We start from the raw sequence: 115,343 nt of genomic DNA on the forward strand, positions 1-115,343 counted from the left end.
AAGGCTAGATCATGTTCTCAAGCTTTATCTATATATTCCATATCCTTATGAGTTTAGGCATTACATATTCTTATTGCGATTTTAAAAACAGATTATCACTTATGCTTTGTTTTTTTCATAAAAAATCAATAAAATCAATTCAAAAGGTACTTCCCAGCGGGTTGGCTTCTTTGCGGGGCAGGACAGCGCGAACTATCGCTAGCGACAGAATTTTCAAATCAACTGTACATTGTACACTTAACTCATTGATAGATAACAATTTCAATATGTACACTGTACAGTATGTGAAACGTTTTCTTAGCAAAAAGTAATTTTTATTACTTGACAATTCTACAGTAATAGGTATCTTCGAATCAGGTGCCTGAAAACACCTTAAAACCATAAGCGGATGGATTGCCGATACAATCGTTTTCCGCAATTTAAAAGCTTTAACTCATTCTATGCTACATGCATATAATAGCTTTGTCAGGTGTGGCTATGCCATATCCCCCCCTTCGGGGAAAGGCATAACGACGGACTAGATGCCGTGTTTCTTAGCGACCAGCACTCTTTTAGAATGTCATTAAGGAACGTCTAACATCTAAGAATTCTTTATGAATACCATTATTAAAATTACTGAATTATGTGGCAAAAGGCATGACAATATTATGCGTGACATCAAGAAAACGCTTGAAGAACTTAACGCCCTCAAATTTGAGAAGGTTGATTTTGGTGGGCACTACCTTGATAACATAAGGTGAAAGCCGCCCTTGTTATAACCCGCCAAAGCGTGAATGCTTAATTCTTGTTTCTAGTTACAGCACTGCCTTACGAGCAAAGATAATTAACCGTTGGAAAGACAAGTAGCTATTCCATAAATTGATTACTCCAAACCCGAAATATTACTTGGCGCCTTAAATCATCTACAAAATCAAATTGAGCAGAAAGACCATGTTATTTCAGAATTAGCACCAAAAGCAAAAGCTTTAGAAGGCTTAAAACGCTCTGATGGTTTGTTTGGTTTGATTGAAGCCGCGAAGATGTTGGAGATAAGACCAAAGGATTTAATAGATTACTTGCGTAAAAATGATTGGGTGTATCGACGTGCTCCAAGTGGTCCATTGTTACCTTAATCAGGATAAAATCAACAAAGGATTCATGGACTGTTCTGCCATCACCATTCAAAAACCGGATGGAACAGAAAAGGTGCTGCCTTCAACAAAAATCACACTTAAAGGATGGGCAGCATGTTTGAGAGAACAAGTCCACGGAGGCGTGCAATGAAGGTAGATTCTAACTTCTTATGCGATTTATGGATGGCATTATCTCAATTTTCTAGACATGAAAATATGAGTGATAAGATTGTACTGCTCTGGTTGACATCATGAGTTTAGTAGAAAAAGCTTTGATTTTAAAACTTCAAGATGAAGTGCCAATCCTTCTTTCGATATCTTTCTCATCTGACGCTCCATAAAAAAGCCCCACATCAGTGGGGACTGGATAAAATGATGTTCTAATCAATCTCGCGTTAATTATAATAAAGTGGCTCGCTACATCCACGGGCGCCTATTTTTTCATCTTCTACATAACGAGAATGCGCAAAATTCCGTACAAGATGATCATTGTTAGAGCCACCAGTCCAATCGCCTCCTCCCAACATACCATTTATGTCTACACGTAAACTGCTTCCTTGCTCCCCTGTATGCCATTTAGTCACTGGATAACAACCAGACAAATATTGCCAAACATAACCGCAACCATCCTCACAACCGATATGCGAAATCATCCGTCTATTGTTTGTATCAACGTGTCCTCCAGACGTCTTAGGAGAAGGCGCTTGATTGCCGACAATACTGGTTGCTTGATTACTTCCATACATGCATGGCGAAAACTCATCACTCGTCAAAAATCTCTTATTAACAGACCAAAAATCAAAGGCATGATCCGCATAGCTACGATTGGTTGTAATCGGAACACCATAGGCAGACTTTGCATTTACACCTGTCCCTGATTGAAGATAAATATCAACCCAAATATTATGCCACGGATTGTAAACCATCCCTTCTGGACTACTACGTGGGCGGTGATTTAAACACCAAACAGAATTGGGCAAAACATCCCCCGCTTGATAACCCGATAAGAGATGACCTTCAATCTCACCAACATCCGCACATAGCGTATGAAATCCACCGATCTTTTCAGAATTATCCTTTGTATAGCCATCAGGAGCCGTCGGATTTTGCGAAATTTCAAAGGATAGCTCATTCGTCTGATCTTTTAAGATGAGATATATATAATAATCCTTTCCTGCTTCAAGATCTTCGTCAAAAGTCATCCTTCCACGCCCTGGAATGCGGTAAAAGAGGTACCTACCCCCATTCTCTTCACCATGATAAAAGCGAAAACATGCCCCGTCATTGATCACAAGACCTTTTCTATTTTTCGGATCGGCTTCCAGAATTCTGTCAGGTTGATGAAAACGCACATTCTCTAAAAAATTAGTGGAAAGAGAACCTACCTTACTTTGAAGTTCAGAAAGACTGTCACTGTTCCTCTGTGCCTTCTCTTGAACTTCTGTCAATGCACTCTTCGCTTCTTCCGCTAACACTTTTGCCTCAGAGGCGGCTGTATTCGCAGAATTTGTCGTTGCTGTCACCGTGTCTAATGAACTCTTGACCTCTCCAAGCCCTTGCTTCGTCGTATCAGCCTCTTCTTTTGCTTGCTCCGCAACATTCATCGCTTCTTCCGCTGTTATCTTCGCAGTCTCAGCTACTTCCTTGGCTTCTACAACCAAAGGTTCTACCTTACTGCCTTAGCCTGTGCTGCTTCATAAATGATCAGATCAAATTCTGATAAACCGTATTTCTCTTGCGCATCCGCAATCACTTGGATTAATTGGTAAGTAGCAAACACCACGGTCATTGCATTCGCTAAGACTTTATTTGTTTTTTTCAAAGCTTTTGAACATCCGTTGGTAGCTGATAGAGCCAAGATCTGAGACATCAAGTTCGACAACAGCATCTTTGTTTTACGACGCTTGCCAACTTATGTATCAGAATACACCACAAAGGAATGAAACAGTACTTCTGTATAGCGTGTCCATTCTCTTATCGTTTATGACATCAAAGCCAGAAAAGGCACGAGAAACAAAACACGCTCTCCAGTTCCGGCTATTTGTTGTGCTATCTTAAAGCTGGTAAAAATCTTCTCCGTTCCAAATGCCATAATAAGTTTGCCACGGTCTGCTTCTTTTTAACCATCACAGACTTTCTCATACTTTTGGATTTGTTGAAAAGTTATCCCTAATTGGTGCCCTAATTGCTTTTACGACATTCCCAGCATTTTTTTTGAAAGCGATTTTTTGCCTATAGAAATGTCGTTAAAATGTGGCTTTTTGCTTTTCACTTTCAAGTCCCCCGCTGGGTGCGAGCACCCTCGCATTAGTATTCCGAGAGCCTGAAAGTATTGAATACGAACCAGATTTTTACTTTTAGTGCTCATAGCACCTAGACATAGAAAAATATCCCATAATTCCGAGACACCCACAGAGTGGGCTCATTTATGATCGAACTTTAGGGCTTTCAACCCCTACTGATCGCTGCGTAGACGAGCAAAATCACTCTTTAAGTAATAAAGTAATTTCAAGAAATTGGCAATCAAAATTAAAATAATCTCAAAGACTATAAGATTGGGCACTCTTCAAAAGAGGATAATGCGAAGAACTGTCATCATGGTTAGTCATCAACCCACATAATGCTTCTTTTTCAGAAACCGCACAACGCGATATAAGAAAAAATGTTGTTTGCAAAGTTCTCTCTTGCCTATACAAAGAGAAAATGAAAAATTTGGAGGGCGCCCTATGATAAATGACATCTACTGTGTTGGATACAATTATGTTGAACATGTTCATGAACTAGGTAATGTTGTTGAAGATGAACCTGTTATCTTTAGCAAGCCAAAAAGTTCACTCGTTTTAGGCAATGAAATTTATCTCCCTAATTTTTCCAAAGAAATACATTTTGAAACTGAAATTGTGCTCAAAATCTCAAAGGACGCTTTCATGATCATGGAGGAAGAAGCAGAAGAATGCTATGATGCCGTAGCAATAGGTCTTGATCTCACAGCGCGGGATTTGCAAACAAAACTGAAAGAAAAAAAGCTTCCTTGGCTTTTATCGAAAGGATTTAAAGGCGCCGCATACGTCTCTGACTTCATAAACAAGGAAAAAATAAACAACCCAATAACCTTTGCAATGAAGTTAAATGGCGAAACAAGACAAGTTGGCAATACGAAAAATATGATCTTTAACTTTGAGAAGATAATCTCATTTTTAAGTCACTACATTCAGCTAAGACGTGGTGATCTCATATACACAGGCACTCCACAGGGTGTAGGAAAACTTTCTCAGTTTGACAGAATAGAATTGTATCTCGAAAATCAATTAATTTCAGAGCTAAAAGTAAAATGAATCATCAAATACTGACCTTTTTCATTGTTTCATTTTTTTTAGTCATCTCACCGGAGCCGAATATGGCCCTTATCATCGATAATGCAACGAGATTGGGAAGAAAGAACGCATTTGTAAACGTTTTAGGATTGTGTACAGCAACATATGTGCATGGGGCATTTTCCACACCTAGGTGTATCAGCGCTCATTCTCAACAACAAAACGCTGTTTTTTTTAGTAAAACTCATGGGTGGCAGCTATTTATTATACATGGGCTTTAAATCAATTAAATCTGGAATACACAGCTTAAATTCAAAAGAAAGAAGTTCAACGAATGAAAAGCATGCTACGAGTGAAACAAAGCTTTTAACCAGCTATATGGACGGTTTTCTGACACAAATACTAAACCCCAAAGTATCTATATTTTATATAGCAGCTTTTCCAAAATTCTTAGCTTCTGGAGGTAGCATTAAAAAAGGTTTTGAACTTGTCACAATACATTCTTTCAACATCTTTGCATGGTTTACTTTAATGACCATTTTTATATCATTTGCCAGTACCGCCTTAAAAAAGCAGCGGGTAAAAGGCTCGATTAACATTGCGACAGGAACAGTTTTATCTCTGTTTTCTTTTTTCATTTTCTTTGGATAGTTTTATCTTTGATAACAAATTGTAAAGTTAATAGAGCAATCTTTTCCTGATTCTGTCTCTCACTATGAATAGCTCAATCTCTAACAGAGCTTATACAATCCCCAGTTCTTTTTTTCTTTATATAACTGAATTACGTTGCATTTCTTTATCATACTCTCAAGGACGTTTGTGTAAACAATGTGAGTTTCTCGCAATATTTTATAAAATGTTACCAATATCTAAACAAAATCCTTATTCATCACTTTAAAAAAAATAAGCTATGATATTCCTCTTTTCGCTTATGAAACAAAAGTAACTTTTTGATTTATGATAGCACCATACAAACAAAAAAATGATTTAAAAATCATTTTAATTTTCCATTAAAAATTGTTTCTTAAACTAAGATGAGAACTCTCGAGTGCTATTTGAGCAAAAAGTAAACTCTCACCATTATGAATAATAATAAATAATGCACTGATTACAAATAATAAGTTTCAAAAAATTATAAAAACTCCTGACAACTTTCTGAAATAATTTTAAAAGCCCCACGTCTTTTAATGAACAATTAATTTGTTATTCATAACAATAAAAAGCTCCCCATTCAAATATCTGTTACGTTATTTAAGAGGAAAACATTCTCTTTTTTCAAAACCATATTCCTAAAACATATTCTTTTCTTTATCCACACAAAATCATAAAAAACGTTTTTTTCCTTTACACCTCATTTATATCATGCTTCGATACAAAATAATGCTTTTTTAGTGTAATTTAATCTCAAAATAATTAAAGGGAACCCCCAAAAAATGAGCTACAAACAAAATTTAAAAGATAATTCTCAGAATAAGTTACAGCGTGGACTACACAACCGACATGTACAACTTATAGCCATTGGTGGTGCTATTGGAACAGGTCTCTTCATGGGGGCAGGAAAAACAATTAGTGTAGCAGGTCCTTCCATCATACTCGTTTATGCTATTATCGGTTTTGCTCTATACTTTGTCATGCGTGCTATGGGAGAATTGTTGCTTTCTAATTCACAATACCGATCTCTTATTGATTTTTCAACCGATATGCTAGGACCGGGAATCGCTTTCTTTGTTGGCTGGAGCTATTGGTTGAGCTGGGTTGTAACTGGAGCTGCTGACATTATTGCCATCATCACTTATATGAACTTTTGGTGGCCAACACTCAATCCATGGTTTACCGTTTTTACCTGCATTAGTGTCTTTTTAATCTTTAACCTCTTTGCCGTAAAACTATTCGGTGAACTTGAATTCTGGTTTGGTCTTATCAAAGTCGTCGCAATTTTAGCATTAATTGTTGTGGGATTTTATATGATCGTTACGGGCTTTACCTCTCCCAATGGTACGGTTGCTTCTCTCAATCACGTATGGAACGATGGAAATATCTTTCCGCGAGGAATGACAGGTTTTTTTGCTGGATTTCAAATTGCTATTTTTTCTTTTGTTGGTATAGAAATTGCTGGAACAACCGCTGCTGAAGTAAAAGAACCTAAAAAAGTGCTCCCCAAAGCAATTAATGCAATACCGGTCCGTATTGTACTCTTTTACATTTTTTCTCTCGCTGTAATTATGTCTGTCACACCTTGGGATCAAATTGTTCCAGATAAAAGCCCCTTTGTCTCGATGTTTTGGCTTGCAGGCATTCCGATAGCTGCTGGCTTGGTAAACTTTGTCGTTATTACCTCAGCTGCCTCTTCAGCAAATAGTGGTATTTTTTCTACCAGCCGTATGATATATGGACTTGCAACACAAAAAGGTGCCCCTCCAATTTTAGGTAAACTTTCCAGATACCATGTTCCAGCCAATGCTCTATTCTTTTCCTGTTTATGTATTTTAATAGGGTATACAATTGCCTCACTCTCTCCAAGCCTCATAAGTGCTTTTACAATTGTGACAAGCATTTCAGCTATTGCATTTTTATTCGTATGGTCTGTAATTTTGATTAGCTATATTGTGTATCGTCGCAATCGCCCTCATCTACACGCTGAATCCATTTATAAAATGCCAGGAGGTGTTATCATGTGTGGGATAATTTTAGTTTTCTTTGTTTTCATGCTCTATTTGTTGACATTAGAAGCTGATACTCTACTAGCCTTAAAATATAGTATATTCTGGTTTGTTTTCTTAGGTATAATGTATTTTATGTTTGTAAAGAAAAAAATAACTCAAGGTAACAAATAAAGTCTATACATAAAAACATCTCAAAAAAGGGTAATTTTAGTTACCCTTTTTCTACTTAACCTCCTCCCCAAACATCAAAAAACGACGACTCCTACCGGCACCGGTTTGTAAACAAACCGGCTTATTAAGGGGGAATGCTGCTGATCATTTATATGGTTCACCTACATAAGGCTCTATGGGCTAGCCCTGCCCTGAACACTCACCACCCATTCTAAAAATACTTAATGCGTAAAACGTTATATGCTTTATATCACTACTCTACACAACAGTATTTTACTGCACAATAGGATAAGAAACGAGCTATTCTGTAAAAAATTCTCTATAAACTTCACTGACATTGTTTACTAATAAAACATGAGATTTATCTAAAACTTTCCCCCCAAAAAATTTATATTCAATTTTTTATCAAAATTAAAAATATAGCTCTAAACAGAATATATCTTAATAGCTATCTGCAATAAAAAAAGATTCTATGAAAATATTTTTCTATTTGTAATAAATTTTAAATATTAATACTTAAATGTAAATTTTAAATATATTTTTTAATATTTTAAATAATAGTTTAACTATTTAAACTTATTTTATTTATATACAAAGTTTTATATTTAATAAATTTACAATTTTATTTATATTTTTATATAGATAACAATATCTATAAATAAATAATTTTAAATATAAATATATTTATATAAAAATTTACTATAAATAAATATACATAAAATATAAATTATTATTTATATACATATAATAATATATAATATAAATTATATTATATATATTAATTATGTATAAAACATAAAAAATCAAAAAAATATAATACAATTTATCTTTTTTTTCTTATATATAAAATAATTATTCCATTAATTAATAATGTTTTTGCTTTATTCACATATAGTCATAGAAAAAAATTCCTTTACTCCTTAACCATAGCGTGTTCCGATAGAAGGAATTACCTTTTTTAGGGTAATTTTTATTTAAAAATAACTAAGGAGAACTCCCCAAAAATGAACAAACAAAATTTAGAAAAAAAACCTAAGAAGAAATTGCAACGTGGACTACATAACCGACACATACAACTTATAGCCCTTGGTGGAGCGATTGGAACAGGTCTCTTCATGGGATCAGGAAAAACAATCAGTGTAGCAGGCCCCTCAATTCTACTCGTTTATGCAATTATTGGTTGTGCTCTATACTTTGTCATGCGTGCTATGGGAGAGTTATTGCTTTCTAATACACAATACCGATCTTTTATTGACTTCTCAACCGATCTTCTAGGGCCATGTGCCGGATTCTTTATCGGCTGGACATATTGGTTGTGTTGGATTGTCACTGGAACTGCTGAAATTATTGCTATTGTCACTTATACACACTTTTGGTGGCCTGAGCTCAATCCGTGGATTCCTGTTATAATTGGTCTTATGTCCTTTTTAATTCTTAACCTCGTCGCCGTAAAACTATTTGGCGAACTTGAGTTTTGGTTTGGTTTTATCAAAATCGTAGCAATTCTAGTCCTAATCGTTGTAGGATTTTATATGATCTTTACCGGTTTTGTCTCTCCAAACGGTACGGTTGCTTCTCTTAGCCATATATGGAACGGTGGGAATATTTTTCCGCGAGGAATTACAGGCTTTTTTGCTGGATTTCAAATTGTTATTTTTGCTTTTGTTGGCATTGAACTCGCTGGAACAGCTGCTGCTGAAGTAAAAGAGCCTCAAAAAGCTTTACCACAGGCTGTTAATTCAATACCAATCCGCATTGTATTCTTTTATATATTCTCTCTTCTTGTGATTATGTCTGTGACGCCGTGGGATCAAATCAGTCCAGAAAAAAGCCCATTTGTAACAATGTATGCACTTATTGGTATCCCAACTGCTGCAGGTTTGATGAACTTTGTTGTCCTCACAGCTGCCGCATCTTCAGCAAATAGTGGAATTTTTTCTACCAGCCGTATGATATATGGGCTAGCAACACAAAAAGGTGCTCCTAAATTTTTAGGAAAACTTTCTCGTAACCACGTTCCAGCCAACGCATTATTCTTTTCATGTATATGCATCTTATTTGGTTATGCCGTTGTATCGTTATCTCAAACACTCATAGCTGCTTTTACAATTGTTACGACAATTGCCGCAACTTTGTTTATATTTGTATGGTCTATCATTTTGATCAGCTATATCGTCTATCGCCGCAATCGTCCTCTCCAGCATACTGTCTCTCCTTATAAAATGCCAGGAGGTGTTGTTATGTGTTGGGCGCTTCTTGTTTTCTTTGCATTCATTATCTATTTATTGTCATTAGAAGCTGACACTGCCATAGCTTTAAAATACACTCCAGCATGGTTCATATTTTTAGGAATTGTATACTTTCTTTTTGGGAAAAAGAATTATGCAAAAAATTAAAAAATAAAGCTTATGTTTCCAAAAACATATAAAAAAGGGTAACTAAAGTTACCCTTTTTTTGATATTTATCTATAAAATTATAAAAGCTATTGACAAAATATCTCTGTAGAATCTTCAATTACGCTCTTTATCAACCAAAGCATTCGATTTTATCCAAGGCATCATAGAACGAAGTTTTTTACCAACTTCTTCAATAGGATGATTATCATTTAAACGCCGCATACTTTTAAAATGAGCAGCACCAGCTTTATATTCTTGAATCCAATTCGATGTAAATTTACCCGTTTGAATATCTTTCAATATACGTTTCATTTCTGCTCTGGTTTCATCCGTAATCACACGTGGACCAGACATATATTCACCCCATTCAGCTGTATTAGAAATCGAATAATTCATATTTGCAATGCCCCCTTCATACATGAGATCAACAATCAGTTTAACCTCATGCAAACACTCAAAATAAGCCATTTCCGGCGCATAACCTGCTTGTGTTAATGTTTCATAACCTGCTCGAATCAATTCAACAAGACCACCACAAAGAACCGCTTGTTCACCAAAAAGATCAGTTTCGCACTCTTCTTTAAATGTTGTTTCAATCACCCCAGCACGTCCACCACCAAGTCCACATGCATAAGATAATGCTACATTATGTGCATGCCCTGAAGCATCTTGCGCCACCGCTATTAAGCAAGGAACACCACAACCCCGTTGGTATTCATGACGAACTGTATGCCCTGGACCTTTAGGAGCAATCATCACAATATCAACGTTTTTTTTAGGTTCAATCAAGCCAAAATGAATGCTCAAACCATGCGCAAAAGCAATCGCTGCCCCATCGTGTAAATGATCATGAATATGTTCCTTATAAATATCAGCTTGCAATTCATCTGGTGTTGCCATCATGATGAGATCTGCCCATTTTGCTGCTTCAGCAACACTCACCACTTCAAAACCATCAGCCATGGCTTTTTTAACTGTTTCCGACCCTGAACGCAAAGCTATTTGCACATTTTTAACACCAGAATCTTTCAAGTTTAAAGCGTGCGCACGCCCTTGAGAACCATAACCAACAATGGCTACTTTTTTCCCTTTAATGAGATTAACATCCGCATCACGATCATAATAAACACGCATAAAAAATTCCTTCTTTCTCTATTTAAACTGGATTTCAAATTATTTTTATTCAATAAGAAACATTATCTACAGTGCATCACACACTTATAAAGACAAAAAAAAACCGCTTATAAGAACACAGCAATTGAATAATTTTAAAGTTTACATATTGCATAGAAAAAACTGTAGTCCCCAAACATTCCTAAAACATATACGGATCCCCAAATAAACTTCAACTGCTATTCTACAAAAACAATAATTACACAAAATAAGATTTCTAAAGAAAATTTAGCTAATATTCTACTCTTTTATCGTGCAACAACGCTATATTCTAAAAATTAAGATACAACATACAATCTTTAACATGAACCAAATCAATACGGATAGCAAGAAAAATTACAAAATAACAAGTATTGTTTTAATACAACCTTCAAAAGCATATACAACAATATCTTTAGAATAATAGAGAGGATGTTTTTACTTTTTACGTTCTTTTAATATCCACGCCTCTCACACGAAGAAGCCCCCATACGGCTATTATGTTATCCATTTATGGCGCCTTATAAAAAAATTTTAATATGCTCAAGCCCTTTTCAAGAATTCCCTATAATAGTGTAAGATTTATTGCACATCACTCTCTTTACTTCATAAAGCTACAAGTCGATATCATCATTCTATTTAACAGCTCCTATTGCATTAAGCTTATTCATAAGGAGATTTTACGTTATACTATTTACAGATAACCCAAAAATGAGCTCAAATATCAAGAAAATTTGTGTATTAATCCATTAAAATCCTACGCACTCCTTTTATAAGGGAAATACTTTCAAAACCCTACTTCTTCTCCATTCAAAGAAATTATAATAAGAAGATTTTAAAACTTCCTCATAATGGATAGTACAAATAAAAAACATCGCATGCACTCAAAAACAAAAGATAGAAAGCAACCAATAAATAGAGGAACAATAAAATATTTATAATGCACGATAATAGTGCTATTTATATCAACATATATAAAATTGTTTTTTAAGATAAATTGGCAAACCTCTATAAAAATTTCTTTTCCAATTTTTATAGAGAGAAAAAGATTACGATAATAACCGGATAAAACGCTGAACAGTCTCATGTATTCCATACTCTAATGCATCAGCAATGAGCCCATGGCCAATAGAAACTTCATCAAGCCAAGGAATATTTTTGACAAGAGCAGGAAGATTCATAAGTGTCAGATCATGCCCTGCGTTTATACCTAACTGCAATTCTTTTGCTCTTCTTGCTGCTAAAACAAGTTTATTGAGCTCTTGATCTTGTTTTGTTTTATCCTGAAATGCACCACCGTAAGGTCCCGTGTAAAATTCCACACGATCAGCGCCCATTGCTTTAGCAATATCAAGACCATCGACAGTAGGATTAGCAAAAAGGGATACACGAATCTTTCTGTTTTTTAAATTCTGAATAATAGGTGCTAAAAATTCTGCATCATGAGAAAAATTCCAACCATGATCAGACGTTGACTGATCTGGATCATCAGGAACAAGGGTAATCTGATCCGCATAGTTTTTAGCGATATCCAAAAATTGATCACTGGGATAACCTTCAATATTAAACTCAGCAGTAGGAAAAGTGTTCTTTATTAAACAGTATATATCTGGTAAATCCGCAAAACGAATATGCCTTTCATCAGGGCGCGGATGAACCGTCAAACCTGCTGCTCCAGCAGCAAGCGCTATATGCCCAATATTCGTTATACTTGGCCACGGAAGATTACGTCGATTACGCAAAACAGCAACAGCATTAAGATTAACCGAAAGTTTTACCGCCATGCCCATTTCCATTTTTTTATAGTGTGTAACAAGATAGAAAAAAGGCATTTTCCATCTGAAACTTAGATGATATACACATCTTTTTTCTATCGAACAATCGTTAAACGTTCTGCTGCGCGGGTAATTCCCGTATAAAGCCAGCGCGCATACATATCACGAAATGCAAAACTTTCATCAAACAAAACGACATTATTCCATTGAGAACCTTGCGCCTTATGAACCGTTAATGCATACCCATAATCAAAATCATCATATCGCTTTTTTAATTGCCATGAAATTTCTTGATCAGGGTTTTCAAACGCTGCTTTTAAAAGTTTAATCTTTGCTACCCCACGCTCACTTTCTTCTGGTTTCACAAGAAGATTAATACTTGGTTTAACGGTCTCCTTCTGTGAAGTCATCACCTTCCATAAGGAGCCATTCAACAAACCTTTAATCGGATCATTTCGCAAACACACCAGCTTATCTCCCGCTTGTGGATAATCTGCTGTAAATCCCTTTAACACACGCAAACGCTGATTATAAAGGTGGCGTGTACGATTAACCCCTACCAAGACCTGATCAGCATCCAAAACCAATTGTTGATTGACCTCTTTACGTGTCACAACGCGCGCTTCTCCATAGTCACCATAAGCAATATCGCGTCCTTCACGTACATCCATAGCAAGACGTATAATCGGATTATCTCGCGCTTGCCGATGAATTTCTGAAAGAAGAAAATCTGGTTCTCCATTAGAAAAAAAGCCTCCACCTGATATAGGAGGCAATTGACCTGGATCACCAAGAACAAGAATTGGCGTTCGAAAACTCATTAAATCACGGGCCAATTTTTCATCTACCATCGAGCACTCATCAACAATAATGAGTTTAGCTTGTGCAGCAGCACTTCTTCGATTTAACGTAAATGTTGGAGCAATAGATTTTTTTCCTGTTATTTCATCGGAAACTTCCTCTTCACCACGTGGACAATAAATTAGCGAATGAATCGTACAAGCATTGCTTGCACCTTTAGAACGCAAAACCTGCGCCGCCTTCCCTGTAAAAGCAGCAAATTGAACAGAACCATCAACTGTCTCTGCAAAATAGCGCGCAAGCGTCGTCTTACCCGTCCCCGCATAGCCAAAAAGGCGAAAAAGAGGAGAACGCCCTTCCTTCAACCACGCGGCAACAGCCTTCAATGCATTATCCTGTTCCCGTGAAAACTGCATAGCTTACCAACATAAGATTTGCATAAAAAGAGCAGTATTTTGAAAAAAACCAACTATCAAGAAAAATTTTTTTATTAAGAATTGCTGACACACGCCCATCTAACAACTTTCGTAGCACAATTATCAATTATTTACCCATTGTTTTTTCAAGATATTGTAACAATCTAAATTTTATCTATACATCGATCTTCTTGGTAACACCTTATGCGTATCAAATAAAACATCATTTTTTACAACAGTAACACCAACAATGGAAGATGCATATCTTAAATTTAAAATAACACCTATATACGCTTTTTCTAACCAAAATTTAGAATGAGAAAAAGAGTATTGCAATTGCAAAACCCTCACTAGAAAAAATGTCCTTAACAGGATAAAAATAATGTAATTTTTGAACGCTATTTTACACAATCAATCAGCTTTCTTGCACATAAAAATAAAGTACATCCACTATTACGAAATAATAATTAAATATCTCAAAAACCTTTTAGCTGAAATAAAAATAGCTCTCAACAAAACGACTTAATCCTATGATGATACACCTATAAAGTTCCTATCTCCCTCTCATCATGATTTTAATAAATTTACTCTTCATGCTACAAATAAGTGATATCTCAACGAATAAAGAGAGACATCACACTTATATGAAGCACGCTTTATCTCGCACAAATATGTAGCTTTTTCTGTTTCAACAATAAAATATGGTTCGTAAGTATGGCCTTCTTGGTAGTCTATTATAGAAAACTGGGACATGGCTTCAGTCCAGCGTAGCACTTCAGGTTCGTCCTCTAGAATATGAGAAAAGCGCAATTCTCCATCGACTGAGTTAAACTTTTTCTTTTTGTCGCAATGTTTTAAAGTTTATAAAAACTAACTGATTAATGCTATTCTTATTTGCTAGAAATAACAATAAATCAAGGGGTATAATTTGTTAATAGGCTTGGTGTTATATCAAAATATCAGCGATGAGATTGCTTTTTGGTTGTTTTAGAAATGAAATAATGAGCTCAAATATTGATGAATGAAACGGAAGGTTTAAATTGAAAATATTAATTCCAGATGACTATCAAAAAGCCACTCTACCATTACAGTCTATTACAAAATTAATGAAATCGCATGAAGTGCTGGTTATAAATAATTTAGCTAAAGAATATGATTTAGAAGATAGGCTCAAAGAGATAGATATTCTGATCTTAATCAGAGAGCGGACTATAGTTGATAGAAATCTTCTCCTGAAACTGCCAAATTTAAAATTAATCTGCCAAACAGGCCCTATAGGTTCACATATTGATATAGAAGCTTGTAGAGACTTAGGAATTGAAATATTAGACGGTGGTGGAGATCCAACTTCTGCTGCTGAATTTGCGTGGCTCTTAATTATGTCTGCGCGTAGAAAACTCTGTAAATCTGTATCTGATATGAAAAAAGGACGATGGCAAACAACATTTGGCAACCAAATGAAAGGGGCTACTCTTGGAATATTCGGGTTTGGCCGTATTGGTAAAATGGTTGCTCAATATGCTCAAGCTTTTGGCATGTCCATTTTGGTTTATGGGAGCGAGCGTTCAACGCAAGAAGCAAAAAATTTAGGTTATCATTTTACGCATTCAAAAGATGAATTTTTTACACGTCCTGACGTTATATCCGTCCATTTACGTTTAAGCGATAAAACCAGAGAAATCATAAAATTAGATGATCTATTGAGCATGAAACCTCATGCTATTTTTGTCAACACAGCGCGTTCAGCTTTGGTTGAAAAAGGGGCGATAGAAAAAATACTAAGTTTGGAAAATTCAATTTACTTTGCACTGGATGTTTATGACAGCGAGCCAGTATATGAGAGCAAATTATTGCAATCAGATAGAGTTCTTTGCACACCGCATCTGGGCTATGTGACTGAAGAAAGCTTTGAGAATTATATTGAAAAAGCTTGCCAAAATATAGCGTCTTTTATAAAGAGCACTTAATGCCGGCTGAGCCAATGTTTGTAAAATTTATCTTATATCGCTAGCGTATCAAATTTGCACGACACATAATAGCTTATTTCCTTAAATGAAGCATATTCCTTAGCTTTCATATTAATACCAATTGTATTGACAGATTTTTATGTAATCAGCATAAAATACCTAATTTATTGTTGCAAGCATTATTAAAAAGGCTACTTCATTGGAATACAATTTAATTGGAGGGGGGCGGAGTGAGCAATAATAAATTTATAGAAAAGAATTATTATAGATGTATTATATTGCTTGTTGCCACTATCGCTCAAGCATCAGCCTGCTTCTTTGTTCAAGGGATTGGTCCTTTAGCTGAATTTTTTAAGAAGGATTTCTCGCTTAGTGATTCTCAGATAGGTTTACTATCTTCAGCAGCGCAGTTCCTACCTATTATTGGATTACTTGTAGCTGGTGAATTACTAGACAAGTTTAACGAGCACTATATTATTTGAGTTGGCGCGATCGGCGTTTCTGTCGCTCTTTTGTTGGAAGCAATCGCAGATAACTATATTTCCCTTTTGGTTTGTTTGCTAATTGTAGGGGGATTTATAATTCTGCTCAACTCGGTAGTGCTAAATCCGTTTCTTCATGGTTTTCACAATCGCAACGCGGATTTGCAATGGGAATAAGGCAGGCGGGGCTACCATTAGGTAGAGGGCATTAGCTGGGTATAGTTATTCCTGCGAGTGCCCTTGTCTATGGCATACAAGGTGCGTTTTTGGTCGGTACCATAGTTTCTTTTTTAGGTGGATGTATCTTTATTATTTTTATCACTCACCAGCAAAAGTTATCACTATCGTTCCAGAAAGCAAGGCAAAAGTTTCGTTCTATGCAAATGTAAGGTCACGTCTTGCGATGTGGCTGCGCCGCATATGAAGAATAATATTTTTTCAAACGTTTCACTTGTGATCATTTAATATGTTTTAACCATTTTTATAACGATTTATTTTTATAGAATCTATCACCTGTCTCTAGATAAAAGTGCTTATTTATTTTTTGTTTCACAGGCTTCTGGTGCCTTAGGAAGAATTATTTTAGCAGCGTGGAGTGATCATTGTAGAAAAGGACGATTTTTTCCTGTCTTGTTTTGCATGATTGCAATCGTTTTTGGATTTTTAATATTAATTTTGAGCATGAGTGGATCCATAATTTATTTAACTATTTTATCTGCTTGGTTAGTTTTTTGGGAATGGAATGGTATGGCCCTTGAGCTGCTTATATTGTAGACTCTTAAACCGAAAGAAAGCGTTGTGTTTTCTCTGGGTTTAGCAATATCTGTAAATCAAATCGCAATTATTACTACTCCACCATTATTTGGATTAATCCAAGATTTTACAGACACTTATTTACTAACATAGCTGATTTTAATTATTTTTTTTTCACTTTTTTAATAAAAAAGTAGGGAAATATAATTGGGGAAATTATAATGATAAATGGAAAATACTTTTTAGTTGAGCAATGTCGAAAGAGACAAACTTTGAGAGGCTTTAGACCATGTTATTTATGATCCATACGGTGGTATTGAATATTCGGTTGAGTTAAAAAAATAGCATTTTCGCTGCTACCCCATAGAATATTGACAATTCTTATGAACCAAAAGGTGTCTATTACCCCTAGACCATATTTAATCTTTGAAAACCTTCCTGTTGATAAACAAATTAATTATGTCACCTAATCCTTACAATTTAGATGTGTCTTGTAAAAGTGGCTATATTAGCGAAAATTTAATTATAATGTTTTCTTTATTGATCGGAGAGCCTTATTCAATTAAGTTTGAAGGCGAACATATAGTAAATAACCTAGTTCCTTTAGAGGATAATAAAAAAGATTATACAGGATTAGGATCTGAAGTTGAGTTAGATTTTCATATGAAAATGCTGCACTAAAATTTATAACGGATTTAAATTTATCTCCTAAAGGTGATACTTTTATCTGGTATTCGCAATGGTGTTGATGGCCCGTTAACGAGAATATCTGATGCACGTCTAGCCTTAAAACTTTTAAGTGAGGAGGATTTGAGGAGCTTAAGGGATAATTTATATATAATTAATGTTCCCTATAGATGGAGAAAAAATGGGGTAACCTCTACAAGTAAAGTGCCCCTAGTTCAAGGGGACGGTGAATTCCCAGATATCAGCGCTGTTTTTTATCCAGGCATGTTAGAGCCACAGTCAAAAAAGCCAAGAAAGCTTCAGATCATTTTTATGAAGCTATTAAGGCTGTATCTTTTGGAATTGATGTACAACCAGAAAGATTATTATACATTGATAACAGAATGACCCTACACTCTAGAGATAAATTTTTTGGATCATTTGATAGTTATGAAAATCCAATGCGGTGGATTCAAAGAGTGTTTGTGTCTGCAGATTTATGGAATCATAGATATATAGAACAAATAAAAGAAAGAGTATTTAATTTTCAATGTTAATATCCTGATAATGATATGATGTTGAGTATTATTCTGGTTTATATATTGACGATACATCTCATATGTATAGGTTTCTCCCGCATAATCATACCTGATTATAAGCTATGGTGACCTATTGGTTTTCTATGGCTGCATTTGATTTTTGTTATTTTTTCCCTTCCTTTCAAACCGCTAGGGGATTTTCCTATCAAGCCCCTGAAAGAGCTATTTGGAGTAATTTCATAATGCAAAACCAAAACATAGTAACAAACTTTTCTATTGTTTTCACAAGTATGACGGCTTGCATGGTTGCACCCTTCAAGCACTGTGGCTTTTTTTCTTGCACGATGAAATCATTCATATATGAGACAACATAATTAATTTATAACAGATAATTCAATGTATTATCTAAAAAATGCAACGAAATAGCTATTAATGTGAACATATGAATTAAAAAAACAAACATCGCGTACAAATAAATTCAAACATAATTGTGCACACGACTTATAACATTTTTTAGATGAACAAATAATAATACACCCCATGTCTTTAAACAAAGAATGAAAATCATAAAATGAGCTCTAAGGATAATAGGAACTCTCCACAAAGAAGTGACAGAGATGAAGACTCCAAAGACTTCATCATCACCATCCTTCACCATTTTGTTAACATATTCATTTTATACAAGAATCTTTCCCTCGGAAGAAATAGCATTTGCAATAGCTTCTTCGCTTGCCTCATCGGGTAATAACATCTCATTATGAGCACATCCCGATGGGATCATAGGAAAACAGTTTTCTAAATGATAAACACGACAATCAAAAAGAACAGGCTTATCACAGTCAATCATCTGCTGAATTTTATCATCAAGTTCATCGGGTTTTGAACAATGAATTCCCACGGCTCCATAAGCTTGTGCCAATTTCACAAAGTCAGGCATAGATTCCGTATAAGAATGAGAAAGACGATTACCATGCAGCAATTGCTGCCACTGGCGGACCATTCCCATATACTGATTATTTAAAATGAAAATTTTCACCGGTGTGTCATGCTGAATAGCTGTTGCAAGCTCTTGAATATTCATCTGAATGGAGGCATCACCAGAAATACACACAACAAGCGCATCAGGATGCGCTATTTGAACACCTATAGCAGCAGGTAAACCATATCCCATCGTTCCAAGACCACCAGAAGTCATCCAGTGTTTTGGTTCATCAAAGTGATAATACTGCGCTGCCCACATCTGGTGTTGTCCAACATCTGTTGTAATATAAGGACAGACATCTTTGGTAAAAGCATAAAGTCGTTCAAGAGCATATTGCGGCATAATGACATCTTTTTTCTCCGCATATGCCAATGAATTACGAGCTTTCCAACGGTTAATTTGCGTCCACCACGCCTCACGGACTTCACTGTTAAACGCTGGTTGCTGTATCTTTAAGAGTTGCGTCATATCTCCTAAAACACAAGCCACATCACCAATAATTGGAACTTCTGCTTTTACAATTTTATTGATAGAAGAAGGGTCAATATCAATATGAATAATACGCGCATGAGGTGCAAATGCATCAAGGCGCCCGGTGATACGATCATCAAATCGTGCTCCAACAGCTAACATGACATCACAATCATGCATGGCCATATTAGCCTCATAGGTTCCATGCATTCCAAGCATTCCAAGCCAATTTTTACCGGAAGCAGGATAAGCACCAAGTCCCATTAATGTTGAAGTAATCGGAAAATCCCCCAATTGAACCAAATTACGTAAAAGCTGTATAGCTTTCATCCCCGATGAAATAACACCACCACCAGAATAAATAATAGGGCGTTTTGCCTCAACTAAAAGAGAAACGGCAGATTCAATAGCCTTAGTATTCCCTTTCAACGATGGAAAAGAATGTAAAGACTCCTGAACTTGAGGTGCTCTATAAAATCCTGAAGCAAATTGAACATCCTTAGGAATATCAATCAAAACCGGCCCAGGACGACCTGATTGAGCAAGAAAAAAAGCTTCATGAATAATAGCCGCAAGATCATTGACATTTTTAACCAGCCAATTACGCTTCGTACAAGGCTTTGTAATTCCAACTGTATCAGCCTCTTGAAAAGCATTTGTTCCAATCACCGTTGTTGACACCTGCCCAGAAAAACAAATAAGAGGTATCGAATCCATAAGAGCATCTTGCAAAGGTGTAACAGCATTCGTTGCCCCTGGACCAGACGTCACAAGCATAACCCCTACCTTCCCTGTGCTGCGTGCATAGCCTTCAGCTGCATGCCCTGCGGCTTGTTCATGGCGCACTAAAATATGCTGGAGTGTATCTTGGTGATAAAGAACATCAAAAATAGGCAAAACAGCCCCACCAGGATAACCAAAAATATGTTCAACGCCTTGATCTATAAGAGCTTGAACCACTATTTCAGCGCCCGACATTATTTTTCCATCTGCACTCTCTTGCTTTCTTGGATCATTTCTCATTTTTCCCACTCACCTACTTTATAGGACAATAAAAAAGCCCCTAACGGAGCCCATAAAAAAAGCCCCCAAAGGAGCCCATTACACAACACATACTGTATGATTACCCCCATTATTCCAACGTATAAAATATATAAAAAATTCCTTGTAGAGAGATTTCTAATTCCATTGATACCATTCGTCAATAAAAAATTATATTTTCTAAAAAATTTCTTTTTCACGAATTATATTTTATCTTTCGATAAGTTTCTTTGCAAAGCTCTAATTCTTTTATCAAAAAGTAAGCATCCATTCTTCATCAAATTGATTACGAAACCATGTCATTTGTCTTTTTGCATATCTCCTCGTTTGTATTTTTACCGCTTCAAGAGCATTCTCAAAGCTTCTATATCCATCCAAATAAGCCATAAATTCAGGTATACCAATAGCCTTCATTGCCGGTAAAGAAGGGGAAAGTTTAAGTTTTTTCATAGCCACCACTTCTTCTAAAGCTCCTCTTTCAATCATAGAATCCAAGCGTTTATGAATACGTTCATAAAGCAGAGAACGTGGTGGCATGAGAAGAATTTTTTCGGTCAAATTTGGCGCAATGAGAGGTGTTGTTTTTTGTTTCTGCCACCAACTGAGCGTCTTACCGGTTGCATCATAAACTTCCAAAGCACGGACAATACGCTGTCTATCGTGCGAAGAAATTTTTTCAGCAACAACAGCATCAATCTGCAACAACTGGCGATAAAGACTTTCAGGTCCCTCTTTATCAAGCAGCAAACGCCACTTCTGCCGCACAACATCTGGAACATGAGGGATTTCCGAAATCCCCTCTAAAAGAGCACGAAAATAAAGTCCTGTTCCACCAACAAAAATAACTGATCTTAAAGAAAAAGTAGCCAATAGCCTCTCGACATCACACAACCATTGCCCTACTGAATAATTCAAAATAGGACTCACATGACCATAAAGATAATGGGGAACAATCGCGGTATCAGCCTCCCTCGGCCGTGCCGTTAAAATATTTAAAACATCATAAACCTGCATTGAATCAGTATTAATAATGAGAGCATTTTTTTCTTGAGCCATTTGCAAGGCAAGTTCTGACTTCCCACTTGCCGTTGGCCCCGCTATTAATGTAACTGTTCTCTGTGCCATGAATAGCAATTTCTCCCAATCAATAATTTATTACAACATGCAGACACCCCTAAAGTCTTCCTGTATTTTCTCTCCATTATCATAGAGTAAATACTTCAAACAAAAAATACGAACACAAATTCCCCTTAAGACAAAGCCCCTTATGAAACTTATAAAAAAGAAAAAATGGACTTAATAACAACACCAAAGGAATTTCCAAGCATTTTTTGCTATCATAATTCAATAACAAACCACAGCTATAATAATTCTGTCCGTTAAGGCCATTAAAAATATACTCTTTGTCATCATTTATGAAAATAATACTAAGTTTAATCTATACAATCAAATAGCTTTATTTTTTCCTATAAAAATAGCATGCTACGCCGGTTTATAATAAGAGCCTCATAAAGTATCATATCAATACCATTTACTTGCGCATCACAAGCAGAGATAAAAATGGACTTAAGAAAGGTGTACCAATATCTCTTATGCAGCATTTCAAAGTCTAGGCTGTTACAATATTGAGAACTGAAAAATACTATGATGACACCAATTTATACTTTGATATTCAGCATAAAGATATAATGATTTCCAATGGATTTTATATTGCACACCCCATACTCTCTATCGTGAAATGAGCTTGAGAAATATTGGACATCACATGGCTGACTTGCAAAATATCCCACACACTAAGGCTGATAAAAAACAAAAAATAATTTTTTAAGGATCAATCCATTAGGAGCGTTACGAACCGTAACTCTCCATCTGGACACGCTACAATAAATAGAGCATTTTTGCGTCCAGCTTCACGTAATTTATGAATACGTTTTTTAGCCTCATCAATTGTTGTGATAGAACTCTGATTGATATCAACAATCACTTCACCAACGCGAATACGCTTTTTATCCGCTGCACTATTTTGTGCAACAGATGTCACCACTAGTCCTCGAAGTTTATCTGAAATTGAATAACGATGACGCAAATCCTCTGTCAGTTCAGATAACGTCATTCCCATAAATTGCATTGTCACGTTTTTCGACAGATCTTGATTTTTTTTATCATCAACTTCTTCTGTATCTTCATTTGGATCTGTTTCAATCAAACGTCCAAGCTTAACTTTTACTGTTGCTTCTTGCCCATTGCGTAAAATAGTAACGTCCACCACTTTTCCTTCTGAACTTTCTGCAACTAAACGCGGCAAATCACGTGCATGCTTAATTTTGGAATTACCAAAGGAAAGAATAACATCTCCAGTTTGTAACTGGCTATTATCTACATTATTTTCTTCCGTCTGTTCTATTTTACCAGCCACCAATGCTCCCACAGCATTATCCAATTTTAAACTTTTTGCAATATCCTCTGTTACCGGCTGAATACGAATAGCCAACCAACCACGCCTTATTTCTCCAAAATCACGCAATTGATTAATAACAGAAAGAGCCATATCCGATGGAATAGCAAATCCAATACCGATAGATCCTCCCGAAGGTGAAACAATTGCTGTATTAATGCCAATGACTTCACCATTTCTATCAAATAACGGCCCACCAGAATTTCCCCGATTAATTGCTGCATCTGTTTGAATAAAATTATCATAGGGACCAGCATTAAGATCACGGTTACGTGCAGAAATAATACCAACCGTCACACTTCCACCAAAACCATAAGGATTACCAATAGCCATAACCCAGTCACCAATACGTGCTTTTTCTGAGTCACCAAAACGCACAGCTTTTAATTTTTTACTTCCTGCATCGACTTGAAGCAACGCCAAATCAGTTTTGCTATCCTTTCCAAGAAGCTTTGCCTTTAGTTTTGTCCCATCCGTAAAATTAACTTCAATATCATCAGCATCTACAATAACATGATAATTTGTAACAATAATCCCTTTTTGCGCATCAATCACAAAACCAGACCCTAAAGAACGCACCTTTTGAAATTGACTATCTTTTTGACCATCCTTGGGTGTAAAAAAATCACTGAAATATTCCTCCAGCAATGAATCTTTTGGGATAACGGGTACCGAGGTGTTTGCATCCTGTTCTGTTCCTTCAACAGTCTGCGCCGTGGAAATATTCACAACTGTTTCCAAAAGCTCAGAAGCTAAATCAGGAATAGAAAGCAATGCCTTGCTTGTCTCGGCTCCCCAAGACAAACTCACTGATCCTGATAGAAACAAAGTCACACAAAAAACAACTCTTGTGATAAAAAACTTTAAAAACGTATTTTTACTCACGACACTTCTATCCATGACATGCCTTTAATCAAAGATGCAAAGAGCCCCACTAAATTTATCTACGTAAAACCAGCACGGCTCGATACTCTCTACCACTTTTACCATAAAAGAAAATGGTCACAGATCATTCTTTTCATGCAAAATCTCGTATCTGCAATCCATTATTTTATCTATTCTCTCCCGATTTTGGATCAGTTTTACTGAGGCCAGTATTCATTGTCGGTAAGAATGCTTTATTTGCCTGCGGCGGATTACGAAAATAGAAAAAGAAATCCTCATTTGGAGAAATCACCATCGGTGTTTTCTCTAAATTCTTGTATTGTTCCATCGCCAACCAAAAATCGTAAAAAGACGGATTAGCCTCCCTCGCATTCAATAAAAGACGAATACTTTCAGCTTGACCTTCACCACGGGTAATTTCAGCATCACGCTTTGCAGCTGCTACAATTTCTTCATATTCACGATTAGCTTCTGCCACAATACGATCTCGCTCCTGCTGACCACGAGCCCGGATATTTTCCGCAGCAGCTTCACGTTCAGCTGCCATTTGCCGATAGACATCTTCTGAAACAGCATCAGTCAAATCGGTTTTACGAATACGCACATCAACAATGGTAATACCCAACGAGCCTGCATCTACAGAAAATTGCTTCTGTACTTCAGCCATCATCGCGCCTCGTTCATCCGATAAGGCTGCTTTAAATTCTCGCTTACCATAAACAGCACGCAAAGCGTCAATAAACCGTGGTGCAAGGTTTTCACGTGCCGCAATTTGTGGACGCCCAGAAGCAATGCGCTGTAAAAACAACTTAGGATCTGTAATACGGTAAATAAAGAACGCATCCACCTCATAATACGCACCACCACGAACCTGTACAGATTGTGTAGGAACATCGTAACGCAATAACCGATTATCAACAATGATCATCTTATCGATAAAGGGCGCCTTGAAATAGATTCCAGGATTAGATTCTACCTGAACAATTTGTCCAAAACGCTTAATTGCTACTTGTTGACGAGGATAGACGATAAATACGGACATCCACAAAATCATCAAAACAAACACTATAGCACTAAAAACAAACAAAAAGCGAGATTGCTGCATAATTAATCTCCTCCAGAAATACGAGAATCTAAGAGTAACGCAGGACGCGCTGCTGTTGCCTTTACTTTTTCCGATGACTTGCTACGCAACAATTCATTCAAAGGTAAATAAGGCACCGCTGGAGAATTTGCCTGATCAAGAACCAGCTTATTTGGTGAAGAAAGAATCCGCCCCATCGTCTCCATATAGAGACGGTAGCGAGCAGCTTCTGGTGAAATCGCAGCCTCTCGAGCTATCGCCTGAAAACGTTCAGCACGCCCTGTTGCCTCTTCAACCATTTGTGCCTTTTCACCTTTTGCGATTTCCCGTGTGCGTGAAGCTTCACCATTTGCTAAACCAATTTTCGTAAAACGAACACGATTCCCCTCTTCAATCATTCTTCCACGTTCCTGCTCCGCCTGCTGAACAGAATTAAACGCAGCAGCAACCTTTGTCGGAGGAGCAGCTTCACTGATAGAAACACGGCTTATTTCGACACCAAGTTGATATTTATCCACAGTCAACTGAATAATCTTTCTAACGTCATTAGCAACTTCTTCTTTCTTGTCACGTAAAACATCATCAACCGGCCGCGAACCAATGACCTCACGCATTGCACTCTCAGCAACTTGGCGGACAGTTCCCTCTTGATCATTCACATTGAATAAAAACTGACTAGGGTATGAAATCCGATAATAAACGGAAAAATTAACATTAACGATATTTTGATCACTCGAAAGCATTAAACCATCACTTTGTTGCGCCTGACCGGGCTTCCCACCAATCGCGATTGTTTTTTCCGTTAAAGGGACTTTCATATAGGTCTCAATTGGCCAAAAATGAAAATGCAACCCATCACCAATAATGCCTTCTTTAGGGATGCCAAAGCGCAACTCTACCGCTTGTTCATTTTGCTGAACAATATAAATTGACTGGTATAGCCAAAAAAACACAATAAGCAGAAGGAATAAAACAGAAAAACTGCTTCTCCCGAATTGTTTAAATTGATCCTGCCCTTTGCGCAAAATTTCATTAAGATTAGGACCATTTTCGCCACCATTACCGCCACCAGAACCAAAGAGATTCTTAGCTGGTGTTTTTTTGTCACCACTGTTTTTATCGCCACTCCACGGGCCACCACCATTTTGATTTGTCCAGGGCATTATCACCTCTTTAACTGATTACCACTACTCGAACACCAACCATTTGCTTGATCTTATAGGGTGTCTCTTACCTCATTACAATACAACTGATAAACCCTTCCACTTCATATTACAAAAAATTATTTCCGCTCATAAACAACAAAACGTGTCGGATGACTATCTTTATCCCCTTTTGGAATATCTTGTGTTTGCACAATAGTCCACTTTTCTTTATCAAAAACAGGAAAAAAACTATCACCTTCTATAGAAGCTAAAACTTCTGTAAGGAATATTTTATCAGCCATATGCAACCCTTGTTGAAAAATTTCACCACCACCAATAATAAAAATTTCCTCTACATCATTTTGAGAAGCAACATTTGTTGCAAGAGAACAAGCTTGCGATAAAGAGTGAGCAACAACAGCCCCTTCAGCACAAAAGGTACAATCACGTGTAATAACGATATTTGTACGCCCTAGTAAAGGTCTCCCAATAGAATCCCAAGTTTTTCGCCCCATAACAATGGGCTTACCCAATGTCAAAGCTTTAAAGCGTTGCAAATCCGTTGATAAATGCCACGGCATTACACCTTCACGACCGATAACACCATTTTCTGCAACAGCAGCAATTAAACAAATGGAAATCGTCATATTGCTACCGGCGCTTTAATATGGGGTTGTGCTTCATAATTAAGCAACTCAAAATCCTCAAATTGAAAAGAAAAAAGATCTGTTACCGCTGGATTTATGCGCATACATGGCAAAGCATTTGGTCTACGAGACAATTGATATTTTGCCTGTTCAAAATGATTAGAATAAAGATGAGCATCTCCCAGAGTATGAATAAAATCGCCTACTTTAAGACCGCTTACTTGCGCAATCATCATCGTTAGCAATGCGTAGGATGCAATATTGAATGGAACACCTAAGAAAATATCCGCCGAACGCTGATAAAGTTGACAAGATAATTTCCCCTCCGCAATATAAAATTGAAAAAGACAATGACACGGAGGCAACGCCATTTCCTCTATTAATGCAGGATTCCAAGCTGATACAATCAAGCGACGAGAATCTGGCGTTTCCTTAATCATTGTTAAAAGATTGTTAATTTGATCAATATGGCGTCCATCAGGAGCAGGCCAAGAACGCCACTGATAACCATAAACAGGACCAAGATTTCCCTTTTCATCAGCCCACTCGTCCCAAATTGACACACCATGCTCTTTCAACCAAGCGATATTTGTATCGCCTTTAAGAAACCACAAAAGTTCATAAATAATTGAACGTAAGTGTAGTTTCTTTGTTGTCAACAACGGAAATCCTGCTTGTAAATCAAAGCGCATCTGATACCCAAAGATAGATCGCGTTCCAACACCCGTTCGATCTGTCCGATCAATACCCTGATTTAAAACATGAGATAAAAGAGCAAGATATGATTTCATGAGGGTATTATGTCCGATTCTTCTTATTATAGAAAATAAAAACTGTAAAATCCGTACAAACATAATTCAAATCTTTTTCCAAAAACATCTTACACAAGAAATTATCATGATCTGACTAAATTTTTGATGCAAAAGATAAAATACTATAGACAGCTTCTAAAAAAATGACATAAATGAACAAAGATGGATGAACATCAAATAAAGGGATCGACTATGGAAAAACAAGAAGCTTTAAAACCACATGATACAAGAAAACGTATCTGGGCTATCGTGTCCAGTGCATCAGGTAATCTAGTAGAATGGTATGACTTTTATGTTTATTCCTTTACATCTATTTATTTTGCATCACAATTCTTTCCCTCAGATGGCAATGACGTTACGCAACTTTTAAAAGCGGCGGGTGTTTTTGCTATTGGTTTTCTTATGCGCCCAATCGGCGGATGGCTTTTTGGCTTCATTGCCGATCGTTACGGACGCAAACGCTCAATGCTTATCTCTGTTTTTATGATGTGTGGTGGTTCGTTCTTAATCGCCCTACTTCCTACCTATGAAACCATTGGAATGGCAGCAGGAATTCTTTTACTTTTACTCAGAATGCTTCAGGGGCTTTCTGTCGGTGGTGAATATGGTACAACAGCAACTTATATGAGCGAAATCGCCCTCAAAAATCGCCGCGGATTTTTTAGCTCTTTCCAATATACCACACTGATTGGAGGTCAACTTCTAGCCAGTCTCGTTATATTCATTTTAGCGCTTTATCTCACCGAAGATCAGCTAAAAGCGTGGGGCTGGCGTATTCCATTTGCCATTGGTGGATGCGGCGCAATTGTTGCGATTTATCTACGCCGCACACTCCATGAGACAACGACCAAAGAAAGTCGTTCTAGTGCACAAGCTGGTAGTATTAGGGGACTTCTGAGCAACCACCGAAAAGCTTTCTTTCTGGTTATTGGCTTTACAGCTGGAGGATCGCTCACATTCTACACCTATACGACTTACATGCAGAAATATCTGATCACAACCACTGGCTTTGATAAACATACAGCCACAACAATCATGACAGCTGCACTCTTTGTTTTCATGTTACTCCAACCCCTCTTTGGTGCTCTTGCAGATAAAATTGGAACAAGAACTTCACTCCTTATTTGGAGTGTCTTATCTATTATCTTTACCATTCCTGGACTTAATATGATTGGTAGTACTGATAGTACATGGATTGCTTTATCAGTCATTACTGGAATGCTCTGCATTATGAGCTTTTATACATCTATCTCTGGCATTGTAAAATCAGAAATGTTTCCTGCTTCAGTACGAGCAATAGGAGTTGGGCTCTCTTATGCTATTGCCAACGCACTGTTTGGCGGTTCTGCTGAATATGTCGCACTTGGATTAAAAGATCTTGGATATGAATCTGTCTTCTATTTTTATATAACCGGCATGATGATTATTGCATTCATTGCTGTTCTCTTAATGCCAGATGCTCGCAAAAAAGGGTATTTACAAGGAGACGATATTCATTAACCTTTAATGTTAACAAACAAGGATTTTAACAAAAAAGCCCAGAGTACTGGGCTTTTTTATATTCTTTCCGATAGAAGTTTAAAGCTCACAATTTTTTATCCCTTCAAACACTCTAAAGAAGCAATGTTCCCTCCTGCACACGCCGCTTATAAAAATAAATGGCTTCATATTATTATGTAATAAATACTTCTTTAGCTGAATTTAATTCACTGAAGATAAAAAACGTTTGATTTATTTTAATATTCCCATGCCCACTCAAAATCGAAGAAAAGTGATTATCTTTCAAGATAATTTTATCAATAATAAAGATTACACTCATGATTTTGTTTAATACGTTCTTAATAGTACCCCCTCATGCAAAACAAATTCTTTCATGAAAATAGAAAATACCATTATATTATGAATTCGCACACTTTTTTGAGAAACATTTCTCAATGCACCCAACTCCATTTCACAACGACACCCGTGAATGACATAACGTAAAAGCCCCGTAAAATATAAACATGAACATTACTCTCTTTACACTTAATAAAAGTGCAAGCCGCTATCATTATACTTTTGACGAACTCTTAATATTGTACTCCCCCTTAACACTTAAGCTCATTCATAAAAAGTATTTTAACAGATACACCAACCTCGCATGAAATAGTCAATAACATCATTTTACGAAACAACATCAAGCATATAAACTAAAGAGTATCATATCTTCATAAACACTCTGCATATGCAAATAATTCACAATCAAACAAAAAATAATATTTCCTTAAGGATAGTAAAAAGCGTATGATTTACGCAATGTAACAACACCATGAGCCCAAAACACCACTGATAGCTCTAGAAAAAATCTTTATGTTTCCCTAAAAAATTATCATGATACAATGGCGTTTTTATAATGCACATCGTAAATAGCTTTAAAAAGAAGAAAAGTTATAAATCTAAAAGGGGAATACTTCATGAATAATCAAACAACTTTAGATCCACATGATACAAGGAAACGTATTTTTGCTATCATATCCAGCGCATCAGGAAATCTGGTAGAATGGTACGACTTTTATGCTTACTCCTTTGCATCGGTTTATTTTGCATCACAATTTTTTCCTGAAGATGAAGATATTGTTACACAACTGTTAAAAACGGCAGGAATCTTTTTTATTGGCTTTCTTATGCGTCCAATTGGAGCATGGCTCTTTGGATACATTGCGGATCGTTATGGACGTAAACGCTCAATGCTTATTTCTGTTTTTATGATGTGTGGTGGCTCTTTTCTCATTGCCATACTTCCCACTTATAAAACCTTGGGAATAACAGCAGCATTTCTTCTCCTTTTAGTCCGTATGTTTCAAGGGCTTTCCGTTGGCGGTGAATATGGTACAGCAGCAACGTATATGAGTGAAGTTGCGCCCAAAAATCGTCGTGGTCTCTTTGCTTCTTTTCAATATGCAACAACGATCTCAGGTCAACTTCTGGCAAGTTTTATAATATTTATTTTAGCCATTTACCTTAACGAGGATCAGTTAAAAGCATGGGGATGGCGTATTCCCTTTGTCATTGGTGGCTTTGGAGCAATCGTTGCAATTTATCTGCGTAGCTTGCTTCATGAAACAACAACCCTCAAAAGCCGCTCTGAACAACACGCTGGTAGTCTTAAAGAACTTTTTCGTAATCATAAAAAAGCTTTCTTTTTGGTTGTTGGCTTTACAGCTGGTGGATCTCTCACATTTTATACATACACCACTTATATGCAAAAATATCTGATCACAACCACTGGTTTTGATAAACAAACCGCAACAACGATAATGACTGCCGCCCTCTTTGTTTTTGTGCTACTCCAACCCCTTTTTGGTTCCCTAGCCGATAAAATTGGAGCAAGAGCTTCACTCATTAGTTGGGGGGCATTATCCATTATCTGCACCATTCCTGTACTTAAAATGATCGGTAATGCCCATAATCCATGGACAGCACTCTTAATTATTATTGGAATACTCTGTGTTATGAGTTTTTATACGTCCATTGCTGGTATCATAAAAGCAGAATTGTTCCCTGCTTCAATCCGAGCAATTGGTGTTGGATTTGCTTTTGCCATTGGCAACGCACTCTTTGGCGGTTCTGCTGAATATGTAGCGCTTGGATTAAAAAATATGGGATACGAATCTGTTTTCTTTTTTTACATCGTTGGTATGATGGTCATTGCACTCATTTCTATTCTTCTTATGCCCGATATAGATAAAGGAGGATATCTCGATAAAGACGATAGACTTCATTAAACTTATTTTCTGGATAAAAAAGCCCAAGAAATTGGGCTTTTTTTGATCCCCTCTCCACCCTAGTAAAGAACGAAAAGCTCGCCCCGCATTCGTCTTACAAACAACTCAGTTTCTCTTAAATTGTCTATAGTTACTGCCCTCTTTATGTAATTTACTTGATAAGATTCTATGGGCAGCCCTACCCTAAATATTTATCACGATATCTAAAAAACACCTCATACGGAAAACCTTATCTGAGGCTTACCTCACCCTCCTAAATGATGATGTGTTATGATACAATAAGATAAGTGAGGACACAAAATCCCCTTTTACATTATTTAAGCTTTATGAAATATTTTCAGTTTTGGGGCTTTCTGCTCATAAAGACCATCTCTTCTATGATCTTCCGGTATGATGCCAATATTGCATTCTTATCATAAAGTTTAAAGGTATCTTGATCTACTTTTCAATGTTCTCTCCCTTTAAATGCAACGTGATAACTTTTTATTCTATAACACAAGTAAAAATCTTAAAACGAATGACAACATAACTCTAATAAATCATCTTAAAGAGTTTCCCTAAGAAATTGTTATAATACCATTGAATTTTTCTGGAAATCATAAACAATTATGTTTAGAAAATATGAACTATAAATCCAAAAGGGGAACAATTCATGAAAAATGAAACAACTTCAGCATCACAGGATGCAAGAAAACGTGTTTTTGCTATTATAGCAAGCGCATCAGGAAATCTCGTAGAATGGTATGATTTTTACGTGTACTCATTTGCATCAATTTATTTTGCATCACAATTCTTTCCCTCCGATGGTGATACGATTACGCCACTGTTAAAAACCGCAGGTGTGTTTTTTATTGGCTTTCTTATGCGCCCTATTGGAGCTTGGTTTTTAGGGTTTGTCGCCGATCGTTATGGACGTAAACGCTCGATGCTTATATCCATTTTTATGATGTGTGGTGGCTCTTTTTTCATCGCCATACTTCCCACCTATGAAACCTTAGGAGTAACATCAGCAATCCTTTTACTTTTAGCTCGGATGATGCAAGGACTTTCAGCAGGTGGTGAATATGGTACAGCAGCCACTTATATGAGCGAAGTTGCCCTCAAAAAACATCGTGGGCTTTTTGCTTCTTTCCAATCAGCTACCCTTATTACAGGTCAACTTCTTGCCAGCTTCATTATATTTATTCTAGCATCTTATCTCTCTGAAGATCAGTTAAAAGCATGGGGATGGCGCATTCCTTTTGTGATTGGTGGTTTCGGGGCAGTGATTGCGATTTATCTGCGTCGTTCTCTCCACGAAACAACCACGAAAGAAAGCCGCTCTCACAAACACTCTGGCAGTCTTAAGGAACTTCTCACCAAGCATACAAAAGCCGTTGTCGTAATTGCATGCTTTGCATCAGGAGGATCACTCACATTTTACACCTTTACGACTTATATGCAAAAATATCTGATCACAACCACCGGCTTTGATAAACATACCGCAACAACGATTATGACAGCTGTACTATTTATTTTCATCCTATTCCAACCCATAGCTGGTATCATAGCCGATAAAATTGGAACAAAAACTTTACTTATCATTTGGAGTATACTCTCTGTCATCTTTACATTTCCTGGACTCTGGATAATCGGTAATACGCATAGTATATGGGTTGCCTTTTCCGTCATTATTGGCTTGCTCTTCATTATGAGCATGTATACATCCATCTCTGGTGTCGTCAAATCAGCAATGTTTCCCTCTTCAATACGCGCATTAGGCGTTAGCATCTCTCATGCCATTGGCAACGCCTTATTTGGTGGTTCTGCTGAATACGTTGCGCTTGGATTAAAAAAGTACGGTCATGAATCACTCTTTTATTTTTATATAACCGTCGTGATGATCATGGCATTCATTGCTCTTCTCTTTGTCCCGAGTATGCGTAAAGGAGGCTACCTCCAAGAGGATGAAAAACATTAACCCTTTTTATCAACGAAAAAGCCCAAGAAATTGGGCTTTTTTTATCATTATCACAAATTTAATATTGTTTAAATTTTATGAAGTGCATTAAGGTGCTTAGCAACTAGATAATAAAAAGTCACACGACTTTTTCTACGCTCTCCAGACATCATCTCAGCCACTTTTGAAACAGCCATTTTAGCACTCTTCTCATCGGCTTCTAAAACATCTTGAACCCATTTTTCAACACGTTCTAACTCTTTTGGATCCGATGTAGCAACAAGCGCTGCATCCTGCTTTTTCATCACTAAAGCTAAACGACGGCTAAGTCGTTCTACTGCTGCTTCATCGGGATTTGAATCATATAGTTTAATATCTGCTAAATTATTTGTCATTTTGCATCATCTCCTCTCCAAAAATGAGCGGACTATACTTTACAGCCGCATCATATAGCTCCATAAATAATTAGAGGATTAAAAATATTAACAACCCCCCCTTTTCCTAAGACTGTTCTTCATCTATATTTAGAGGGCTGGTTTACCAGCTATGGTAATAAATGGACGGTGAAATAAACCTATTGGACCCGGGGGCGGTACCCGGCGCCTCCACCAAAATATAAGAAACCAAAATTATATTTTGGTGGGGGCGAAATAGGATCGACAAGGGTGTAAAGATCGCTCTTTTACTCGGCATTGTACCACCGTTATCGGGCTAAATGAGTAGTTGCAAATGACAACTATGCGGAAGCACGTCTCGCCGCTTAAGGTGGTGTGAATGTTTCAATTTAAGTCTTAAACCGTCGCAGGTTTAAGCGGGGTTCGGAGGCACCTGGCAACAGAAGCCTTCACTTTTTTAAATGTTGTTGATTGATCTTTCAGACATTATCAGACATTATTTACCATAGAGTTTCGTATTTATTCGATTTATTGAGGTGCATCGTAGAAAAAATCTGCTAATTTAAAATATATTCTGTCACACAATATCAATACGCCCCATTCTGCTACGTGAAATAAAAGGAATAAACTTCGATGGTTAAAGATCAAATCCGTTACGATATTCTCGTTCAGGATGCGCTTCGTGGAGTTATCCGTAAAGTTTTATCGGAAGTTGCCAAAGCAGGTCTTCCGGGAAATCATCATTTTTTTATAACTTTTTTGACAAATGCCCCAGGCGTTAAAATTTCTCCTCGGCTAAAAAATCGCTATCCCGAGCAAATGACTATCGTCTTGCAACATCAATTTAGAGATCTCAGTGTTTCAGAAACAGCTTTCGAAGTAACTCTCTCTTTCAGGGAAATAACCGAAAAGCTCGTGATTCCTTTTACTTCCATTCAGGTCTTTTACGATCCTGTAGCAGCATTTGAAGCAGCATTTGATCTGCCCTCAAATCTGACCTCTGGAGAAAGTGAAAATTCAGAAAATACCTCAACGACGCCTATTACCTTATCAAACAAACAAAAAAAAGAAAATACGCTTACAAAAGAACAAAATCTCAGTACAAATAAAGAACCTTCAAATAACGATGCAAAACAAAATCAAAGTGCTGATGTTGTCTCTTTAGATTCCTTTCGGAAAAAATAATTTTTCTCATGACTGAATTGATTAATCTTCGCCAATTTCGAAAACAAAAAAAACGTACAGAAAAATCTCTTTGTGCTGAGCAAAATCGTTATCGTTTTGGACGAACAAAAACTGAAAAAAATTTTGAGCAGCAAAAATCTTTAAAAATGCAAAAATTTCTTGATCAAAATCGTTTGCGAAACGACGAATAAAGGTGGAAAAATGCACGAAAATAATTCTATCGATTGGTCAAAAGTCATTCCACGAAAGATATCTGTTCGCGTTGATGGACACGCAACAAGCGTCTCTTTAGAACCACCATTTTTAGATATTCTAAAAGATATAGCCCGCAAAAAAGGACAATCTTTAGCCTTTATTATTACCGATATTGATAGCAAAAGACCACAACAAGTAAATCTTTCGGCTTCGTTACGCGTTTATGCCCTTCAAAGCGTTCTCACCCAACGCCTTTAATGTTTGTGCTTATTTTTTACGTTCTCTTTCTGTCTGTTCAACTGAAACTGTTGTGACTTTTTAAGAGAAGTTTTTTTTAATCTAGAACTTCAATAAAAAAAAGACTACAAAAGAGAGATAATGAGTAATTTTTCTGATCATACCATACCTTTCTTTGAAGAAGATTCCCCTCCAGACCATGATAAGAAGAGCTCTGGTTTTTTCTCCCATACTCTAAAAGAACAAAAATCATATAACACAGACTATTTAGAACAACTCAATCCAGAACAGCAACAAGCTGTTATGAATACTGAGGGACCTCTTTTAGTTCTTGCAGGTGCTGGTACAGGAAAAACACGCGTTTTAACAACCCGTATTTCTCACATTTTACGCTCTGGACTTGCCTCTCCTCAGCAAATACTTGCTGTCACTTTCACCAACAAAGCAGCACGTGAAATGAAAATACGTATTGGTGAACTTATTGGAGAAGTTGTTGAAGGTATGCCTTGGCTTGGAACCTTTCATTCCACTGGAGCTAAAATTTTACGCCGTCACGCAGAGCTTGTTGATTTAAAAAGAAACTTTACAATTCTCGATAGCGATGATGTTCTTCGACTTTTAAAACAACTTATTCAAGCTGAAGGATTAGACGATAAGCGTTGGCCCGCACGAAACCTTGCCATGATGATTGATTCTTGGAAAAATCAAGGACTCTCACCAACACATATCTCAAAAAGTGATGCTCATTCCTTTGGTAATGGCATGGGACGTGAACTTTATCACAGTTATCAAAATCGATTAAAAGATCTTAATGCTTGTGATTTTGGTGACCTTCTACTTCATTCTATCTCTATCTTCCAACATAATCCAGATATCCTTCGCGAATATCATTCTCAATTTCGTTATATTCTCGTCGATGAATATCAGGATACAAATACAGCACAATATCTTTGGCTTCGCCTTTTGGCCCAACATCCTCAAGGTCAACATGTTAATCTTTGTTGTGTTGGCGATGATGATCAATCCATTTATGGATGGCGTGGTGCAAAAGTCGAAAACATATTACGTTTTGAAAAAGATTTTCCTTCTGCTAAAATTATTCGTCTAGAACGCAATTATCGCTCAACATCTCATATTCTCAAAACCGCCTCCCATCTCATTGCGCATAATGAAGAAAGACTGGGAAAAGTCCTTTTTTCTGCTCAAATAAAGAGCGAGGAAGAAAAGGTAAAAATTCATTCAGCATGGGATTCGGCAGAAGAAGCACGAGCAATTGGAGAAGAAATCGAACGCGCACAACAAACCGGTCATGCATTAAATCATATGGCTATATTGGTACGCGCATCATTTCAAATGCGTGAATTTGAAGATCGCTTTGTAACGCTTGGCCTTAATTATCGCGTTATTGGTGGTCCTCGTTTTTATGAGCGGATGGAAATACGTGATGCCATGGCTTATTTACGCGTTGTTGTCCAACCCACTGATGATTTAGCTTTTGAGCGTGTTATTAATACACCGAAACGCGGCATAGGAGATGCAACCCTGCGCATTCTTTATGAGAGTGCACGTGCACGTGCTGTTCCTCTCTTTTCTGCTGCCGCTGACATCATTGAAACAGATGAATTAAAGCCTAAGGCACGCAGTGCGTTACGAAGCCTCATTGAAAACTTCCGCCGCTGGCAAAATATGCTTCAAGACACTCCTCATAGAGAACTTGCCGAGATCGTCCTTGATGATTCTGGTTATACAACCATGTGGTTAGAAGATCGTTCACCAGAGGCTCCTACAAGACTAGAAAATCTTAAAGAAATGATTCGTTCCATGGAACAATTTGAAAATCTTCAAAGTTTTTTGGAACATGTTGCACTCGTTATGGAAACGGAAAATAATGAAAATATGGATGCAGTCAACATCATGACACTTCATTCAGCCAAAGGGCTTGAATTTGAAACAATTTTTCTTCCAGGTTGGGAAGAAGGACTCTTTCCCCACCAGCGCTCATTAGATGAAGGTGGACGTTCAGGATTAGAAGAAGAACGGCGTCTTGCTTACGTAGGTCTAACAAGAGCAAAAAAACATTTGCATATATGGTTTGTATCGAATCGAAGAATTCATGGACTTTGGCAACCTGCTCTTCCCTCCCGTTTTCTAGATGAATTACCAGCAGAACATATAGAAGTTGTAGAAATGGAAACATCCTATGGTGGTTATGGAAAATCTTCCTTTCAATATCACGATTCTTTTTATAATGACTATGCAACACCAAGACAAAAGCGTGCACAAAAAAACAAGAATATTGAAGGAAAAATTATCACGCAATCAATCTCTCATACACCATCAGATTTTTCTGTCAATGATCGGATTTTTCACATAAAATTTGGTTATGGTTATATTATAGCAATAGACGATCGTAAATTGACAATAATGTTCGAAAAAGCCGGAGAAAAGCGTGTACTAGATAATTTTGTAAACAAAGCTTAATTACAAGCAAACCATGATCCGTTTTTCCAAGAGATCATTTTGTTTTATTCTGACTATCATTTCCATTTGCGAACAAAGGCTTCAATGGGCAAATTTTGCATATCAGGCAATGCGTCGTGAATTTTATTAAGTGGCCAATCCCACCAAGCCATATCTAAAAGGCATTCTATCACATGATTGGGAAAACGCATCCGCAATCGCTTAGCAGGCACCCCAACGACAATCGTATAAGGCATAACATCTTTTGTTATAACAGCGTTCGCGCCAATGATAGCGCCATGACCAATTGTCACCCCAGGCATAATAACCGCACCATGTCCAATCCACACATCATGCCCAATAATAACACGTTTTGCACAACGCCTTTCACGAAAACCACTATCTAATGCCATATAACGAAAATATTCGTTTGGACGATAGGTTATTTTATGCGTTGAAACGCGCTCCATAGGATGCTCCAACGCATTCATCCGTACATGAGATGCAATAGAACAAAAACGCCCAATATCGCTATAAATAGCCTCACTATTACGCTCTAAATAAGAAAAATCTCCAACGGTTACATCCCGTAAAATCACCCGCTCATTAATTTCCACATAGCGCCCTAATTTACAACCATGCAGCCGCGCTGTCGTATGGATACGAGGTTCACTTTCATGAAATCGAAGATCTTTCTCAATATTCATACATCTTTCACCAATGTTTTATCAATAGATATGGAAAGACATACCAATCAAGCCAATAAAATCAACCATGAAACAAACATTGCAAAACAAACCTGCCGATGTTACAATTTCTCGATCTATCTAAGAGAGTCAAACTATGAAAAATGTAATACGCATCTTGGGGCTGACAATCATATTTCTTGCAGGTGTTTTTATTTATGATACGCTGACAAATAAGCCTTTAGGTGATAACTTTACTCTCACTGATTCTAATGGAAAAAATATTACTGAGGCTGATGTTCGAAGCAAGCCTTCAATAATTTTTTTCGGCTTCACTATGTGTCCTGAAAGCTGCCCTATCACACTGATGAATCTTGATCGATGGCTTACAGCCCTTGGGCCTGAAGCTGATAAATTAGGTATATGGTTTGTGACTGTTGATCCTGAACGTGATACACCAAAAGTACTCCATGATTATCTCAGTAATTTTAACAATAAAATTGTTGGCATCAGCGGAGATCCTGAAAAAGTTCATAAAATGGTCAATTCTTTCAACATCGTTGCTGAAAAAGTCCCTGAAACAGATGGAAACTATACATATAACCATACAGCAGCAATTTTTTTACTCAAAAAAGGTGGAAAATTAGCTGGCGTTATCCGTTATGACACGAAAGAAAGCGATAGCGAATTAAAAGATGAAATCGCCATTGAACGGTTAAAAAAACTCATCTTAAACTAAAAAAACCGATCAAAAGAAAGAACAGCATGTCGCAACAAATTCGCCTCTATTATACTGCTTCTAGAAATGAAGCAGAACGGTTCTATACCCTTATAGAAACAGCCTTTGACGAAGAAGGGTATCCTCTTGCTCTTACAGAGATAGATGAACAAAATGCTGTATATGAGCTTTCTCTATATGTCGATCAAGACAATCAAGAGAACGCATTGAAACGTTTTGCTCAAATCCTTTCTATAGATTTTGATAATATTAATATGGAAGTTTTACCCAACATTGATTGGGTACAAAAAAGCCTAGAAGGACTAAAACCTGTGCAAGCCGGTCCTTTTTTCCTTCATGGAAGTCACAACCGAAACGCCATTCCAGCAAATGTTCTCCCTATTGAAATTGAAGCAAATCAAGCCTTTGGAACAGGACATCATGGGACAACAGCTGGTTGTTTGGAAATGATTGCCAAAGTCATGAAACACGAAAATCCACAAAATGCCCTTGATCTTGGAACTGGTAGTGGAGTCTTAGCCATTGGCATAGCAATGCTCAAGCCCATTAGTATTCTCGCCTCCGATATTGATCCTATTGCTATTCAAGTTGCACAACATAATATCGAGCTTAATGGCGTAAAAGAGTATATTACAGCTGTTACAGCAACAAGTTTTACCCATGAACACATTGCAACACGTGCGCCTTTTGATCTCATTGTTGCCAATATCCTTGCTAATCCGCTTATTGAACTTGCGCAAGAAATGGTAAAAGCCCTTAAAAAAGGGGGATCACTTATACTCTCTGGAATTCTTGAAGAGCAACACGCCTACGTTTTAGATACTTATATAAAACAAGGACTCAAGCATATCGAAACATACCACCGTCAAGGATGGGTAACGATACATCTGAAATAAAATAAAAGGACGTTGTTATGTATCAATCTTTTGAGGCAACAACAAATCCCACGCATGCTGCAAAACGCATTGCCTCCCTTCGTAAAGAACTTGATCGCCTTGGGCTCGATGGTTTTCTTGTTCCACGGTGCGATGAACATCAAGGAGAGTACGTCCCTCCTCATGCTCAACGCCTTAGCTGGTTAACCGGCTTTACTGGATCAGCTGGAATTGCACTGATTTTAAAAAACAAAGCCATCATATTTACAGATGGGCGATATAAGCTCCAAGTTCGCCAACAAACTGATCCTGATATTTTTAATTATGAAGATCTCATAACTTGTCCTCCCTCACAATGGCTTGAAAAAAATGGTCAAAAACTTTCTATTGGCTTTGATCCATGGCTCCACACGATTGCTGCCACCGATGCATTGAGAAACGCATTAGAAATGAAAGCAGGTGGAAAACTTGTAGAAGTTCAACATAATCCCATTGATTTGCTCTGGCATAATCAACCAAAATTACCACAATCTGCCTTATCAATTCACCCTCTCAAATATGCTGGGTGCGATACAGATGAAAAACTCGCTTTGATTTACAAAGATATACAGCAAACTCATGCAAATGCTTTTATTTTTACAGACCCCTCTTCCATTGCATGGACATTCAATATACGGGGCAATGATGTTTCCAACACGCCTTTTTCCCTTTGTTTTGCTCTCATTCCACTTAACGAAACACCAGCTTTATTCATTGACCGCAAAAAACTTGGTGGAGAACAGAAACAATATCTAGAACGTTATGCAAAATTATATGAACCAGAACAGCTTATTCCCAAGATCAAAGAGTATATTCAAAAAGGGACAGTGTTTGCCTTAGATCCACAGCTAACATGCGAAAAATTACGAACTGTTATTGAAGAAAAAAATAGCTCTTTTATCACACTTACCGATCCTGCTGCTCTACCACGTGCCATAAAAAATGACACAGAACTCAATGGCACACGCAAAGCACACCTACGCGATGGTGTTGCCCTAACCCGTTTTTTTTCTTGGTTAGATAAACAAATACCAGGGTCAATAAGTGAAATTTCTGCTGCTCAAAAATTAGAAGAATTTCGCATAAATACAGCAAAAGAAATGGGAGAAAAACTTAAAGATCTTTCTTTTGATACAATTTCAGCAGCAGGAGAAAATGGTGCCATTATTCATTATCGTGTAACAACGCAAACAAATAAACAACTCAAAGCCGGTGAACTTTACCTCGTTGATTCAGGTGGACAATATCGTGATGGCACGACTGATGTCACACGCACCGTAGCAATTGGGAATATTGGAGAAGAAGAAAAACGCTGTTTTACGCTTGTCCTCAAAGGCATGATTGCTCTTTCAACTATCAGATTTCCAAAAGGCACACGAGGACAAGACCTTGATGCTCTTGCACGCATTGCATTGTGGAAAGCTGGTTTTGATTATGCTCATGGCACTGGTCATGGTGTTGGATCTTATCTTTCTGTCCATGAAGGACCGCAAAATATTTCTCGCAAAGGGTGCCAAGAACTCATCTCCGGTATGATTCTTTCAAACGAGCCAGGCTATTACCGCGAAGGCGCTTTTGGTATCCGTCTTGAAAATTTGATGATTGTGAAGCCAGCACAAAAAATTGATGGCGGAGATATAGAAATGCTCTCGTTCGAAACACTTACAAATTGCCCCATTGATCGACGGTTAATCCTTCCAGAGCTTTTGACACAAGAAGAACGACAATGGCTCAATGATTACCATGCGCGCGTTTATCAGATGAATGCACCTTACTTAAATGAAGAAGATAAAAAATGGGCAAAAGAAGCAACAATGCCCCTTTAAATGAAGCAACCTATAACTTTTACTCTTTCTACAAAACACAGGATTTTCTCTTTTTAAGGGAAAAATATGTATCTGCGTCAGGAAATATGAAAAATATTTCTACAAGATACTTCAAGTTTTTTGCTGGTATGGTAAACGCTAACCTAGGTGAAGCAAGATGAGATACACCTATACGTGGTAATACTTATCTTGGCGATCTCCATCCAGACATTATTATATCCCTATTTCCTTTATATGGAAACTTTCGTTATATTTTGTAATTTTCCGCGTTATATTTCTATTACGTCATTATAATTGGTTTATTACGGCATTTTGGATTAAATTATACATATTTATTTACAATTTTTACCTTGCTTCACAATGATAATTTATAAATTTTACTAATAATAACCTTGTATATTCTTCATCATAATAGTTTAAGTTTAATATTTAAGCTCAACGTTAATTATTTTAAATAACGTAATAAATATTAAAATATATGGCGCTCTGTTTTTGCAAAAAACAGCCACTATTATCCCTCTTTTTGATTTCATCCCCCAAAAAATGTAAGAGAGATAATCATACAAACAGCATACGATCTTCTAGAAAACATCCTCTAAACATTATGTTTCTCAATCAGCTGTAGCCAAGCCTCTTCATCGATAACCTCAACACCTAATTCCTCAGCTTTAGCCAATTTGGAGCCCGCTCCAAGTCCTGCAACAAGAAGATCTGTTTTTTTAGAAAGTGAACCAGATGTTTTAGCCCCCAATCGCTCTGCCAATGCTTTTGCTTCATCACGTGACATATGCGCCAAAGTTCCTGTAAAAACAATAATCTTATCCGCTATTGGTGAAGAATCTGCTATGATAGGCTCCTCATCAAGAGGAGTTACTTCTTCAAGCAAAACAGATAAAATCTCACGGTTATGCTCTTCTTGATAAAAATCAACAATTGCGCTCCCTACCTGTGGTCCAATTCCTTCGATATTGGTAAGCTCTATCCAAGCCTCATTTCCTTCTTCATTTTCCTTATCACATGGCATAAATGCTTCCATAGCCGCAGTCTCAAAAGCTGTATAATTTTTATAAGCACGTGCAAGGCGGCGTGCATTCACTTCGCCAACATGACGAATCCCCAATGCAAACAAAAAACGGCTCAAAGGAATTTCTCGGCGCGCATTAATGGCATCATACAATTTCCGCACTGAAACAGTACCAAAACCTTCCATATTTTCCAAACGTATCAAAGATTTTTCTTGGCGCCGTTGTAACGTAAAAATATCGGCTGGTGTATGAATACAAAGCGCTTCATCTTGAACATGGAAAAAAAACTCTACCTGTTTTTTACCCAAGCCTTCAATATCAAAAGCATTGCGTGAAACAAAATGACGAATACGTTCAATTGCTTGTGCAGGACAAATAAGCCCCCCTGTACAGCGACGCACGGCTTCTCCCACTTCACGAACAGCATGACTCCCACAAGCTGGGCACAAATGAGGAAAAATAAAAACAGCAGCATCTTTCGGGCGTTTTTCAATGATAACATCAATAACTTGAGGGATCACATCACCAGCACGTTGTACAATCACGCTATCACCTACACGGATATCACGTCCTTCACGAATGGGCTCTCCTTTATGACCAATTCCCTTAATATAATCCTCATTATGCAAACTAGCATTGGTCACCACCACTCCACCAACAGTAATAGGCGTAAGACGTGCAACAGGTGTCAAAGCTCCCGTGCGACCAACTTGAATGTCAATATCTTCCAAAAGCGCTATCGCTTTTTCTGCTGGAAATTTATGGGCGATAGCCCAACGCGGCGAACGAGAAACAAACCCCAAACGCTTTTGGAGCATCAAATCATTAACCTTATAAACAATACCATCAATATCATAGCTTAAAGAATGACGGCATTCTTCGATATCGTGATAATACGAAATAATTTCTTTTACTGTCTTAAAGACTTTTGTTAATGGATTGATAACAAAGCCATATTCTTTTAGCTTTTTCATCATCTCCATTTGACTTTCTGCCAATATTTCACTCACCTCACCACAAGCATAAGCAAAAAATTGAAGTTTTCTGCTAGCGGTTATCCGTGAATCAAGCTGACGGAGTGAACCAGCCGCCGCATTTCGAGGATTGGCAAAGGTTAACTTGCCCTTCTCTTGTTGGTTGATATTCAGTGCTTGGAAATCTTCCCGCCCCATATAAACTTCACCACGCACCTCAATGATATCAGGAAAATCACCTTGCAAAACTTGTGGGATATCAGCAATTGTTCGGGCATTTGCCGTCACATTTTCACCGACAGTTCCATCCCCACGCGTTGCCGCACGCACAAGCCGCCCCTTTTGGTAGCGCAAAGACAAAGATAAACCATCAATTTTGGGCTCCGCTGTTATTTCCAACACTTGTGTTTCTGGAAGACGTAAAAAACGACGAATACGCTCAATAAATTCAGTAACATCTTCAGAGCTAAACGCATTATCAAGTGAAAGCATAGGCTGTGCATGAACAGATTTTTCAAATTTTTCAGAAATTGGTGCTCCAATTTTATGTGAAGGAGAATCAATACGTATAAGCTCTGGAAAAAGAGCTTCAATTTCTGCATTACGACGACGTAAAGCATCATATTCTGCATCAGAAATTTCAGGCTGATCATCACGATTATAAAGCACATCATGACGTGCAATCTCTTTTGCCAACCACTCTAATTCACGTTCTGCTTCAACAGCTGTGAGATTTTTATATGCATCTTTGTTCATAAAATCTATTCCACATTACAAGCGCTGCCACAAGGGCCTCCCACGCCTCCTCATCAAGTGAATCTCAATAAATATAAGCTTTCTAGTATTTTTATCGCTGACTAATTACCTTTATGCTAGAAGCTTTTGAGCCGCTGCACGCGCTTCTTCAGTAATCTGTTCTCCAGCCAACATACGGGCAATTTCTTCTGCACGCTCATGTTCTTTCATTTTATGAATCGCAGTAACAAAGCGTCCTTTATCATGACTCTCAATTTTTGAAATAAGAAAATGACCATGCGCTTTCGATGCAACCTGTGGAGCATGCGTAATAGCAAAAACTTGGACATGTTCTGATAAGCGTTGCAACCGATGCCCAATAGCCGCTGCAACAGCCCCCCCAACGCCTGTGTCAATTTCATCAAAAATCAGCGTCGGTGCTGATCCTCGATCAGATAAAACAACTTTTAATGCCAGCAAAAAACGAGATAATTCACCGCCAGAAGCCACACTAAGCATCGGCCCAGCACGTGTTCCAGGATTTGTTCGCACCCAATATTCAATACGATCACATCCCTCTGCACTCCGCTTTTCCATATCACTTTGCATTTCAACAATAAATTCAGCCCTCTCTAACTTCAATGCCGGCAACTCAGCCATAACACTTTCAGATAAATGCTTTGCTGTCTCCCGACGCTTTATTGTTAAGGCTTGCGCCAATGTATCATAATTTTTCTTTGCCTGCTCTGCCTCATCTTCAAAACGTGTCAATATGGTCTGAGCCTCTTCAAAGTCAGCCAGTTCAGCATCCATTTTATCGCGTAACTGAACCAATTCATCCGCAGAAACTTGATATTTACGAGCAAAACCCCGAAGAGCAAAAAGACGCTCTTCTATCCGTTCCAATTCATCAGGTTCAAAATCTAATGCTCGTATTGCCGTCTCAATACCTTCTTGTGCTGTTGCAAGTGCATGCAATGCCTCATCAATAGATTTCACCACTGGTGCAATAAGTTCTTGCGCCTCAGGAATTTTCCGCTCCAAACGCCTCACCAAATTAGAAAGCACTGGGATTGGTGATTTTTGACCTGTTAAAAGATCATCCGCTTCTTTAATATCTGTCGCTATTTTTTCTAATTTAAGCATATCAGCACGACGAAGAGAAAGAGCTTCCTCTTCACCAACTTTAAAATCAAGCTTTTCAAGCTCTTCTACACACGCACGAAGATAATCAACCTCCCGTACAGCACTCTCTACTTTAAGACGCTGCCGTTGCAAACGCTCCTCAAATTCACGCCATGTGTGATAACACTGACGCAAATTTTCCACTTCATCTTCAAGACCACCAAAGGCATCTAATAATTGGCGATGTGTAGCAACATCAACAAGCGCACGATCATCATGTTGTCCATGGATTTCAACCAGCAAACGGCCAACACTCCGCATCAATGCAACACTAGACACCTGATCATTGATAAAAACACGGCTACGTCCATCACTTGATTGCACACGTCGTAAAATAATATCACCCTCATCATCAAGACCATTCTCACGAATAAGTTGACGTGCAGGATGTGAAACAGACACATCAAAAACAGCTGTGACCTGCCCGCGGTCAGCCCCATGACGCACAAGCGAAGCATCACCCCGCCCCCCTAGAGCAAGTGATAAAGCATCAAGGAGAATAGACTTCCCCGCACCCGTTTCTCCAGTTAAAACCGTCAACCCCGCTGTAAAATGAATATCGAGCGTTTCGATCAAAACAATATTATGAATCGAAAGCTGTACCAACATAGAGAATCAACGTACCCTCTTCTTGTCACCACCTAAAGCATTTGAGATCCAAGAAGATTTATGCTCACGTGGTGATATTTTATTCTTCTGCAAGAGATTATAAGAAAATTTATACCACTCACTTTTGGGATAATTACGTCCTAAAATAGCTGCTGCCGTCTGTGCTTCCGCCGTTAAGCCGAGAGCAAGATTAACCTCAGTCAAGCGGAAAAGTGCTTCTTCAATTTGATTTGTATCAGAATACTCTTCAACTACGGTACGAAACCGTCTACTTGCCGCAAGATAGCGCCGCCCCTCTTCATAATAACGGCCAATCTGCATTTCTTTACCAGCCAGTTGTTCGCGACCAAAACGGATTTTATCCTTAGCATCCTTGACATACTCAGAATTAGGATAACGCTCTATAAGAAGCTGCATAGCAGCAATAGCACGTTTCGTGTCACGTTGATCACGCGTAACATCAGGAATCCGACGGAAAGAAGAAAGACCAATAATATAGTATGCATAAGCCGAGTCAGTCGACCCTGGATAAAGAGTAATATAGCGTTGAGCCATACTAATTGAATCATCATACTTTCCGAGTCGATAATTAGTAAAAGCACCCATGACCAAAGATTTACGTCCCCAGTCTGTATAAGCGTACTGTTTTTCAATCTTCAAAAACTTCTTCGATGCATCCCCAAGCCGCCCACTTTCAAGGCTAGCAAGCGCCTGATTATATAAAACATCTGGTGGCTCTATTTTCAAAACATAAGCAGATGGATCAAGGGTATTTTTCTCTTTAAAGAGGCATCCCGCTAACATACAGGTGCTTCCCAAAAGCACCACCCCCAATATCTTGCGTACAATGTTAGATTTTCTATATGTCATATTTCCAATGCACACATGAGATTTTTTCATAGTTTTTCCGGCCTCCACAGAATATCACCTTGTAGCAAAAACAATTTATCAAAGGTTTATACCATATCACTTTAAAATCCACATAACCAATTTAGCAGTTTAGGTCAATCATCCCCTTAAAAATCAAATAAACGATAAAAAAATCTTGCCATTTTTTTTACTTTTTCTCTAAAAAGCTTTTTTCATAATATGATTCGTCTGCCAAAACAGCCTTCACCAATTGCGCATTAATTCTATGCCCACTACAATAAGAACGAAATAATCCAATAAAAGGTGCCCCAAGCAAAGCAGTATCACCAATCGCATCAAGCATCTTGTGCCGAACACATTCATTCTCCCAATAAGGACCATCGGGATTTAAAATTTTATCATTAAGGTCGATAACAAGAGAATTTTCCAAAGAAGCGCCTCTCGCCTTTCCAGAAAGCCTTAATTCTTCCACGTCTTTGATAAAACCAAAAGTGCGCGCACGTGACAAATCATCCCTAAACCCTCGTGTGGTAAGATCAAAACTGAAATGTTGCTTACCAATAGCAGAAGAAGGAAAAGAGATCGTTATATCAAAACGACGTCCATCGAATGGCAAAAGCTCTGCAACACCATGAGCTCCTTCAACTCGCACCGGCTTTTTTATAATGAAATAAGAACGCAACGCATTTTGCTGTACAATACCAACATCTTCAAAAGCTTGGCAATATAGCCACGCTGAACCATCCAAAATAGGAATCTCATTATGTGACACTTCAATAACAAGATTATCCAAATTATAAGCAGCAATTGCCGCCATCAAATGTTCAATTGTTTCAACCCTTACATCTCCATCTCCAAGTACTGTTGATAATTCAGTTTTTCCTGTTTGCGATGCATGGGCTTGAAATATTTTCTCTGTTCCGTCTAATCCACAACGCTTAAAAACAATACCACACCCAACATCCGCTGGACAAACCTTTACCACTGACAAACAGCCACTATGAACGCCAATCCCCTTAAATGTTACTGCTTTTTTAAGAGTAGACTGATATTTTGGTACTAAATTCATCATATCATTTTATTAAATTGCTTGTACATCTTTTAACAAAATTTATAAAACTATAAAAAATATTCATAGTAAATAATAAAAAAAACCGCTTATTGTAAGCGGTCTTTTTAAAACAAAGTATTTTATCCAAAAAACAGTAATATATTTTACTGTATAATTTTTGACTGAGCATTAAAGAAATAATAAAATTTCTTACTTTACCTCATTTTTCATCAATTAATTTGCCTGACGACGTAAAAATGCTGGTATTTCCAACTGATCTTCTTCACTTATAAAAGTACGCTGATCTTGTGGTACCTGAGGATGCAGCTCACCAGAACGACGTGGAACATAAACAGAAGCATCTTGAGAAAGCGCCTGAGAATTTTTATTGTAAACATGAGAATCTTTCTGCTGAGACGATCTAACAGCAGGCTCCAGCCTCGCTTCTGGCTCAGCTTCTTCACGATGTGTCAAGCTCTGTTTCAAACGCTGCCAAAGATTACGAGGACCTTGATCAGTCACAAATGTTCTTTGACTTTGTCCATGAGCAACAGGTGGAAAATCCTTTAACTCAGGCATACGCATTGGAGCGCGCGCTTGCATTTGTTGCATTTGTTTTGGTTGCACTGGCTTTTCTTTTTGCTTCACAAGCCCTGTCATCTCATCAAGAACATGCGCTGTTGCCTCCATACTCACAGGAGCCGTCATCGCCTGTTGAGAACCACGGCTTACTTGCATACGAGGCACATTGGATCTCTGTTCCTGAACAGCATTTGAACCATACGCAACAGCATTCGTGGCACTTCGTGTCGTCATTGCTTCTGCAGGTTGTGCAAAAATTTGACTTTTGGGACGGAACTGTTCTCCGGTTGATTTACCCTTCTCTATTTCAAGTGATTCGATCACTTCTACCATTGACTCAGAACGCAGAGGCGATGATTGAACATGAAAAGAACTATGTGACGTTCCAGGATCGCTCTTGCGTATTGAAGAAGCAGGCCTTTGAATCTGAGGATGAGAGGACTGAACCACATCACTAACTTCACGATCAATACCGGTGGCAACCACAGAAACACGAATAACACCTTCCAATGACTCATCATCAATAGCGCCAAAGATCACATTCGCATCAGCATCTACTTCTTCACGAATACGATTAGCAGCTTCATCAACCTCAAAGAGAGTCATATCACGACCACCCGTAATAGAAATCAGTAAACCACGCGCCCCACGCATAGAAGTATCATCTAACAATGGGTTCGCAATAGCAGCTTCAGCAGCAGCCAAAGCACGCCCATCACCAGATGCCTCACCGGTTCCCATCATGGCTCGACCCATTTCGTGCATAACAGAACGAACATCAGCAAAATCAAGGTTAATCAAACCCTCTTTAATCATCAAATCCGTAATGGAAGCAACACCAGAATAAAGCACTTGGTCAGCCATAGCAAAAGCATCAGCAAATGTTGTCTTATCATTTGCAATACGGAAAAGATTTTGATTGGGAATAACAATCAATGTATCGACAGACTTTTGTAATTCTTCAATACCAGCCTCTGCCGTTTTCATACGACGTGCCCCTTCAAACTGAAAAGGCTTTGTCACAACACCAACAGTCAAAATACCTTTTTCACGCGCTGCGCGAGCAACAACGGGAGCAGCTCCTGTTCCAGTTCCTCCCCCCATACCAGCAGTAATGAAAACCATATGAGAGTCTGCAAGATGATCAATAATTTCATCAATACATTCCTCCGCCGCCGCTTGCCCAACTTCCGGTAAAGCACCAGCACCCAAACCTTCTGTCACAGCTGCCCCAAGTTGGATAACACGTTCAGCCTTTGACATAGCTAAAGCCTGTGCATCCGTATTTGCAACAACAAAGTCAACTCCCTGAAGACCAGCATTTATCATATTATTCACGGCATTCCCGCCACCACCTCCAACACCAAAAACGGTAATGCGTGGCTTCAATTCCGCGATATCTGGCCGATGCAGATTAATCGTCATTTTCTTTTCCTTCTCATAAGACACCGCAAGCCAAAGCGATGAAATTTATCCAACTAGACTTAACTAAAAACTCTCACGCAACCACTGACCAACACGCTGAAAATACCCACGCGTGCCCATCGATAAATGATTTCCTGCCGCCTGCATTGTTTTTTCTTCAAAACCCACCAATTGCGGATAAATTAACAACCCAACAGCAGATGTAAACGCCGCCCCTTTTGCAAGAGAAGGAAGCCTCGAAATACCTAAAGGCCGCCCGATACGAACATTTCTTCCTAATATAGTACGTGCCATTTCTGGCAATCCTGTTAACTGGCTTGCTCCCCCAGTCAAAATAACACGTTTACCAATGATGTGACCAAAACCAGAACGATTTAAACAATCACGGACCATTTCTAAAATTTCTTCAACACGCGCACGAATGATACGCCCAAGAACTGCGCGAGGATATTGAGTTTCACGCTGTTCACTCCCAATTTCTGCTACATTAATCATTTGCCGCTCATCAGCACTTGTTAAAAGTGCTGAACCATAAACAACTTTTAAACGTTCCGCCTCTGTTAAAGACATAGAAAATCCGCGCGCAACATCAAGAGTGACATGATGCCCCCCAACAGCAAGAGCATCTGCATGAATAAATTTCCCCTCAAAAAACACTGAAAATGTTGTTGTTCCACCACCAAAATCAATACATGCAGCCCCTAAATGCGCCTCATCATTCATCAAAACAGCAAGACCACTTGCAAAGGGAGTGGCAACCATTGCTTCAACACTCAAATGTGCACGATTAATACAAGTTTCTAAATTACGCAAAGATGCTGTTTCCGCTGTTACCACATGCACATCGACACCAAATGTTTCCCCTGCCATGCCAATAGGATCAAAAATTCCTTTATCTCCATCCAATACATAAGAAACTGGAACTGAGTGCATAACATGACGTTCAGCATCAAAGGCTTTGCGCGAAACATCTGAAAAGGCCATACGCATATCACGCTTGGTGACTTCACGACCATTCAAATGGACCATTCCATTAATCAAAGCACTTTGTAATCGACTTGAGGAAAAATTCACAATCACTGAATCCACCACCAAACCCGCCATTTTTTCTGCCGCATCAACAGCCAATCTTATTGATTGTTCTGCTGCAAACATATCCATAACAACACCGGATTTAATACCACGTGAACGCTGCACTCCAAAGCCTAGAATTTCCGTAGAATGTGTACGACCATGTAAATAGTGTGCATGCTTCAAAGGACGCAAACAAGCAATAAGACAAACAATCTTACTTGAACCGACATCAAGTACCGTTAAAAAACGTGTTTTACGCCCCTTCAAATGATGTGATCTGAGTAGCATCATAGGCTTCCTGCCTTTCGCGCTTTTAAAATACGTTCTTCTTCTGCTACAGTAGTATGATAACGCTCCAACGTTTCATCTGATAAAGAAACAGTAATTCGATCAGCAAGACGTAAATCAACACTGAGAATATCGCGAGATAAAAGATCTTGCATTGTACCGGACGAAAAAAGAGAAGAAAGCCTTTCAAGAGCACCATTTTCAGGCAACATAACGCGCATTCCATTATTCAAAACAAGATCCCAACGTCGATCACCTACCCGCACAAAAGCACGAATACGATCATATACTTCCGGATAGACTGACAGCGCTTGAATAAACACTTTAGCAGCATTTTGTGCACCCTGCCCAACCACAAGAGGTAAATCCCGAACAATTTCTCCTTTAAAAGGCACAATGACACGACCTGTATTATCAACAATATCCATTATGCCATCATGTTGCCAAATGGCATAGGGTTCACGCTCCACGATGGAAATGCGCATTCTATTGGGATAAATTTTCTGAACATTAGCCGATTGCACCCAAGCCTGTTTTTCCAACAGAGAACGCGCTCTTTCAACATCAAAAGTGAATATAGAAGGCGCAACATCAAGTTTTAAAATTTTAAAAATATCCTGCTTTGCCAAGCGCTTATTACCGCTTATATCGACATGAGTGACCACAAAACTACTATCCAATATGATCGTATTTACGATCACAGCCATCTGACCACTTGATGAAAGTCCATAAAAAGCCGTAACAAAGAAAAACCACACAACAGCAAAAGAGCCAAAATGGCGTGGAATATGAATATTGACAAAAACAAACTCAAACATAAACCGAAGAAAACGACGATAAAGACGTGGCAAAGCCGGCACTGAAAGCACCTCCATCGGAACATTTGTTTTATTAACATTCAACGCATACATGATGCGTCCTCCACCATCCATTGAACAATATCGCCGTAAGTACGGCCGCTCGCTTTTGCAATATCAGGAAGAAGAGACGTCGAGGTCATACCTGGTTGCGTATTAATTTCAAGCCAAACCAATTCTCCCGTTTTTTCATCAAAACGAAAATCAGAACGGCTAACACCTCGACACCCTATCGCCTGATGGGCTGCTAAAGACATTCTTTGCACACTTTGGTAAATATTTAGTGAAAGTTGTGCAGGACAAATATGAAGAGAACCACCCGTTTTATATTTTGAGTCATAATCGTAGAATGGAAAGTGTTTATCGGGAAGAATTTCACACACATCCAGCACTTCGTTCCCCAAAACAGCACAAGTCAATTCACGACCAGGAATATATTTTTCAATCATCACCTCATCGGCATACCCCCACTCAGCTCCCCCAATATTATGCGGCGGTGCAGCTTCATTTCCTTGAACAATGACAACACCAAAACTTGATCCTTCACACACAGGTTTAATTACATAAGGAGGCTCCATGGGATGCGTTCGGCCCAAAGCAAAGCGGCTCATGATACGAGAAGGAGCAACACAAACCCCAACATTTGCAACGATAATTTTTGCACGTCCCTTATCCATTGCCAAAGCAGATGCCATCACGCCAGAATGAGTATAAGGAATTTTTAAATATTCAAGAATCCCCTGAATCCGGCCATCTTCACCAAATGGACCATGCAACGCATTGAAGGCAATATCGGGCTGCAACTGTTCAAGAACAGAAGCAATATGAGCATCAACATCCACGCGGCTCACGCGATACCCCTGCACCTCTAAAACATCAGCACACGCCGCCCCTGAAGATAAACTTATAGACCGTTCAGAAGAAAAACCTCCCATTAACACAGCTATATGTTTATCTTTCATAATAAATCACCCTCTTTCGCATACTATATGTAGTCTATATAGAATACATCAGCACTACATACAGGAAAAACAAAGTTTATCCTTGCGAATCAATAACCTAGCATTTTGCATAATGAATCAGACTCAAAAGCCTGATGCAAGAGATTCTTTGTTAATTTATTGATTCTTAATAGAAATTTTTTATTATCTCTTTGAAATGACTCAATTTTTTATTTTCACTTTTTAGTGAACAATAAATCAATGAAATGGATCAAAAGGAGAAACACTTCGACCACGCTCAAATTGACCAATACGCTCTATTTCCCATTGTAAAAGGTGGGCTGAATTTGCAAAAACACGCGCACGCACTGTTTCTCCCAATGCTTCAAGATCATATCCTGTTGCTTGCCCTGTATTAATCATAAAATTACAGTGCATTTCACTCATTTGAGCGCCACCAATCTGTAAACCACGACACCCTGCTTCATCAATCACGCGCCACGCGGATGTATTCTCAGGGTTTTTGAAAGTTGACCCCCCTGTTTTTTCGCGAATAGGTTGCACTTTTTCTCTGTGGAGGGCAACTTCATCCATAGCAGCACGAATATCATCTTTATTGCCGAGTTTTCCTTCTAATAAAGCAGCCGTAAAAATAAAATCTTTAGGAATATCACAATGGCGATAGGAATAATGCATATCTTTCACACTCAAGATATGACGTTGCCCTTTACGATCCAGCGCATAGACCTCGACAACACGCGCTGCGGTTTCAACACCATTCGCACCCGCATTCATTTTGAGAGCTCCCCCAAGACCTCCAGGAATACCATGATAAAAATGAAAACCTGCAATCTCAGCTTCTAAAGCGGCAGCAGCTAAATGTTTATCCGCCGTACCAGCACCAACTAAAAAGCCTTTTGGAGAAACTTGTTTCACTTGCCCAAATTTTTTTGGCGAAAGACGAATCACAACACCAGGAACCCCCCCATCACGCACCAGAAGATTAGAACCGATACCGACAATTGTGACAGGAATAAATTCAGGCAAATTTTGAAGGAAAAGAGCTAAATCTTCCTCATCAACAGGCTGATAAAAAAGTTCTGCCAACCCACCAGTGCGAAACCACGTCACCTTACGCATCTCAACATTAGGTGTAAGCTTGCCTCTTATACCCCCCAACAGTGGTTGCAATTGCGCCAATAACGCCTCACCATCAATGTGCTGAAAATTTATCATGACCATCCAATACCGACAACTGATGAGGCAAAGCACAAGCCCATTGTGTGATATTGCCAGCACCAAGAAAAACCACATAATCCTCTGCCTGAGCAAATGTTGAGACAAGAGACACAACATCTTCCAGACCATGTATTAAGCGCACATCACGATGACCAGCCATTTTAATATGCTCTACCAATTCTTGAGAACCAAATCCTACAATAGGTTCTTCACCAGCCGCATAAACGGGCGTAATCAACACTGTATCTGCATCATTAAAACAAGCAGCAAAATCATCAAATAAATGATACAAACGCGAATACCGATGGGGTTGTGCAATCGCAATAACACGCCCTTTTGCACTCTCACGTGCAGCACGCAAAACTGCCTTTATTTCAACAGGATGATGTCCATAATCATCAAATATTTCAATGCCACGCCAACTTCCTGTTCGCGTAAAACGCCGTTTTACTCCGCCAAATTCTGCTAAGCCCCTTTTTATAGCTTCATTTGAAATGCCAAGTTCATGCGCAATAGCAATCGCCGCCGTTGCATTGGCAACATTATGCTGCCCTGCCATGGGCAAAAGCAAATTTTTTAACTCAATCTTTCTTCCTGTTTTGCGTGAGCGAACAAGAACATCAAAATGCGTTTTTTGACCATCCATCGAAAGATTAAGAAAACGAACATCCGCTTGTGGATTTTCACCATAAGTGATCACCCAACGATCATCAATACGGCCCGCCAATGACTGAACCTCTGGATGATCAAGACACAAAACAGCAAAACCATAAAAAGGAACATTTTCTACGAATTGCCGAAAAGCCTCACGCACAGCATCAAAATTTCCATAATGATCCAAATGCTCAGCGTCAATATTGGTAACAACAGCAATATCAGCAGGCAGCTTTAAAAATGTACCATCACTTTCATCAGCTTCAACAATCATCCAATCGCCATCTCCTGTACGAGAATTCGTACCATAAGCATTAATAATACCGCCATTAATCACCACTGGATCAAAATGACCAGCATCAAGAAGGGCTGCGACCATTGATGTGGTTGTTGTTTTACCATGTGTACCACCCACCGCAATTGCACGCCGAAACCGCATCAGCTCCGCCAGCATTTCTGCACGTCTGACAAGCGGCAAATGTCTTTCCTTTGCAGCAATATACTCAGGATTTGTTTTTTTAACGGCAGTAGAAAAAACAACAACCTCTGCATTCCCTAAGTTTTCAGCACAATGACCTATATGAACGTTAATTCCTTTTTTCCGCAAACGTTCAACATTTGCACTTTCAACTTGATCTGACCCTTGAACTTTATAGCCAAGATTATAAAAAACCTCCGCAATTCCACTCATACCGATCCCCCCGATTCCGATAAAATGGATAACGCCTATATCAAGTGGCATTTTCATTAAAAAGCTCCTCTTTTATATTTGACAACAATCGCCCTGCAATTAAGGATTCAGCCATATCAGCAAGGCGACGGGTTGCATGAGGTTGTCCAACTTTTTTTGCAGCAAGCGCTTGTTTTTCCAATAAATGGGGCGCACAACAAGCGTGCATTAAAAGAGAAGAAAGCTTTTGTGCATTTAAATCTTTTTCTGATATAATTTGCGCTCCCCCCACACGAGCAAGCAAAGCTGCATTGGCAGCCTGATCATGATCTAAAGCATGGGGATAGGGAACAAGCAAAGCAGGTCTACCAATCACCGCTATCTCACAAACGGACGAAGCCCCAGCGCGCGACAAAATAAAATGAGCATGTGCCATACGTTCAGCCATATCATCAAAGAAAGGAGCAACTTCTGCTTGTACCCCCATATCACGATAGATTTTGATCAACCTTCCTGCTTCACCGCGGACTTGCTGTACAATTCGTAAACGTTTACGGTTCTTATCATCAAATAAAGCAATAGCTTCTGGAACAATATGTGAAAAAGCAGAAGCCCCTTGGCTACCTCCAAAAATCAAAAAATTAAATGGCTTTTCCTCCTCTGAAGAATGATAAGGAATTTTGGACGCCTTCAACACAGCCTCACGGACAGGATTCCCCGTCAAAAGTATTTTATGAGCATAAGTGCCATTTGGCGACAACAAGCCACCAGCGATTGCACGCACAAAAATTGCCAACACCCGATTGGCACGCCCCATAACAGCATTTTGTTCATGAATAAATGTCACACGCCTCGTTAAAGCCGCAATAAAAAGAGGAGGAAAGCTCGGATACCCCCCAAATCCTCCAACAAGAACAGGACGTAATTTATAAAACAACGCCAACGATTGCCCCATACCCCTTAGCAAAGACCAAAACGTCTTTATCAGAGCAAAAGGATGGCGTCGTGTAAATGTTGCCGATGAAACGATATGAATATGCCCTTCATCAAAACACCGAACAAAAGGGCGTGCTCTTTCATCTGTTATTAAATGAACATCATATCCACGCTGCCTTAATTCAACAGAAAGGGCTTCAGCAGGAAAAAGATGTCCACCTGTACCACCAGCCACCAAAATAATAACTTTTTTATCATTCATAAGGGGTATCCAAGACAGAAGAGGAAGAAAAAGCTGAAAGGCGCGCTTCTGGCCAACGACGTGTTAAACTAAGCAAAATGCCCATTGAAAACGCAATCGCCACCATCGAAGAACCACCATAAGAAATAAAAGGCAATGTCATACCTTTTGGAGGAATTAAGTGAAGATTAACGGCCATATTAATAGCTGATTGAAAGCCAATCATCATTGCTATGCCAGTAATACCAAGACGTATAAAGGAATCACGTGTATTCATGGCTATATACAATGAACGCATAACGATAAAGCCAAACAGCATCATAATTAATAAACAAAGAATAATACCATATTCTTCAGCAGCAACGGAAAATACAAAATCTGTATGGCTATCAGGAATGATACGTTTTACTGTGCCCTCCCCAGGACCTTGCCCAAACCAACCACCATTCAAAATAGCCTCACGTCCCACATCCACTTGAAAAGTATCTCCTTCACCTGTCAAAAAACCATTGATCCGCTCGCGCACATGATGCAGAAAAAAATAAGCTAAAATAATTCCTACAACGCCTAAAATGAGAAAGAGAAAAATAATAGTAAGAGGGACACCAGCAATAAAAAACAGCCCCCCCCATGTTGCACTTATTAAAACTGTTTGTCCAATATCAGGCTGCAAAACCAGAAGCACACAACAAATGGCATAAAGTAGAATCGCTAACGTATAACCCAGAATGCCCCTCTTGCGTATCTGTTCCGAAAAAAGCCAAGCGGACATAACCACAAAAGCTGGCTTCATAAATTCTGAAGCCTGTACAGAAAAACTAAATAGTAGAATCCACCTCCGTGCTCCCTTTAATTCTGGACCCCAAAATAAGGTTGCAACCATAAGAGCAAGCGTTACAATGAGCAAAAGAGCACATAAACGACGAATATTAGAAAGCGAAAAAAAGGAAATGGTAACCATCGTAAAAAATGCTGAAATGCTAAAAATGATATGCCACCGAACAAAATAAAAACTATCAGCAATTCCGATTTTTTTTGCAATAATAGGGCTGGCAGCAAAAGACAGCATAATGCCAATTCCCATTAAAATTAAACAAGCTGCAAAGATAGAGCGATCAATCGTCCACCACCAATTAGCAATTGGATCTCTATCTGCACGCGTCACCATGATATCCACCTTATCCATTTTATAAATTATCTCAAAGTGATATGGTTCCCCAGCCTGTTTAACAAACACTTTAAAAACTAAATTACATAAAAAAAGATTCTGGAGTCTTAACGCAAAAATATTTTTTTATAACTGATGCTTTTTTATTGTAACTGCATCACAAAAGAGACAAATGCTTCGCCTCGCATTTCATAATTTTTAAATTGGTCATAACTTGCACAAGCAGGTGACAAAAGAACCGTCACCTCTTTTTCCTTACAACCCATTGCGTCAACAGCTGCTTCACGCACCGCATTTTTCAAAGTTAAGCTCATAGAAAAGGGAAAAGCAGATCCAATAGTGCGAGCAAATTCTTCCGCCGCGCTCCCAATCAAATAAGCTTTACGAATTTTAGGAAAAAATTCTCTAAGAGACTCTATCCCTCCCTTTTTTGCCTGTCCTCCAACAATCCAAAAAATATCATTAAAGGTGGAAAGCGCAGGAGCTGTTGCATCTGCATTAGTAGCCTTGCTGTCATTGATAAACAAAACCGCCCCCATTTTACGCACCTGCTGCATACGATGATCCAACCCTTTATAACTTGCCAAATGCTTGTTCACAGAAGGATCGGTTATTTTTAAAGCCTGCAATGCTGCTAATGCCATAAGGGCATTTTGCGCATTATGACTCCCACGTAACACCGCCATAGGAGCAAGATCTGCAAGCATATGGCGCTGTCCTTGACGAACAGAAAAGAGCTTTGTCCCATCTGCATAAAAACCATTTTCAACAAAATGATCCTTGGAAACTGCCTCAATTTGCTTCCCATCATGAAGTAACTGTTGATATAAAACCCGACAAGCTGCATCATCAACTGAAATGAAAGCCTGAGAAGCCTGAGCAATCAGATGCCTTTTGGTTTGCACATAACAGGCAAAACTCCCATGTCGATCAATATGATCAGGTGTTAAATTCAATAAAAGTCCAATGGTCGGCTGAAGAGAGGGAGTAAGATCAATTTGAAATGATGAACATTCAATCACATAGATACGTTTTTTAACAAATGGCTTAAGCGTCAATATTGCTTTTCCGATATTTCCCCCCATCTGCACATCATAGCCCATTTTTTCCAACAAATGCGCAAGTAAAGCCGTTGTGGTTGACTTGCCATTCGTCCCCGTAATCGCAATGAAAGGAACATCTTGGTCACACAAACCATAATGTTGTAAAAAATGCTGGCGCGCACGAACAAATAATTCAATATCACCGATAATTTCTATATTTTTTTTTCGTGCTTTTTCAACAATCCAATGGGGCTGAGGATAACTTAAAGGAACTCCAGGAGCTACAATCAATGCAACAAATTCTGACCAATCTTCATAACGGAGATCTCGTGTTGGAATATTGTGCCGAAAAGCCATTTGCACGCTTGAAGAACTATCATCCCACGCCACCACTTCTGCACCACCACACATCAATGCTTGTGCCGTTGCTAGTCCAGACTGTCCCAATCCAAACAGAGCAACTTTTTGACCTTTATAACACGTAACAGAAATCACATTCTCACCGCAATTTAAGTGTTGAAAGACCTATGAGAGCGAGAACAATCGAAATAATCCAAAAGCGTATCACGACTTGGCTTTCAGTCCAGCCTTTTTTCTCAAAATGATGATGTATCGGTGCCATAAGAAACACGCGTTTTCTTGTTAATTTGAAATAACCAACCTGAATAACGACTGAAAAAGCTTCCACAACAAAAAGCCCACCAATAAGAACCAAAACAATTTCGTGTTTCGTAGCAACCGCAACAGTCCCTAAGAGTCCTCCAAGAGCCAATGAACCAGTATCTCCCATAAAAATAGCTGCAGGTGGTGCATTAAACCATAAAAAACCAAGCCCTGCCCCAACAACAGCTCCCAATAAAACAGCCAATTCACCTGTTCCCGATACATAATGGATTTGGAGATAATCAGCAAAATTCATATTACCAGAAAGATAAGCAATCAGAGCAAAAGATAAAGCTGCAACCATCACAGGAACAATAGCAAGCCCATCGAGTCCATCCGTTAAATTAACCGCATTACCCGTCGCAACAATGACGAAAGCAGAAAAAGGAATAAAAAACCAGCCCAAATTGATAAGATAATCTTTTAAAAAAGGCAAAGCTAATCCAGATGAGCCAATTTTCAAGATGGCAAAAGCCGCAATTGCCGCAACAAAAAACTCCAAGCTTAATCGTGCTTTCCCAGAAAATCCTTTGTCTGTTTGTTTTGTGACCTTAAGATAATCGTCATAAAATCCAATTCCCCCAAAAGAAAGCATAACCAATAGCGATACCCAAAAATAAATATTCGATAAATTACCCCATAAAAATGCCGATACCACAATGCCGATTAAAATCATCAATCCACCCATTGTAGGTGTTCCAGCCTTTTTAAAATGTGTTTGAGGACCATCAGCACGAATCGGTTGCCCCTTACCCTGCCGCAATTTAAGAGAAGCAATGATGCTAGGTCCAAACAAAAAGACGATAAGCCCCGAAGTAAGCATAGCCGCTATCGTGCGAAAAGTAATATAACGAAATACATTCACACCTGGAAGCCAATCACTAAACGAAGAAAAAAATAGCATCATGGAATAAAAAAACCTCTTAAAACTATGAAGAAACCGCTTTATAGCGATCAAGCAATGCAGTCACAATATTTGATGAACAAAGGCTATTGGATGATTTAACCATAAGCAGATCCCCAGAAGAAATTTCTGCTAAAAGAAGCGATAAAATTTTCTCAATATTTTCAGCATAATGAACCTTAACACCAGCAGACAAATCACTGACTAAAGATTTCATCGCCTCACCAAATAGAAAAACCGGATTAGCACCAGAAAGACGTATTGGTTTTATTAAATCACGATGAAGCTTTTCACTATACTCCCCTAACTCTAGCATATCTCCTAAAATAGCAATTCGCCGCCCCCCTTTCCCTACAGGCCCTGTAGCAAGAAGCTCAAGTGCAGCACGCATAGAAGCAGGATTTGCATTATAGCTTTCATCAATGAGATAAAATTCACCCCCATTTGATAAAGACAGTCGATAACGAACACCTCGCCCCTTTTGAGAAGAAAAATGGCGAAAAGAAAGAAAAACAGGCTCTAGCTCAACCCCCATAGCATCACAAGCAGCAATAACCCCTAAACTATTTTGCACAATATGGCGCCCAGGAGCACCAATTTGGACCTCCCTATCCCGCCCCCCCATACGCACAATCATAGAAGAACTATCGGTTAGAAGACGTATATCATGCGCTTGATAATCAGCATCTTTAGTCTCACCAAAGCTTAAGATCTTTTTTACACCGCATTTCTTTGCTTTTTGAACGAGATAAGAAAAAAAATCACTATCCGCATTTAAAATGGCAATGCCTTCCTCATCCAATCCTTCAAAAATTTCAGCTTTTGCCTTTGCTATTTCTTCAAGATCCTTGAAAAAACCCATATGTCCTGCACAAATATGCGTAATGAGAGCAACATGCGGACAAACCAGTTTGACCAGAGGGCGAATTTCATCTCTGTGATTCATGCCAATTTCAAAGATACCATAATCACTCTCCACAGGCATCCGCGCTAAAGTGAGTGGAACCCCCCAGCAATTGTTTAAAGAAGCGAGATTCGCATGAACATTCCCAGCCGTTGCAAGTGCTTGTTTCAAAGCTTCTTTTGTCGTTGTTTTTCCCACTGATCCTGTTACCGCGATAATCTTAGCTCTTGAACGTTTGCGTGCAGCTTGTGCAAGTTGTTCTAAGGCGTGCAAAACATCAGGAACGACAATGAGTGGAGCCGATATCTTTTTCATATCCCTCAAACGGTGTTCCGCAACGATAAGAACGCCTGCACCTCGTTCATAAGCTTGCGCAGCAAAATCATGACCATCAAGATGATGCCCTTTAATGCAGAAAAAAACATCCCCTTCCGCAAGAGTACGGCTATCAATGGAAACCCCAGAAAAAGTTTCTGGCAGGCTTCCCATTACAACACCATTAACTGCAGCAACAAGTGCTTGCTTATCCCATAAAGCTGTCATTTTTTTCGGTCCTCTAAAGCTTCTATCGCTTTCAGACGATCTGAAAAAGGATAAGTTGTCTGCCCTATAATTTGGCCATCCTCATGACCTTTTCCAGCAATGATTAATGTATCACCAACTTTCAAAAGCTCCACCGCGTAAGAAATAGCCTCTCCACGATCTGCTATCTCTATTGCTGTTGGCACCGCCTGTAAAATATCCTTGCGTATTTTTTCTGGCATTTCTGTGCGAGGATTATCATCCGTTACAATAACAATGTCCGCTTTATCCGCCGCAATTTTTCCCATCAAAGGTCTTTTTCCTTGATCACGATCTCCTCCACAACCAAAAACAACGATCAAGCGCCCTTGCGTAAAGGGACGAACAGAAAGCAAAACCTGCTCCAAAGCTTCTGGTTTATGGGCATAATCAATGTAAACAAGCGCATTATTTTCTGTCTTTCCCACAAACTCTAACCGCCCAGGTGCCCCCTGCAAAGTTTCAAGCGCAGAAAAAACCTTACGAGGTGAAACGCCCGTTGCAATTGCTAACCCCGCTGCCATAAGCGCATTGGCGACCTGAAAATCTCCAGCTAAAGGCAAATCAAATGTATAAATATTGTTTTCCACACGACACTCAATACACTGTTTTGAGCGTTGATGTTCGACACGATTAATCGTGATAAATTGCCCCTTACGACCAATTGTCAAGACACGGCGGCGCGCTTGTGTAACAACATCAATAACCTTTTGTGAATAAACATCATCAGCAAAAATCAAAGCAGGAGCAGATACAGGCAAAAGTGTATCAAACAACCTCATTTTAGCCCGCAAATAATCCTCTACCCCCGTGTGATAATCCATGTGATCTCGCCCTAAATTGGTAAAGGCACCAGCCGTTAAACGGACTCCATCAAGTCGTCCTTGGTCAAGCCCATGCGAAGAAGCTTCAAGAGCTGCATGAGTCACACCTTCATGAGAAATTTCATAAAGAAGACGGTGCAATACGACCGGATCAGGTGTTGTGAGAGAACCATAAACATTCCGTTTAGGAGAAACAACACCAACAGTTCCTATACTCGCAGCACAAAATCCAGCATAAGTCCAAATTTGCCGAAGAAAAGAGACAACAGATGTTTTACCACTTGTACCAGTCACAGCAACGACCGTTTCAGGCTGAGAACCGTAAAAACGTGCAGCTGCCAACGCTAAACTATGACGAACATTAGAAACACGTAAAATGGGAACAGATAAATCCTCAAGAACAGCATGATAATCTGTAACGATTGCTCGTGCGCCACGCTTTATCGCATCATCTATATAGTGTCTTCCATCACTTTTTTTTCCTTGAACAGCGACAAAAACATAGCCTGGCAAAACTTGCCGAGAATCCACACTGATTCCTGTTATTTCTATTGAAGAAAGACTTTCATCTTCAACACATTCTGTAAAAACTGTTCCCAACAACATGATAACGCACCTTTATATTCATTTTACCGTTGTTTAACGAAACTTGAATTGCTCTTTTTACTTAAAAGAGGCTCATATTCTTTTTTAAAATCGGGTTTTACACCAAGAAAACTAGCTGTGCGACGAACAATATTAGCAAGCATTGGTCCAGCATTCATTCCCGCTGTTGCTGAACGCTGTCCCTCCTCTGGCTTTGGTTCATCGATAATTGTTAAAACAACATAAGCAGGATCTTCAATAGGAAAAGCAGCAAGAAAACTATTGAAATTTTTTGTTTTAGAATATTTTCCATTTTCAACTTTTTCAGCTGTTCCTGTCTTACCACCTACACGATAGCCTTCTACTTTTGCATTACGTCCAGAACCAATATCACTATTTAATTGATAAAGGTAACGCATATTTTGACTTGTTTTAGCCTGCAAAACCCGTTTTGCATGGTGCAGAGTTTGTTCTTTTGTCCGTTTTAAAAATGTCGGAGCAATTAACCAACCACCATTCATTAAAGCAGCAGCCCCGACAGCTGTTTGCAAGGGGGTTGTTGCCATACCATGCCCAAAAGAAATCGTCATAGAATGTATATCCTTCCAATGATGTGGCACAATAGGGTGGGCAACTTCAGGCAACTCTGTTGTGAGACGATCCAGTAATCCAAGTTTTTGTAAAAAACCACGATGTTTATCAATCCCTATCGCCAATGCCTCTTTAGCAGAACCAATATTAGAAGAATAAATAAAAACCTCCCATAACGTTAAGGGTCGATTTTTTCCATGAAAATCATGAATAGTATACCCACTACTTGCTTTTATTGGCTTTGAAGCATCAATAATACTGTTTAAATAAAAAATATTGGAATCAAGTGCCATGGCGGTCGTAAAACTTTTAATAATCGATCCCATTTCAAAAGCTCCTGCCGTCATCCGATTGAGACGATCACTTTTTAAAGCTTCAATAGGATTTCCAGGATCAAAATCTGGTAGTGATGCCAAAGCCAAAACTTCCCCCGTATGTATATTTAAAATAACAGCTCCTGCAGCAATTGCCTTATAACGCTTCATAGCCTGAATAAGTTCATCATGAACAATTGCCTGAACACGCACATCAATCGAAAGCTGAACTTGTTTTAATGATTCTTCCATGGCAAGACCAGCAGCACGCAGAGCACTCAAACCCGCATCATCAATATATTTTTCCATACCTGCAATGCCTTGATTATCAACATTCACCATGCCGAGAATATGGGAAGTTACAGGTCCATCAGGATAAAAGCGACGAATTTCAGTCCGAAAACCAATTCCTGGTATACCAAGAGCCATAATTTGTGTCTTCTGCATTGGTGTTAACCCACGCTGTATCCAAGAAAAACCAGTTTTTCTTTTTAAGCGCTTATAGGTTTCCTGCCAATTAAGATCAGGCAAAACTGTTGAGAGCAATTCAATTGTTTCATCCACATCAATAATACGTCGTGGCTCAGCAAAAAGTGAATAAGTTTTAATATCTGTTGCCAATAAACGACCATTACGATCAACGATATCAGGCCGTGCCATCAATTGAAGAACTCCAGGCCCTTTTGCTTCTTCAATCTGTCCACCTTCCAACCCATAAGAAATAAGGCAAGCCCCCATGATGCCATATAAAATTAAAAAGCAGAACAACGAAAAAAGCAAACGTGGACGACTAGAATAGGGACGACGAACAGAAACATTATGATTATTCAACGAATTCTTTAAGCGCTTTTTCTTCTGTGAGAATAAAAAAGTCGATTTCATTACTGCGCGCCTTTTTGGACAACACTATTGATCTGAGAAGCCCGATTATTTGTCAAAATATCTTGATTATCTTCCAAGATATTTTGTTTAATCACTTCTTCAATTTGATCATGTACCCGTACCGGAATGTCTTTAAACTCCACGATTTGACGCGGCTGTATAACCTCTAACCCAAGTTCTTTCTGATAACGTTTCGCAAGTTTTTGCATGCGTGAAGGCCTTATCATCACAGCCCACTCAGCATGAAGCAAACTTACCGTATTTTTTGCTGCAGCAATTTCATGCTCAAGATGAAGAACTTCGTTCATTCGCTTTTGAACATCATATTTTACCTTATAAGTAAGTCCTGCCATACAAATCATAATCAACACTAAAATCATATCAAATGTACGAAAAACTGTCATTTTTTGCTGCCTTCAAAACTGGCAATCTCTGCTAAACCAAATAATTTCATATCTGCTGCAAGAGCCTCTGCTTCAGTCCGTACACCAATACGCAACCTCGCAGAACGTGAACGAGGATTTTTCTGTAACTCCTCTTTAGTTGCCGTGATCCCACCTCGAAACAAAGGAAAAAATGTTGCTGGAGCAGCCTTTATTTCTGGCAGATAGCGTGATCTCATACATTCTCCAGAACGAGCCGAAAAAAATCTTTTGACCATACGATCTTCAAGAGAATGAAAACTGACAACCCCCAAACGGCCTCCAGCTTTTAAAACGCGTTCAGCAGCAAATAAACCACATGCCAATTCACCAATTTCATCATTAACATAGATACGAAGAGCCTGAAATACACGTGTTGCCGGATGAATACGATCTCCCGGCTTACGTCCTATCAACGTTTCGATAGCATACGCCAAATCACCTGTACGCAAAAAAGGCTGCACAACACGACGCTTTTCAATCATCCGTGCAATTCGCCCCGCATAACGCTCTTCCCCTAATATCTTAAAAATACGTGCCAAATCCCTTGCTTTTAAATGATTGACAACATCGCTGGCTGTAAAACCAGTCTGAGCCATTCGCATATCCAATGGACCATCTTTTTGAAAAGAAAAACCTCTTTCTGCTTCATCAAGCTGCATTGAAGAGACACCAATATCCAAAATAACTGCATCCACCTTCTCTTCAACGACACGATCGAGCTGTGAAAACGCCATATGGACCAAACGAAGGCGTGGAAAAAATTCATCAACAAGCGATTGTCCCGCGCTGATAGCATGAGGATCACGATCAAGAGCAATCACCTGTGCTCCTGCCTTTAATAAAGCGCGCGTATACCCACCAGCACCAAAGGTACCATCAATTACTTTTGCTCCAACCAATGGCATAAGCCCAGCCAAAACTGGCTGTAACAACACTGGAATATGGCGTTCAGCTCTTTGATCCTGCTTTATCAAAATAATCCGTCTTGAAGTTATGCTGTCTTAAATCAACAGCTCTCTCATGGCAACTGATCTTAGAATAACCTGACCTTCAACTTTCACATTAATCACAATGAACGAAAAAACTAAAGTTATCCCAAAACAGATCCTAACGCATTATACTTAAAGAAATGTTATAATTTTTTTAAACACCCTTTGCTCAAGTGTCCATTTCAAACACATAGACTCCATAAAAGACCATATATAATTGATCTTATAAAATATCGCCTATCATCATGAAATATCAGTCGGCCTATAAGCCGGGTTCTGTAGAGTAAAGCTTACACTTTACATGGCAACCATTCATCTGGGACGGATGTTACCATCCGCCTCGTGCAACCTACCCGAATGACTCGCCCGGAAATCGGCTGCAAATTAAATTTTGCACGTCATTTCTATTTGGTCTTGCTCCCGGTGGGGTTTACCTTGCCACATTCATTACTGAATGCGCGGTGGGCTCTTACTCCACCCTTTCACCCTTACCTATAAAAATAGGCGGTTTACTTTCTGTGGCACTTTCCCTAGGGTCACCCCTGCCGGGTGTTACCCGGCACCGTCTTTCCATGGAGCCCGGACTTTCCTCACCTGCCGTATTTCAGTATCAGACAAGCGCGGCTGCCCAGCCGACTGACATACTGATTTATAAAACATTTTCTGCTCCGTGAAAATAGCATCTTAAAATATTTTATGACAAACCTCTCTCAACAGATGTTTTTATTTTAATGAAGCCAGATAAGTCTTTACTTTTGCGCAATATTTCGCTGAAATGGAATTCATTTTTTTTGCAGCATGACCTGCGTTATATTTAAGGATTGTACCACACGTACTTCCACCACTGAGTTTATAGGCCCTTGCCAAATAACGCATACCATATTCAAGATTGGTCGCAGGATCGTACAAATCCTGTACAGAACCACTAAAGCCCAACCCTCGTGCCGTAGAGGGTTTAATTTGCATCAAACCTATTTCGCCAGCAGCCCCCTTTATACCTGCCTTATAATTACTTTCAACTTTTACAACAGCATGTGCTAAATTAACGGGAACATTATATTTATTCGCAAGTTTCTGAATAAGAAACTCATAAGGACGAGCAGAAATCTTAGAAGCAACAATCACTGAGGTTTCTCCTGATTCCGCAACATTTAAGACACTATGAGTCCAACTTATATCAAATACAAAAAATACAGCACATGCTGTATTTAACAAGATTTTCAAAAATTGCATTTTCTTTCTCTTCACTCAAACATTCTCAAATTCTAGCCGCAAGTAATTTGCAAATGTATTATACAAAAAAGAAAGCAAAAGAACGTCTTTAAAAAGGAAATAGTAAGACAATTTCAAGCTAAAATTATGAAATAAAAGAATATATCTTTATGCACAAGTCTCAGATTTCTCTATATCATAAAATAAAAAAATAAAAAGACTATAATTAATCTTATAGCGTATCAAATAAAATGATATAATCTATAACTTGCGGCTATCTCTGTTGTATCAATCAATTTTTATATTAAAAAAATAGCATCTGAACTAGATGTAATATTTTTTACATAAGATTATTAATTTTTTTATTGAGATCAATCCCTCAAAGAAAGAGAGACAAGAGCATCTTTTTACCGAAGATGCTCGATATCAAAAAAGGTTCACAAAAAATATAAATCGTTATCAACGCTTCTCTCTGATTAATAAACACCCACTGCACTCTTTATGTCCGATAAAACCTCAAAAAATCACAAAACAAATCCCCCCATCATTGCGCATAAAAAATTCATAAATATACTAAAACCATCATACTCTTTACCAATTCAAAATATTGGAACAGACTTTTAGCTCTCAAGATGTCTCAAAGAAGCTTTTTAATTCCTTTTTATAAAGAGTTTTTATCCACACAAGCCTCTACTTGTGGTATACAAGAAACTGATTTTAATTTTTTCACCATGGATAAATTTAAAATGAGAGGATTTTACAATTCTTAAGATTCTCATTCAATATAAAATGATAAATTATCATTATAAAACAATATACTAAAAAAGTTATATCCGTTTTTATCCCTACAACAAAGCTTAACAATTACTTGTGTCTATTTTTTTTGAAAAATGTTAGAAAACTCAATACTCCCAAAGCCTTTTTAAATAAAAATAGACCTCTCATCTTCATTCAAATATTTTTTCTTTGTCACAGACTATCATCTTATCAGTCTTGCACCTCATTTTCAGAAATCATACAAGTGGATAAATATCCTAAAATCTGTAGAACAAAAAAAGCTTAAATCCTTTAAAAAATTTTATTTTCTCATATCAAATAAAAAAATAACCGGCATATAAAATGCAGTTAACGTGTTTTATTATAGTCAATACTGCTTTTGTCATTGTAGCGATTGATAATGCAATTAACTTGGACCAATACCCTTGATAGACTTTCTATCACTCCTGTAATGATTGCAACATTACCCTTATACTCCAATTGCTTACCTTTTGAGAGATAAATTTTGTTAATACCTTACAAATTGATCATCTCCTCGCACTTTTCAAAATTTCAAGAGAAGCTCTTTCTCCTTAAAATAAACCCCAAAAGCGCGATTAAAAAAATAGCTAAAAATAAGCATTAGCAACGGAAGGACGAGAAATCGCTTTCGAGAGAGCCATAGCAACAGTTTCACCAGATTTTTGAGCCTGCTCACGACTCTGACCACTTTTAGAAGCAAGCGCAATTACATCACGACGCAGCTGCGCAATAAACAACTCTTGCTGTTGAGGGGTCATTTTAGAAAGATGCTTGATAATATCTGGAAAAGATACGGATAATCTCTCTAATAACTCCTCCTCTGTTACATCAAGCTGCTGAGAAGAAAAAGAAGAGCGACCGGGAAAAAACTGATAAACAACACCACTTCGAGAAGCAAAAAAGACAGCGCCAAAAATAAAAAATACGAATAAAATAAAAATAATACGATGCGAAAAAGATCCCATTATCTCTTACCTAAAGACCACAGAATACAAACATAGATTCCTTTTATGATTCCCCTTATAGCATTCAACAATGCCTCAATAAAGAAAAATCAAATTATTAAAAATGAATACGCTAACACTATCCGCCCAATAAGACTCGCCCCTCTATGTATTTAGGTACTATAGGCGAAACAATAACAAATTTTACACCTCCCCCCTAATAACACCTTACATTTCCTAAAATAATTACAAAAAGCCTGACTGAGGAAATCCTCAGTCAGGCCAGACAATCTAGGGGATCCACGCGGGGGGGGGGGAGGAGGTTCCCCGATTGTCCTCTTACATCAACCACTAAGATAGCCGATGCAATATTCTTGCTATGGAATAAAATTCTTTAAACAACAAGAAATTCTTATCATCTTCTACGCAAAAAAACATAAAAGAATTATAAATTATTTAAAAATGTTTAAATTTAGGCAAAAAAAGTTCAAAATGACCCAATTTGAAGCAATTTTATTTCAAGAAGCATCAATTAGAATCTACGATCATTATAACTTTTAAATAGTTTCTTTCATAACTCTGATGATCATATTAAAAAACAGTAATTTCTACGTATCCACCCTATAAAAATCAAACTACGTAAAAGTAGAATCACTTTTCCAACAGCAATCACCACAAAAAGAAAAACGTAGATTTTTAAAATCTTACACAAATAACCGTAAAAAATGGAAAACATCTTCTTGCAAGAAAGCTATGAATTATTTAAATAAAACAATAAATTAGAGAAAATAAAATCTTATCTATCTTTATAAAAAATTTCTGTAAATGATCATTAAAATATTGTTACATCCCTCATGTAACAATCAATGAGGAACTTAAACAGCTTAATCTTATGAAAAAATGAGAGCTCTGAAGGTATTTGTTTCGAATCACGCCCCATCGTCATTCCAAATAACGATAAACCATTTTACAATAACCAACAGTCTCTAACGCATTTTAACATAACAAACCGAAATCAATACAGACATTTTCTCTTAATCTCTATCATTTAAATGATCCCGTAAAATAATACACACAGTAGTTTCTATGCTCAAAAATTTTTATATTCTGTTCTTCTAACGTAAACAATTCATTGATTTACAATCATAACTCATCATTTTACAATTTACATGAGAGATCTCAAGAACGTAAGGTTCCCTTATTTTAAATCTTCGTCTATTGAATTAATGAATAGCCATACTACCGCACATCACAAACAAGAAGAAGCATATGGATAAAAAACATAAAACGATGATGCCGGCTTACAACTTTTACTTAAACTAAAGACGATGGTGCCCTATCAATTTTACGCTATACCAACGGACTGCGTCATAAGATGAGCGGCAAACATAAAAAGAAAGAAAATACTTTTGGCAAAAACAATGGACTTATTTAATAACCTTCATAACTTCTCATGATAAAGAGATACGAAACTTTAGTGTAATATCACACTTTTCTTTCCTACTTTCAGCCACAGACTATCCGTAGATCATCGCCGATCTTATTTTTATGAATATAATGCATTGTCTTACCCTTTTACTTTTTCGTCTTTTTAGAGCATCTTTTTGCACCCCTCACTAAAAGTTCCAACGTACTCCTTATCTAAAAACCTGTTTTAAAGAGATATTTTAAGATCTATTGGGCACCACCATCTTTGACATTTATGAAGGTATGAGCCTTCACTATGATTATATTGTGCGGCATTATATCATATTGCAGCCGCTCCCACATTTAGAAAATGTATGAAAGATGTATTTTCTTTTACAAACGGTATCATTAAGATAAATACCTTCTTTTGTAGCAGACAAACAGACTCTTTCGGATTCTGAAACAGGAAATTTGAAATGAAACAACATTCCTGTATTTAAACCTCTTATTGAGTCTAAAAAAATCAATGATCTTTTAAAATCAATATATTGGCTAATAACATAAATATGATATCAAGAACACCTTAAATAATGATCCTCATAGGCTTAACTCTATAGAAGGTGCTTCATTATACAGCCTACACGCCGCTATAAAACACCAATACTCCCATATAAAAACATAATACAAATGTAAAAAACAATAGCTTATCAATGATTGAATAAAGTTTTATCTCTACGCTATTCTTGAGAAAAATCAGAGTATAAAGTACGTTAACAAACGCGATTTATGCAAAATCTACTTGTTTATCTTTGATATCGTCAACCAATAAACGCGGATCACGAGCAAGCCAAAGCGTAGCACTCCCCTCCTCACTGTTTTCATTTTGTATAGGAGTAAGACAAACCGTTTGTTCTAGAACAAGTCCCGCATTTTTAAGCCATTGTTCTATTTGTAAAGCCGAAAATCCAAAACGCATATGCACTTGATCAGAATATGAAGACTCAATTTCATGATAACCAAAATCCACAATCAATAAACGGCCATGAGGACGCAAAACACTTGATATCTCATGAAGGAATATTTCAGGATTTTCAAGAAAATGTAAAACCCAATGAAGAATAACTAAATCAAAAGTTGTATCTCCAACAGACAAGTGAAAAACATTGCTATCAAGCACAACTTGAACCGCATGCGTATAAAGATTAGAAAACAATTTTAAGATAGAGTCTCCACCTCTTCCAATATTCAACATCGTCTGAAATGGTTTATCGCCAATGATTTCAAGTAACGAGTTTTCTACACCATGATCTGCCATATAGGATGACCGTAATACATCCCGTTGCAACGCATTTTGTAAGAAATGCTTCTTCCTCGTTTTTTGACGCTGCTTTTTAACATCCTTCAAACGTTCTAAATCATGCGCTAACAACACATCATCCTTTGGCAAAGCCGAAAGAATACCTATCACAATGTCTTTACCCCAAAAATCATGACAAAGCTTAAAATAAAGGCTATCCCCCTTCTGATAACGCTCAATCAATCGTGCTTCGTACAATAAACGTAAATATCGTGATATACACGCTTGCGACTGATCAAGAATAAAAATAAAATCAGGAATTGTTAAATCTTCATGATGTAAGAGCCTAAGAACACGTAAATGGCTTACTTCTGCGACCGCTTTCAGCAGCACAATCATTGCATCTAAACTTGCACTTTTTTTCATAATTATCCCCTAAACATTCCTATAAACATTTGTTTATAGGAAAAAAAGTCAAGCATACAACGCATATTCTCATCTATTTTGTTCTCTCTATTTTATCATACTATGAAAAAAATAGGCTAATGTAAAAAACGAACAGATCTTATCTCCCTGCTTCTCGTTATAATGAGAATACATTGATTTATAATAATAATTCATTTTTAACTTGAATAAAAAACCGGAATACCGTAGATTTTTCTCATTTCAAATCTATTCATGATAAATCAATCCAAATCATTCTCTTACAGCTCATAAACGGAGGGGACAGATGGATAAAAATACCTTTTATGCCCACCTAAAAACAAGAACTGCATACTATTGAGAAAAAATAACATGATAATGCCAGCTTGCATTTTTATTAAGTAAAGATGATAATGCTCAATGACCAAGGCATTTGTAGAAGTAATACTATACGCTCCATCCCCTCCTTTTCATTGCAGTTTTACAAAAAATAACCGGTTATATATCATGAGTAAAATAACCCTATTTAGGTCATAATTTCATAAAGTGTCTCTTACTCTTTTCAATGAATAAAAACTCCCACAGAGTACACACACACTTTATTTATGAAATAACAAACGCAATAAAATACACTATTATTCTAACAAAGTTGCGATAAGATAAAAAATTCTAGCGTGTAAGAGGTTTATAATTTGCATGCTTAGGATTAAGAGATTCCGCCCCAAGACGACGAACTTTATCAGCCTCATATTCAGCAAAATTACCTTCAAACCATTCTACATGACCATCACCTTCAAAGGCTAAAATATGTGTTGCCAATCGATCAAGAAACATACGATCATGCGATATGATAACTGCACAACCAGCGAAATTTTCCAATGCATCTTCCAATGCACCCAATGTTTCAGTATCAAGATCATTTGTCGGTTCATCAAGAAGAAGCACATTCCCCCCCTCTTTTAGAAGTTTCGCCAAATGTACGCGATTGCGCTGCCCTCCTGATAAATTTGCCACCTTCTGCTGCTGATCTGCCCCCTTGAAATTAAAAGCCCCGCAATAAGCGCGGCTATTCATCTCATATTTGCCTAATTTAATAATGTCATTTCCACCAGAAATTTCCTCCCAAACAGTTTTATCCCCCACCAAGGAATCGCGACTCTGATCCACATAACTCATGTGAACTGTTTCACCGATACGTATCTGACCTGAATCGGGCTTTTCCTGTCCCGTCAACATTTTAAACAAGGTCGACTTTCCCATACCATTGGCCCCAATAACGCCGACAATGCCACCAGCAGGAAGTTTAAAAGAAAGAGAATCAATCAATACACGTTCACCATAAGCTTTAGAGAGATTATCAACCTCAATAACAACTTGTCCTAACCTTTCTCCAATAGGAATAATGATTTGCGCCTCTCCAGGACGGCGCTCACGTGCTGCTTGAACCAACTCATCATAAGCCTTAATCCGAGCTTTTGACTTTGCTTGTCGCCCTTTTGGACTAGAAGCGATCCATTCTTGCTCACGTGATAAAGCACGTTGACGCGCTGCCTCTTCACGGCCTTCCTGAGCCAAACGCTTGGCTTTAGCCCCCAAATAAGCAGAATAGTTCCCCTCATAAGGAATACCTCTACCGCGATCTAATTCTAAAATCCAACCCGTTACATTGTCGAGAAAATAACGATCATGGGTTATCAAAAGCACAGCCCCAGGATATTCACGTAGATGCCTCTCAAGCCAAGCCGTCGTTTCAGCATCTAAATGGTTTGTCGGTTCATCCAAAAGTAATAAATCAGGTTTTGACAAAAGCAATTTACAAAGTGCAACACGCCGCTTCTCACCACCCGAAAGTTTTGTTACATCCCCATCGGCTGGCGGACAGCCAAGAGCAGCCATAGCCATTTCCACTTGACTTTCTAAATCCCAAAGATTCTGACTGTCAATAATGTCCTGAAGCTGTGCGCTTTCATCAGCCGTTTCCTCGCTATAATTCATCATCAATTCGTTATAACGCTCAAGAATTTCCTGTTTATCTGCAACACCTTCCATCACATTACCACGCACATCTTTGCTCGCATCAAGCAAAGGTTCTTGTGGTAGATAACCACAGCGTGCTCCTTCAGAAATCCATGCTTCTCCCGTATATTCCTTATCTAGCCCAGCCATAATACGTAAAATAGTTGACTTCCCTGCACCATTCGGCCCTAAAATACCGATCTTCGCATCTGGATAAAAAGACAAATGAATATTTTCTAGAACTTTTTTATTGCCGTAAGACTTGTTAAGCCCAGCCATATGATAGATAAATTGACGTGCCATAAATTTCTCTTTATATTATGCGATATTAAAGATTAGGATTTTGAAAAAACTGCTTTTGCTTTTTGAAACTGTACAGTAAATAGCACTTACGTCGTATCAAAAGCTTTCGCTTTATATTGGTACATTTTTTCTAATCTCACAAGCCCCAGTATGGTCCTGAATGCAAAAAAACATCCCCCTAAAGAGCAAAAAGCAAATCTTTTTAGCTGTACCTGAAACCTGTTATCAAACATTGCCTCTCTTTTCCATACCAGATATAACATTGTATTTTTATCGTATTAAACCGACTTATCAATGTAATATGATACCACAAAGAAAAGCAATTCTCTATGCGCCTTCTTTTCTCGCTTTATGGGCTTTATATTACGCAGTAAAAAATCCTTCTCTTTTTTCATCGATTTTTTGCTACGGAAAGCAATGGACTTCACCCCTTGCCTTGATATGGCTTAAATTACGTTTACAAAACGACCGCCGCCTTATGGGATCTGACGTCCCAAGCCCAATGATCATGAAAGCTTTGCATCAACACGTAGCAACAAATGACTACAGCGCACTTCCCATTGGTACGTGGTTACAATTCGTAAAAAACTATAAAACCAATTGTAAAAACTTATCCATCCCCCTCTTTTGGCTTGATAATTATAAAAATAATATCAATATCCAGCACATCATTTCAAAACTTCAAGACGACATATAGCTTTTTAAAAATACGATAAAAGCTCATCTCGTATAGGAATATATTTATGGAAAAAAAAGCCTTAATCGTCATTGATGTTCAAAATGACTTCTTACTAGGTGGAGCACTTGCCGTACCTCAAGGTGATGCTATTTTACCCGCCGTCAATAATCTCATAAATCATTTTGACCACGTTATCTTAACCCAAGACTGGCATCCCAAAAACCATTGCAGCTTTGCTTCCTGTTATCCTGAAAAAAAGCCCTATGATACAGTCATTCTTGACTATGGTCCTCAAATACTTTGGCCTGATCATTGCATACGAGGAACACAAGGAGCAGAATTCCATCCATCTCTTAGAGCAGAAAAGGCACAACTTATCCTTAGAAAAGGCTATAATCAAAAAATGGATAGCTATTCTGCTTTTCTTGAAAATGATCAAAAAACACCAACAGGTTTACAAGTTTATCTCAAAGAACATGGTTTTACTAAGCTCATTATGTGTGGCTTAGCAACTGATTTTTGCGTCGGATTTTCTGCTCTTCACGCTATACAATGCGGTTTTAAAGTCAGTGTTTCATTAAATGCCTGTGCTGGTATTGATGTAAACGGATCACTAAACACTATGCTTAAAACAATGAACGAAGCCGGTATAGAACTTTTAATGGTCTCTTAAAATATCCTTCTCTAATCTACCATTATAATACACTGATTTATAAAGGATAAATCATTTTGCACATATTTAAGTAAGAGTCCAGAATATCGTAAATTCTCTCATTTCAAACCTGTTTGAAAAACATTCTTTTACACGTTACAAAGAGAATCAATGTATGAATAAATCATTCAAAAAAACAGTAAGAATGCTTCTTATGACCCATTAAATGCAAGGGCTTGTCATAATATTGAAAGCTGGTAAAAAGTATAACATCAGCTTTCTGTCTTATATTTAGGTCAAAAAGTATCCTAGAGATTGTACATTATTGGCTTCATGGGTAGTATCATGCAATGAACTCAACTTTAAAAAAACGCAAATAAGCAATAAAATAGTATTTTATTTTGCATAAAAGACCTCTTTCTATTCAAAGATATGCGATAAACAAAAGTGTGAAAAAGGAAGAAATCTCCATTACTTAGATACAACATGTTTATCTAATTGACGATGCTTAAAACGAATCGAAGAATATAATGCCATTCCAATAATACAGACTCCCACAAGTCCTGTTAAAACTTCAGGAACCGATATAATCGTTTGCAGATACATAATCACTGCAAGAACTAGAATTGCATAAAAAGCACCATGCTCTAAATAACGATAATGCAATAATGTTCCTGATTCAACCAACATAATTGTCATAGAACGAACGTAAAATGCTCCGATACCAAGACCTATCGCAATAATAAAAAGGTTGTGTGAAAAGGCAAAAGCACCAACCACGCCATCGAAAGAAAAACTAGCATCAAGAACTTCTAAATAAAGAAACGCCCCTACTCCCCCGTGAGCTACTGTTGTTAAAGTCTTTTGAGGAGTATCCAAGAGATGACCGACAACTTCAACACCGATAAAGGTCAAAAGTCCATAAAGTGCTGCTAATAAAAAAGTTATTTTATTTTCTGCGTCAATCTGAGCTGAAACAAATAAGATCAAAATCAAAACAATTGCAATATCAATTCCAACAAGCGCCCCAAACTTTTGAGCAGGTCTCTCTATAACATTAAGCCAATGTACTTCTTTTTCAGAATCAAAAAAATATTTTAAGCCAACCATCATAAGGAAAGTTCCTCCAAAAGCAGCAATCCCCATATGCGCATCGGTTAAAACTTCAGCATATCGATGTGGTTCCCATATCGCTAATTTGACTGCCGCAATTGGATTAATCCCAACAGCAACGACAACCACCAATAATGGAAAAACAATTCTCATCCCAAATACAGCTATCAAAATGCCCCATATAAGAAAACGACGACGCCACAATGGACTCATTCTACTAAGAACACGCGCATTGATAATAGAATTATCAAAAGATAAAGAAATTTCCAAAATTCCTAAAACAAAGCAAATAAAAAAATATTTAAGAAAACCAGTAATACTTTCCGTTTCAAACCAACCAATAACCCCTCCTAAAAAGACACCAATAATCGTGAAAAAAAAAGCAACCCCAAAATAGCGTAATAGGGACATGATCATTCCTCAAAGTTTATTTTCTACTTCATCTAAGCACACCCAGTACCAATCCAAAGTTTGCATCTCTTTAAAGTTGCATCTATTAATGCAGAGGTGTATAGAATATATATGGTAAAGTTACATGAAAATTCTCTCAAAAAAAGCAAGAGACAAATGTAGCAACAAGGAATTTTGTTTTGAAGTGAATATCAATTGTCAATACAATAAGTGCAAGATTGCTTTCTATCTACACAAATAAAAAAAATAACAAGAAATTAAAGCTATAATATTGACATTATATCATAGAATATTAATACATAGTGTGCTTTTATTATTTAATGATTTATACCATGATGATTTACCGAGGGAGATAATTCGTGGCACGTCCTGAAACTGAATCAAAAACCATATTTGGAAAACGTTTACGTTATGTACGTCTTGCTTTAGGCGATCCATCACGTGAAACCTTAGCTAAAAGTTTTAGCATGACAAAAAATTCCATTGCTTTTTATGAGCGTGGAGAGAGAGAACCCAATCTTAGTGTCTTACAAACATACCGCACGTTATATGGTGTCAATATTAATTGGCTTTTAACTGGGCAAGGAAAAATGTTTGACACCGAATATACAAAAGGTGATTTTGACTGGAATTATTTTATTAAAAAAATCGAGGGACTGGAAGAAACACTTGCCGATAGTGATCGTAACGAAAAACTAAATCAAGAAAAAATCGACAGTTCTTATGAAAAATTGCAGCAATATTTGTCAAGACAAGGTTTATCAAATGGTTTTAACCCTAAAACTACAACCTCTCTTATCGATATGAAAGCTAAAATGGCCAATTCTTATACCCTTAGCTTATTCATTGATTTACTCATTCGAAGCGTATCCCAAAAAGAGGTTATAGCTAATCAATAAACGTCTATTTCAAAAGAAAAAGCAAGAAATGATTAAACACCAGTATGGAAAAAAGTATTTTTTACTTTATCCATGCTGGTGAAGTTTTATATAATTTATAAACTTTATTTCTGTAACGACAGAAAAATATTTGCGTTGTAAATGAAAGTATAGTGTCTTTAAATTAAAAAAAATAATTTTATAGTATAAAATTCTCATTCATATCTTATTGACAATAAATTTTTTCTTGTTAAAAGAATAATAGCTCTCATAGAAATTATTTTTAAGGTCAGAAAATTTAAGGGGAATATATTGACGACTTCCTAGAGAGACATACATTAATGTTTACAAGCGGATTAGTTAAATATTTATCCTGAAAATTATCAGCTATTTTATGAGGTGGGAAGCATGTATTTTGAGGTGTTTCAAGGAGTTCACAATCAATGGTACTGGCGTTTAATCTCAGGAGATGCACAAAAAATTGCTTTTTCTAGTAAAGGTTATCCAACAAAACAAGATATCCTAATTAATATTGAGCAAATAAAAGAAATTACACATAAGGCTCTTATTAGAGAACTACAGTCCTAACATTCTTTACCATTAAAACAAGCGTTTATTTTGTATAATGGTATGGTAGTTACTTTTGTGACAAATGAAAAGTGATTGATTTGCCCTCAATGAGAGGAAGTTTTTGTATTATTTCTGACACTCACAAAGAACATTCATATTCTTACAGATTATATGTTTATTTTCAATCATACTCAAATCTCTATAGCCTTTATCAAAAAGAAAATCTCTTAAGTTTTGTATTTTTCATAAAAAATAAACGCACATGAAGAGAAGATAAATCATCAATGAGAAATATATTTACTCTACAAGATATTAATATCTTTTACGTTCATATTCCTCTTCTGTATCTGATAATCATAACTGACTTACCCATTTCATCTTCATAAAAAGCAAATATCTCTTTCTTTCTATTATCATGCAATTTTTTATACCTATTAGCTGAAACTATCGTAGCATTTATACCTTACATCTAAAAAGAATGTGCAAAACTGTTTCCAGCAATAATATAAAATTGCTGGATTGTATAGACGCGCTTTTTAATAACTAGCCTACCTATAAACTGGTTTATCATCATAAACTCTTATTTTATGATTAACGACGCTCTGTCTTATAAACTTAAATGTTGTCATAAAATCAGAGTAAACTTGAATATTCTCTTCCAATACAATCTCTCCATCAGCACCATAATTGGCTTCATTAAAGTTTATCTCTCTCGTCATTCCAATCTTCCTAACACATTTCCAAACCATTTAATGCAAAATATGAATACAATCACTCTTTATCATCTTCAGATTTCAGCATTTTTTTATATTTCTTTTCATTTTTTTCATATTGCTTAATTTGTTTTTTCAGTTTTTCAATTGCTTGGTCGCGTCTTTTAATCACCATACTTTGCTCTCTAATAGCCCTATCTCGTTCTTCAGTCATCTTCATAGTATCTCTTAAAAACTCATGCTTTATTCTTCTAGATTCCTCTTTTAAAATTTTCACTTGACTGCGATAATATAAAGAAAATCGAAATATAACCCCGCTGCACAACAAAACAACAATCATTGCTCCCAATAAAATTTCGTTTACACTCATTTGGATCTCCCTTAATTGTCGCTCAAGTGATGATCTTGACCAATTTGTTTCATCCTCAATCAAAAAAAGAATGCAATAAATTGCATGTTCCAAGTGTGAACAATCACTCTCGGCGTTCTTATTTTCTCCATTAAAGCATTGATAAATGACGCAAACAAATCTCTGAAAGCGGCTAAATCTACACTCACACCAATTATTTGCGACACATTTATTGACACAAAATACAAAAAATAAGGAACGTCAAATAAAACTAACGACGCAATCCAATCATACAAGCCTTGCCCAAATCGTTCCTATCTTCCTTTTTACGCCATGTGGAATGCGGCTATATATGAAAGTTTTTCATTATTACAAAAATCTTCAGTGTCACAAAGCACAGCATTTCTGTAAAATTTTGCCTTCCCACAAATCTTTACATCACCACAAACTAAAGCATCATTATAAACTCGAGCCTTTCTAAAATCACGAGTATCACCACAAAATTCAATACATTGAGCATTCAAAACTTGATCAAAAAAGACCGCATTAGCATAAACATATGCATCTCCACTCATATTCAAATAACGATAAAGTTCTTATTTTTCATAAACATGCGAACTCTTACGAACCACTAAACAACCATATGTTAATGCATTGTTATCAATAACAACATCATTATAAACACAGACTTCATTATAAACCGCAGCATCATAAAAACACATTCATCCCCATAAGGGCATTGATCGAATGTACAATTCTACCAAACAACCACCTTTGTGGATCAGATTACCTTCCTGTTTAATAAAATATCCAAGATCACTTTTTTGATATTTCCCATTTTTTTACGCATATATACGATATACCATCTGATAGTGATCTAATTTATTACAATAAAGAAGAAATCAGTATTCTTTGCTATGCAATTTACATTTTTTCTACAGCCATTATCCTATCTCTTAAGGCTCTAAAGCTTCGTTATATTCACACACTACCTCAACGCAGAGTTTTTTTTACAAATTCTGATGTTGGGGTATATCTTGATTTATAATGCTGCTACGTATACTATCATAGTGAAATCTCATAAACATACGAGTGTGTATCGCCCTTTCTGGTATACACATTTACTTTTTCACAACCGTGGAACTAAGCAACCATTTTTATTGATTCGAATCTGAAAGTGTATGGGGACATTTTGTTATTAGTTAAAAACAACTCTATATGCTTCCTTAGCGAAGAGCTACACATGGATATTTTCACGCTCCTTGTATCATATATTCTGGATTCGCAACGCAATATTAACGCTATAGCGTAAATATGTAAAGGTCTAAAAATGACAAAGACTGAAAAAGATTGGTTCCAACGCTTAGTTGAATTGATAAAAAGTGACGGACGAACAATGATTGAAATAAGCAGAGCTGCAGGCTGTGGACAAAATTACGTCCAACAAATGATAAATGGAGGCAAGAGACCTTCTGTAGATAAACTCATGGCTATTTTGAATACACTGGGAAATGCTAGTGCCATATATGTAATAACTGGTTTCAATATCTCCGATGAAGACTTAAAACTCATAACTTTGATTTCGTCTGGAGATAAAAAGAAGATTGAAGCCTTAAATGTTCTGTTGAATGAGCAGAATCTGTAGCATTTTCTACTTTATCCAATATCGCTTGCTTTTGAGACGTCGATAAAGACTCCCATTTCACAATAATATCAGATAAAGTTGTTTCAAATTTTTTATCATTCTTCATAGTCATACTCCATGTAGTCACACTATATAACGCTAAAGCGTTCAAAATATATCTCATACCTTAGAAAAAAATATTTGCAATAGGCAGTATGGAAGCAATTGTGTACAAACTTATTTTACAAAATCAGATGAAGTTCTATTAGTCATGTACCATAGTGAAACAGAAAGCATCACACGATCCAGACCTTCTTATGAAAATTGGTATAATCTATCAAAAACGCGAATAATGTTACGCAGATCTTGCGATTCGGACCAATAAAAACTAATGTGAAAATATCCCTGAAGACACTCCTGAACTCTATATAAGAGAACACGAAAAAGCTTTTTTGAAAAAAATACATCACAATTTATTCTACATAGCACCATCTATGTTTTTTTAACAATATTGCAAAGCAAGAATATAACAATGTTATAGGAATAAATTCTTATAAACAGAGCCACACTACCTAAAACTCTGTAACACATTTACAGGTAACCTCTCCTCTAAACGCACCTTGTAAATACTAATATAAGTCTCTATCATAAGCAAAAATGATACTATTAAAAAATAAAACGAATCATCACGCACAATCTTTGTACGTAAATTTTATACAGATTTACAACAAGAGAGAAATTCCCTTATGCAAATGAAGAATTATATTTTCAAAGTATGACTTTGAAGAAGAAGTATACTTTTCCAAAAAAACACCCTCCCTGCCAATAATTTTTCATAAGAGAAAAAACTCATAATAAAGATAAAACTCTCTATACGATCAATACGAGAAAAATGTTAGCAATACAAAAAAGTGCTAGGGTTACCGCAATATTGCCAATTCCTTATCAGAGTAAAATCAAAAAAGACATCTGCTCTTCAATAATAATTCGGATCACATGAAAACTCTATAATTTAAACATTAAGCAAAAAATACACAAAAACAGAAAATGGTATTTTAACAAATTTTCCAATATCATAGAAAACATTTCTTACAGAATAATAAAATGCTTATTACAATAGAATCTGGATGATGCAAAGCGATAGAAACAATCACTCAATTGACTTTTCAAAGAACAATTAATAAAATTCTTTTCAGAAAACACGCCACCGTCACTATGAACAATATTTCTCAAGACATTAAATAGAATTCCTTTCTTGGGAAAAAGAAAATATCAACAAATGTTATCATCGTTGCCCCCATGACACATATGAATGCCCATAGATCACATTCTCTTATACACTAACCTTTCATCACAATGATGCTATTCGAACATCTAAAAGACATTAACATCACTTAGAAAAAAGCAAATTTACACTAAATGTTTTTTGAGCCATTTGTTCTGAACAGGTACAATCTTTAAAATTGGTTTTATTGAGGTCTGTTTATTTGCAGAACAAGTATAAATAAACTTATCCAATGAAGCTTTTAGCCTTCTATTTTATGAAGAACACCATATAGAAAAAGTACAAAACAGTATATGAATTAAGAAAGTAAATAGCGACCCATATCAGTTAATCCAAATGCTAAAAGGTTGCAAATGAGAGAACTTCTTTGATGAGACTAAGAAAACATACCATCATATTAAAGCGACTGAGAGGAAAAACTGCAACAAACAACGACCAAAAGCTTCTAAAACAAACAGGAAAATAAATAAAAAACGAAAAAGGTAGAATCTCAAAACTTTTATATAAACGATCCATTTTTCTATTGTACATTTCCCTATTGGTGGGCCCGGAGGGACTCGAACCCCCAACCAAGCGGTTATGAGCCGCTGGCTCTAACCAATTGAGCTACAGGCCCCACATAGGTTGTTTCTCTCTAAACTAAAATGCCCTATGATACAAGAGCTGACAAAGATTATAACCCATCTTTTTCTCTTTTCTATTGGTTTTTTTTTCAGTGCTCTAATTTCTTTACAAAAACTCTTAAAAATGAGAGAATAATTAACTGACAAATATAAAGGTATAGATATGATAGAAAAGAAAATTCAACCACTGAAGAGTTCTCTGGTTAAAACAGTTATATTAGCATTTACACTCTTAGCCACATCGTTGACTGTACGTGCTTATGCTGAAGAGAATAAAATGAAAAATGCAACGATTACAGTGACAGCAATCGGAGAAAGTCAAGCAGCACCGGATATGGCCATTATTAATCTAGCCGTTGTTACCTATGACAAAACTGCCCAAAAGGCATTAGATTCCAATAATCAATCCATCAATGATATTATAAACGCTTTTAAAAACAATGGCATCCAAGCAAATGATTTGCAAACATCAGGCTTATCCATTTATCAGTCGACCTCTGATAAACACCACGAAAAAAAGAATAATGAAAAACTCTATCATGTTTCAAATTCTTTAACGGTGCGCATTCGTGATCTTACCAATGCTGGTAAAATCTTTGATCAAGCGATGACACTAGGTGTTAATTCAGTTAACGGCATTACTTTTACCAACGCAGATACAAAGCCATTTTATCAAGAAGCACGTAAAAAAGCCATTACTGAAGCCATTGAAAAAGCGCAAACGATAGCGCAAGCAGCCGATTTAAAATTAGGAAAAATTATTGAAATCAATGAAAAGGATGATTACTATCACCCAACACCACGTCTCATGAGTAGAGCAGCAGATGTAAGCTACGCAAATACAAATTTTGCAGGTGGTGAATTAAATTATAACGTGAGCGTCACTGTAGTCTTTGCGATCGATTAAGTCACAAACAAGTTGTATAAAAAATCATATTACTGGCCTTCACGTAGAAGACCAGTAATGTGATAAAGATAATCTTCCTCAGATAATAATTCGTCTTCGTAAATCTCTATTTGTCCGCGTGCAGAAATACGCGCTGTATGTACCGTCTGACAATCCCCTGATACCAATGGATGCCACCAATGAAGATCTTTTCCCTCATAAATTAATCTATAAGCACAACTTTCTGGAAGCCAACGCGCTGTTTTAACTGTCGTAATATCTAGCGATATACAATCTGGTACAATTGATTTACGATGAGCATAATCTCGACACCTGCAGGTTTCCCCATCTAAAAGACGACAAGCAATACTGGTTGCATAAAGGTCACCCGTATCATCGTCCTCAACTTTATGGAGACAACAACAGCCACAGCCATCACAAAGGCTCTCCCACTCAGAAATGGAAATCTCTTCTAATTTTTTTACTTTCCAAAAGGGAAGTTCTCCACTCATAAACTCAGACACACCTTTTTTAATTAAGACGATCTATAAAAAATGAAACGTTTAATTTCTATAATTTTATCTATTTCTGTCTCTTAAAAAGATTCAACTCAATGTATACTTTAAACCATGTTCTTAAAAGCTATCTGAATAAAAAGAGAATATTCAAAAATAGCGCATATAAATGAACATAACCTATTGAAACATCTCTTTGTAAACTTAACGAAGAATAAAATGCGTCACCTAAAATGATAGAAAAATTCCGCAAAGAATATACATTTTTCATCAAAAAGTCCGTATGTTGCAATATAAGTTTATTCCTAACAGATCTCATTTCTTAAAAACGAGCCGCGCTATACGCAAGGTAATGTTTTTATCGTTCATTTCTTGAAAGCCCCCTACTCTCTACTCCATAACCACCCTTTGCCCTATATCTATTCTTTTGAGACAGAGAAGTATAAAGCCCCAAAGCTAAGAGAAACATTAAACATCGAAAACTTTCTAGATTGTTCAAATTCTTCCTATGTTTTTCTCAAGAAAGTATCCAAGTACAACATGAAGCACCTCCCCCCTTCATTAAGAAGAAAGAGGGAGTTATTAAAATGCACACGAATTCTTTTATTTAAGAATCGAGAAAACTGCGCAATTTTCGTGAACGGCTAGGATGTTTCAATTTACGAAGTGCCTTTGCTTCAATTTGACGAATACGCTCTCTTGTAACTGAGAACTGCTGTCCCACTTCTTCCAATGTGTGATCGGTATTCATCCCTATTCCAAAACGCATCCGCAAAACACGTTCTTCTCGTGGTGTTAATGAAGCAAGAACGCGTGTTGTCGTATCTCGCAGATTAGCTTGGATAGCTGCATCAATTGGTAATAAAGCATTCCTATCCTCAATAAAATCACCCAAATGGGAATCATCTTCATCACCAACAGGCGTTTCGAGAGAAATGGGTTCTTTTGCAATTTTAAGAACTTTTCGTACTTTTTCTAACGGCATAGAAAGCTTGCTAGATAATTCTTCTGGTGTTGGTTCTCGTCCAATTTCATGGAGAATCTGACGCGAGGTACGAACAATTTTATTAATTGTTTCAATCATATGAACAGGAATACGAATTGTACGTGCCTGATCAGCAATTGAACGTGTAATAGCTTGACGAATCCACCATGTTGCATAAGTTGAAAATTTGTAGCCGCGCCGATATTCAAACTTATCCACAGCCTTCATCAAACCGATATTGCCCTCTTGAATAAGATCAAGAAACTGCAAACCACGATTGGTGTATTTTTTTGCAATTGAAATGACAAGACGCAAATTAGATTCTACCATTTCTTTTTTTGCAATTGTTGATTCGCGTTCACCTTTCTGCACCTGCATAACAATCCGACGAAATTCACCAATCGAAATAGCCGTTTCTTGCGCAAGACTTTGTATCTCACTTCGCAGTTTTTGGATTTCTTTTGCTTCACGCACCGAAAACTCTTTCCAACCAGGTGTAGGCAAAGCAGCAATATAATTCATCCAATCTGCGTCCAATTCACGCCCTTGGTATTCTTTTAAAAAATCCTCATGGCCAATGCCATAGCTATTGGCAATCCGTTTCAGCTTACCTTCATTATGAATCAATCTCTTATTAATGTCATAAAGCTGTTCAACCAAAGCTTCGATACGATTTTGGTTTAAAGAAAGAGATTTTACTGCTTGAATCAACTCACCCTTTAATTGAATATATTTCTTCTTCTGAGAAGATGTAAGGGCCCCCTCTTTACGCTCTGCCAAACTGCTTTCAACATGCTGATCTTGTAATTTTCGTAATTTTACATAGGTTTGAGCAATAAAATCTAATGTTTCCATAACTTGAGGACAAAGTTCATTTTCCATTGCAGCAAGCGATAAGTTAACATCGTCCTCGTCCTCTTCATCATCGTCTTCAATGTTTCTCTCTCCTGCGCTCTCCCCCATATTACGTATACCAGAAGACATTTTTTCTTCTACGGTCTTATCAACTTCACTTCGCTCAATAACAGGAGCCTGCTTTGCTTCTGGACCAGCATAAGTCGTTTCAAGATCAATAATTTCACGAAGAAGAATACGCTGCTCTTTTAACTCGTCACGCCAGATAATAAGAGCCTGAAAAGTCAAAGGACTCTCACAAAGTCCTGCAATCATTGTCTCACGCCCTGCTTCAATACGCTTAGCAATGGCAATTTCGCCTTCCCGCGAAAGAAGCTCAACAGCTCCCATCTCACGCAAATACATACGCACCGGATCATCCGTACGATCTGTTACTTCGCGTTTATTCGTTGTCGTTGCAATTGCGTGGCTAGAGGCTTCTACTAAATCACCCCCCTCTACCGTAACTTCTTCTTCATAATTTTCAGGCTCGACTTCATCCTCATCATCCACAACATTAACCCCCATCTCAGAGAACATCGCCAAGATATCTTCAATTTGTTCGGATGTAACCTCGTCAGAAGGAAGAACTGCATTGAGTTCATCCATTGTTACGTAACCATTTTTTTTGGCAAGTTTAATCATTTTCTTGATGGCATCACCAGAAAAATCAAGAAGAGGACTATCCAAACTCGCTTGGTTTGTTACTTCTGCATTATCTTTCTGTTTAACCTTTGTTGCCATACCATAACTCCACTCGATCACTTCACAGTTTCCATGTAACCATAGTTTCCATGTGACCAGTTTTTTTGTTCTCACTAAAATCTACCAATAGTTACTCATATATACTTCCTGTTAAGAGATTACCATTGGAAAGAATACATTTTGTATACGCCCTGACATCCAGACAAACTCGACATCCAGACAAAAACGCGGGAAAACTCCAGAAGTTTCCCCGACACCTCTCAGCCCTTCTGAGATAATCTCTGCACCCTATCGTAAGAACCAATTTCCCGCTTTTCCTAAAATTTACCCGCTTTTCCTAAAATTTAATTGTCATCTTTATAAAAATGTCACTCCACATAAACTTCCTCATCTAAAATTTAAGTGACTGATTCGCATTAAAAAAGCGAATCATTTTATCGTATCTTGTGTATTCCCGTCTATTTTTTCATCCAACCAACTTCCAAATCCTTCAATTAACGCTTCTGTTGCCTGCATCTGCTCCAGCTCATTTTTTACCTCACGAAGCAGATCAAAAACCTCACTCTTAGGATTTTCTACAAGTTGCTCTTCAATATCCTGTAACCTCTTATGTAGGTGGTGTTCTTGAAGATGCAAGTAGACAGCTTGTTTTAATATAGCACGCGCATCTTCTATAGGGGCTCCACCAGGAATAATACGCATACCAATATTTTGCACAAGATGTTTCATACGCTCTAACAGAGCCTTTTGCCCTCTTTTTTCTAAGAACGCAACCATCGTCTCTTTATCATGAAGCTGTTGGTCCCCAAGAATTTCCAACATAGCTTGGTGAAAAATTATCAATTGAGTATTTTTTAATTCTAACTCAGAAAGAATTTCAAAATTTTCATACCACAACTCAGGATAGTAAGCTAAAGTGAGTAAAATCACTGCTTCACGCAAAGGGATAGATTGCGAAGAATTTCGTACTATTTCAGAATTTGCTAACAGAGAAAAGGTTTGATCTTTAAAGGTCCTATTTGGTGAAGATTGACCATATCGCCCTTCCCCCTTTTGTTTTGAAAAAGAGGGACGAAAAAAATCAAAAAGGCGTTTTTTTACATCTTGCAAATAATAACGACGGACATCTTCATCCTTAATCGTAAAAATTTGTTGTTTTAGTTGTTTTTCTAGCGCTGCTCGTGCCTCTGGAATTTCAAAATGCTTTCCATAGGTAGCACGCCACCATAAAAGCTCACTCAAAGGAATAGCTTTTTGCAAAAAAGAAGAAAAAAGCTGTGCTCCACCAGCACAAACAATTTCATCAGGATCTTTCCCTTGTGGCAACAAAACAAAGCGTACACAAACCCCAGCCTTTAAAAGAGGCAACACACGATCAGCAACACGAAAAGCAGCTTTTAAACCAGCATCATCACCATCAAAACACAAAATAGGCTCCTTCCCCATCTGCCATAAAAGCTCAATTTGCGCTTCCGTTAATGCTGTCCCTAAGGGCGCTACAACTCCTTCAAAACCAGCTTTAGTCAATGCAATGACATCCATATACCCCTCAACAACAAGGAGTGAATGAATTTTTTCATCGCCAACAAAGCGACTATTTTTGCGAGCTGCTGCCGCGTTATAAAGTATATTTCCTTTATGAAACAGCACTGTTTCAGGGCTATTGAGATATTTTGCTCGTGTCTCTTTCTCTAATGCACGCCCTCCGAAAGCCACCACACGTCCGCGCAAATCTTCGATAGGAAACATAATGCGATTTCTAAATCGGTCATAAGAATCTGCGCTCTCCTCATGCACTGAGAGAAGCCCACATTCTTCCATTTGCTTTATTGAAATGCCCCGTGCACTCAAAGCTTCTTTCAAAGCTGTACGCCTTACCGGTGCAAAACCAATGCGGAAACGCTCTACAAGCTCTGGTGTAACACCACGTGCATCCAGATAACGACGTGCTTGCGTACCTTCTTTATCGCGTAAATTATATTGAAAAAAATCTGTAGCAATTTTCATCACATCATAAAGGTCAGCTTTTTCCAGTTGACGTTTATGACTTTGTGAATCCAAAATAGGGAGTTTTATTCCCGCAAAATCAGCCAAACGCTCTACACTTTCTGAAAAGTGCAATCCATCAAGCTCACACAAAAAGGTAAAAATATCTCCACTTACACCACAACCAAAACAATAATAGCGCCCTTTATGATCATCACAATGAAAACTTGGCGTTTTTTCACCATGAAATGGACAACAACACCAAAAGTCTCCCCGTGAAGGCTTACTTTTTCGAGGATCAAAATCCACCCGTTGCCCAATCACTGTTGAAATTGGGAGTCTCGTACGCAATTCATTAAGGAAATCGGGCGGAAAACGCATTATCTCTCACAGAGTTTGAAAATTCTTTTTTGCATATTTAACGACTTTAGAGCATAATTCCAATACTTCCTCTTAAGCAGTTGTAAAATTTTAAACCCTCAACTGCATATATTTTTAGAAATGGAGAATAAAAAGTGATCGAATTTATTGCTCAATATCCGTGGTTAGAGGCTATTTCTTGGCTTGTTATTCTTACTATAGCTGCCCTTTTAGTGAACTTTCTAGGACGAAAATTACTTATTCACGGAGCAAAAAAACTCTCTTCTTTTCTCCCCAAAAATACAACGATCGATATTAATAATGCTATTCAATACATAGCGGATATCATTTCAGCTTTTATTCTTTCAATTGGTGTTAATTTTATCTCAACATTGCCCGATGCATTTAGCACTGTCATCAGTAATGTTGCCAACGCCTTCATTATCTTCTTTGTCGTCCTGACAATTTCTTCCTGTCTCAATGTCATTAACATCCTTTACGAACAACGACCAACAGCACGACTAAAACCAATAAAAGGTTATATTCAAATTGCTAAAATTGCACTTTTTGCTGTTGCAACAATTTTAATGGTCGCTACATTGATTGACCGTTCCCCTCTTATTCTCTTCTCCGGTCTTGGTGCAATGGCCGCGGTTCTCATGTTAATTTTTCAAGATACGCTTCTTTCTCTCGTTGCCGGTATTCAAATTTCATCTACTGATATGGTTCGTGTTGGGGATTGGATTGAAATCCCCAATCTCGGTGCCGATGGTGATGTTATTGAAATTGCCTTGCATACTGTTAAAGTTCAAAATTTCGACAACACCATCACCTCAGTTCCTATCCGTAAACTTGTGACCGACCCTTTTAAAAATTGGCGTGGAATGCAAGAATCGGGTGGCAGACGCATCAAACGCTCCCTTTTTATTGATCAATCAAGTATCCATTTTCTCACAAAAGAAGAACAAAAATATCTTTCCCGATTTAATTTATTAGAAAGTTATTTCACGCAAAAAGTAGAAGAAATCGAACAATGGAACGCTCAATTAGATAAAAATCATGATGTCTTAGCCAATACGCGCCGTTTAACCAACATTGGAACTTTTCGTGCTTATGTTTTTGCTTATCTACAACAGCATCTAAACATCAACCCTAATATGACCCTCATGGCACGGCAATTACCTCCTACAGAAAATGGTTTACCCTTAGAAATCTATTGCTTTACGAACACCACCGTTTGGATCGACTATGAACAAATTCAAGGCGATATCTTTGATCACCTTTATTCCATTCTGCCCTGTTTCGGTCTAAAGGTTTTTCAAAATCCAAGCGGTTATGATTTTAATCAAGTATTAAAAGCAAAAGTGAAATAAAAACAATAAACTTCAATTTATTAATTTGAGGCAACCACATTCACAACAACAAAGAAAGAATAAAGTATCATGAATGGTTCATTGGTACTCCTTCATCTTGCCGGCGCTATTTCTTTACTTCTCTGGGCCACACGCATGGTGCGCACAGGAGTTGAACGCGCCTATGGTGACAGACTTAAATATAAAATGTGCCACGTCGTTTCAAAACCATTGTTTGCCGTAAGTTTTGGGCTTTTTACAGCAATGATTTTACAAAGCTCTACAGCAATAACACTCCTCGTTGGCTCTTTCGTTGAATCTGGTTTTGTCTCTGGAGTAGCAGGACTTATGGCTGTACGTGGAGGAGAATTAGGATCAGCAATCGTTGTAAAAATTCTCACCTATGACCTCACTCTTGTTGTACCCTTGTGTCTTTTAATTGGCACTTGTATCTTCATGACAACAGAAAAACGTGAATGGCGTCAAATAGGACGTATTGTCATCGGTATTGGTCTTTTGATTTTATCTTTAGAGATGATAAGTACCGCGACAGAACCTTTACGTGAAAGCGAAATTTTGCCTAGCATCATTCGTTATCTTTCAACCGATCCTATTTCCACTTTTTTGTTGGCTGCTGGCTTAACCTACCTCTTACATTCATCCATTGCAGGAATCATTTTGCTGGTCAATTTTGCCAACTACGATCTTATCCATACGCAACTCTGTGTTGTCATGGTTCTTGGTGTCAACTTTGGCTCTTCTCTTATAGCACCACTTTTAACGCGCAACGCCTCTCCTAATACCCGCCTCGTTCCCTTAGGAAATTTACTCATGCGTGGGGCAGGGTCAATCCTTATACTTATCTTATTTCTCTCCTTTCACCCTCCCATCACATGGCTTGGCAATAACGCCCCTACTCAAGTAATCAACGCCCATATCATTTTTAATGTTTTCATTCTCCTTGCTGGAATACCGCTTTCAAAATGGGTTTTAAAATTAACCACTCAGATCGTGAATATAAGTGCAAAAAAAATGCAAGCCGACAAAACGCTCAATTTATCCGATCAAACAGCTCTTGATGACAGTGTTCTTGATCGCCCAACTCTCGCCCTCTCGAATGTCATGCGTGAAGTCATTCATATTTGTGATCTTGTAGACATCATGCTAGAAAAAATTATGGGACTTTATGAAAAGCCTGATCCCAATATTATTCGTGAACTCAACCAACTCAACACCATATTGGACAAAAAACATATCGCCATCAAACTTTATCTTGCCCGATTAGCGGGACAAAAATTATCTGACGAAGAAGCTCTTCAAACGCAAGAACTTCTAGGCGCCTGTATAAAATTAGACCAAGCAGGCGATATCATTATTCATAATATGTTGATGCTGGTTAAAAAGAAACAACAAAAAGGTTTACAGTTCAGCAGCGAGGGCTGGAGTGACCTCCTTCGTTTCCACGCCATTGTACTAGCCAACGCGCATATAGCATTTAACGTTCTCGTCTCACGTGATACACACACTGCACACCTATTGGTACAAAAAAAAGATCAGCTACGAAACTTAGAAAAAGAGATGAGTTTAAAACATTTTAAACGTCTGCGTGAAGGGGATCTCAAAAATGTAGAATCATCCAGTCTTCATCTCGACACTGTACGCGACCTTAAACAAATCAACTCTCTTTTGACCTCAATGATCTACCCCATTTTAGAAGAACAGGGACTTCTTCAAAGTTCTCGTCTACGCAACCCTGCTGAAGAACAAGCAGAAAAAACTTAAACTTTTCAAATAACTTGAATAAAACACACATCACATCGATTATTCAATTTTGAATATGGTCAAGATATTGATCTAATCAATAATATCTTATTATTCGATAATTTAAATGAGCTTTCTTCATCGTAAGTTTCTTTCATTTAAAATCTATTCATGATGATTTGCTCAAAGTCATTTGCTTGCACATTACAAACAAAGCAGCATGTAGAATAGAACTCTTGAAGAAAGATGTAAAAATGCCTAACCATCTCAAAGCCAAGACTGTTAAACACATAAAGAGTAGGTCAAGAGTATGATAGTTCCAACCTAAACCCGCCTTGTAAAAAGGGAACCGCTTCACAGTAGCAGCGAAACAGAAATACTCTATAAGAAATACAAAACCCCACAAAAATGCAACATTTATATCAAGATTGGTAGAGGTTCAACCTATACAGCCATGCTATAACGTATCAACGAAACAGTTTTCATTTCAAACATCATTGATATCAATTGGCAAGCTCCAAACTTTTAAATATCCATTTTACTTATTGCTTTAATCACAATTGTTTTTTTAATTTAAGAGAGAGATTTAAAAAGCTTATAAATACACTTTATGAGTTCTTAGAACATTTCTACTAATATTTTCTTCTTTTATTCATATTTATCAATTAATTAATTTATTTATAAATTAAAATATGTTGTATATTTATACTTATTAAGTATTATTATTATATAAATGTGAATATTATTTTTATATAAAGGAAAGTAATAAGTAAAATATCTAAAAGAAATATCCTTTCCACTGGTAAAAAAAGGAATAAACCTTGATTTTTACAAAGTTTACTCTAGTTACAATTTAAATTCAGGCAAAGGAGGGTATCATGGAAAATGCAAACATCGGTTGGATTGCTGCTATTATTATCGGCGGGATTGCAGGTTGGGCAGCACAGTATATTATGAAAAGCCAAACAGGAATATTGTTAAATATTATCTTAGGAATTATTGGCGCTGCGCTAGCAAGCTTTCTTTTTAGTCTTTTAGGTGTAAGTTTTGCTGGTTGGCTTGGCTATCTTATTTCAGGTTTTATAGGAGCCTGTATTCTTATATGGATAGGACAAAAAATTCGATCATAGAGTATTTATTTTTTACACCTTTTGGAATTCAATACAAAACTAGGAAACAACGAGCAGAGTTTGAAATATTTTCTTGTAACTTGGTGTTACCAATTTTGATATGATGGTGAGATGCTTAAGCTGCGATTTTAGGCATACACCATCACCGTATTATAAAACGAAATGCAGTAAAGAACTTTATAACGCACCATTTCATACCTATATAAACTTACGCATATCAGGAGAGATATGTTGCGTTATTTTAACGAAATACGAACTGATTTATGTACCACGTGCGCAAATCCAGCTTATCTCACTGTAATAACAATTCATAAGGTTACAAAAATCACTAACGATGATTAAAAATTCTACCGTATAATGCTTAACACCTATACACTCTATCAACAACACCCTTTTTACCAAGAAAACTCGAAGAGCTTTTTTGCATCTTAAGAAATAAAGAGAGACGGCAAGAATAAAATGATAAATATTTTTTCTAATCTATGAAATAAAATAGTATCTAAAATAAATATAAAAATTAAATTATAATTTGTTTTTTAAATTTATTTTTAATAATAAAAATATATAATTAAAAATTAATAATATTAATGCAAATTTATTATAAAATTAATACACATTATGTGATGTAATATTTCAAAATTTTAATAATATAATATATTTTGCAAAAATATATGCATTACTATAAACTTCTTGATTATAAAGAATACGATCTCCTTTACATCTCAATTCAAAAGATTTGAATATCTCTTCTCTTTCTAAAGTATAAAATAAAGTTTTGTTCCTCTTAAAATTTCCTCTTTATATCATCTTGCATAGATGAATTTTTAGCTCTTCTTTATATGCGTTACAAACGAATTTTAAAGCACGAAACATTTTTCCCATTGCTCTCATGCGATAAAGAAATTTCCGTAATGCATTGTGAAAGCACCTTGAACAAAACATAATACTTTATTTTACTTTTTTAAATGAAAATAATCCTATAATATATACTTCCTGCATATCTTCTTTTAAAGACCTTTGCTTTCGATTTTCCCTTTGATATCTTCCTGTTAAAATCTTGCTGCTTTTATACTCCTTGTATTACAATAGAGCTATCTATTTAACCCAACATAACATATGGAATAAGACTTTAGCTGTGGAGTAAAACGATGTCTGATCTTGAAGATTCCATCTTACCACCTCTAAAGTGGTTCTCTGATCAAAATCCTCCAATACCAGAAAATGTTCGCGATTGGCTCATGGAATCGGGCTCAATGACGCTTCGATTAAAGAAATATTGTACCTGCCTCCAAGTTCAACCACAACGCGAATGTTTTATTACGCGAGATAAATTAACAGAAGAAGCAGAGCATCTCCCCGAAAATGCGCGTTATTGGCTACGCGAAGTCATATTAATGGGAGATAATAAACCTTGGCTCCTTGGACGCACTGTAATTCCACAAGAAACCCTCCTACACAATCAAGCCTTGATGCATTTGGGAACTGTACCTCTAGGACATTATTTATTTAACAATGACAAATTAACCCGCGATTACATTCATATTGGTCAACAAGGTGCGCTATGGGCACGCCGTTCCCGTTTGCGGTTAACGGGTAAGCCATTGTTGCTAACTGAACTATTTTTAACAGATTCACCACTGTATCCCCACAAATAGAGGTTACTCATTTTATTCTGCATAACTTATAGATTTCATATAGCTTATAAGGGATTTAATCAGAGAAAAGAATTTCAAAATCATCTCAAGAACACATTAAAAACAAAGACTTCTTTTCAAAATATCCTTTTATTTCATCAACTCAGCTTAAAAAATCTCTTCCCTAGAAAAAACGTTCTAAAATTCTGATTTTCTTATCATTAAAACCAGCACTTGAATTAAAAAGATACACACCATATTGATAAAACCATCTACGTTTAAATTTTTTGCTGAATAATCACTACTCTAAATACGGTAACTCTTTATCAAACAAATGCTTTGAAACAGCAAAAAAGACAATAATACACTCCCCAAAATTGGAAATCTGTATCAATTAGCTTAATCATTCTGTTTTAAAATTTTTAACAGTGCTGACAATAGATCTTTTTAAAAAAGTAAAAACTCTATAATCTTTTTGTTTTTTAATGGTCTAACAGCTTTGAAGAACAGAAAAATATAATACTTAAAAGAATGTTTATTGCTCTATAAGAGCCAAAAAAATTTCGTTGATATCAAAAAGTTATTTTTTTGATAATAGTATGTAAGTACAAGATAAATGACATTTATCAACATCCTACTGATTTACAAAGGCGACGCACAATAAAAAACATTTTCCAATCCCCTTGAATTAACAAGATCTATTGCAATTTTTGACGAAGACTATTGCACACTTTAGAAAAATTCATTTGCCCCGCATACCGTTCCTTAAGCCATGCCATCACCTTACCGATATCGCGTAATTTTTCTGCCTTTGTTTGTGCCAAAGCTTCACAAAGAACCTGTTCTACTTCCATCTCCTTAAGTTGATAGGGAAGAAATTCACGAATAACTTCTATTTCTGCTTGTCCTCTCTCTGCCAATTCCAAGCAACCAGACTCTTTATAGGCTCGCATCAATTCTTCACGCTGTTGAAGCATTTTAGTGAAAACAGACTGTATCTGCTGATCATCCACTTCTAGCTTCCCTTCATCATAATAAAGAATATCACGATCCCTAACTGCAGCATTCATTAAACGAAGTGTAGCAAGACGCGCACTATCTTGCGCTTTCAAAGCAGCCCTAAGAGCCCCATCAATCTGGTTACGCAACATAAATTTATCCAATTTTTGTTCAAGAAGAAGATGCCTTTTAACCAATCTTTATCCATCTTGCAATGGAGAATAAAAAAATAATTAAGGACTCGATCTTCGAAAAGCTAAAACAAGACTTTACCTCTTCATGGAATGTACTTATACTGCCTATTTCAAGCGAAACGTTACCAGAATAATATGCACAGCATCTGCTAAAGGTATGATTTTTGTGTAAAGTTGATCATTATACCTTTCAGAGAATAAGCCATCATACCTTTAGAATAAATTGTGGATACATACTATGATACAAGCGACTTCACCCAGCCACCCTTGGAGTATCAAAAAACCGACAGCCCTCTTAGTCTTAGCAGATGGAACCGTTATTGAAGGCAAAGGAGCAGGTGCTACAGGTATAGCTGAAGCTGAAGTGTGTTTTAACACCGCCATCACAGGCTATGAAGAAATCCTCACAGACCCGTCATACACACAACAAATCGTTAATTTTACTTTTCCTCATATAGGAAATGTAGGGGCAAATAGCGAAGATATTGAAGATCTCTCTCCTCTCAATTGTCATGGTGCTGTTGGCGCTATTTTCAAAGCAGACATTACACATCCCTCAAATTATCGATCCAATGAAAATCTTCATCAATGGCTTAAAACGCGTAAAATTATTGCACTTTGTGGTATTGATACACGTGCACTCACAATTCTTATTCGTGAAAAAGGTGCACAAAATGCTGTCATTGCACACGATGCTAATGGAAACTTTGATATTCCTTCTTTAAAGAAACGTGCGCAAAAATGGCAAGGTCTCGTCAATCTTGACCTTACGAAAGACGTGACATCTCAATCATCAATGCAATGGAATGAAAAACCATGGAGTTGGAATAAAGGATACGGTACAAACAATGTGCACAATCTTCATATCATTGCAATTGACTACGGTATTAAACGTAATATTCTTCGCCTTATGGCAACACAAAAAGCCCGCATTACTGTTGTGCCTGCCCACACAACTGCAAAAGAAATTCTAGCAATGAACCCTGATGGCGTTTTTCTTTCTAATGGACCAGGAGACCCCGCAGCTACAGCTCAATATGCCATTCCAACAATCAAAACATTAATTGATCATAATTTACCAATTTTTGGAATATGTCTTGGTCATCAACTTCTCGCTCTTACGGTTGGTGCAAAAACCGTGAAAATGCACCAAGGACATCATGGTGCCAACCACCCAGTTAAAGACCTTAACACTGGAAAAGTTGAGATTGTATCGATGAATCACGGTTTTGCCGTAGATTCTTCCTCTTTACCACAACATGTTCAAGAAACACATATTTCTCTCTTTGATGGTTCAAACTGTGGTATTCGAATCATTGGAAAACCTGTTTTTTCTGTTCAATATCACCCCGAAGCTTCTCCTGGACCACAAGATAGCCACTACCTCTTTCAGCATTTTAGTGATCTCATTATGAATTATAAAAAAATATCTTAAAATAAAAAGCCTCACCTTTTAACTTCTCTCCTTTAAATTATATCATCTTCCTACGCACAATTATATTATTTTTATACCTACAACTTATTGAATAAATATTCTTATTGATCATTCTAAAACTAAAAAGAGCGCACTGAATAACTTAAATTTTTCTCCCTCCTCTTCTCTTAAGGTCGTATCCATCAAAATCATTGGCTTCTCCCCCCAAGCAAGGTAAGTGTATCGATAAAAACTATTTTTAAAAAGAGTAAAGTGTCTAAACTTCAAATAAGCATTTGATTCACAATACAATTTTAAGCATTCTATTGTGCATGAGAAGCATAACTCCTCCTAAAGAATAAAAAAATTAAAGTGTGAGACAGTGCAACAAATCTCTACTTTTTAAAAGATATTGCCGTAGATGGTTTTGAAAACTGTAAAGTCGAATAAAAAAGTAATCGCAAAACAGAAAACATCTTTTCAATTTTACAACGTTATATTCTTCCAAAATGAGGTTGTCTTTCGATTCCAGAAATGATGCCAACAAATATAAGCAATATTTTACTTCCAATTTGCCATATAAAATTTGGAATTGTTCATACAATACTGATACATCTAACTCAGATACGTTTTAATCTTTTTTTTTCAATATGCTGCTACATTAGCACTGGATATTAATTTGCAAGCAATAGAAAAAATACGGTCTCCCCTATACAAACAATATCACAAAATAAAAAAATTATTTTCACTAAATGAGAAGGATATATCGATATTCTATACAACACTTTGTGAAACAAATATCACAAAAAACTTTCTGCCTATAAAATGATACATTTTGTTTATCTTGTGCATTCTCTAGCAAAATAGTACGTACCAGCCCCTCTCAACAAATTAACGTACCCGCAAGACAAAAATAACTGTCGCAACAACAAGAAGAAAAAAGCCTCCAACAAAAGGAGCACCAGAAAAATAAAACAGTGCATTTTTATCTGTAAAACATTCAAAAAGAAACACATAAAAAACAGAACCAAATGTTAAACTCAACGAAATAACAGATGTCATCGCTCCTTGCAGTTCTCCTTGTACATTTGTCGGTACCTGCGCTGAAGCAATAGCACGTATAGGTGCATGAACAAGATACTCAAGCATAGTACACACACAAACCATATAAACCATCCACCCCTGCGTCGCAAATGTATAACCCAGCATAGCAACAGAGGCAAACAAAAGCCCTACTATAACAATATGCCAATCACTCCATCGTTTAGAAAAATAAGGCAAAATGAGAGCGACTACAATAAATTGGCCTATCCCAAAAACACTATAGGAGAGTCCAATAGAAAAAGAACTCCAATCATAGCGTTCTTTTGCAATGAAAGCCCAAATGCTTAACCATACAGATTCCGCAAACCAATAAAGAAAAAAGACCAATAACACCCAAAGAACCATCGGGTATTGTTTCAGATGCCAAAAAGCACCTAAGGGATTTGCCCGCTTAATATCAAAAAAGCGCCTATTCCATAAAGAAAGGGTTTCTGGAAGCATAACCCAAGAAAAAATAAAATTAATGAGTGAAAAACCAACAGCAAAATAAAACGGAATACGCGGACCAAACTGACCTAAAAAACCACCAATAAACGATCCTAAAATAAACCCCAATGCGGATGCAATGCCTAACAGACCAAAATTGCGTGTACGGGTTTTATCATCAGATATATCCGCAAGATAAGCTGTACAAGTTGCAAAACTAGCGCCACTTATCCCTGACAAAAGACGCCCGATAAATAACATAGAATAGCTCCATGCTATAGCACATATGAGATTATCAAGAGCAAAGCAAATAATAGAGAGAAGCAAAATAGGACGACGACCATAACGATCAGAGAGATTGCCAATAACAGGAGCAAACAAAAACTGCATCACTGAATAAGCTGCAAGTAATTTTCCTCTTTCTACAAAAGATGTACTGACCTCTTTTCCAGTTAATTGAGAAAAATATTCAGGCAAAACAGGACAAATGATCGCAATACAAAGAATATCTAACAATAAAGTGATGAACACTAAAATGAGCCCACGCTGAACAAATTTCGGATTGAGCATTTGGTCTTGCATAACATACACACTATTTTACGCATACAATGACTCCCCCGCTCTCTTTTAACTCCCTTTTCCTTTTAAAAGTATTCTATGCTGTATAATTTTCATATATGAAATAATAACAAATTAAAAATTACAAAAAGAGTCAAGATAAAAATATAAAATTATTTTTTACTTGATATATCATTATCAAAGTATAAAAAATATCTTTTATATTAAATGAAAAAAATACTTATGAGAATAAATCATTAACAATTAATCGTAAGACATAGAATATCAAAATAATTTGATAGATATTATGATTAATTTTATAATACATTATTACAACTTATCATACTGCTAATTTTTAAAACATCAACTCTATTAGATAAATCAATGCCATATAATAATTTAAATATTTAATAATCATCGTAAAATATATTAATACTGTAAAAAATGATTATATTTATTGAATCAATCAATATTATATGTTATTATTACATTAAAATGCTAATAAGCATGAGAAAACAGTTCTTTTAGTACGTGTTGTCCGTGAACTGTTAAATTTAAAAATGGTGTGTAAAATGCAAAAAATATCCCTATTAATTCTCACTTTAATGTTAGTGATAGGACGTGATGTCCAAAATTCTTATTCACAAGAGGGGGGGATAGAAAATAAAATAGAAACACAACAAACAACCAGCGTAGAGCTAGATCCCTATACTTTAAATAAATTAAATGCTCTTCTCAAAAAACGTTCAGAAATAAATGATCACGAAAAAGGAGCCGTGATTGACTTTCTTTCTGAAGCTTTTTTAGGAACACCTTACAAAGCTAATATGTTACATGGCTCAGAAAATACACCAGAAAAACTGATTATTGATTTTAGAAGCTTAGATAACTTCACTTGTATGGATTATGTTGAAGCATTGCGCAAATCAACATCCCAAACAGAATTCATAAATAACGTCATAAAAACGCGTTATATTAACGGTAATGTTGATTTTTTAAATCGGAAACATTTTTTTACGGATTGGGCTTATAGAGAATATAAACTCGCCACTGATATTACCGCTGAAATAAGTCCCCATGCGGTAAAAATAGAAAAATATCTCAACAAAAAAGCTGATGGTGAAAGCTATCTTCCTGGACTTCCAGTTGTGAAACGCACAATAACGTATATTCCAAGTAACTTTATTAATGAAGAGGTTATAAGCCGTTTAAAATCAGGGGATTTCATTGGTATTTATGCAAAACTTGCTGGATTGGATGTAACACATGTGAGTTTCTTTATCATGACAGATAAAGGGCCGATGTTACGACATGCTCCTTCACACAAAGAAAATGAAAAAGTCGTCGATACCCCTTTTATGGATTATGTTGCAAAAACACCAGGAATCGTCGTTTTAAGAGCCCTTGAATAACATCATAGCGATATGAAATAGCTTTTCTATTCTTAATAGATATACTGAAGCTATTCAGATAAACGTCTAACTTTGTATAATCTACACGGATAAAATCATATTTGAAGAATGGCGGTTATAATTACCTTTACTGACTGAAGGCTGAAGGCAAGCAAAACTCTGTTATTTCTTGTATCATACTTTCTTTTCATATGCTCGAGCTAAGAATTATCTATAGACCACCGCCATTCTAATCTTTATGAATATAAAAAATATTTTTTTGCAAGCATAAGTAAAATAAGGTATGTTATGATTATTGTCTCACAAAGTATTTTATATAAAATTTATAATTAAGCTCTATTTCCTCTCGCCCTCAAAAACAAGAGATCTATTCTTGACAGCCCCGTAAACAATACATCTTCTTAAGCCAATTTCAGCGGATAACCATTTCATGTAATTCAATTAAACGCCACCAGCAAGCCTTACTGCTCGGCATTGACCGCGCACTCAAAAAATGCTTAAGAGATCAAATTTTATAGGTCTTATCTCACCACACCTTAAATGACAGTGTACGATAACAGAATAAATCTTGCCTTAAGAGACTCTGTTTAATCTTCCCCTTTATTGATGCAAAAATACAATCAACAAAAGAGCATCATCGTATTTTCAAGAGATATGAGTTGCCACACCGTAAAAAATTAATGTTCGTAACATGACAACCCATTTGAAAAAATCTTTTTATATAAAAGGGATTACCGTTGTACCGGGAGGCAATTTTGCCTCATCTTCAGGCTCGACATGAATAGAAATACGCACATTATCAAATTCTTTTTGAAGAACAGCTTCGATTTTATCACAAATTTTATGTGCTTCACCTACCGGCATTATAGCAGGTACAACCAAATGAAACTCTATAAAAGTAACCCTCCCAGCAACACGCGTCCGCAAATCATGGACCTCAAGCGCACCCGATGCATTTGCAGAAATCAGCTCACGAATCCGCATGCTTTCATTCAATTCAACGCCAACATCCATTAATCCCTGAACAGCATTTCTAATCACCTTCCAGCCCTGTAAGAGAATATTAACGGCAACGATTATCGCTAAAATTGGATCTAAAGCTCCCCATCCTCCGACAAAACCGGCAATTAAACCAATTAAAATTGCAAGCGACGTAAAAACATCAGTTATAAAATGTACTCCATCAGCTTTAAGAGCCGGTGAGCGATGGAGTTTTCCCTGCCCAATAAGAACCATTCCCCACATACAGTTTATGACAGTTGCAATAAGATGAATAACAAGCCATATTCCAGGTTTCTGCAACAATTTAACGGTAGAAAGAGCTATCCATGCTTCTCTTAAAATAACAAATGCCGCAATAATAATGAGTACCCCTTCAAGAATTGCGGAAAAATATTCCGCTTTATGATGCCCAAAGGGATGATCATGATCTGCTGGCTTCATACTCACTTTAACAGCCCACCATGCTGCCAATGACGCAAGGATATTAACGATTGATTCCAATGCATCAGAATAAAGTGCAACCGAACCTGTGATGTGATATGCCCAATATTTCAAAGCAAAAACAATACACGCAATAAAAATAGAGTATAAAGTTAAGCTTTGTATATTGATTTTTACATCCATGAACCTCATCCTTTTCTTCACGAAATAGGGAATTAATATTTTCAACCATATCATTATACTTTTTGCATAACGACGATCTTTCCTCAATATTACAGAAGCTTCATCATACAATAAACGCCTCAGCTCACCATTATTATCGTAAAAACTGCTCAGTTATACGAACAGCACCAATAAATAAAGAAGAGAGAAAATAATAGAGAAAAGAGCTTTCCCAAGAGCAATCAAACACATAACCTTCATTATTAATCGTTTTCTGAATAACTTAAAGCCATCTCACTTCTCATAAACGAAAAACTTGTTTTTGCTCAAATCTATCATGATCATGCATTATTTTTCAGTCTTATGATGTGCATTATAACCCATCTATAAGCCATCTTTGCACCTTAGAAAAAATATCTTAGCACTCTACAGTAACTTTACAGGTCAACAGGATTTTAAAATATGATTTACTGAAAAATTTAGATATAAAAAGAAGAACAATGATTACCCTCAAAAAAAAAGAATCTGGGCATTGGGGACCCAGATTCTTTTCCCTTAAAAACTAAGGGCATACAGAACTTGGGAAATAGCGGGGACCCAAGACACTGCACCCGATACGAGAAAAAATATATGATTCCGTATCAGTATTTTTACATTATACCTATGGTTGCATATTGTCAATACAAATTCTACCATAAGTTTTAAAAAATATTTTTTTATCTCTTCTTTTTAAATAAAACAAATTCTAACATCTGGAAATCATAAGAAAAAAGCACTAAAAATCTCGCATGCATTTGAATATCATAACAATCAATGAAACAGATGATCCACGCCTAAAAGCCTATCATAATATCCGTGAAAAAGATCTTGTTGGACGGCAACATCAATTTATTGCTGAAGGCAAAGTAACATTGTCCGCATTACTACATTCGAAAGAGTTTTCTGCCATCTCACTGCTCATCGTAGCAAACCGTCTCTCTGGACTTCTACCGCTTTTAGAAAAAACACAGCCCCTATGTCCCATTTATTGCGTTCCACAAAAAGTTATGGATAATATCACCGGCTTCCATGTTCATCGTGGTGTTCTGGGTATTGGTAAACGAAAAATACTGCCATCCTTACAAAGTTTTTTACAATATCTTCCAGAAAAAGCTTTGATTCTTGTTTTATGTGGTATCTCGAATCACGATAATATGGGATCAATTTTTCGTAATGCAGCAGCCTTTGCCAGTAATGGCATTATTGTCGACAAAACCTCATGCGATCCACTTTATCGCAAATCAATAAGAGTTTCTGCCGGCGCTGCTTTAAAAGTACCCTATACGCAAAACGCTGATATAGATGACATTATAGCTGCTCTAAACGATGAAAACTTTCATCTTTATGCACTCTCCCCTTCTGCCTCACACACTCTCAAACAAGCCAACAAAAGCAAAAGAATAGCACTTATTTTTGGAACAGAAGGCGATGGCTTACCACTCCACATACTAAAACAATCAAACACCTTACGTATTCCCATGACTGACGGTTTTGACAGCCTTAATGTTGCCACAGCCTCAGGTATTGCACTTGCTCATTTTACCAACTTTGACCACTAAAGATGATAACACTTCAAGTTATAGAACATACCTAATGTTGTATGTTATCTACCAGCCTCCAATAATATTGCCGTTCCCTAGCCTTTGAAAGCATTGATAAAAAACATTTTTACATTTTTTTCATCACTTTCCACACCCTAACCCCGCTTATGACGTGCAGAAGATATAATTTTGATGGATTCAATCATAAAACAAACTTTCAATGAGAAAATCTTCCGGAAGTCTCTCATTCAAGTTTAAGATTAAAAAATATCATTATAAATCAATTTACTATGCTTTATAAAGCTGTTGTTTTTAGTTCTGAGGAAACAGGATCTTTTGTTTCGAGATTGCATAAAACGCGCTTCAACATCATTTCAGTATCAGCTGCACGTTCTGAATGTGTTACAAATCCTCCCCCAAGAATACGCGCCTCATGACCATTTCCATCATAAAGAACGCAAGCTTGCCCTGGTGCCACACCATTTTCACATTCCAATAAATCAACGGAAAAAATACCTTCTTTATAATGTAAGCGCGCAAGGTGAGGAGGACGCGTTGAACGCACCTTTACAGCCACCTCAATACCTTGAGAAGGGAAATTATATAACGACTCATCACCAAGCCAATTTACATCACGTAAAAAAAGCTTATGCGTTTCTAACATTTCACGCGGTCCAACAATAACACGTGCATTTTCCACATCGAGATAAACCACATAAAGCGCTTCACCCGTTGACACCCCAATACCACGACGTTGACCAACCGTATAATTAACAATTCCCGAATGTTTACCTAAAATCTTTCCATCAATATGGACAATAACGCCAGGATTAGCTGCTTCTGGACGCAGTTTTGCGATAACATCTGAATATTTTCCTTGTGGAACAAAACAAATATCCTGACTATCATGCTTATTGGCAACCACAAAGCCCATTTCTGCTGCCATTTCACGAACGCGGGCTTTTGGAAGATCACCAAGTGGAAAACGCAAATAATCAATCTGTTCTTGTGTCGTTGCAAAGAGAAAATAACTCTGATCACGATCATTATCGAGAGGACGAAAGAGTGCTCGATGCGCTCCGTGGGAACGCGAACGAATATAATGTCCCGTAGCCAAAGCATCTGCTCCCAATTCGCGTGCCGTTGTTAATAAATCAGCAAACTTAACCGTTTGATTACATGCAATACATGGTACTGGGGTCTCTCCATGAGCATAACTTTCTGCAAAAGGATCAATAACAGCTTCGCGAAAGCGCTTTTCATAATCAAGAACATAATGCGGTATTCCTAGTGTTTCTGCAACGCGGCGTGCATCCTCAATATCTTGTCCTGCGCAACACGCCCCCACCCGATGCGTTGCTTCCCCATGATCATAAAGCTGCAACGTAATGCCAATAACATTATACCCTTCCTTTTTCAAAAGACCTGCAACAACCGATGAATCAACCCCCCCCGACATTGCAACAACAATGCGAGAATCCTCAGGTTGTCCTGGTAAATCAAGACTGTTTAAAAACATGTATTCATTCTCTATTTAATGCTCTGTTTAATGGCTAGCCATATGTTGACATTCTGATGCACGCTCTTTAGCACTTTTACACGATTGATTGCCTTTATATTATTTTTTTATCCTTTCCACAACCATAGGCATTACTTTCTTAAAAGCTGCTGCAAACAAAAAAAGAATGATAGAAATAAGGCATAATGGTAATCGTTTAGGAGAAAACCTTTTTTCTCTTTTGAAAAATCCGGTAAAATATTGCAAGAATCTCTTCTACACACTTCAACTTGAGCTTCTTTTTACATACCCAATCACTTTATTAATTTTTTCTTTCAGCGCTTTTAGCTCTTTTTTAAATTTCATGCTCTATAAACGAATCAAGTCCTTGACTAAAGGTAGAGGATACGAATGAGCAACTTGATAAAAACACAAATGAAATATGTTATTGGGCCAGATGGAAGTCCGCTTACAATTGCCGACCTACCGCCGCAAACAACACGGCGCTGGGTGATTCGTCGCAAAGCTGAAGTTGTTGCGGCTGTCAGAGGTGGATTGTTAAGTCTTGACGAAGCGTGCCACCGTTATACTTTGACCGTAGAAGAATTTCTTTCATGGCAAAGTTTAATCGATGAACACGGTTTAGCGGGATTACGAACGACCAAGATTCAACACTACAGGCATTAAGTTGCCATTGATTAATAACATAAAGCAATCTATAAAACAGCCAAACTTGATAAAAGTTTGGCTGTTTTATACTATATCCAAAAGATAAACCTGAAAGAATGGATTTTTCAATAATTGCTTTTATCATCCAGCCATTAAATTAGCCAACCATTGAATTAGATTGAATCAAAATATCCTTATCATCCGCAGCAATCTTCTTTTCTCGTGCTTCCAAAAGCTGTGCACGTTGCAGCTCTGTATTAGCTTCATGGAGAGCAATTTCAGCATTTGTTTTTTGAAGTTCTAAATCACGAATTGAATTGATCAGATTATCACGTCTTTGCCGCGCTGCACGCGCAAAAGCAGAATAAGCAAAATGGTGAACATCATTGTTTCCAGATTTACGTTCTTCATGAGTAATCTGTGCTTCCAACTCTAACACCATTCGTTCAAATTCTGCGATCATCATCTCAAGCTGTGCAATTTCACGGCGCTTTCCACGCACTTGAAACATCCTCAATCGCACCATATTTTCTCGTGGCTTCATACTCACTACTCCTTGATTGCGCCAACTCAAAACTCGCATTCACACCCAATAAATATCTTTTAGTTATATATCTATCCGACAAAAACAGTCTATTAACTTGAAATTATAATAATTTTTGCCTTGCATTAAAGCATCTGAAAATACAATCTGCTTTAAAGAGCAATAACTATTTCTTTAACTTTTCCCCCATTATAAACTGAAGAGGTTTAAAGCTCAGTAAATAAACACTGAAATTATAAAAAAGTAATTTATAAAGCTCTTTTACAAATTTTTTTAAGTTAAAGTTTATAGAAAAAGCCCTCCTTTTTTATTATGTTAAAAAATATAGGATTTTTCTAAAATAATTTTGTAGCCTCTTTCAAAAATAAAAATATTTTGTTAACCACTATCATGGATAGTGGGGAATTTAGTAGTGATTGTTACGCGTACTACTGAAATGTTCATAAACGCTTTGTTATAAGTGTTTGATTTAATGAATTGTTTTTATAACAGTGGTTTTGCTAACTGATATAAAATAGAAATGCTCCTTATGATTCGTGAAGGAGCAAAGTGAGGGATCTAAAATGCGCGTATTATTAATTGAAGATGATAGAGCAGTTACTCAAAGCATTGAGTTGATGTTAAAGTCGGCTAACTTTAATGTTTATATCACTGATCTGGGTGAAGAAGGTATCGATTTAGGAAAACTCTATGATTATGATATCATTTTGCTTGATCTGAATTTGCCTGACATGTCAGGGTATGATGTCTTGCGGACTCTAAGGTTGGCAAAAATAAAAACTCCTGTCCTAATCCTCTCTGGTATGAATGCCATTGAAGATAAGGTTCGTGGTTTTGGCTTTGGAGCAGACGACTATATGACGAAGCCTTTTCATAAGGATGAGCTCATTGCACGTATCCATGCAGTTGTTCGTCGTTCAAAAGGACATGCACAATCGGTTATTGTTACCGGAGATCTCACCGTTAACCTTGACACAAAAACTGTCGAAGTTGCAGGGCGCCCTGTTCACTTAACCGGTAAAGAATACCAAATGTTAGAGCTTCTCTCTTTACGCAAAGGTACCACCCTTACCAAGGAAATGTTTCTCAATCATCTCTATGGTGGAATGGATGAACCAGAACTAAAGATTATCGATGTTTTTATTTGTAAATTGCGGAAAAAATTGGAAGCAGTCTCTTCCAGTGTAAATTACATTGATACAGTTTGGGGACGTGGTTATGTATTACGTGATCCAGTTGAAGAGAACGTACGAAAAACCGCTTAAGCAGTGAACATGCACATTGTAAAATCTCGGAGTGTAGCGGGCCGAGATTTTTTCCCGAGATCTTTTCTCTATTAAAAGTAGAGAACTCGCGCACTAAAAATCTCATATAGAAAGCGCTTAAAGCTTAAGAAGTAACCACACCCAATTTACACATATAACCTTATCGCTCATAAGTTCAATCGAAACCACTTTTCCCAACACAGCTTAAGCGCTTCTCTCTTATTCAAAGCTTTTTTACACTTTCTAAAACAATACAACCATCACTTTCATCAATATTTATTTTCATCTCTGTCATCTGAGCAAGTAACATTGTGTAATAAAATTGGATGACATGTGCATCAATAAGCTCTTCTTGAACTTCTCCACGGAATAACGCAAGAAAATGAGGGGGTATACGGAGAGTTCTACCGAAAACCTCAAATCGAAAAGAACGTTTATTTTCTTCTTGCAAAATCATAACAACAATTTCACCACCACGAGAAACTGTTGCGTTTGCAATCAATAATAAATTAAGCAAAAGTTTAACTTCATCTTTTTCTAACAATAAAGAAGAAGCTTGCCATTTTAAAGTTGCTTTTTCTTCTTTCATATATTGTTGAGCAACCTGCTCTGCAGTCCGTGTATCTATTTGTCCTCCACTTGCACCAGCAAAACCAAAAGCCAATCGCGCAAATTGTAGACGTGCAGCAGCACTCGCAACGGATAAACGCACCAATTGTAAAGCATCTTCTTCAGCTCCTCCTTCATCATAAAGCTCCATTGCATTTTGAATAGCCCCCACAGGTGAAATAAAATCATGGCAAATACGACTACAAAGCAAAGCAGCAAGATCCATAGGCTTCAAAGAAATATCTAACGTCATAATGATTGAAAACTCCTAGATTCAAAAAAACAAACTTTATTTTAAAGAAAAACTCTTAACATCTGATGCATAATAGGAAACATTAACAATCATGCTAAAAAATTCAGAAATAAATTCAAGAATTTAAATAACCTTATATCTTATTTTTTATTTGAATAGGATGAAAATTCTAATATTATCTTTTTGTTTATCACTAATAAAAGGAGAAAACTCCATGGCTCTCTCTCTGCTCAAATACTGGTACAAAAATATTATATCTTTAATCTTCCTTTTATTCATCACCATAAACACTACACAAGCTCGACTAAAACCAATAGAGCAAAACGAACCTCATTATTCACTCCAAGAAATTATTGATTCTGGTCATATTTTTTTTGGAAAAACAGCCAGTGGTCTGGCTGTTGCAATTCAAAATATTTTTTCAAAATATGGTTATCCCAATGCCTATATTTTAGGAGAAGAAGCTTCTGGTGCCTTTTTTGCTGGATTAACCTATGGCGAAGGAATGGTTTTTACCAAAAGCTATGGTCAACATAAAGTTTTTTGGCAAGGTCCCTCAGTAGGATGGGATTTTGGCGGCCAAGGCTCCCGTTTAATGATCTTAGTTTACAATCTTAGTGGCATAAATAATTTATGGAGACGCTATGGTGGTATTTCAGGTTCGGCCTATTTAATTGCAGGTGTTGGTTTTCATGTCCTAAAATACCATAATACCTTGTTAATCCCAATACGTACAGGAGTCGGCGCACGCCTTGGTATCAATATAGGATATTTAAAATTAACACATAGACCGACATGGAATCCGTTTTAAACGGTTTCTTATTTGAAAAGGGGTATTATGCTTATTCAATCATTTCTTTTTTTTATACTTGGAGTTGCTTTCACTTCCTGGTTACTGGTGCTTTTATCTCCTTTTATTTGGCGTAAAGCCGTTCATTTTGCGTATAAAGATGTTTGTGCGAAAATGCCATTATCACTCGCGGAAATAGAAGCAAATCACGATTTTCTTCGTGCACAACATGCTGTAGAATTAGCAAACAACCAACAAAAGTACGAATTTTTGCAAAAAAAATATGTCCAACAAAAAATACAACTGAGCCAAGTAACAGAACAATTTTATCGGCTATGCCTCCCCACAAAAGATACTCTCACCAAAGAAGCGATAGCAATCAAACAAAATATCGCCACACTACACACTTCCAAAGGAAAGACAAATGATGCGTGAAAAAGTCGCACACTATCAGCAACGCTTACAAAAAATCCAAACTCATGAGCTGGACACGACTGCTAACCACCAATTGCTAGAAGAACTCCGAGAAGAAACAAAAGAACTTGCAGCAACATTGGCGGCTCAAATAGCACTACAAGAGGGGAATACATCACCCATCAACACATTGATTCAAAAATCCAAAAGCAAAAATGACCTAGCATCACGTATTCGCCAAAAAATAACTTTTCTCTCCAAAAGCCCTGTTAAATAAGTTATCTTTTAAAACACCTTAAATGAAGAGTAAAATCAACAAAGGTTCATTGTAACTTTCATAACCCAAATCCTTTTTACTAAACGTGACTTTTTTGCTAAGCTAAAGGACAAAGTTTCTTAGCCCATACGGTTCTGTTAAAAAATATCTTCTTGTCTAGAAGCTTCACTTTCTAATCATATCACCGCTCTAAAGGACAACATTTCATAGGTCCTAGAAAGGAAATAATACCAAAATATTGGCCACACACTTTAACAAAAAATACCTTCTAAGATGGATCACCAATAGAGATTTGACCATAATTTTAAGGATAAAAACACGCTCTCAAGAGTGATAAAAATCTCTTATTTTTTTGATAATCATATCCTGATCCGTTTGTGTCAAGTAAGGATGCATTGGTAAACTTAAAACACACTCTCCTAAAGACTCTGAAACAGAAAGGGAATCTTTTACATAAGGGAAGTGTTTATAAGCTGGCTGTTGATGTAAAGGAGTTTTATAATAAATCATTGTAGGGATAGAATTTTTTTGTAAAAAATCTTTTAATTTATCCCGTTCTTTTACCTTAATCGTATATTGTGCATAAGCAGAACGAATATTTTCTCCTATTTCTGGAACTGTAACAATATCTCTTAAGCCATTGGAATAGCGTTGAGCAATTTCTACACGCTTTTCCATTTCATCTTCAAAAATCGCAAACTTTTCTAGTAAAATTGCAGCCTGAATGCTATCTAGGCGCGAATTCATACCAATACGTACATTGTCATATTGCGTTTCACCTTTACCATGAAACAAAATAGAGCGTAAAAGTTCTGCAAAATGATCATCATTGGTCATCATAGCGCCTCCATCACCATAACATCCTAATGGTTTTGCAGGATAAAAACTTGTAGCAGCCACATCACCAAAAGCACCACACATAGTATTACCGCTTCTCCCCCCCATAGATTGAGCAGCATCTTCAATTACAAAAAGATTTTCCTTTGCAGCCACTTGAGCAATTTGCACATAGTCAGCAGAAAGTCCAAATAAATCAACGGCAATAATAGCTTTTGGCTTTAGACGTCCCTCTTTTTTTACCATTTCGATAGCGTGAGAAAGTTTTTCAACATCAATATTGAATGTATCAGGTAAAACATCAACAAAAACAGGTTTAGCCCCCACCAAAGCAACCACTTCAGCCGTTGCTGAAAATGTAAAACTAGGACAAAAAACAGCATCGCCTGGACCAATATTTTTAGCCATAAGAGGCATCTTCAAAGCATCTGTTCCATTAGCACATGCAATCACATGTTTAACGCCAAGATATTCTGCCAATTTCTCTTCAAATTCTGTTACTTTTGGCCCCAAAATATACTTACCACTAGCGACTACATGCGCAATTGCAGAATTAATTTTATCTTCAATACGCGCACGCTGCGCCCCAAGGTCGATGAATTGCATATTAACTCCATTGATCATCACAAGAATGCAAAAGCGCTACCTATCTCTTTTATCTATCATAATTGACATCAGCAGCTGTTAAAATCCGTAAAACAGCAACAGCATCATCACCATTTGTACGAGGTGATTGACGCGTTTCAATACAATGAAGGAAATGCCGTAATTCGCAAGTAAGCGGCAAATCTTCACAAACATCAATGTAATTCAGCTCATCCATGCTAAAAGCCCACTCTTGATTTTCTTTCCAAACGGCAAAATGGTGCATTGCCAATTTACGACTCCACGGTTCCATATCATCAAAAACGAGTATAGCCTTTGTTCCAACAACAGTTAAACGCCTCTCACGATAAGAACTCAAGCGTGAAGTAAAAAGATGACTACGCACACCATTTGGAAAAATCATATGAATATGAGAAAAATCAGAAATCTGATCAACGACAGCAGCCCCCTCACCGCGAATTTCGGAAGGTTCACATCCTGTCAACGCCAAAATCATTGAAAGATCATGAGGGGCAAGATCCCATAAAGCATCACTGTGTGTGTGAAATTTTCCAAAGCCTAATCTATGAGAATAAATATATCGCACATCTCCCACATCTCCGTTTTTCACCAATTCACACATTTTTTCAAAAGCTGGATGAAAACGCAAAATATGGCCCACCATAAAAACTCGCTCATAGGCCTCAGCCTCCTGAACTTGGCGTTTAGCATCAGAAACATTCAAGGCTATTGGTTTTTCCACCAAAACATCTTTACCATTTTTAACAGCACGGAGCACATTTTGCGTATGCAATTGTGGCGGCAACGCTAATACCAGCGCATCAATATCTCGATGAGTAAAAAGATCATCTGGTGTAACAACCTCTACACCATACAGTGTTGCAAAACTAGCAGCACGATCATTATCAATATCAGAAACTGCTGCTAAAGCCCCGAGAGAGTGGAGTGTCCGTATATGATTTTCACCCCAATGACCGCATCCTAAAACCGCTACACGTGGCACCATTTTCATGCCTTACCTTACTTTATCATATGAAAATTACACTTTTACATATCGAGGATAAAATAGAATGACAAGAGAAAAGCTTAAAAACGATGCTTGACATCTTACTATTCTACCCCTTATATCCGCAAAAGATGTAATTATTGACAATTATGATTGCTTATTTTGGCGGAGTAGCTCAGTAGGTTAGAGCAGAGGAATCATAATCCTTGTGTCGGGGGTTCAAATCCCTCCTCCGCTACCATTACTTTTTTGTTGTGTGTGTAGCTTACTGTAGCTTGCCAGTTGTAGCTTGCCAGCAGGTTTTGTATATTTTGACACTAGGTTTTGTACCAATTTATTTTTTCTCAAAGAGTTTTTAAGGGGTTCTCAAAGGGTCTTTGTAGCTTGCCAGCAGGTTTTGTATAATTTGCCACTAGGTTTTGTACCAATTTATTTTTTTTCAAAGAGTTTTTAAGGGGTTCTCAAAGGGTCTTCAAAGACCTTTCAAAGATCATTTAAA

General features: G+C 37.2%; 89 protein-coding genes, 2 tRNA genes, 2 other RNA genes and 1 pseudogene. 38 read left to right on the forward strand and 56 right to left on the reverse strand.

Translation table 11 applies throughout. From position 1 onward, the window contains the following. The first annotated feature begins 593 nt into the window (after positions 1-593). Positions 594-1,263: pseudogene (locus tag ACFINY_RS05990) on the forward strand (phage antirepressor KilAC domain-containing protein). A 244-nt stretch (positions 1,264-1,507) separates the two neighbouring features. Here ACFINY_RS05990 and ACFINY_RS05995 read toward each other — a convergent pair. Both ACFINY_RS05995 and ACFINY_RS06000 read right to left on the reverse strand, forming a co-directional pair. Next, the gene (locus ACFINY_RS05995; RefSeq protein WP_375700928.1) at positions 1,508-2,773 is read right to left on the reverse strand and encodes a hypothetical protein; all 1,266 of its coding nucleotides are present in this window, start codon (positions 2,771-2,773) and stop codon (positions 1,508-1,510) included. Positions 2,774-2,778: 5 nt separating this feature from the next. Next, complete coding sequence (locus ACFINY_RS06000) at positions 2,779-2,982, reverse strand: hypothetical protein (RefSeq protein WP_375700929.1); 204 nt, start codon at positions 2,980-2,982, stop codon at positions 2,779-2,781. 856 nt (positions 2,983-3,838) lie between these two features. On the opposite strand from ACFINY_RS06000, the gene ACFINY_RS06005 reads away from it, so the two are divergent. The 4 genes from ACFINY_RS06005 (at position 3,839) to ACFINY_RS06020 (ending at position 9,656) form a co-directional block, all read left to right on the forward strand. Then, entirely contained in the window at positions 3,839-4,447 is a 609-nt protein-coding gene (locus tag ACFINY_RS06005) for a fumarylacetoacetate hydrolase family protein (protein WP_375612032.1), read from the forward strand. A 150-nt stretch (positions 4,448-4,597) separates the two neighbouring features. Further along, the gene (locus ACFINY_RS06010) at positions 4,598-5,077 is read left to right on the forward strand and encodes a LysE family translocator (RefSeq protein WP_375612031.1); all 480 of its coding nucleotides are present in this window, start codon (positions 4,598-4,600) and stop codon (positions 5,075-5,077) included. A 782-nt stretch (positions 5,078-5,859) separates the two neighbouring features. After that, positions 5,860-7,260, forward strand: coding sequence for an amino acid permease (locus tag ACFINY_RS06015; protein ID WP_375612030.1), 1,401 nt, complete (start codon positions 5,860-5,862; stop codon positions 7,258-7,260). Between the two features lie 1,004 nt (positions 7,261-8,264). Next, on the forward strand, positions 8,265-9,656 hold the full coding sequence (locus tag ACFINY_RS06020; RefSeq protein WP_375612029.1) for an amino acid permease: 1,392 nt from the start codon (positions 8,265-8,267) through the stop codon (positions 9,654-9,656). Positions 9,657-9,771: 115 nt separating this feature from the next. Here ACFINY_RS06020 and ilvC read toward each other — a convergent pair whose 3' ends face one another. From ilvC to ACFINY_RS06035, 3 genes are all read right to left on the reverse strand, one after another. Beyond that, positions 9,772-10,791, reverse strand: coding sequence for a ketol-acid reductoisomerase (gene ilvC, locus ACFINY_RS06025; protein WP_375612028.1), 1,020 nt, complete (start codon positions 10,789-10,791; stop codon positions 9,772-9,774). A 1,067-nt stretch (positions 10,792-11,858) separates the two neighbouring features. Beyond that, the gene (locus ACFINY_RS06030) at positions 11,859-12,593 is read right to left on the reverse strand and encodes a pyridoxine 5'-phosphate synthase (RefSeq protein WP_375612027.1); all 735 of its coding nucleotides are present in this window, start codon (positions 12,591-12,593) and stop codon (positions 11,859-11,861) included. 86 nt (positions 12,594-12,679) lie between these two features. Continuing rightward, on the reverse strand, positions 12,680-13,801 hold the full coding sequence (locus tag ACFINY_RS06035) for an ATP-dependent RecD-like DNA helicase (RefSeq protein WP_375612026.1): 1,122 nt from the start codon (positions 13,799-13,801) through the stop codon (positions 12,680-12,682). 1,040 nt (positions 13,802-14,841) lie between these two features. On the opposite strand from ACFINY_RS06035, the gene ACFINY_RS06040 reads away from it, so the two are divergent. The 3 genes from ACFINY_RS06040 (at position 14,842) to ACFINY_RS06050 (ending at position 17,684) form a co-directional block, all read left to right on the forward strand. Next, positions 14,842-15,768: a D-2-hydroxyacid dehydrogenase family protein gene (locus ACFINY_RS06040; protein ID WP_375612025.1), complete on the forward strand. Its 927-nt coding sequence runs from the start codon at positions 14,842-14,844 to the stop codon at positions 15,766-15,768. A 230-nt stretch (positions 15,769-15,998) separates the two neighbouring features. Then, on the forward strand, positions 15,999-16,250 hold the full coding sequence (locus ACFINY_RS06045; protein WP_375612024.1) for a hypothetical protein: 252 nt from the start codon (positions 15,999-16,001) through the stop codon (positions 16,248-16,250). A 1,212-nt stretch (positions 16,251-17,462) separates the two neighbouring features. Continuing rightward, on the forward strand, positions 17,463-17,684 hold the full coding sequence (locus ACFINY_RS06050) for a hypothetical protein (protein WP_375612023.1): 222 nt from the start codon (positions 17,463-17,465) through the stop codon (positions 17,682-17,684). Between the two features lie 1,200 nt (positions 17,685-18,884). Here the strand turns inward: ACFINY_RS06050 and ACFINY_RS06055 are convergent. From ACFINY_RS06055 to ACFINY_RS06085, 7 genes are all read right to left on the reverse strand, one after another. Beyond that, positions 18,885-20,684, reverse strand: coding sequence for an acetolactate synthase 3 large subunit (locus tag ACFINY_RS06055; protein ID WP_375612022.1), 1,800 nt, complete (start codon positions 20,682-20,684; stop codon positions 18,885-18,887). A 270-nt stretch (positions 20,685-20,954) separates the two neighbouring features. Continuing rightward, entirely contained in the window at positions 20,955-21,827 is an 873-nt protein-coding gene (gene miaA / locus ACFINY_RS06060; protein WP_375612021.1) for a tRNA (adenosine(37)-N6)-dimethylallyltransferase MiaA, read from the reverse strand. Between the two features lie 706 nt (positions 21,828-22,533). After that, entirely contained in the window at positions 22,534-24,057 is a 1,524-nt protein-coding gene (locus ACFINY_RS06065; protein WP_375612020.1) for a Do family serine endopeptidase, read from the reverse strand. Positions 24,058-24,208: 151 nt separating this feature from the next. After that, positions 24,209-25,147, reverse strand: coding sequence for a protease modulator HflC (gene hflC / locus ACFINY_RS06070; RefSeq protein WP_375606990.1), 939 nt, complete (start codon positions 25,145-25,147; stop codon positions 24,209-24,211). Between the two features lie 2 nt (positions 25,148-25,149). Next, the gene (gene hflK / locus ACFINY_RS06075) at positions 25,150-26,289 is read right to left on the reverse strand and encodes an FtsH protease activity modulator HflK (protein WP_375612019.1); all 1,140 of its coding nucleotides are present in this window, start codon (positions 26,287-26,289) and stop codon (positions 25,150-25,152) included. Between the two features lie 119 nt (positions 26,290-26,408). After that, positions 26,409-26,918, reverse strand: coding sequence for a dihydrofolate reductase (locus ACFINY_RS06080; protein WP_375612018.1), 510 nt, complete (start codon positions 26,916-26,918; stop codon positions 26,409-26,411). Further along, positions 26,915-27,709, reverse strand: a complete 795-nt coding sequence (locus tag ACFINY_RS06085) for a thymidylate synthase (RefSeq protein WP_375612017.1) — start codon at positions 27,707-27,709, stop codon at positions 26,915-26,917. The genes ACFINY_RS06080 and ACFINY_RS06085 overlap by 4 nt, the downstream gene beginning before the upstream one ends. A gap of 213 nt (positions 27,710-27,922) precedes the next feature. Here ACFINY_RS06085 and ACFINY_RS06090 point away from each other — a divergent pair, with 213 nt between their 5' ends. The 3 genes from ACFINY_RS06090 (at position 27,923) to ACFINY_RS06100 (ending at position 33,454) form a co-directional block, all read left to right on the forward strand. Further along, positions 27,923-29,230: an MFS family transporter gene (locus tag ACFINY_RS06090; RefSeq protein ID WP_375612016.1), complete on the forward strand. Its 1,308-nt coding sequence runs from the start codon at positions 27,923-27,925 to the stop codon at positions 29,228-29,230. A gap of 953 nt (positions 29,231-30,183) precedes the next feature. Next, the gene (locus ACFINY_RS06095; protein WP_375612015.1) at positions 30,184-31,494 is read left to right on the forward strand and encodes an MFS family transporter; all 1,311 of its coding nucleotides are present in this window, start codon (positions 30,184-30,186) and stop codon (positions 31,492-31,494) included. 652 nt (positions 31,495-32,146) lie between these two features. Beyond that, on the forward strand, positions 32,147-33,454 hold the full coding sequence (locus tag ACFINY_RS06100) for an MFS transporter (protein ID WP_375612014.1): 1,308 nt from the start codon (positions 32,147-32,149) through the stop codon (positions 33,452-33,454). A 68-nt stretch (positions 33,455-33,522) separates the two neighbouring features. On the opposite strand, the gene ACFINY_RS06105 is transcribed toward ACFINY_RS06100, so the two are convergent. Next, on the reverse strand, positions 33,523-33,828 hold the full coding sequence (locus tag ACFINY_RS06105) for a DUF2853 family protein (RefSeq protein ID WP_375612013.1): 306 nt from the start codon (positions 33,826-33,828) through the stop codon (positions 33,523-33,525). A gap of 97 nt (positions 33,829-33,925) precedes the next feature. On the opposite strand from ACFINY_RS06105, the gene ssrA reads away from it, so the two are divergent. The 5 genes from ssrA to ACFINY_RS06130 all read left to right on the forward strand — a co-directional run bounded on the left by ssrA (position 33,926) and on the right by ACFINY_RS06130 (position 37,926). Continuing rightward, positions 33,926-34,282: a transfer-messenger RNA gene (gene ssrA / locus ACFINY_RS06110) on the forward strand. A 179-nt stretch (positions 34,283-34,461) separates the two neighbouring features. Beyond that, positions 34,462-35,013 carry an SspB family protein gene (locus ACFINY_RS06115; RefSeq protein WP_375612012.1) on the forward strand — a complete coding sequence of 184 codons (552 nt, stop codon included), beginning with the start codon at positions 34,462-34,464 and terminating at the stop codon, positions 35,011-35,013. 8 nt (positions 35,014-35,021) lie between these two features. Continuing rightward, a complete protein-coding gene (locus tag ACFINY_RS06120) occupies positions 35,022-35,204 on the forward strand; it encodes a DUF4169 family protein (protein ID WP_375612011.1) in 183 nt (60 codons plus the stop codon). Between the two features lie 10 nt (positions 35,205-35,214). Beyond that, positions 35,215-35,466, forward strand: a complete 252-nt coding sequence (locus ACFINY_RS06125) for a ribbon-helix-helix domain-containing protein (RefSeq protein WP_273788067.1) — start codon at positions 35,215-35,217, stop codon at positions 35,464-35,466. Positions 35,467-35,586: 120 nt separating this feature from the next. After that, positions 35,587-37,926 carry an ATP-dependent helicase gene (locus tag ACFINY_RS06130; RefSeq protein ID WP_375683076.1) on the forward strand — a complete coding sequence of 780 codons (2,340 nt, stop codon included), beginning with the start codon at positions 35,587-35,589 and terminating at the stop codon, positions 37,924-37,926. A gap of 56 nt (positions 37,927-37,982) precedes the next feature. On the opposite strand, the gene ACFINY_RS06135 is transcribed toward ACFINY_RS06130, so the two are convergent. Further along, complete coding sequence (locus ACFINY_RS06135) at positions 37,983-38,612, reverse strand: DapH/DapD/GlmU-related protein (protein ID WP_375668342.1); 630 nt, start codon at positions 38,610-38,612, stop codon at positions 37,983-37,985. Between the two features lie 136 nt (positions 38,613-38,748). Here ACFINY_RS06135 and ACFINY_RS06140 point away from each other — a divergent pair, with 136 nt between their 5' ends. The 3 genes from ACFINY_RS06140 to ACFINY_RS06150 are packed head-to-tail and all read left to right on the forward strand — an operon-like array spanning position 38,749 to position 42,070. Next, complete coding sequence (locus tag ACFINY_RS06140; RefSeq protein WP_375700930.1) at positions 38,749-39,330, forward strand: SCO family protein; 582 nt, start codon at positions 38,749-38,751, stop codon at positions 39,328-39,330. Positions 39,331-39,356: 26 nt separating this feature from the next. Next, positions 39,357-40,226, forward strand: a complete 870-nt coding sequence (locus ACFINY_RS06145; RefSeq protein WP_375700931.1) for a 50S ribosomal protein L11 methyltransferase — start codon at positions 39,357-39,359, stop codon at positions 40,224-40,226. A gap of 17 nt (positions 40,227-40,243) precedes the next feature. Next, the gene (locus tag ACFINY_RS06150) at positions 40,244-42,070 is read left to right on the forward strand and encodes an aminopeptidase P family protein (RefSeq protein WP_375700932.1); all 1,827 of its coding nucleotides are present in this window, start codon (positions 40,244-40,246) and stop codon (positions 42,068-42,070) included. Positions 42,071-42,665: 595 nt separating this feature from the next. Here ACFINY_RS06150 and ligA read toward each other — a convergent pair. From ligA to ettA, 24 genes are all read right to left on the reverse strand, one after another. Continuing rightward, positions 42,666-44,825 (reverse strand): NAD-dependent DNA ligase LigA, encoded by a 2,160-nt coding sequence (ligA, locus tag ACFINY_RS06155; protein WP_375612005.1) that lies wholly within the window; start codon positions 44,823-44,825, stop codon positions 42,666-42,668. Positions 44,826-44,936: 111 nt separating this feature from the next. Next, entirely contained in the window at positions 44,937-46,598 is a 1,662-nt protein-coding gene (gene recN, locus ACFINY_RS06160) for a DNA repair protein RecN (RefSeq protein WP_375612004.1), read from the reverse strand. Between the two features lie 6 nt (positions 46,599-46,604). Further along, on the reverse strand, positions 46,605-47,498 hold the full coding sequence (locus tag ACFINY_RS06165) for an outer membrane protein assembly factor BamD (RefSeq protein WP_375612003.1): 894 nt from the start codon (positions 47,496-47,498) through the stop codon (positions 46,605-46,607). A gap of 157 nt (positions 47,499-47,655) precedes the next feature. Next, a complete protein-coding gene (lpxC, locus tag ACFINY_RS06170) occupies positions 47,656-48,540 on the reverse strand; it encodes a UDP-3-O-acyl-N-acetylglucosamine deacetylase (RefSeq protein ID WP_375612002.1) in 885 nt (294 codons plus the stop codon). 213 nt (positions 48,541-48,753) lie between these two features. After that, positions 48,754-50,526: a cell division protein FtsZ gene (ftsZ, locus tag ACFINY_RS06175; protein WP_375612001.1), complete on the reverse strand. Its 1,773-nt coding sequence runs from the start codon at positions 50,524-50,526 to the stop codon at positions 48,754-48,756. Positions 50,527-50,589: 63 nt separating this feature from the next. Further along, positions 50,590-51,891 (reverse strand): cell division protein FtsA, encoded by a 1,302-nt coding sequence (gene ftsA / locus ACFINY_RS06180; protein ID WP_375650999.1) that lies wholly within the window; start codon positions 51,889-51,891, stop codon positions 50,590-50,592. Next, positions 51,888-52,799, reverse strand: a complete 912-nt coding sequence (locus ACFINY_RS06185; RefSeq protein ID WP_375618227.1) for a cell division protein FtsQ/DivIB — start codon at positions 52,797-52,799, stop codon at positions 51,888-51,890. The genes ftsA and ACFINY_RS06185 overlap by 4 nt, the downstream gene beginning before the upstream one ends. Next, the gene (locus tag ACFINY_RS06190; protein ID WP_375611998.1) at positions 52,787-53,707 is read right to left on the reverse strand and encodes a D-alanine--D-alanine ligase; all 921 of its coding nucleotides are present in this window, start codon (positions 53,705-53,707) and stop codon (positions 52,787-52,789) included. The genes ACFINY_RS06185 and ACFINY_RS06190 overlap by 13 nt, the downstream gene beginning before the upstream one ends. Positions 53,708-53,944: 237 nt before the next feature. Continuing rightward, the gene (gene murB / locus ACFINY_RS06195) at positions 53,945-54,922 is read right to left on the reverse strand and encodes a UDP-N-acetylmuramate dehydrogenase (RefSeq protein WP_375611997.1); all 978 of its coding nucleotides are present in this window, start codon (positions 54,920-54,922) and stop codon (positions 53,945-53,947) included. Beyond that, positions 54,900-56,327, reverse strand: a complete 1,428-nt coding sequence (gene murC, locus ACFINY_RS06200; RefSeq protein ID WP_375611996.1) for a UDP-N-acetylmuramate--L-alanine ligase — start codon at positions 56,325-56,327, stop codon at positions 54,900-54,902. Before murC ends, murB begins: the two co-directional genes overlap by 23 nt. Beyond that, the gene (murG, locus tag ACFINY_RS06205) at positions 56,311-57,447 is read right to left on the reverse strand and encodes an undecaprenyldiphospho-muramoylpentapeptide beta-N-acetylglucosaminyltransferase (protein WP_375611995.1); all 1,137 of its coding nucleotides are present in this window, start codon (positions 57,445-57,447) and stop codon (positions 56,311-56,313) included. Before murG ends, murC begins: the two co-directional genes overlap by 17 nt. Further along, positions 57,440-58,594, reverse strand: coding sequence for an FtsW/RodA/SpoVE family cell cycle protein (locus tag ACFINY_RS06210; protein ID WP_375611994.1), 1,155 nt, complete (start codon positions 58,592-58,594; stop codon positions 57,440-57,442). Before ACFINY_RS06210 ends, murG begins: the two co-directional genes overlap by 8 nt. A gap of 143 nt (positions 58,595-58,737) precedes the next feature. Then, a complete protein-coding gene (gene murD / locus ACFINY_RS06215; RefSeq protein WP_375611993.1) occupies positions 58,738-60,132 on the reverse strand; it encodes a UDP-N-acetylmuramoyl-L-alanine--D-glutamate ligase in 1,395 nt (464 codons plus the stop codon). 4 nt (positions 60,133-60,136) lie between these two features. Further along, on the reverse strand, positions 60,137-61,207 hold the full coding sequence (gene mraY / locus ACFINY_RS06220; protein ID WP_375611992.1) for a phospho-N-acetylmuramoyl-pentapeptide-transferase: 1,071 nt from the start codon (positions 61,205-61,207) through the stop codon (positions 60,137-60,139). Positions 61,208-61,229: 22 nt separating this feature from the next. Then, a complete protein-coding gene (gene murF, locus ACFINY_RS06225; protein WP_375611991.1) occupies positions 61,230-62,651 on the reverse strand; it encodes a UDP-N-acetylmuramoyl-tripeptide--D-alanyl-D-alanine ligase in 1,422 nt (473 codons plus the stop codon). Beyond that, positions 62,648-64,099, reverse strand: a complete 1,452-nt coding sequence (locus ACFINY_RS06230) for a UDP-N-acetylmuramoyl-L-alanyl-D-glutamate--2,6-diaminopimelate ligase (RefSeq protein ID WP_375611990.1) — start codon at positions 64,097-64,099, stop codon at positions 62,648-62,650. Before ACFINY_RS06230 ends, murF begins: the two co-directional genes overlap by 4 nt. 23 nt (positions 64,100-64,122) lie before the next feature. Beyond that, positions 64,123-65,865, reverse strand: coding sequence for a peptidoglycan D,D-transpeptidase FtsI family protein (locus ACFINY_RS06235; RefSeq protein WP_375611989.1), 1,743 nt, complete (start codon positions 65,863-65,865; stop codon positions 64,123-64,125). Beyond that, entirely contained in the window at positions 65,865-66,269 is a 405-nt protein-coding gene (locus ACFINY_RS06240; protein WP_375611988.1) for a hypothetical protein, read from the reverse strand. The genes ACFINY_RS06235 and ACFINY_RS06240 overlap by 1 nt, the downstream gene beginning before the upstream one ends. Then, complete coding sequence (rsmH, locus tag ACFINY_RS06245) at positions 66,266-67,264, reverse strand: 16S rRNA (cytosine(1402)-N(4))-methyltransferase RsmH (RefSeq protein ID WP_375613363.1); 999 nt, start codon at positions 67,262-67,264, stop codon at positions 66,266-66,268. Before rsmH ends, ACFINY_RS06240 begins: the two co-directional genes overlap by 4 nt. A 264-nt stretch (positions 67,265-67,528) precedes the next feature. Continuing rightward, positions 67,529-67,919: RNase P RNA component class A (gene rnpB / locus ACFINY_RS06250), an RNA gene on the reverse strand. A gap of 83 nt (positions 67,920-68,002) precedes the next feature. After that, positions 68,003-68,512 (reverse strand): lytic transglycosylase domain-containing protein, encoded by a 510-nt coding sequence (locus ACFINY_RS06255; protein ID WP_375613362.1) that lies wholly within the window; start codon positions 68,510-68,512, stop codon positions 68,003-68,005. A gap of 1,364 nt (positions 68,513-69,876) precedes the next feature. Next, entirely contained in the window at positions 69,877-70,254 is a 378-nt protein-coding gene (locus ACFINY_RS06260; protein WP_375611985.1) for a hypothetical protein, read from the reverse strand. Between the two features lie 2,170 nt (positions 70,255-72,424). Next, the gene (locus tag ACFINY_RS06265) at positions 72,425-73,363 is read right to left on the reverse strand and encodes an ArsR/SmtB family transcription factor (RefSeq protein ID WP_375636810.1); all 939 of its coding nucleotides are present in this window, start codon (positions 73,361-73,363) and stop codon (positions 72,425-72,427) included. Between the two features lie 666 nt (positions 73,364-74,029). After that, positions 74,030-75,679 carry an energy-dependent translational throttle protein EttA gene (gene ettA / locus ACFINY_RS06270; protein WP_375613359.1) on the reverse strand — a complete coding sequence of 550 codons (1,650 nt, stop codon included), beginning with the start codon at positions 75,677-75,679 and terminating at the stop codon, positions 74,030-74,032. Between the two features lie 160 nt (positions 75,680-75,839). On the opposite strand from ettA, the gene ACFINY_RS06275 reads away from it, so the two are divergent. After that, on the forward strand, positions 75,840-76,376 hold the full coding sequence (locus ACFINY_RS06275; protein ID WP_375611982.1) for a hypothetical protein: 537 nt from the start codon (positions 75,840-75,842) through the stop codon (positions 76,374-76,376). A gap of 46 nt (positions 76,377-76,422) precedes the next feature. Continuing rightward, complete coding sequence (pncA, locus tag ACFINY_RS06280; RefSeq protein WP_375621374.1) at positions 76,423-77,031, forward strand: bifunctional nicotinamidase/pyrazinamidase; 609 nt, start codon at positions 76,423-76,425, stop codon at positions 77,029-77,031. A 450-nt stretch (positions 77,032-77,481) separates the two neighbouring features. On the opposite strand, the gene ACFINY_RS06285 is transcribed toward pncA, so the two are convergent. Beyond that, the gene (locus ACFINY_RS06285) at positions 77,482-78,534 is read right to left on the reverse strand and encodes a DUF475 domain-containing protein (protein WP_375611980.1); all 1,053 of its coding nucleotides are present in this window, start codon (positions 78,532-78,534) and stop codon (positions 77,482-77,484) included. Positions 78,535-78,893: 359 nt separating this feature from the next. Between ACFINY_RS06285 and ACFINY_RS06290 the strand changes: the two genes are divergently transcribed. Further along, positions 78,894-79,433, forward strand: coding sequence for a helix-turn-helix domain-containing protein (locus ACFINY_RS06290; RefSeq protein WP_375611979.1), 540 nt, complete (start codon positions 78,894-78,896; stop codon positions 79,431-79,433). A gap of 387 nt (positions 79,434-79,820) precedes the next feature. Beyond that, complete coding sequence (locus ACFINY_RS06295) at positions 79,821-80,000, forward strand: DUF1508 domain-containing protein (protein ID WP_142416545.1); 180 nt, start codon at positions 79,821-79,823, stop codon at positions 79,998-80,000. A gap of 530 nt (positions 80,001-80,530) precedes the next feature. Here ACFINY_RS06295 and ACFINY_RS06300 read toward each other — a convergent pair. From ACFINY_RS06300 to ACFINY_RS06315, 4 genes are all read right to left on the reverse strand, one after another. Continuing rightward, entirely contained in the window at positions 80,531-80,701 is a 171-nt protein-coding gene (locus tag ACFINY_RS06300) for a hypothetical protein (protein WP_375611978.1), read from the reverse strand. 52 nt (positions 80,702-80,753) lie between these two features. Then, positions 80,754-81,065, reverse strand: coding sequence for a hypothetical protein (locus ACFINY_RS06305; protein WP_375611977.1), 312 nt, complete (start codon positions 81,063-81,065; stop codon positions 80,754-80,756). A gap of 305 nt (positions 81,066-81,370) precedes the next feature. Beyond that, on the reverse strand, positions 81,371-81,625 hold the full coding sequence (locus ACFINY_RS06310; RefSeq protein WP_375611976.1) for a hypothetical protein: 255 nt from the start codon (positions 81,623-81,625) through the stop codon (positions 81,371-81,373). A 15-nt stretch (positions 81,626-81,640) separates the two neighbouring features. Then, positions 81,641-81,766 carry a hypothetical protein gene (locus ACFINY_RS06315; RefSeq protein ID WP_375611975.1) on the reverse strand — a complete coding sequence of 42 codons (126 nt, stop codon included), beginning with the start codon at positions 81,764-81,766 and terminating at the stop codon, positions 81,641-81,643. 608 nt (positions 81,767-82,374) lie between these two features. Here ACFINY_RS06315 and ACFINY_RS06320 point away from each other — a divergent pair. Continuing rightward, on the forward strand, positions 82,375-82,689 hold the full coding sequence (locus tag ACFINY_RS06320) for a helix-turn-helix domain-containing protein (protein ID WP_007347852.1): 315 nt from the start codon (positions 82,375-82,377) through the stop codon (positions 82,687-82,689). Here the strand turns inward: ACFINY_RS06320 and ACFINY_RS06325 are convergent. Together ACFINY_RS06325 and ACFINY_RS06330 are read right to left on the reverse strand one after the other, a co-directional pair. After that, positions 82,613-82,795, reverse strand: a complete 183-nt coding sequence (locus ACFINY_RS06325; RefSeq protein WP_375611974.1) for a hypothetical protein — start codon at positions 82,793-82,795, stop codon at positions 82,613-82,615. The genes ACFINY_RS06320 and ACFINY_RS06325 overlap by 77 nt on opposite strands. A 1,697-nt stretch (positions 82,796-84,492) precedes the next feature. After that, positions 84,493-84,569, reverse strand: a tRNA-Ile gene (locus tag ACFINY_RS06330). A 170-nt stretch (positions 84,570-84,739) separates the two neighbouring features. Here ACFINY_RS06330 and ACFINY_RS06335 point away from each other — a divergent pair. Further along, positions 84,740-85,483 (forward strand): SIMPL domain-containing protein, encoded by a 744-nt coding sequence (locus tag ACFINY_RS06335; protein ID WP_375611973.1) that lies wholly within the window; start codon positions 84,740-84,742, stop codon positions 85,481-85,483. 29 nt (positions 85,484-85,512) lie between these two features. On the opposite strand, the gene ACFINY_RS06340 is transcribed toward ACFINY_RS06335, so the two are convergent. The 3 genes from ACFINY_RS06340 to dnaG form a co-directional block, all read right to left on the reverse strand. Beyond that, on the reverse strand, positions 85,513-85,974 hold the full coding sequence (locus ACFINY_RS06340) for a YcgN family cysteine cluster protein (RefSeq protein WP_375646443.1): 462 nt from the start codon (positions 85,972-85,974) through the stop codon (positions 85,513-85,515). 610 nt (positions 85,975-86,584) lie between these two features. Continuing rightward, positions 86,585-88,600, reverse strand: a complete 2,016-nt coding sequence (gene rpoD, locus ACFINY_RS06345; RefSeq protein WP_375700936.1) for an RNA polymerase sigma factor RpoD — start codon at positions 88,598-88,600, stop codon at positions 86,585-86,587. A 390-nt stretch (positions 88,601-88,990) separates the two neighbouring features. Next, positions 88,991-90,928 (reverse strand): DNA primase, encoded by a 1,938-nt coding sequence (gene dnaG, locus ACFINY_RS06350; protein ID WP_375651033.1) that lies wholly within the window; start codon positions 90,926-90,928, stop codon positions 88,991-88,993. Positions 90,929-91,062: 134 nt separating this feature from the next. On the opposite strand from dnaG, the gene ACFINY_RS06355 reads away from it, so the two are divergent. The 4 genes from ACFINY_RS06355 to ubiC all read left to right on the forward strand — a co-directional run bounded on the left by ACFINY_RS06355 (position 91,063) and on the right by ubiC (position 96,805). Further along, complete coding sequence (locus tag ACFINY_RS06355; RefSeq protein ID WP_375638344.1) at positions 91,063-92,280, forward strand: mechanosensitive ion channel family protein; 1,218 nt, start codon at positions 91,063-91,065, stop codon at positions 92,278-92,280. A 69-nt stretch (positions 92,281-92,349) separates the two neighbouring features. Then, positions 92,350-94,041 (forward strand): Na/Pi cotransporter family protein, encoded by a 1,692-nt coding sequence (locus tag ACFINY_RS06360; RefSeq protein WP_375611968.1) that lies wholly within the window; start codon positions 92,350-92,352, stop codon positions 94,039-94,041. Between the two features lie 857 nt (positions 94,042-94,898). Then, on the forward strand, positions 94,899-95,150 hold the full coding sequence (locus ACFINY_RS06365; protein ID WP_375611967.1) for a GlsB/YeaQ/YmgE family stress response membrane protein: 252 nt from the start codon (positions 94,899-94,901) through the stop codon (positions 95,148-95,150). A gap of 1,148 nt (positions 95,151-96,298) precedes the next feature. Continuing rightward, positions 96,299-96,805: a chorismate lyase gene (gene ubiC / locus ACFINY_RS06370; protein WP_375611966.1), complete on the forward strand. Its 507-nt coding sequence runs from the start codon at positions 96,299-96,301 to the stop codon at positions 96,803-96,805. A 677-nt stretch (positions 96,806-97,482) separates the two neighbouring features. On the opposite strand, the gene ACFINY_RS06375 is transcribed toward ubiC, so the two are convergent. Beyond that, entirely contained in the window at positions 97,483-97,980 is a 498-nt protein-coding gene (locus ACFINY_RS06375; RefSeq protein ID WP_375611965.1) for a GatB/YqeY domain-containing protein, read from the reverse strand. 235 nt (positions 97,981-98,215) lie between these two features. Here ACFINY_RS06375 and carA point away from each other — a divergent pair, with 235 nt between their 5' ends. Beyond that, positions 98,216-99,412: a glutamine-hydrolyzing carbamoyl-phosphate synthase small subunit gene (gene carA / locus ACFINY_RS06380; protein ID WP_375611964.1), complete on the forward strand. Its 1,197-nt coding sequence runs from the start codon at positions 98,216-98,218 to the stop codon at positions 99,410-99,412. Between the two features lie 870 nt (positions 99,413-100,282). Here the strand turns inward: carA and ACFINY_RS06385 are convergent. Then, positions 100,283-101,503, reverse strand: a complete 1,221-nt coding sequence (locus ACFINY_RS06385) for an MFS transporter (protein ID WP_375611963.1) — start codon at positions 101,501-101,503, stop codon at positions 100,283-100,285. A gap of 548 nt (positions 101,504-102,051) precedes the next feature. Between ACFINY_RS06385 and ACFINY_RS06390 the strand changes: the two genes are divergently transcribed. Continuing rightward, positions 102,052-102,891, forward strand: coding sequence for a DUF1460 domain-containing protein (locus ACFINY_RS06390; protein WP_375611962.1), 840 nt, complete (start codon positions 102,052-102,054; stop codon positions 102,889-102,891). 717 nt (positions 102,892-103,608) lie between these two features. Here ACFINY_RS06390 and ACFINY_RS06395 read toward each other — a convergent pair. Beyond that, entirely contained in the window at positions 103,609-104,517 is a 909-nt protein-coding gene (locus tag ACFINY_RS06395) for a cation diffusion facilitator family transporter (protein ID WP_375700933.1), read from the reverse strand. A 767-nt stretch (positions 104,518-105,284) separates the two neighbouring features. Here ACFINY_RS06395 and ACFINY_RS06400 point away from each other — a divergent pair. Continuing rightward, positions 105,285-106,094 (forward strand): TrmH family RNA methyltransferase, encoded by an 810-nt coding sequence (locus ACFINY_RS06400; protein WP_375611960.1) that lies wholly within the window; start codon positions 105,285-105,287, stop codon positions 106,092-106,094. A gap of 277 nt (positions 106,095-106,371) precedes the next feature. Here the strand turns inward: ACFINY_RS06400 and mnmA are convergent, their stop codons facing one another. Beyond that, positions 106,372-107,595: a tRNA 2-thiouridine(34) synthase MnmA gene (gene mnmA / locus ACFINY_RS06405; RefSeq protein ID WP_375700934.1), complete on the reverse strand. Its 1,224-nt coding sequence runs from the start codon at positions 107,593-107,595 to the stop codon at positions 106,372-106,374. 390 nt (positions 107,596-107,985) lie between these two features. Here mnmA and ACFINY_RS06410 point away from each other — a divergent pair, with 390 nt between their 5' ends. After that, entirely contained in the window at positions 107,986-108,261 is a 276-nt protein-coding gene (locus ACFINY_RS06410; protein WP_273790817.1) for a DUF1153 domain-containing protein, read from the forward strand. Between the two features lie 139 nt (positions 108,262-108,400). On the opposite strand, the gene ACFINY_RS06415 is transcribed toward ACFINY_RS06410, so the two are convergent. Next, positions 108,401-108,787 carry a flagellar export protein FliJ gene (locus tag ACFINY_RS06415; protein ID WP_375606932.1) on the reverse strand — a complete coding sequence of 129 codons (387 nt, stop codon included), beginning with the start codon at positions 108,785-108,787 and terminating at the stop codon, positions 108,401-108,403. A gap of 563 nt (positions 108,788-109,350) precedes the next feature. Here ACFINY_RS06415 and ctrA point away from each other — a divergent pair. Then, complete coding sequence (ctrA, locus tag ACFINY_RS06420) at positions 109,351-110,052, forward strand: response regulator transcription factor CtrA (protein WP_273790819.1); 702 nt, start codon at positions 109,351-109,353, stop codon at positions 110,050-110,052. Positions 110,053-110,275: 223 nt separating this feature from the next. Here ctrA and chpT read toward each other — a convergent pair whose 3' ends face one another. Beyond that, positions 110,276-110,914 carry a histidine phosphotransferase ChpT gene (gene chpT / locus ACFINY_RS06425; protein WP_375611958.1) on the reverse strand — a complete coding sequence of 213 codons (639 nt, stop codon included), beginning with the start codon at positions 110,912-110,914 and terminating at the stop codon, positions 110,276-110,278. A 214-nt stretch (positions 110,915-111,128) separates the two neighbouring features. Between chpT and ACFINY_RS06430 the strand changes: the two genes are divergently transcribed. The 3 genes from ACFINY_RS06430 to ACFINY_RS06440 are packed head-to-tail and all read left to right on the forward strand — an operon-like array spanning position 111,129 to position 112,395. Beyond that, positions 111,129-111,725, forward strand: coding sequence for a DUF1134 domain-containing protein (locus ACFINY_RS06430; RefSeq protein ID WP_375611957.1), 597 nt, complete (start codon positions 111,129-111,131; stop codon positions 111,723-111,725). 27 nt (positions 111,726-111,752) lie between these two features. Beyond that, on the forward strand, positions 111,753-112,139 hold the full coding sequence (locus tag ACFINY_RS06435) for a hypothetical protein (protein WP_375611956.1): 387 nt from the start codon (positions 111,753-111,755) through the stop codon (positions 112,137-112,139). Continuing rightward, on the forward strand, positions 112,129-112,395 hold the full coding sequence (locus ACFINY_RS06440; RefSeq protein ID WP_375611955.1) for a hypothetical protein: 267 nt from the start codon (positions 112,129-112,131) through the stop codon (positions 112,393-112,395). Before ACFINY_RS06435 ends, ACFINY_RS06440 begins: the two co-directional genes overlap by 11 nt. A gap of 324 nt (positions 112,396-112,719) precedes the next feature. On the opposite strand, the gene ACFINY_RS06445 is transcribed toward ACFINY_RS06440, so the two are convergent. Next, on the reverse strand, positions 112,720-113,838 hold the full coding sequence (locus tag ACFINY_RS06445) for a DegT/DnrJ/EryC1/StrS family aminotransferase (RefSeq protein ID WP_375611954.1): 1,119 nt from the start codon (positions 113,836-113,838) through the stop codon (positions 112,720-112,722). A gap of 49 nt (positions 113,839-113,887) precedes the next feature. After that, positions 113,888-114,844: a Gfo/Idh/MocA family protein gene (locus tag ACFINY_RS06450; protein ID WP_375612035.1), complete on the reverse strand. Its 957-nt coding sequence runs from the start codon at positions 114,842-114,844 to the stop codon at positions 113,888-113,890. A gap of 164 nt (positions 114,845-115,008) precedes the next feature. Here ACFINY_RS06450 and ACFINY_RS06455 point away from each other — a divergent pair. Further along, positions 115,009-115,085, forward strand: a tRNA-Met gene (locus ACFINY_RS06455). Positions 115,086-115,343 lie beyond the last annotated feature (258 nt).

It is taken from the genome of Bartonella sp. AA23NXGY (assembly GCF_042197165.1).
GTDB lineage: Bacteria > Pseudomonadota > Alphaproteobacteria > Rhizobiales > Rhizobiaceae > Bartonella.

Excerpts from the sequence above, each read along its gene's own strand:
- ACFINY_RS06000 (WP_375700929.1), bottom strand. The coding sequence starts at position 2,982 with ATGTCTCAGATCTTGGCTCTATCAGCTACCAACGGATGTTCAAAAGCT.
- ACFINY_RS06005 (WP_375612032.1), top strand. The coding sequence starts at position 3,839 with ATGATAAATGACATCTACTGTGTTGGATACAATTATGTTGAACATGTT.
- ACFINY_RS06010 (WP_375612031.1), top strand. The coding sequence starts at position 4,598 with ATGGGGCATTTTCCACACCTAGGTGTATCAGCGCTCATTCTCAACAAC.
- ACFINY_RS06015 (WP_375612030.1), top strand. The coding sequence starts at position 5,860 with ATGAGCTACAAACAAAATTTAAAAGATAATTCTCAGAATAAGTTACAG.
- ACFINY_RS06020 (WP_375612029.1), top strand. The coding sequence starts at position 8,265 with ATGAACAAACAAAATTTAGAAAAAAAACCTAAGAAGAAATTGCAACGT.
- ilvC (WP_375612028.1), bottom strand. The coding sequence starts at position 10,791 with ATGCGTGTTTATTATGATCGTGATGCGGATGTTAATCTCATTAAAGGG.
- ACFINY_RS06030 (WP_375612027.1), bottom strand. The coding sequence starts at position 12,593 with ATGGCGGTAAAACTTTCGGTTAATCTTAATGCTGTTGCTGTTTTGCGT.
- ACFINY_RS06035 (WP_375612026.1), bottom strand. The coding sequence starts at position 13,801 with ATGCAGTTTTCACGGGAACAGGATAATGCATTGAAGGCTGTTGCCGCG.
- ACFINY_RS06050 (WP_375612023.1), top strand. The coding sequence starts at position 17,463 with ATGTCACCTAATCCTTACAATTTAGATGTGTCTTGTAAAAGTGGCTAT.
- ACFINY_RS06055 (WP_375612022.1), bottom strand. The coding sequence starts at position 20,684 with ATGAGAAATGATCCAAGAAAGCAAGAGAGTGCAGATGGAAAAATAATG.
- miaA (WP_375612021.1), bottom strand. The coding sequence starts at position 21,827 with ATGGCACAGAGAACAGTTACATTAATAGCGGGGCCAACGGCAAGTGGG.
- ACFINY_RS06065 (WP_375612020.1), bottom strand. The coding sequence starts at position 24,057 with ATGGATAGAAGTGTCGTGAGTAAAAATACGTTTTTAAAGTTTTTTATC.
- hflC (WP_375606990.1), bottom strand. The coding sequence starts at position 25,147 with ATGCAGCAATCTCGCTTTTTGTTTGTTTTTAGTGCTATAGTGTTTGTT.
- hflK (WP_375612019.1), bottom strand. The coding sequence starts at position 26,289 with ATGCCCTGGACAAATCAAAATGGTGGTGGCCCGTGGAGTGGCGATAAA.
- ACFINY_RS06080 (WP_375612018.1), bottom strand. The coding sequence starts at position 26,918 with ATGACGATTTCCATTTGTTTAATTGCTGCTGTTGCAGAAAATGGTGTT.
- ACFINY_RS06085 (WP_375612017.1), bottom strand. The coding sequence starts at position 27,709 with ATGAAATCATATCTTGCTCTTTTATCTCATGTTTTAAATCAGGGTATT.
- ACFINY_RS06090 (WP_375612016.1), top strand. The coding sequence starts at position 27,923 with ATGGAAAAACAAGAAGCTTTAAAACCACATGATACAAGAAAACGTATC.
- ACFINY_RS06095 (WP_375612015.1), top strand. The coding sequence starts at position 30,184 with ATGAATAATCAAACAACTTTAGATCCACATGATACAAGGAAACGTATT.
- ACFINY_RS06100 (WP_375612014.1), top strand. The coding sequence starts at position 32,147 with ATGAAAAATGAAACAACTTCAGCATCACAGGATGCAAGAAAACGTGTT.
- ACFINY_RS06105 (WP_375612013.1), bottom strand. The coding sequence starts at position 33,828 with ATGACAAATAATTTAGCAGATATTAAACTATATGATTCAAATCCCGAT.
- ACFINY_RS06115 (WP_375612012.1), top strand. The coding sequence starts at position 34,462 with ATGGTTAAAGATCAAATCCGTTACGATATTCTCGTTCAGGATGCGCTT.
- ACFINY_RS06120 (WP_375612011.1), top strand. The coding sequence starts at position 35,022 with ATGACTGAATTGATTAATCTTCGCCAATTTCGAAAACAAAAAAAACGT.
- ACFINY_RS06125 (WP_273788067.1), top strand. The coding sequence starts at position 35,215 with ATGCACGAAAATAATTCTATCGATTGGTCAAAAGTCATTCCACGAAAG.
- ACFINY_RS06130 (WP_375683076.1), top strand. The coding sequence starts at position 35,587 with ATGAGTAATTTTTCTGATCATACCATACCTTTCTTTGAAGAAGATTCC.
- ACFINY_RS06135 (WP_375668342.1), bottom strand. The coding sequence starts at position 38,612 with ATGAATATTGAGAAAGATCTTCGATTTCATGAAAGTGAACCTCGTATC.
- ACFINY_RS06140 (WP_375700930.1), top strand. The coding sequence starts at position 38,749 with ATGAAAAATGTAATACGCATCTTGGGGCTGACAATCATATTTCTTGCA.
- ACFINY_RS06145 (WP_375700931.1), top strand. The coding sequence starts at position 39,357 with ATGTCGCAACAAATTCGCCTCTATTATACTGCTTCTAGAAATGAAGCA.
- ACFINY_RS06150 (WP_375700932.1), top strand. The coding sequence starts at position 40,244 with ATGTATCAATCTTTTGAGGCAACAACAAATCCCACGCATGCTGCAAAA.
- ligA (WP_375612005.1), bottom strand. The coding sequence starts at position 44,825 with ATGAACAAAGATGCATATAAAAATCTCACAGCTGTTGAAGCAGAACGT.
- recN (WP_375612004.1), bottom strand. The coding sequence starts at position 46,598 with ATGTTGGTACAGCTTTCGATTCATAATATTGTTTTGATCGAAACGCTC.
- ACFINY_RS06165 (WP_375612003.1), bottom strand. The coding sequence starts at position 47,498 with ATGAAAAAATCTCATGTGTGCATTGGAAATATGACATATAGAAAATCT.
- lpxC (WP_375612002.1), bottom strand. The coding sequence starts at position 48,540 with ATGATGAATTTAGTACCAAAATATCAGTCTACTCTTAAAAAAGCAGTA.
- ftsZ (WP_375612001.1), bottom strand. The coding sequence starts at position 50,526 with ATGACGATTAATCTGCATCGGCCAGATATCGCGGAATTGAAGCCACGC.
- ftsA (WP_375650999.1), bottom strand. The coding sequence starts at position 51,891 with ATGATGCTACTCAGATCACATCATTTGAAGGGGCGTAAAACACGTTTT.
- ACFINY_RS06185 (WP_375618227.1), bottom strand. The coding sequence starts at position 52,799 with ATGTATGCGTTGAATGTTAATAAAACAAATGTTCCGATGGAGGTGCTT.
- ACFINY_RS06190 (WP_375611998.1), bottom strand. The coding sequence starts at position 53,707 with ATGAAAGATAAACATATAGCTGTGTTAATGGGAGGTTTTTCTTCTGAA.
- murB (WP_375611997.1), bottom strand. The coding sequence starts at position 54,922 with ATGATAAATTTTCAGCACATTGATGGTGAGGCGTTATTGGCGCAATTG.
- murC (WP_375611996.1), bottom strand. The coding sequence starts at position 56,327 with ATGAAAATGCCACTTGATATAGGCGTTATCCATTTTATCGGAATCGGG.
- murG (WP_375611995.1), bottom strand. The coding sequence starts at position 57,447 with ATGAATGATAAAAAAGTTATTATTTTGGTGGCTGGTGGTACAGGTGGA.
- ACFINY_RS06210 (WP_375611994.1), bottom strand. The coding sequence starts at position 58,594 with ATGGTGACGCGTGCAGATAGAGATCCAATTGCTAATTGGTGGTGGACG.
- mraY (WP_375611992.1), bottom strand. The coding sequence starts at position 61,207 with ATGATGCTATTTTTTTCTTCGTTTAGTGATTGGCTTCCAGGTGTGAAT.
- murF (WP_375611991.1), bottom strand. The coding sequence starts at position 62,651 with ATGACAGCTTTATGGGATAAGCAAGCACTTGTTGCTGCAGTTAATGGT.
- ACFINY_RS06230 (WP_375611990.1), bottom strand. The coding sequence starts at position 64,099 with ATGTTGTTGGGAACAGTTTTTACAGAATGTGTTGAAGATGAAAGTCTT.
- ACFINY_RS06235 (WP_375611989.1), bottom strand. The coding sequence starts at position 65,865 with ATGAAATCGACTTTTTTATTCTCACAGAAGAAAAAGCGCTTAAAGAAT.
- ACFINY_RS06240 (WP_375611988.1), bottom strand. The coding sequence starts at position 66,269 with ATGACAGTTTTTCGTACATTTGATATGATTTTAGTGTTGATTATGATT.
- ACFINY_RS06255 (WP_375613362.1), bottom strand. The coding sequence starts at position 68,512 with ATGCAATTTTTGAAAATCTTGTTAAATACAGCATGTGCTGTATTTTTT.
- ACFINY_RS06260 (WP_375611985.1), bottom strand. The coding sequence starts at position 70,254 with ATGGGATCTTTTTCGCATCGTATTATTTTTATTTTATTCGTATTTTTT.
- ACFINY_RS06265 (WP_375636810.1), bottom strand. The coding sequence starts at position 73,363 with ATGAAAAAAAGTGCAAGTTTAGATGCAATGATTGTGCTGCTGAAAGCG.
- ettA (WP_375613359.1), bottom strand. The coding sequence starts at position 75,679 with ATGGCACGTCAATTTATCTATCATATGGCTGGGCTTAACAAGTCTTAC.
- ACFINY_RS06275 (WP_375611982.1), top strand. The coding sequence starts at position 75,840 with ATGCAAAAAAACATCCCCCTAAAGAGCAAAAAGCAAATCTTTTTAGCT.
- pncA (WP_375621374.1), top strand. The coding sequence starts at position 76,423 with ATGGAAAAAAAAGCCTTAATCGTCATTGATGTTCAAAATGACTTCTTA.
- ACFINY_RS06285 (WP_375611980.1), bottom strand. The coding sequence starts at position 78,534 with ATGTCCCTATTACGCTATTTTGGGGTTGCTTTTTTTTTCACGATTATT.
- ACFINY_RS06295 (WP_142416545.1), top strand. The coding sequence starts at position 79,821 with ATGTATTTTGAGGTGTTTCAAGGAGTTCACAATCAATGGTACTGGCGT.
- ACFINY_RS06300 (WP_375611978.1), bottom strand. The coding sequence starts at position 80,701 with ATGACGAGAGAGATAAACTTTAATGAAGCCAATTATGGTGCTGATGGA.
- ACFINY_RS06305 (WP_375611977.1), bottom strand. The coding sequence starts at position 81,065 with ATGAGTGTAAACGAAATTTTATTGGGAGCAATGATTGTTGTTTTGTTG.
- ACFINY_RS06315 (WP_375611975.1), bottom strand. The coding sequence starts at position 81,766 with ATGTGTTTTTATGATGCTGCGGTTTATAATGAAGTCTGTGTTTATAAT.
- ACFINY_RS06320 (WP_007347852.1), top strand. The coding sequence starts at position 82,375 with ATGACAAAGACTGAAAAAGATTGGTTCCAACGCTTAGTTGAATTGATA.
- ACFINY_RS06325 (WP_375611974.1), bottom strand. The coding sequence starts at position 82,795 with ATGAAGAATGATAAAAAATTTGAAACAACTTTATCTGATATTATTGTG.
- ACFINY_RS06335 (WP_375611973.1), top strand. The coding sequence starts at position 84,740 with ATGATAGAAAAGAAAATTCAACCACTGAAGAGTTCTCTGGTTAAAACA.
- ACFINY_RS06340 (WP_375646443.1), bottom strand. The coding sequence starts at position 85,974 with ATGAGTGGAGAACTTCCCTTTTGGAAAGTAAAAAAATTAGAAGAGATT.
- rpoD (WP_375700936.1), bottom strand. The coding sequence starts at position 88,600 with ATGGCAACAAAGGTTAAACAGAAAGATAATGCAGAAGTAACAAACCAA.
- dnaG (WP_375651033.1), bottom strand. The coding sequence starts at position 90,928 with ATGCGTTTTCCGCCCGATTTCCTTAATGAATTGCGTACGAGACTCCCA.
- ACFINY_RS06360 (WP_375611968.1), top strand. The coding sequence starts at position 92,350 with ATGAATGGTTCATTGGTACTCCTTCATCTTGCCGGCGCTATTTCTTTA.
- ACFINY_RS06365 (WP_375611967.1), top strand. The coding sequence starts at position 94,899 with ATGGAAAATGCAAACATCGGTTGGATTGCTGCTATTATTATCGGCGGG.
- ubiC (WP_375611966.1), top strand. The coding sequence starts at position 96,299 with ATGTCTGATCTTGAAGATTCCATCTTACCACCTCTAAAGTGGTTCTCT.
- carA (WP_375611964.1), top strand. The coding sequence starts at position 98,216 with ATGATACAAGCGACTTCACCCAGCCACCCTTGGAGTATCAAAAAACCG.
- ACFINY_RS06385 (WP_375611963.1), bottom strand. The coding sequence starts at position 101,503 with ATGCAAGACCAAATGCTCAATCCGAAATTTGTTCAGCGTGGGCTCATT.
- ACFINY_RS06390 (WP_375611962.1), top strand. The coding sequence starts at position 102,052 with ATGCAAAAAATATCCCTATTAATTCTCACTTTAATGTTAGTGATAGGA.
- ACFINY_RS06395 (WP_375700933.1), bottom strand. The coding sequence starts at position 104,517 with ATGGATGTAAAAATCAATATACAAAGCTTAACTTTATACTCTATTTTT.
- ACFINY_RS06400 (WP_375611960.1), top strand. The coding sequence starts at position 105,285 with ATGCATTTGAATATCATAACAATCAATGAAACAGATGATCCACGCCTA.
- mnmA (WP_375700934.1), bottom strand. The coding sequence starts at position 107,595 with ATGTTTTTAAACAGTCTTGATTTACCAGGACAACCTGAGGATTCTCGC.
- ACFINY_RS06410 (WP_273790817.1), top strand. The coding sequence starts at position 107,986 with ATGAGCAACTTGATAAAAACACAAATGAAATATGTTATTGGGCCAGAT.
- ACFINY_RS06415 (WP_375606932.1), bottom strand. The coding sequence starts at position 108,787 with ATGAAGCCACGAGAAAATATGGTGCGATTGAGGATGTTTCAAGTGCGT.
- ctrA (WP_273790819.1), top strand. The coding sequence starts at position 109,351 with ATGCGCGTATTATTAATTGAAGATGATAGAGCAGTTACTCAAAGCATT.
- chpT (WP_375611958.1), bottom strand. The coding sequence starts at position 110,914 with ATGACGTTAGATATTTCTTTGAAGCCTATGGATCTTGCTGCTTTGCTT.
- ACFINY_RS06430 (WP_375611957.1), top strand. The coding sequence starts at position 111,129 with ATGGCTCTCTCTCTGCTCAAATACTGGTACAAAAATATTATATCTTTA.
- ACFINY_RS06435 (WP_375611956.1), top strand. The coding sequence starts at position 111,753 with ATGCTTATTCAATCATTTCTTTTTTTTATACTTGGAGTTGCTTTCACT.
- ACFINY_RS06440 (WP_375611955.1), top strand. The coding sequence starts at position 112,129 with ATGATGCGTGAAAAAGTCGCACACTATCAGCAACGCTTACAAAAAATC.
- ACFINY_RS06445 (WP_375611954.1), bottom strand. The coding sequence starts at position 113,838 with ATGCAATTCATCGACCTTGGGGCGCAGCGTGCGCGTATTGAAGATAAA.
- ACFINY_RS06450 (WP_375612035.1), bottom strand. The coding sequence starts at position 114,844 with ATGGTGCCACGTGTAGCGGTTTTAGGATGCGGTCATTGGGGTGAAAAT.